Annotated in this window: 104 protein-coding genes, 1 other RNA gene, 1 pseudogene, 1 riboswitch and 1 other annotated feature (1 of these 108 only partly in view); of the genes and pseudogenes, 72 read left to right on the plus strand and 34 right to left on the minus strand. The window is 68.4% G+C overall.

What is annotated here, in order from left to right; all coding sequences use genetic code 11:
- From AC1ECW_RS12580 to AC1ECW_RS12590, 3 genes are all read right to left on the minus strand, one after another.
- Nucleotides 1-343 (minus strand): hypothetical protein (locus tag AC1ECW_RS12580; RefSeq protein WP_481201958.1); only part of this gene is annotated, 343 nt, incomplete at its 3' end.
- A complete protein-coding gene (locus AC1ECW_RS12585) occupies nucleotides 327-725 on the minus strand; it encodes a helix-turn-helix domain-containing protein (RefSeq protein WP_481201959.1) in 399 nt (132 codons plus the stop codon). The genes AC1ECW_RS12580 and AC1ECW_RS12585, both read right to left, overlap by 17 nt.
- A gap of 634 nt (nucleotides 726-1359) precedes the next feature.
- On the minus strand, nucleotides 1360-2652 hold the full coding sequence (locus tag AC1ECW_RS12590) for an IS5 family transposase (RefSeq protein WP_481201960.1): 1293 nt from the start codon (nucleotides 2650-2652) through the stop codon (nucleotides 1360-1362).
- Between the two features lie 152 nt (nucleotides 2653-2804).
- On the opposite strand from AC1ECW_RS12590, the pseudogene AC1ECW_RS12595 reads away from it, so the two are divergent.
- Both AC1ECW_RS12595 and putA read left to right on the plus strand, forming a co-directional pair.
- Nucleotides 2805-4071 (plus strand): annotated as a pseudogene (locus AC1ECW_RS12595) (IS3 family transposase).
- Nucleotides 3114-3231: a sequence feature (AL1L pseudoknot), on the plus strand. It overlaps the preceding pseudogene by 118 nt.
- Before the next feature lie 224 nt (nucleotides 4072-4295).
- Nucleotides 4296-8000, plus strand: a complete 3705-nt coding sequence (gene putA, locus AC1ECW_RS12600; protein ID WP_481201961.1) for a trifunctional transcriptional regulator/proline dehydrogenase/L-glutamate gamma-semialdehyde dehydrogenase — start codon at nucleotides 4296-4298, stop codon at nucleotides 7998-8000.
- 123 nt (nucleotides 8001-8123) lie between these two features.
- On the opposite strand, the gene AC1ECW_RS12605 is transcribed toward putA, so the two are convergent.
- From AC1ECW_RS12605 to metE, 5 genes are all read right to left on the minus strand, one after another.
- A complete protein-coding gene (locus tag AC1ECW_RS12605; protein ID WP_409704756.1) occupies nucleotides 8124-9008 on the minus strand; it encodes an aldo/keto reductase in 885 nt (294 codons plus the stop codon).
- A 70-nt stretch (nucleotides 9009-9078) separates the two neighbouring features.
- Nucleotides 9079-10173 (minus strand): redox-regulated ATPase YchF, encoded by a 1095-nt coding sequence (gene ychF / locus AC1ECW_RS12610; protein ID WP_409704758.1) that lies wholly within the window; start codon nucleotides 10171-10173, stop codon nucleotides 9079-9081.
- Between the two features lie 21 nt (nucleotides 10174-10194).
- Nucleotides 10195-10707, minus strand: a complete 513-nt coding sequence (locus AC1ECW_RS12615; protein WP_409704760.1) for a GNAT family N-acetyltransferase — start codon at nucleotides 10705-10707, stop codon at nucleotides 10195-10197.
- Nucleotides 10688-11452, minus strand: a complete 765-nt coding sequence (locus AC1ECW_RS12620; RefSeq protein ID WP_409704762.1) for an acyl-CoA thioesterase — start codon at nucleotides 11450-11452, stop codon at nucleotides 10688-10690. The genes AC1ECW_RS12615 and AC1ECW_RS12620 overlap by 20 nt, the downstream gene beginning before the upstream one ends.
- Before the next feature lie 138 nt (nucleotides 11453-11590).
- A riboswitch (cobalamin riboswitch) is annotated at nucleotides 11591-11797 on the minus strand.
- A 3-nt stretch (nucleotides 11798-11800) separates the two neighbouring features.
- Complete coding sequence (gene metE / locus AC1ECW_RS12625; protein WP_481202013.1) at nucleotides 11801-14089, minus strand: 5-methyltetrahydropteroyltriglutamate--homocysteine S-methyltransferase; 2289 nt, start codon at nucleotides 14087-14089, stop codon at nucleotides 11801-11803.
- A gap of 110 nt (nucleotides 14090-14199) precedes the next feature.
- Between metE and AC1ECW_RS12630 the strand changes: the two genes are divergently transcribed.
- Nucleotides 14200-15087 carry a LysR family transcriptional regulator gene (locus tag AC1ECW_RS12630; protein ID WP_481201962.1) on the plus strand — a complete coding sequence of 296 codons (888 nt, stop codon included), beginning with the start codon at nucleotides 14200-14202 and terminating at the stop codon, nucleotides 15085-15087.
- Between the two features lie 19 nt (nucleotides 15088-15106).
- On the opposite strand, the gene AC1ECW_RS12635 is transcribed toward AC1ECW_RS12630, so the two are convergent.
- Nucleotides 15107-15970, minus strand: coding sequence for an MOSC domain-containing protein (locus AC1ECW_RS12635; RefSeq protein ID WP_481201963.1), 864 nt, complete (start codon nucleotides 15968-15970; stop codon nucleotides 15107-15109).
- Complete coding sequence (locus AC1ECW_RS12640) at nucleotides 15967-18411, minus strand: AsmA family protein (RefSeq protein ID WP_481201964.1); 2445 nt, start codon at nucleotides 18409-18411, stop codon at nucleotides 15967-15969. Before AC1ECW_RS12640 ends, AC1ECW_RS12635 begins: the two co-directional genes overlap by 4 nt.
- A gap of 40 nt (nucleotides 18412-18451) precedes the next feature.
- On the opposite strand from AC1ECW_RS12640, the gene AC1ECW_RS12645 reads away from it, so the two are divergent.
- From AC1ECW_RS12645 to AC1ECW_RS12675, 7 genes are all read left to right on the plus strand, one after another.
- A complete protein-coding gene (locus AC1ECW_RS12645; protein WP_409707504.1) occupies nucleotides 18452-19558 on the plus strand; it encodes an FAD-dependent monooxygenase in 1107 nt (368 codons plus the stop codon).
- An 11-nt stretch (nucleotides 19559-19569) separates the two neighbouring features.
- On the plus strand, nucleotides 19570-20289 hold the full coding sequence (locus tag AC1ECW_RS12650; protein ID WP_409707507.1) for a DsbC family protein: 720 nt from the start codon (nucleotides 19570-19572) through the stop codon (nucleotides 20287-20289).
- A gap of 9 nt (nucleotides 20290-20298) precedes the next feature.
- The gene (locus AC1ECW_RS12655; RefSeq protein ID WP_409707510.1) at nucleotides 20299-22038 is read left to right on the plus strand and encodes a M61 family metallopeptidase; all 1740 of its coding nucleotides are present in this window, start codon (nucleotides 20299-20301) and stop codon (nucleotides 22036-22038) included.
- Nucleotides 22039-22406: 368 nt separating this feature from the next.
- Nucleotides 22407-22919: a toxin VasX gene (locus AC1ECW_RS12660; RefSeq protein WP_481201965.1), complete on the plus strand. Its 513-nt coding sequence runs from the start codon at nucleotides 22407-22409 to the stop codon at nucleotides 22917-22919.
- The gene (locus tag AC1ECW_RS12665; protein ID WP_481201966.1) at nucleotides 22913-24019 is read left to right on the plus strand and encodes a hypothetical protein; all 1107 of its coding nucleotides are present in this window, start codon (nucleotides 22913-22915) and stop codon (nucleotides 24017-24019) included. Before AC1ECW_RS12660 ends, AC1ECW_RS12665 begins: the two co-directional genes overlap by 7 nt.
- A complete protein-coding gene (locus AC1ECW_RS12670; RefSeq protein ID WP_481201967.1) occupies nucleotides 24016-25200 on the plus strand; it encodes a DUF6708 domain-containing protein in 1185 nt (394 codons plus the stop codon). Before AC1ECW_RS12665 ends, AC1ECW_RS12670 begins: the two co-directional genes overlap by 4 nt.
- Before the next feature lie 7 nt (nucleotides 25201-25207).
- Nucleotides 25208-25579 carry a hypothetical protein gene (locus AC1ECW_RS12675; RefSeq protein WP_481201968.1) on the plus strand — a complete coding sequence of 124 codons (372 nt, stop codon included), beginning with the start codon at nucleotides 25208-25210 and terminating at the stop codon, nucleotides 25577-25579.
- 89 nt (nucleotides 25580-25668) lie between these two features.
- Here the strand turns inward: AC1ECW_RS12675 and AC1ECW_RS12680 are convergent, their stop codons facing one another.
- On the minus strand, nucleotides 25669-26172 hold the full coding sequence (locus AC1ECW_RS12680; RefSeq protein ID WP_409705511.1) for a hypothetical protein: 504 nt from the start codon (nucleotides 26170-26172) through the stop codon (nucleotides 25669-25671).
- Nucleotides 26173-26332: 160 nt separating this feature from the next.
- Between AC1ECW_RS12680 and AC1ECW_RS12685 the strand changes: the two genes are divergently transcribed.
- Complete coding sequence (locus tag AC1ECW_RS12685; RefSeq protein ID WP_409705508.1) at nucleotides 26333-27121, plus strand: enoyl-CoA hydratase; 789 nt, start codon at nucleotides 26333-26335, stop codon at nucleotides 27119-27121.
- A gap of 7 nt (nucleotides 27122-27128) precedes the next feature.
- Here AC1ECW_RS12685 and mpl read toward each other — a convergent pair whose 3' ends face one another.
- From mpl to thiD, 3 genes are read right to left on the minus strand one after another with little or no spacing between them, the layout of a single operon-like run.
- Nucleotides 27129-28472, minus strand: a complete 1344-nt coding sequence (gene mpl / locus AC1ECW_RS12690) for a UDP-N-acetylmuramate:L-alanyl-gamma-D-glutamyl-meso-diaminopimelate ligase (RefSeq protein WP_481201969.1) — start codon at nucleotides 28470-28472, stop codon at nucleotides 27129-27131.
- A 34-nt stretch (nucleotides 28473-28506) separates the two neighbouring features.
- Complete coding sequence (gene hemL / locus AC1ECW_RS12695) at nucleotides 28507-29796, minus strand: glutamate-1-semialdehyde 2,1-aminomutase (RefSeq protein ID WP_409705502.1); 1290 nt, start codon at nucleotides 29794-29796, stop codon at nucleotides 28507-28509.
- 41 nt (nucleotides 29797-29837) lie between these two features.
- Nucleotides 29838-30761: a bifunctional hydroxymethylpyrimidine kinase/phosphomethylpyrimidine kinase gene (gene thiD, locus AC1ECW_RS12700; RefSeq protein WP_409705499.1), complete on the minus strand. Its 924-nt coding sequence runs from the start codon at nucleotides 30759-30761 to the stop codon at nucleotides 29838-29840.
- Nucleotides 30762-30925: 164 nt separating this feature from the next.
- Between thiD and AC1ECW_RS12705 the strand changes: the two genes are divergently transcribed.
- From AC1ECW_RS12705 to AC1ECW_RS12735, 7 genes are all read left to right on the plus strand, one after another.
- Nucleotides 30926-31078, plus strand: a complete 153-nt coding sequence (locus AC1ECW_RS12705) for a rubredoxin (RefSeq protein ID WP_019560853.1) — start codon at nucleotides 30926-30928, stop codon at nucleotides 31076-31078.
- A 50-nt stretch (nucleotides 31079-31128) separates the two neighbouring features.
- Nucleotides 31129-31542: a response regulator gene (locus tag AC1ECW_RS12710; RefSeq protein WP_409705496.1), complete on the plus strand. Its 414-nt coding sequence runs from the start codon at nucleotides 31129-31131 to the stop codon at nucleotides 31540-31542.
- A gap of 95 nt (nucleotides 31543-31637) precedes the next feature.
- A complete protein-coding gene (locus AC1ECW_RS12715; protein ID WP_409705494.1) occupies nucleotides 31638-32003 on the plus strand; it encodes a response regulator in 366 nt (121 codons plus the stop codon).
- 66 nt (nucleotides 32004-32069) lie between these two features.
- Entirely contained in the window at nucleotides 32070-32612 is a 543-nt protein-coding gene (locus AC1ECW_RS12720; protein ID WP_481201970.1) for a chemotaxis protein CheW, read from the plus strand.
- Between the two features lie 68 nt (nucleotides 32613-32680).
- A complete protein-coding gene (locus AC1ECW_RS12725) occupies nucleotides 32681-34990 on the plus strand; it encodes a methyl-accepting chemotaxis protein (RefSeq protein WP_481201971.1) in 2310 nt (769 codons plus the stop codon).
- Between the two features lie 17 nt (nucleotides 34991-35007).
- Nucleotides 35008-41133, plus strand: a complete 6126-nt coding sequence (locus tag AC1ECW_RS12730; RefSeq protein ID WP_481201972.1) for a hybrid sensor histidine kinase/response regulator — start codon at nucleotides 35008-35010, stop codon at nucleotides 41131-41133.
- A gap of 22 nt (nucleotides 41134-41155) precedes the next feature.
- Nucleotides 41156-42220, plus strand: a complete 1065-nt coding sequence (locus AC1ECW_RS12735) for a GGDEF domain-containing protein (RefSeq protein ID WP_481201973.1) — start codon at nucleotides 41156-41158, stop codon at nucleotides 42218-42220.
- A 9-nt stretch (nucleotides 42221-42229) separates the two neighbouring features.
- On the opposite strand, the gene AC1ECW_RS12740 is transcribed toward AC1ECW_RS12735, so the two are convergent.
- A complete protein-coding gene (locus AC1ECW_RS12740) occupies nucleotides 42230-43711 on the minus strand; it encodes a cryptochrome/photolyase family protein (RefSeq protein ID WP_481201974.1) in 1482 nt (493 codons plus the stop codon).
- Nucleotides 43712-43747: 36 nt separating this feature from the next.
- On the opposite strand from AC1ECW_RS12740, the gene AC1ECW_RS12745 reads away from it, so the two are divergent.
- Genes AC1ECW_RS12745 through AC1ECW_RS12770 form a run of 6 tightly spaced genes read left to right on the plus strand, consistent with a single transcriptional unit; the run spans nucleotide 43748 to nucleotide 48267 of the window.
- Complete coding sequence (locus AC1ECW_RS12745) at nucleotides 43748-44329, plus strand: YqgE/AlgH family protein (RefSeq protein WP_481201975.1); 582 nt, start codon at nucleotides 43748-43750, stop codon at nucleotides 44327-44329.
- Nucleotides 44322-44729 carry a Holliday junction resolvase RuvX gene (gene ruvX, locus AC1ECW_RS12750; protein ID WP_481201976.1) on the plus strand — a complete coding sequence of 136 codons (408 nt, stop codon included), beginning with the start codon at nucleotides 44322-44324 and terminating at the stop codon, nucleotides 44727-44729. The genes AC1ECW_RS12745 and ruvX overlap by 8 nt, the downstream gene beginning before the upstream one ends.
- On the plus strand, nucleotides 44726-45232 hold the full coding sequence (gene pyrR, locus AC1ECW_RS12755; protein ID WP_409709613.1) for a bifunctional pyr operon transcriptional regulator/uracil phosphoribosyltransferase PyrR: 507 nt from the start codon (nucleotides 44726-44728) through the stop codon (nucleotides 45230-45232). Before ruvX ends, pyrR begins: the two co-directional genes overlap by 4 nt.
- Nucleotides 45233-45251: 19 nt before the next feature.
- Nucleotides 45252-46214 (plus strand): aspartate carbamoyltransferase catalytic subunit, encoded by a 963-nt coding sequence (locus AC1ECW_RS12760; protein WP_409709610.1) that lies wholly within the window; start codon nucleotides 45252-45254, stop codon nucleotides 46212-46214.
- Complete coding sequence (locus AC1ECW_RS12765) at nucleotides 46211-47530, plus strand: dihydroorotase (protein ID WP_481201977.1); 1320 nt, start codon at nucleotides 46211-46213, stop codon at nucleotides 47528-47530. The genes AC1ECW_RS12760 and AC1ECW_RS12765 overlap by 4 nt, the downstream gene beginning before the upstream one ends.
- A 2-nt stretch (nucleotides 47531-47532) precedes the next feature.
- The gene (locus AC1ECW_RS12770; RefSeq protein ID WP_409709604.1) at nucleotides 47533-48267 is read left to right on the plus strand and encodes a lysophospholipid acyltransferase family protein; all 735 of its coding nucleotides are present in this window, start codon (nucleotides 47533-47535) and stop codon (nucleotides 48265-48267) included.
- Between the two features lie 14 nt (nucleotides 48268-48281).
- Here AC1ECW_RS12770 and gpmA read toward each other — a convergent pair whose 3' ends face one another.
- Complete coding sequence (gene gpmA, locus AC1ECW_RS12775) at nucleotides 48282-49025, minus strand: 2,3-diphosphoglycerate-dependent phosphoglycerate mutase (protein WP_409709601.1); 744 nt, start codon at nucleotides 49023-49025, stop codon at nucleotides 48282-48284.
- Between the two features lie 137 nt (nucleotides 49026-49162).
- Here gpmA and AC1ECW_RS12780 point away from each other — a divergent pair, with 137 nt between their 5' ends.
- The 5 genes from AC1ECW_RS12780 to AC1ECW_RS12800 all read left to right on the plus strand — a co-directional run bounded on the left by AC1ECW_RS12780 (nucleotide 49163) and on the right by AC1ECW_RS12800 (nucleotide 52446).
- Entirely contained in the window at nucleotides 49163-49573 is a 411-nt protein-coding gene (locus AC1ECW_RS12780) for a rhodanese-like domain-containing protein (protein ID WP_481201978.1), read from the plus strand.
- A gap of 11 nt (nucleotides 49574-49584) precedes the next feature.
- Entirely contained in the window at nucleotides 49585-49854 is a 270-nt protein-coding gene (gene grxC / locus AC1ECW_RS12785; protein ID WP_481201979.1) for a glutaredoxin 3, read from the plus strand.
- A 100-nt stretch (nucleotides 49855-49954) separates the two neighbouring features.
- Nucleotides 49955-50425, plus strand: coding sequence for a protein-export chaperone SecB (gene secB, locus AC1ECW_RS12790; RefSeq protein WP_481201980.1), 471 nt, complete (start codon nucleotides 49955-49957; stop codon nucleotides 50423-50425).
- Nucleotides 50426-50447: 22 nt separating this feature from the next.
- On the plus strand, nucleotides 50448-51440 hold the full coding sequence (locus AC1ECW_RS12795; protein WP_481202014.1) for an NAD(P)H-dependent glycerol-3-phosphate dehydrogenase: 993 nt from the start codon (nucleotides 50448-50450) through the stop codon (nucleotides 51438-51440).
- A 37-nt stretch (nucleotides 51441-51477) separates the two neighbouring features.
- Nucleotides 51478-52446, plus strand: a complete 969-nt coding sequence (locus tag AC1ECW_RS12800) for a Bug family tripartite tricarboxylate transporter substrate binding protein (RefSeq protein ID WP_409705423.1) — start codon at nucleotides 51478-51480, stop codon at nucleotides 52444-52446.
- Between the two features lie 15 nt (nucleotides 52447-52461).
- Here the strand turns inward: AC1ECW_RS12800 and AC1ECW_RS12805 are convergent, their stop codons facing one another.
- Nucleotides 52462-52932 carry a tRNA (cytidine(34)-2'-O)-methyltransferase gene (locus AC1ECW_RS12805; protein ID WP_409705426.1) on the minus strand — a complete coding sequence of 157 codons (471 nt, stop codon included), beginning with the start codon at nucleotides 52930-52932 and terminating at the stop codon, nucleotides 52462-52464.
- 37 nt (nucleotides 52933-52969) lie between these two features.
- Nucleotides 52970-53689: a ComF family protein gene (locus AC1ECW_RS12810; RefSeq protein WP_481201981.1), complete on the minus strand. Its 720-nt coding sequence runs from the start codon at nucleotides 53687-53689 to the stop codon at nucleotides 52970-52972.
- Nucleotides 53690-53713: 24 nt separating this feature from the next.
- Between AC1ECW_RS12810 and AC1ECW_RS12815 the strand changes: the two genes are divergently transcribed.
- The 8 genes from AC1ECW_RS12815 (at nucleotide 53714) to AC1ECW_RS12850 (ending at nucleotide 60159) form a co-directional block, all read left to right on the plus strand.
- Nucleotides 53714-54625 carry a methyltransferase domain-containing protein gene (locus AC1ECW_RS12815; RefSeq protein ID WP_409705432.1) on the plus strand — a complete coding sequence of 304 codons (912 nt, stop codon included), beginning with the start codon at nucleotides 53714-53716 and terminating at the stop codon, nucleotides 54623-54625.
- 224 nt (nucleotides 54626-54849) lie between these two features.
- Nucleotides 54850-55308 carry a DUF2244 domain-containing protein gene (locus AC1ECW_RS12820; RefSeq protein WP_409705435.1) on the plus strand — a complete coding sequence of 153 codons (459 nt, stop codon included), beginning with the start codon at nucleotides 54850-54852 and terminating at the stop codon, nucleotides 55306-55308.
- A 38-nt stretch (nucleotides 55309-55346) separates the two neighbouring features.
- Nucleotides 55347-56510 (plus strand): cytochrome c oxidase subunit II, encoded by a 1164-nt coding sequence (gene coxB / locus AC1ECW_RS12825; protein ID WP_409705482.1) that lies wholly within the window; start codon nucleotides 55347-55349, stop codon nucleotides 56508-56510.
- 26 nt (nucleotides 56511-56536) lie between these two features.
- A complete protein-coding gene (gene ctaD, locus AC1ECW_RS12830; RefSeq protein ID WP_409705438.1) occupies nucleotides 56537-58186 on the plus strand; it encodes a cytochrome c oxidase subunit I in 1650 nt (549 codons plus the stop codon).
- Nucleotides 58187-58211: 25 nt separating this feature from the next.
- Entirely contained in the window at nucleotides 58212-58322 is a 111-nt protein-coding gene (locus AC1ECW_RS12835; protein ID WP_409705441.1) for a cytochrome oxidase small assembly protein, read from the plus strand.
- A 4-nt stretch (nucleotides 58323-58326) separates the two neighbouring features.
- Nucleotides 58327-58959, plus strand: coding sequence for a cytochrome c oxidase assembly protein (locus AC1ECW_RS12840; RefSeq protein WP_481201982.1), 633 nt, complete (start codon nucleotides 58327-58329; stop codon nucleotides 58957-58959).
- Nucleotides 58956-59210 carry a DUF2970 domain-containing protein gene (locus AC1ECW_RS12845; protein ID WP_481201983.1) on the plus strand — a complete coding sequence of 85 codons (255 nt, stop codon included), beginning with the start codon at nucleotides 58956-58958 and terminating at the stop codon, nucleotides 59208-59210. The genes AC1ECW_RS12840 and AC1ECW_RS12845 overlap by 4 nt, the downstream gene beginning before the upstream one ends.
- 64 nt (nucleotides 59211-59274) lie before the next feature.
- On the plus strand, nucleotides 59275-60159 hold the full coding sequence (locus AC1ECW_RS12850; RefSeq protein ID WP_409705450.1) for a cytochrome c oxidase subunit 3: 885 nt from the start codon (nucleotides 59275-59277) through the stop codon (nucleotides 60157-60159).
- 97 nt (nucleotides 60160-60256) lie between these two features.
- On the opposite strand, the gene AC1ECW_RS12855 is transcribed toward AC1ECW_RS12850, so the two are convergent.
- Nucleotides 60257-60478, minus strand: a complete 222-nt coding sequence (locus AC1ECW_RS12855; RefSeq protein WP_409705453.1) for a twin transmembrane helix small protein — start codon at nucleotides 60476-60478, stop codon at nucleotides 60257-60259.
- Between the two features lie 29 nt (nucleotides 60479-60507).
- Between AC1ECW_RS12855 and AC1ECW_RS12860 the strand changes: the two genes are divergently transcribed.
- From AC1ECW_RS12860 to AC1ECW_RS12890, 7 genes are all read left to right on the plus strand, one after another.
- Nucleotides 60508-61257, plus strand: coding sequence for an SURF1 family protein (locus AC1ECW_RS12860; protein WP_409705456.1), 750 nt, complete (start codon nucleotides 60508-60510; stop codon nucleotides 61255-61257).
- Entirely contained in the window at nucleotides 61214-61927 is a 714-nt protein-coding gene (locus AC1ECW_RS12865; protein WP_409705459.1) for an SCO family protein, read from the plus strand. The genes AC1ECW_RS12860 and AC1ECW_RS12865 overlap by 44 nt, the downstream gene beginning before the upstream one ends.
- Nucleotides 61928-61934: 7 nt before the next feature.
- Nucleotides 61935-63095 (plus strand): COX15/CtaA family protein, encoded by a 1161-nt coding sequence (locus tag AC1ECW_RS12870; protein ID WP_409705462.1) that lies wholly within the window; start codon nucleotides 61935-61937, stop codon nucleotides 63093-63095.
- 18 nt (nucleotides 63096-63113) lie between these two features.
- Complete coding sequence (cyoE, locus tag AC1ECW_RS12875) at nucleotides 63114-64016, plus strand: heme o synthase (RefSeq protein ID WP_409705465.1); 903 nt, start codon at nucleotides 63114-63116, stop codon at nucleotides 64014-64016.
- Nucleotides 64016-64624 (plus strand): SCO family protein, encoded by a 609-nt coding sequence (locus AC1ECW_RS12880; protein WP_409705468.1) that lies wholly within the window; start codon nucleotides 64016-64018, stop codon nucleotides 64622-64624. The genes cyoE and AC1ECW_RS12880 overlap by 1 nt, the downstream gene beginning before the upstream one ends.
- Nucleotides 64625-64786: 162 nt before the next feature.
- A complete protein-coding gene (locus AC1ECW_RS12885) occupies nucleotides 64787-65536 on the plus strand; it encodes an SDR family oxidoreductase (RefSeq protein ID WP_481201984.1) in 750 nt (249 codons plus the stop codon).
- 4 nt (nucleotides 65537-65540) lie between these two features.
- A complete protein-coding gene (locus tag AC1ECW_RS12890) occupies nucleotides 65541-68243 on the plus strand; it encodes a cation-transporting P-type ATPase (protein ID WP_481201985.1) in 2703 nt (900 codons plus the stop codon).
- A 60-nt stretch (nucleotides 68244-68303) separates the two neighbouring features.
- Here AC1ECW_RS12890 and rpoH read toward each other — a convergent pair whose 3' ends face one another.
- The 4 genes from rpoH to AC1ECW_RS12910 form a co-directional block, all read right to left on the minus strand.
- The gene (gene rpoH, locus AC1ECW_RS12895; protein WP_409708989.1) at nucleotides 68304-69233 is read right to left on the minus strand and encodes an RNA polymerase sigma factor RpoH; all 930 of its coding nucleotides are present in this window, start codon (nucleotides 69231-69233) and stop codon (nucleotides 68304-68306) included.
- 105 nt (nucleotides 69234-69338) lie between these two features.
- Nucleotides 69339-70364, minus strand: a complete 1026-nt coding sequence (locus AC1ECW_RS12900) for an LLM class flavin-dependent oxidoreductase (RefSeq protein WP_409708984.1) — start codon at nucleotides 70362-70364, stop codon at nucleotides 69339-69341.
- Between the two features lie 44 nt (nucleotides 70365-70408).
- The gene (locus tag AC1ECW_RS12905; RefSeq protein WP_409708980.1) at nucleotides 70409-70828 is read right to left on the minus strand and encodes a type II toxin-antitoxin system VapC family toxin; all 420 of its coding nucleotides are present in this window, start codon (nucleotides 70826-70828) and stop codon (nucleotides 70409-70411) included.
- A gap of 8 nt (nucleotides 70829-70836) precedes the next feature.
- Nucleotides 70837-71067, minus strand: a complete 231-nt coding sequence (locus tag AC1ECW_RS12910; RefSeq protein WP_409708977.1) for a type II toxin-antitoxin system Phd/YefM family antitoxin — start codon at nucleotides 71065-71067, stop codon at nucleotides 70837-70839.
- Nucleotides 71068-71230: 163 nt separating this feature from the next.
- On the opposite strand from AC1ECW_RS12910, the gene imuA reads away from it, so the two are divergent.
- The 27 genes from imuA to AC1ECW_RS13045 all read left to right on the plus strand — a co-directional run bounded on the left by imuA (nucleotide 71231) and on the right by AC1ECW_RS13045 (nucleotide 101689).
- Nucleotides 71231-72010: a translesion DNA synthesis-associated protein ImuA gene (gene imuA / locus AC1ECW_RS12915; protein ID WP_409708974.1), complete on the plus strand. Its 780-nt coding sequence runs from the start codon at nucleotides 71231-71233 to the stop codon at nucleotides 72008-72010.
- On the plus strand, nucleotides 71946-73274 hold the full coding sequence (locus AC1ECW_RS12920) for a Y-family DNA polymerase (RefSeq protein WP_481201986.1): 1329 nt from the start codon (nucleotides 71946-71948) through the stop codon (nucleotides 73272-73274). Before imuA ends, AC1ECW_RS12920 begins: the two co-directional genes overlap by 65 nt.
- 8 nt (nucleotides 73275-73282) lie before the next feature.
- Nucleotides 73283-76444 (plus strand): error-prone DNA polymerase, encoded by a 3162-nt coding sequence (locus AC1ECW_RS12925; protein ID WP_409707016.1) that lies wholly within the window; start codon nucleotides 73283-73285, stop codon nucleotides 76442-76444.
- Between the two features lie 86 nt (nucleotides 76445-76530).
- Entirely contained in the window at nucleotides 76531-77601 is a 1071-nt protein-coding gene (locus AC1ECW_RS12930) for a 6-phosphofructokinase (RefSeq protein ID WP_409707037.1), read from the plus strand.
- Nucleotides 77602-77619: 18 nt separating this feature from the next.
- Nucleotides 77620-78522 carry an ion transporter gene (locus AC1ECW_RS12935; RefSeq protein WP_481201987.1) on the plus strand — a complete coding sequence of 301 codons (903 nt, stop codon included), beginning with the start codon at nucleotides 77620-77622 and terminating at the stop codon, nucleotides 78520-78522.
- A 32-nt stretch (nucleotides 78523-78554) separates the two neighbouring features.
- A complete protein-coding gene (gene pyrC, locus AC1ECW_RS12940) occupies nucleotides 78555-79598 on the plus strand; it encodes a dihydroorotase (protein ID WP_481201988.1) in 1044 nt (347 codons plus the stop codon).
- Nucleotides 79599-79600: 2 nt separating this feature from the next.
- Complete coding sequence (locus tag AC1ECW_RS12945) at nucleotides 79601-80350, plus strand: NYN domain-containing protein (RefSeq protein WP_481201989.1); 750 nt, start codon at nucleotides 79601-79603, stop codon at nucleotides 80348-80350.
- Between the two features lie 2 nt (nucleotides 80351-80352).
- Nucleotides 80353-81102, plus strand: coding sequence for a DUF3025 domain-containing protein (locus AC1ECW_RS12950; protein WP_481201990.1), 750 nt, complete (start codon nucleotides 80353-80355; stop codon nucleotides 81100-81102).
- Nucleotides 81101-81431: RNase P RNA component class A (gene rnpB / locus AC1ECW_RS12955), an RNA gene on the plus strand. The genes AC1ECW_RS12950 and rnpB overlap by 2 nt, the downstream gene beginning before the upstream one ends.
- 19 nt (nucleotides 81432-81450) lie before the next feature.
- Nucleotides 81451-82707, plus strand: a complete 1257-nt coding sequence (locus tag AC1ECW_RS12960; protein WP_481201991.1) for a multidrug effflux MFS transporter — start codon at nucleotides 81451-81453, stop codon at nucleotides 82705-82707.
- Between the two features lie 230 nt (nucleotides 82708-82937).
- A complete protein-coding gene (gene mraZ / locus AC1ECW_RS12965) occupies nucleotides 82938-83378 on the plus strand; it encodes a division/cell wall cluster transcriptional repressor MraZ (RefSeq protein WP_409707031.1) in 441 nt (146 codons plus the stop codon).
- 5 nt (nucleotides 83379-83383) lie between these two features.
- On the plus strand, nucleotides 83384-84346 hold the full coding sequence (gene rsmH / locus AC1ECW_RS12970; protein WP_481201992.1) for a 16S rRNA (cytosine(1402)-N(4))-methyltransferase RsmH: 963 nt from the start codon (nucleotides 83384-83386) through the stop codon (nucleotides 84344-84346).
- Nucleotides 84343-84639 carry a cell division protein FtsL gene (ftsL, locus tag AC1ECW_RS12975; protein WP_409710042.1) on the plus strand — a complete coding sequence of 99 codons (297 nt, stop codon included), beginning with the start codon at nucleotides 84343-84345 and terminating at the stop codon, nucleotides 84637-84639. Before rsmH ends, ftsL begins: the two co-directional genes overlap by 4 nt.
- A gap of 92 nt (nucleotides 84640-84731) precedes the next feature.
- The gene (locus AC1ECW_RS12980) at nucleotides 84732-86459 is read left to right on the plus strand and encodes a peptidoglycan D,D-transpeptidase FtsI family protein (RefSeq protein ID WP_481202015.1); all 1728 of its coding nucleotides are present in this window, start codon (nucleotides 84732-84734) and stop codon (nucleotides 86457-86459) included.
- Nucleotides 86459-87940: a UDP-N-acetylmuramoyl-L-alanyl-D-glutamate--2,6-diaminopimelate ligase gene (locus AC1ECW_RS12985; protein WP_481201993.1), complete on the plus strand. Its 1482-nt coding sequence runs from the start codon at nucleotides 86459-86461 to the stop codon at nucleotides 87938-87940. The genes AC1ECW_RS12980 and AC1ECW_RS12985 overlap by 1 nt, the downstream gene beginning before the upstream one ends.
- A complete protein-coding gene (locus AC1ECW_RS12990) occupies nucleotides 87937-89382 on the plus strand; it encodes a UDP-N-acetylmuramoyl-tripeptide--D-alanyl-D-alanine ligase (RefSeq protein ID WP_481201994.1) in 1446 nt (481 codons plus the stop codon). The genes AC1ECW_RS12985 and AC1ECW_RS12990 overlap by 4 nt, the downstream gene beginning before the upstream one ends.
- On the plus strand, nucleotides 89376-90554 hold the full coding sequence (gene mraY, locus AC1ECW_RS12995) for a phospho-N-acetylmuramoyl-pentapeptide-transferase (protein ID WP_409707103.1): 1179 nt from the start codon (nucleotides 89376-89378) through the stop codon (nucleotides 90552-90554). The genes AC1ECW_RS12990 and mraY overlap by 7 nt, the downstream gene beginning before the upstream one ends.
- A gap of 23 nt (nucleotides 90555-90577) precedes the next feature.
- Nucleotides 90578-92344 (plus strand): UDP-N-acetylmuramoyl-L-alanine--D-glutamate ligase, encoded by a 1767-nt coding sequence (murD, locus tag AC1ECW_RS13000; protein ID WP_481201995.1) that lies wholly within the window; start codon nucleotides 90578-90580, stop codon nucleotides 92342-92344.
- A complete protein-coding gene (ftsW, locus tag AC1ECW_RS13005; protein ID WP_409707109.1) occupies nucleotides 92341-93612 on the plus strand; it encodes a putative lipid II flippase FtsW in 1272 nt (423 codons plus the stop codon). The genes murD and ftsW overlap by 4 nt, the downstream gene beginning before the upstream one ends.
- Nucleotides 93613-93629: 17 nt before the next feature.
- Nucleotides 93630-94715, plus strand: a complete 1086-nt coding sequence (gene murG / locus AC1ECW_RS13010; RefSeq protein WP_481202016.1) for an undecaprenyldiphospho-muramoylpentapeptide beta-N-acetylglucosaminyltransferase — start codon at nucleotides 93630-93632, stop codon at nucleotides 94713-94715.
- A complete protein-coding gene (gene murC, locus AC1ECW_RS13015) occupies nucleotides 94712-96121 on the plus strand; it encodes a UDP-N-acetylmuramate--L-alanine ligase (protein WP_481201996.1) in 1410 nt (469 codons plus the stop codon). The genes murG and murC overlap by 4 nt, the downstream gene beginning before the upstream one ends.
- Complete coding sequence (locus AC1ECW_RS13020) at nucleotides 96118-97086, plus strand: D-alanine--D-alanine ligase (protein ID WP_409707115.1); 969 nt, start codon at nucleotides 96118-96120, stop codon at nucleotides 97084-97086. The genes murC and AC1ECW_RS13020 overlap by 4 nt, the downstream gene beginning before the upstream one ends.
- Nucleotides 97087-97089: 3 nt before the next feature.
- Complete coding sequence (locus AC1ECW_RS13025) at nucleotides 97090-97851, plus strand: cell division protein FtsQ/DivIB (protein ID WP_409707118.1); 762 nt, start codon at nucleotides 97090-97092, stop codon at nucleotides 97849-97851.
- 8 nt (nucleotides 97852-97859) lie between these two features.
- A complete protein-coding gene (gene ftsA, locus AC1ECW_RS13030; RefSeq protein WP_409707121.1) occupies nucleotides 97860-99089 on the plus strand; it encodes a cell division protein FtsA in 1230 nt (409 codons plus the stop codon).
- Nucleotides 99090-99161: 72 nt separating this feature from the next.
- Nucleotides 99162-100373 (plus strand): cell division protein FtsZ, encoded by a 1212-nt coding sequence (gene ftsZ / locus AC1ECW_RS13035; RefSeq protein WP_481201997.1) that lies wholly within the window; start codon nucleotides 99162-99164, stop codon nucleotides 100371-100373.
- Between the two features lie 180 nt (nucleotides 100374-100553).
- Nucleotides 100554-101489: a UDP-3-O-acyl-N-acetylglucosamine deacetylase gene (lpxC, locus tag AC1ECW_RS13040; RefSeq protein WP_409706025.1), complete on the plus strand. Its 936-nt coding sequence runs from the start codon at nucleotides 100554-100556 to the stop codon at nucleotides 101487-101489.
- 11 nt (nucleotides 101490-101500) lie between these two features.
- The gene (locus AC1ECW_RS13045) at nucleotides 101501-101689 is read left to right on the plus strand and encodes a hypothetical protein (protein ID WP_481201998.1); all 189 of its coding nucleotides are present in this window, start codon (nucleotides 101501-101503) and stop codon (nucleotides 101687-101689) included.
- Here the strand turns inward: AC1ECW_RS13045 and ruvC are convergent.
- The 6 genes from ruvC to dusB are packed head-to-tail and all read right to left on the minus strand — an operon-like array spanning nucleotide 101683 to nucleotide 106739.
- On the minus strand, nucleotides 101683-102234 hold the full coding sequence (gene ruvC / locus AC1ECW_RS13050; RefSeq protein WP_409706031.1) for a crossover junction endodeoxyribonuclease RuvC: 552 nt from the start codon (nucleotides 102232-102234) through the stop codon (nucleotides 101683-101685). The two genes, AC1ECW_RS13045 and ruvC, sit on opposite strands and share 7 nt — an antisense overlap.
- Nucleotides 102231-103220, minus strand: a complete 990-nt coding sequence (locus tag AC1ECW_RS13055; RefSeq protein WP_409706034.1) for a phosphatidate cytidylyltransferase — start codon at nucleotides 103218-103220, stop codon at nucleotides 102231-102233. The genes ruvC and AC1ECW_RS13055 overlap by 4 nt, the downstream gene beginning before the upstream one ends.
- A complete protein-coding gene (locus AC1ECW_RS13060; protein ID WP_409706037.1) occupies nucleotides 103217-103846 on the minus strand; it encodes a lysophospholipid acyltransferase family protein in 630 nt (209 codons plus the stop codon). Before AC1ECW_RS13060 ends, AC1ECW_RS13055 begins: the two co-directional genes overlap by 4 nt.
- A 17-nt stretch (nucleotides 103847-103863) precedes the next feature.
- The gene (gene purH / locus AC1ECW_RS13065; protein ID WP_409706040.1) at nucleotides 103864-105450 is read right to left on the minus strand and encodes a bifunctional phosphoribosylaminoimidazolecarboxamide formyltransferase/IMP cyclohydrolase; all 1587 of its coding nucleotides are present in this window, start codon (nucleotides 105448-105450) and stop codon (nucleotides 103864-103866) included.
- Between the two features lie 15 nt (nucleotides 105451-105465).
- A complete protein-coding gene (locus tag AC1ECW_RS13070) occupies nucleotides 105466-105702 on the minus strand; it encodes a Fis family transcriptional regulator (RefSeq protein ID WP_104300311.1) in 237 nt (78 codons plus the stop codon).
- The gene (gene dusB / locus AC1ECW_RS13075) at nucleotides 105699-106739 is read right to left on the minus strand and encodes a tRNA dihydrouridine synthase DusB (RefSeq protein WP_481201999.1); all 1041 of its coding nucleotides are present in this window, start codon (nucleotides 106737-106739) and stop codon (nucleotides 105699-105701) included. Before dusB ends, AC1ECW_RS13070 begins: the two co-directional genes overlap by 4 nt.
- A gap of 115 nt (nucleotides 106740-106854) precedes the next feature.
- Between dusB and AC1ECW_RS13080 the strand changes: the two genes are divergently transcribed.
- The gene (locus AC1ECW_RS13080; RefSeq protein ID WP_409706046.1) at nucleotides 106855-107349 is read left to right on the plus strand and encodes a YqaA family protein; all 495 of its coding nucleotides are present in this window, start codon (nucleotides 106855-106857) and stop codon (nucleotides 107347-107349) included.
- Between the two features lie 7 nt (nucleotides 107350-107356).
- Here AC1ECW_RS13080 and AC1ECW_RS13085 read toward each other — a convergent pair whose 3' ends face one another.
- The 5 genes from AC1ECW_RS13085 to ugpE form a co-directional block, all read right to left on the minus strand.
- The gene (locus AC1ECW_RS13085) at nucleotides 107357-108136 is read right to left on the minus strand and encodes a slipin family protein (protein WP_409706049.1); all 780 of its coding nucleotides are present in this window, start codon (nucleotides 108134-108136) and stop codon (nucleotides 107357-107359) included.
- Between the two features lie 2 nt (nucleotides 108137-108138).
- Complete coding sequence (locus AC1ECW_RS13090; RefSeq protein ID WP_409706052.1) at nucleotides 108139-109560, minus strand: NfeD family protein; 1422 nt, start codon at nucleotides 109558-109560, stop codon at nucleotides 108139-108141.
- A 113-nt stretch (nucleotides 109561-109673) separates the two neighbouring features.
- On the minus strand, nucleotides 109674-110432 hold the full coding sequence (ugpQ, locus tag AC1ECW_RS13095) for a glycerophosphodiester phosphodiesterase (RefSeq protein ID WP_409706055.1): 759 nt from the start codon (nucleotides 110430-110432) through the stop codon (nucleotides 109674-109676).
- Nucleotides 110429-111499: a sn-glycerol-3-phosphate import ATP-binding protein UgpC gene (locus tag AC1ECW_RS13100; RefSeq protein ID WP_481202000.1), complete on the minus strand. Its 1071-nt coding sequence runs from the start codon at nucleotides 111497-111499 to the stop codon at nucleotides 110429-110431. The genes ugpQ and AC1ECW_RS13100 overlap by 4 nt, the downstream gene beginning before the upstream one ends.
- A 12-nt stretch (nucleotides 111500-111511) precedes the next feature.
- Nucleotides 111512-111951 carry the 3' portion of a sn-glycerol-3-phosphate ABC transporter permease UgpE gene (gene ugpE, locus AC1ECW_RS13105; protein WP_409706061.1) on the minus strand. The gene runs 415 nt beyond the window's last position, so only the last 440 of its 855 coding nucleotides appear in the window; its start codon lies off the right edge, out of view; its stop codon occupies nucleotides 111512-111514.

Consider the following 111951-nt stretch of genomic DNA (forward strand, 5'->3'; position numbering starts at 1 on the left):
TTCGCCTCGCTGCATCGCCAGAAAGCTGACGACGCAGCCCGCGTGACCCAGAAGACCCAAGAGTAAAGTCCATCAACCCCGCGGAAATGTTCCAAGCCAGTGGTACGGGAAACGGGGGCAGGTCACTCCCATTGCAGAAGTCGGGAGAGGTCACAACGAGGGTGCCCGTGCTGTGGTCGGCGGTGATGGTCCAGGACGTGTCGGCCACGTCGAAGCTCATCCAGGGAGCGAACATCGAGCGGTCCAGGTCGGTCAGCGCGGGCTCGCAGGCGTTCAGCGCCTCGTCCTCTGCATCGCTACCACCCGGACCAGGATCAAGGAATAGCTCAGTCTCCCCCAGCATTTGTAGTTGTTCGTCCAGTCGCAACAAGACGACTGCCAGGGTCTCGTTTGTGACGTACATTTTCTCTCTGGACCTTTGCGATGGGGTTCTCACCCCCAAAGATTGCGTGGTAGGTGAACGGGTCCATGAACGACAAGATCGTCTTCGCGAACTCCGCTAGGTCGACCTTCAGGAGACGGGCCCACTCGGGGTAGTCCTCCGGAGGGATGCGGGCCTTGCCCGCCTCGACCTGGGAAATCATCGTGTAGTAGGTGTAGCCAAGGGCCTTGGCTACCTGCGCCTGGGTCAGGCCAGCGTCGATCCGCAGTCCCTTGATGTACGCCCCACATCGACGTCGCATGAGTTTGGCGACCTCGTTGTCCATTCGATACTGAGTCAGCATCTTCATCCTCCTAGCTGTCAAACAGCCTTCTCACCAGTACGACCAACAAAACGACCACATAGATCACGACCATCCATGTTCCGAAGGTCATAGGCTACTCCCAAGTTAAGTTTCGCCCGTATTATGACGCCGTGGCTGTCAATGCTTCACTGTACCTCATAGACCCATCCACGGGGTTATAGCTTCCCTGACAGTTATCAACTCGTCCTAGATAGTCTAGGATTAAGTACTTTTATTACTATCCGATACGTAGTCTTAAGACACATCCTTGAGTACAGGATGTTTATAGACAGTCCTGGACCTCTTACTACCTGCCCCTACCGAACTCCCCTGGGGGAGCCCAAGGGGCCCAGTCGAGGAGGTCCTAGACCCTCCTGGCCAGATCCCTCCGGTCATCAACCTTCAGGGCCCGCCCAGGAAGGCCCCTAATCGGGCCGTAGAGCGACTTTCTAGGTGAGGGTAAGGGTAGGTCTTACCTGCCACAGAAAGTTGCTCTATTTGTCCTTGATCTTACGAATTGTCACAGATGGGTGCAATACCCATCCGATCCCCCAAAAGGGGAGTCAGCTCTCTGCCGTGATGCAGTTGAACCGCCCCGGGTTTCGTGGAGGCTCCTTAGTCGGCCCTGCAAAATTCATCTCGCGGCGCCGACGAGAAGCGCCGGACGTGCAAGAGTGGAGAGTTGATTCGCGGACGCTGCGAGCGCTGACAGCAGCCAAAGCGAGCGCAAAAAGGCTGGAGCAATGCCCCGCCGGGCGATGGCGCGCAGCAGCCAACGGATGTTGAAGCCGGCTGCGCACAACACCGCATGCAGCGCGTCGCCGTCGGCGCCCTTGAGCCAGCAGCGCTTCATGCCGTGATCGTGCTTGGCATGCCCGATGGCCGGCTCGACCGCCTGACGCCGCTTCAGCCAACGCCACTGGCTGCGCGTGAGCGACCGGCTCTTGCCGCGATGGATCAATGTCACCCCGCCAATGTCGGCATCTGCCCCCCGGTTGACCTTCACGCCGAACTCATAGGGCTGGCGAGCCTTGCCCTTGCCGATGCACTCGACCTCCGGCGCATGCAGCGCGTACAGCTTGCGCTTGTCCTTGGGGTGCTGCCATCGGATGCGTTCGGCACGCTCCAGCCATGGCTGCAAGCGATCGCGCACATCCTGCGGCACTTGCCACAGGCGGCGCTGCACGTCGCGCAGCACCCGTCCGAGGACGGTGCGCTGGCGCTTGAGCACCTGGCGCAGCCGCTTGAACTGGCGGGCATGCGCATAGCCGCCAGCGCGCCGGCGCAGGCTCTTGCCTTCGCGCTCGAAGGTTTGTTTCAGCTTGAGCCCGGCGCGCTGCGCCAGTTGCACCACCTTGGCCCGCGCCACTTCCAGCAGCCGGCTGTCGGTGGGATAGGCCACGGCCTTTTCCTGCACCGTGGTGTCCACGATCACACGCTGCAGTTCGCTCTTGCGTACCGCCTGCATCTGCACGGCCGCCTCGATCGTCTTGGCCAGCAACTCCTCCACGCCGGCCTCGCCCAGCAAGCGCCGAAAGCGCCCGATCTGCGTGGCATCGCACGGCAGGCGCGGCTCGTAGTACTCCTGCCCGCTGAAGAACTGCCACACCACGTTCTCGGCCCAGCGCTGAACCACCGCCTCGTCGCTCAGGCCATAGGCGTGCTTGAGGTACAGCAGCGACACCATTAAGCGGATCGCCAGGCGCGGGCGCCCCGCAGCGCTCACGCTGGCGCCGGCCACTTGCACCGTGGGGCCAAACAGGTCGGCGCCCTCGATGGCGCGCCCGGCGCGGCTGGGACGCGCCAGCAGCGGCGCCAGGCTCGCCTCGATCTGCGCCCAAGGCATGCGTGTGGCCAGCACCGCAAGTGGATGGCGCAGGTCGATCATCTGGTCCAGTCGGGCGCGGAAGAAATCAGGCGTGCTCATCGATCAGCCAAGCTCCAGAACTCCCAGAAAGTCAATGGCATTGCAACGCAAACCGGGAGTTCTCACCATCGGCATTCACCCCGCAAGCACAGTGTTCATGCGCCTGGGTGGGGTTTTGCAGGGGCGACTCCTTACTCTGAGAAGATGGAGCCATGAACAGCAAGAAGTCCAACCGTTTTTCACCCGAGGTGCGCGAGCGTGCCGTGCGCATGGTGCAGGAACACCGAGGCGAGTACCCATCCTTATGGGTCTGCATTGAATCGATTGCCCCCAAGATCGGCTGCGTGCCGCAGACCCTGCATGAATGGGTCAAGCAGCACGAGATCGACACTGGCACCCGTGACGGCCTGAGCACCGAGGAGCGAGCCCACATCAAGGCGCTGGAGCGCGAGGTCAAAGAGCTGCGCCGTGCCAACGAGATCCTCAAGCTGGCCAGCGCGTTTTTGATGAAACTGCGCATCCGCTTGTTTTCGCCCAGGCGGAGCTCGACCGCCGACTCAAGTCCTGATCGATTTCATCGACCGCCACCGCGACACCTTCGGGGTCGAGCCGATCTGCAAGCTCTTGCAGATTGCCCCATCGTGTTACCGCCTGCATGCGGCACGCAGGCGCAACCCGCACATCGATTGCGAGCGGGCCAAACGGGACCCGTTGCTGATCCCCGAAGTCCAGCGGGTCTGGCATGCGAACTGGCAGGTCTACGGTGCAGACAAGGTCTGGAAACAACTCAACCGAGAGGGCATACGGGTGGCGCGCTGCACCGTCGAGCGCCTGATGAGGCACCTGAGCATCCAGGCGGTGCGTCGCGGCAAGAAGCTGCGCACCACCACGCCAGACACTTCAGCCCCCTGTCCGCTGGACCGGGTCAACCGCCACTTCAAAGCCCAGCGACCCAACGAGCTGTGGGTGTCGGACTTCACCTACGTCAGCACCTGGCAGGGCTGGCTGTTCGTGGCCTTCGTCATCGACGTCTATGCCCGACGTATCGTGGGCTGGCGGGTCAGCCAATCCATGCACACAGACTTCGTCCTGGATGCGCTGGAACAGGCACTCTACGAGCGTCAGCCGCAGTTGTCGGATCATTTGATTCATCACTCCGACAGAGGATCGCAGTACGTCTCCATTCGGTACACCGAACGGCTGGCCGAAGCGGGCATTGAGCCCTCGGTGGGCAGCCGTGGTGACAGCTACGACAACGCCCTGGCCGAGACCATCAACGGGCTGCACAAGGCCGAGTTGATTCACCGCCGCGGGCCCTGGAAAACCAGGGAAGCCGTGGAACTGGCCACCCTGCAATGGGTGCACTGGTTCAACCACATCCGACTGCTTGAGCCCATTGGATACATCCCACCGGCCGAAGCTGAGGCACACTACTGGCGGCAGGTCGATCAAAAGACCGTATCTGCCGTTTCAACTTAAACCAAACAGCCTCCTCAATTCCCGGGGCGGTTCATATCGAGGCGTCGGCGCTTTCCTACGGGCACTCGCCTCGCGGGGCCACATGGGGCGGCGCGGTGCGCTGGATTTTGTCCAGTTCAGGGGTGCCGGGCGTGGATTGCCATCCCGTTGGATCGATCGAAATCCACCAACAATCCAACCGGCGCAGGCGCACCATGGCGGCAATCGTCGCCCTGGCCTGCACCATGAACTCGTCACCCATCTCCCCGCTCTTCCATACCCCGAGCCCCTTTGCCGAGCAGCCGCTGAGGCGGGCCATCACCGCCGCCACGCGCTTGCCTGAGCCGCAGGTGATGGCAGCCCTGCTGGAACGCGCCCGGCTGCCGCAGACCCTGGCGGCGCCGGTCGAAGCCCTGGCTCGGCGCCTCACCCAGCGCCTGCGTGAGCGACAGACTGGAGCCGGGCGGGCCGGCCTGGTGCAGGGCCTGCTGCACGAGTATTCGCTGTCGTCCCAGGAAGGCGTGGCTTTGATGTGTCTGGCCGAGGCGCTGCTGCGCATTCCAGATGCCGCCACGCGCGATGCGCTGATCCGCGACAAGATCGCGCGCGGCCAGTGGCAGGCGCATCTGGGGCGCAGCCCCTCGCTCTTCGTGAACGCGGCCACCTGGGGCCTGCTGATCACCGGCAAGCTCGTGGCCACCCACAGCGAGACGGGCCTGTCGGCCTCGCTCACGCGATTGGTCGCAGCCGGTGGTGAGCCGCTGATCCGCAAGGGGGTGGACCTGGCGATGCGCCTGATGGGCGAGCAGTTCGTCACCGGCGAAACCATCGGCGAGGCACTGCAGCGCGCGAAGGCGCGCGAGGCCGAGGGCTTTCGCCATTCCTACGACATGCTGGGCGAGGCCGCGATGACGGCCGCCGATGCGCGGCGCTATGCGCAGGCTTACGAGGCGGCCATCGATGCGATCGGGCGGGCCTCGGGCGGGCGCGGTGTGATCGAGGGCCCCGGCATCTCGATCAAGCTCTCGGCCCTGCATCCGCGCTACCACCGCGCGCAGCGGGAGCGGGTGATGGACGAACTCTACCCCGTGCTGCTGGGCCTGGCGCAGCGGGCCAGGGCGCACGATCTGGGTCTGAACATCGACGCCGAGGAGGCCGAGCGGCTGGAGCTCTCGCTCGACCTGCTGGAGCGGCTGTGCGGCGAACCCTCGCTGGCCGGGTGGCAGGGCCTGGGCTTTGTGGTGCAGGCCTACCAGAAGCGCGCGCTGCCGGTGATCGAGCACCTGATCGAGCTGGCCCGGCGCCACGAGCGCCGGCTGATGGTGCGCCTGGTGAAAGGCGCCTACTGGGACAGCGAGATCAAGCGCGCCCAGGTGGACGGCCAGGACGACTACCCGGTGTTCACGCGCAAGGTGCACACCGACGTGTCCTACCTCGCCTGCGCACGCGTGCTGCTCGCGGCGCCCGAGGCGGTGTATCCGCAGTTCGCCACGCACAATGCGCAGACGCTGGCGGCCCTGTACCACCTGGCCGATCCGGCACGCTGGCAGCCGGGGCAGTATGAGTTCCAGTGCCTGCACGGCATGGGCGAGCCGCTGTACGAGCAGGTGGTGGCCCCGCCCGAGGCCGGTGGCCTGGGACGCCCCTGCCGCATCTATGCGCCGGTGGGCACGCACGAGACCCTGCTGGCCTACCTCGTGCGCCGCCTGCTGGAAAACGGCGCCAACACGTCCTTCGTGCACCGCATGGCCGACACCACCGTGCCGCTGGACGAGCTGGTGCGTGACCCCGTGTCGCAGGTGGAGCAGGCGGCCTCACAGGACGGCGGTGTGGGCCGCCCGCATCCGGCCATCGTGCGGCCGTGCGACCTCCGGGGCGCCGCCCGGCGCAACTCGCGCGGGCTGGACCTGGCCGACGAGCGCGTGCTGGCAGCGGTGTCCGAGGCCCTCGAGGCGACGCGGCGACAGGCCTGGCGCTGTGCACCTTTGGTGGCGGGTGAAGCGACGATCGAGGGCGAGGCCGTGCCGGTGGTCAACCCGGCCGACCCCACGGACCGGGTGGGCACGGTGATCGAGGCCTCTTTCGAGATGATCGACCGGGCCGTGCAGCAGGCCCGGCCCTGGGCCGTGACGCCCGCGCGCGAGCGTGCCGCTGTGCTGGACCGCGCCGCCGACGCGCTGGAAGCGCAGATGCCGGTGCTGATGGGCCTGCTGATGCGCGAGGCCGGCAAGACGGCCGCCAACGCCGTGGCCGAGGTGCGCGAGGCGGTGGACTTCCTGCGCTTCGATGCGGCCCAGTTGCGCGCCGAGTTCGACGGCGTGGACCATGCTGCGCTGGGCCCGGTGGTGTGCATCAGCCCGTGGAACTTCCCGCTGGCCATCTTCGTGGGCCAGGTGGCGGCCGCGCTGGCGGCGGGCAATGCGGTGCTGGCCAAGCCGGCCGAGCAGACGCCTCTGATTGCCGCGCAGGCGGTGCAGGCCTTGTGGCAGGCCGGGGTGCCTCGCCAGGCCTTGCAACTGCTGCCGGGCCCCGGCGAGACGGTGGGCGCGCGCCTGGTGGCCGATGCGCGCATCCGCGGCGTGCTCTTCACCGGGTCCACCGAGGTGGCACGCCTGCTGCAGCACGCCCTGGCGGGCCGCCTCGACGACCGCGGGCAGCCTGTGCCCCTGGTGGCCGAAACGGGAGGCCAGAACGCGATGATCGTCGACTCCTCGGCCCTGCCCGAGCAGGTGGTGGCCGATGTGCTCACCTCGGCGTTCGACAGCGCCGGCCAGCGGTGCTCGGCGCTGCGCGTGCTGTGCCTGCAGGAGGAGGTGGCCGACACCATCCTCACGATGCTCAAAGGGGCGATGGAGGAGCTGGCGCTGGGCCGCCCCGACCGCCTGGCCGTGGACGTGGGCCCGGTGATCGATGCCGACGCCCGCTTCCGCATCGAGGCCCACATCGAAGCGATGCGCGCGCGGGGCCGGCGCGTCCACACGCTGCGGGCGCGCCATGGCGGCCCCTTGCCCCCCGGCCACTTCGTGCCGCCCATGCTGATCGAGATCGATCATCTGTCCGAACTCCAGCGCGAGGTCTTCGGTCCGGTGTTGCACGTGCTGCGCTACCGGCGCGAGGCGCTGGACGCGCTCATCGCGCAGATCCACGCCACCGGCTACGGCCTCACACTGGGTCTGCACACCCGCATCGACGAAACCGTGGAGCATGTGCTGCGCAGCGCCCACGTCGGCAACGTCTATGTGAACCGCAACATGATCGGGGCGGTGGTGGGCGTGCAGCCCTTCGGGGGCGAAGGGCTGTCGGGCACCGGGCCCAAGGCGGGCGGGCCGCTGTATTTGTACCGGCTGCTGGCGCGGGGCCCGGGCGAGGTGCTCGCGCACGCGCTGGGCGGCCACCCCCCACCCATGGCGCCGGCCCTGCGGGCCTTGCGCGACTGGGCCGCGCAGGGGCAGCCCGTGCTGGCGCAGGTCTGCGAGCGCCTGGCGGCCGCCTCCCGGGTGGGCCTGGTGCAGACCCTGCCGGGCCCCACCGGCGAACGCAACACCTACCACCTGCTGGGCCGCGACGCGGTGCTCTGTCTGGCCGAAGCCGATACGGACCGTCTGGTGCAACTGGCGGCCGTGCTGGCCGTGGGGGCTCACGCCATCTGGCCCACCGAGGCTTCCGCGCTGGCCGAGCGCCTGCCGCCCGAGGTGGCCCGGCATCTCGAGCTGCGCGCCCATGCCTTGCAGGCCCCGGGCCGGCTGGATGCCGTGCTGCTGCACGGCCCTCCCGAATCGGCCCGGGCCGTTCTGCGGGCCCTGGCCGAGCGCCCCGGCCCGGTGGTCAGTCTGACCCGGTGCGCAGCGGGCGACACCCGGGTCCCCCTCGAGCGCCTGGTGATCGAGCGCTCGGTGAGCATCAACACGGCGGCCGCCGGCGGCAACGCCTCGTTGATGACGCTGGACTGAGACAGGCCGGCGCTGTCTCCCCGCAGGCCGCCCCGCGGCCTTGTGAAGCCGCTGGGTTAGTGGGGAGGGGGTTCATGAGATCACCCCCAGGATTCGAACATTGGGGATGCCCGTCCGGCGTCTTCACGGGACGGGGCGGCCCGCGGCGGCCGACCACAGGGCATGCCAGGTCGGCGCATCCAGACGCAGCGACAACGCCGCCACCGCCTCGCGCATCGCCTCGATGCGACGCGAACCCACGATGGGGTGAGGCCGGCAGGGCAGGCGCAGCAGCCAGGCATGCGCCATGGTGGCCGCGCTGCAGCCGTGCTCGTGCGCCACGGCCTGCAGGGCCGCGCGCACGCGCCGTTCGGGCTCGCCTTCCCCACTGAAAAGCCGGCCACCCGCCAGCGGCGACCAGATCATCGGCGACAGCCGCAACCGCTGCATCTGGTCGAAGCTGCCATCGTGCAAAGGCGCCAGGTGCAGCAGCGAGCACTCGACCTGGTTGGTGACCAAGGTCGTGCGGCTGGCCAGCAGCTCGAACTGTGCCGGCGAGTAATTCGACACGCCGAAGTGCTTCACCTTGCCCGCGGTGCGCAGGTGCTCGAAGGTCTCGGCCACCTCGTCGGCATCGAGCAACGGGTCGGGGCGGTGCAGCAGTAGGAGATCCAGGTGATCGGTGCGCAGAGCCTTGAGCGAATGCTCCACGCTGGCGATGATGTGATCGCGCGAGCTGTCGTAGGCCTTCACACGGTACTGGGGGCGCTGCGGTGACACGAGCTGGATGCCGCACTTGCTCACCAGTTGCAGGCGCGCTCGCAGGTGCGGCGCCAGCGCCAGGGCCTCGCCGAACAAGGCTTCGACGGTGTAGCCGCCGTAGATGTCGGCATGGTCGAAGCTCGTCACACCCAGCTCGACGCATTGCTCGATCCAGCGCAGCCGCTCCTGTGGTGTCCAGCCCCACTGGTCCAGGCGCCAGCAGCCGGCCACGATGGGCGAGAGCAGAGCGGGGGAGGCAGGTTTCATGGCGGTTACCTCGGCTGGAAACAAACGAGGCGCCCACAAAGGGCGCCTCGTCCAGGGGAGCGATGGGGGCTCAGACGTTGAACAGGAAGTGCATCACATCGCCGTCCTTGACGATGTACTCCTTGCCCTCGGCGCGCATCTTGCCGGCATCCTTGGCGCCTTGTTCTCCGCCATAGGCGATGTAGTCGTCGTAGGCGATGGTTTGCGCACGGATGAAGCCGCGCTCGAAGTCGGTGTGGATGACCCCGGCGGCCTGGGGGGCCGTGGCGCCGATGGGCACGGTCCAGGCGCGCACTTCCTTCTCGCCGGCGGTGAAGTAGGTCTGCAGGCCCAGCAGCTTGAAAGCAGCGCGGATCAGGCGGTTCAGGCCGGGCTCGTCCTGGCCCATGGCCTGCAGGAACATGAGCCGGTCTTCGTCGCTCATGTCGGCCAGCTCGGCCTCGGTCTTGGCGCAGATGGCCACCACCGGTGCGTTCTGCCGTGCGGCGTAGTCCTTCAGGCGGTCGAGCAAGGGGTTGTTCTCGAAGCCGTCCTCGGCCACGTTGCCCACGAACATCGCCGGCTTGGCGGTGATCAGGCACAGCGGCTTGAGCACGGCCAGCTCTTCCTTGCTGAAGTCGATCGTGCGCACCGGCTGGCCCTCGTTCAGCGCGGCCTGGCACTTGCTCAGCACATCCACCAGGCGCTGAGCCTCCTTGTCGCCGCCGGCACGCGCCACCTTGGTGTAGCGCAGCAGGCTCTTTTCCACCGTGGCCAGGTCGGCCAGGCACAGTTCGGTCTGGATCACCTCGATGTCGGAGATGGGATCGACCCGGCCGGCCACATGGATGATGTTCTCGTCCTCGAAGCAGCGCACCACGTTGACGATGGCGTCGGTCTCACGGATGTGGCTGAGGAACTGGTTGCCCAGGCCCTCGCCCTTGGACGCGCCCGCCACCAGGCCGGCGATGTCCACGAACTCCACGATGGCCGGCACCACCCGTTCGGGCTTGACGATCTCGGCAAGCTTGGCCAGGCGCGGGTCGGGCAGCTCCACGATGCCCACATTGGGCTCGATGGTGCAGAAGGGGTAGTTCTCGGCGGCGATGCCGGCCTTGGTGAGGGCGTTGAAGAGCGTGGACTTGCCCACGTTGGGCAGGCCCACGATGCCGCATTTCAGGCTCATGGTGTCTCGGGCTCGGCGGGGTCAAACCTCGGATTTTACCGGGGCGTGGCAGACGTCCGGCAGCGCGCAGGCGACCGGACGGCGCACCACCACACGCCAGCCGGCCTGCAGCCCCCAGGGGGTGACTGGCCAGCAGTGGCGCACGCTGAGGGCGCGGATGAAGGGGTGTCCATGCGCACACAGCAGGGTGTGTACATCCGGGGCCTGCGCGATGGCTGTGTGCAACAACAAGCTGCCCAGACCGCGGCGGCGCAGTCGGGGATGCACCACCACGGCCAGTTCGCACACATGGGCCTGGGCGGTGTCGAACAGATGCAAGGCCGCCACCAGCCCCAGGTCATCCCCGGCCCACAAGCCCCAGGCACGTTGTTCGTTCCAAGGCAGGCGCTGGATCCACCCGCACAAGGCGTCGTCGTCGATGGCGTGGCCGAAGCGCGTGCGACGATCACGCCCGGGCAGCGCCAGCATCAGCAACTGCAAGGCGTGAGCGTGCGCCGGCTGCAGGGCTTGCAGCTCAAGTGTCGAGGGCCACATAGGTCATCGTCGCGGTGGTGCAGCGCCGCTGTTGCCCGGTGTCGGCCGACTCGATCCACATTTGCGCCTGAACCTGGATCGAGCGGCGCCCGGTGCGGCTGACCCAGGCGTGCACTTCGACGATGTCGCCCACATGGGCCGGGGCGTCGAAATCCACCCGCTCGCAGCCGGCCATCACCACCGTGCGCCGGCTGTGGCGTGTGGCGGCGACGAAACCGGCTTTGGCCATCCAGGCCATGGCCGGACCGCCGTGCAGGATGCCGCGGTGGTTCACATGGCTGGGAAAGACGATCTCGGCCACGGTACAGGCCTGGGCCGGTGGCTCGATGCTCGTGGCAGCGGGCACCGAGGCGGTCGCAGCACGCGCAGCGTGCGATGGGGGAAGCACCATCACGAAGCGCCCGCTCACGCAGGTGGCCCGATCGCCGCTGAGCAGATCTTCACGGACCAGCTCGGCTTCGATCCAGGCCGAGCGCTGGCCGATGTCGGTGACGCGCGCGTGCGCTTCGACGAGCTGACCGGCCGGGGCCGCGCAGGCAAAAGCCAGCTCGGTGATGCTGGCGGTCACCACGGGGCCGGACAAGGCCCGCGCGCCGACGATATAGGCCATCCGGTCCAGCATGGCCACGGCTGCGCCGCCGAACAGGGTGCCATGGTGGTTGGACTGGTCCGGCCACACCATGTCCACGGTGCGCAGGCTGGGCAGGGGCGGGGGCGTATCGTGCTTCGAGGCGGGCGAGGGCATGAGATGACGACTCCTTCACGGCAAGGGCAAGGCGTCGTCAAGGCCGGATGCAGCGGCAGACCCGGCGAGGGCAGGCTGGCATGCCGCCACCGTCAGGGTCGACCACGCGCCCAGATCAGGGACACCCCGCCCTGTTCACAGACACAGTGCTTCACGGCAGGTCTCCTGGCTCTCGGGTCATGGTTCGGGTCGGTCTTCCCAGCACGAGGCCAGTGACGTGTTGGACCGCGAACTCGCCGATCACAGTTGCGGGGGCAGCCACAGCGCAGGTCGCTTGCACGACCCTTCTGTCGTTCCCTTTTCATTCTTGCCGCGGGGCAAGAAACCGCGAAGCATTTTCACTTTACCTCAAGCCAGACACGGTGTGTGCTCGCGCAGCTCGCGCGCGGCGGCCACCATGTTTCGCAACGCGGGCAGCACTTCGTGCCACTGCCGGGTCTTCAGGCCGCAGTCGGGGTTGACCCACAACTGGCGGGGCGACAGATGCTGCGCCGCGCGGCGCAGCAAGGCCGCCATCTGCGCCGTGGACGGGATGTTGGGGCTGTGGATGTCGTACACCCCGGGGCCGATGCCGTTGGGGTAGGCGTGGCGCTCGAAGGCATCGAGCAGGTCCATGGCCGAGCGTGCGGTCTCGATCGTGATGACATCGGCGTCCAGGGCGGCGATGTGCTCGATGATGTCGTTGAACTCGCTGTAGCACATGTGGGTGTGGATCTGGGTGTGATCGGCCACGCCGTTGGCAGCCATCCGAAAGCACTGGCTCGCCCAGCGCAGGTAATCGGACTGGTCCTCGCGCCGCAAGGGCAGGCCTTCACGCAAGGCGGGTTCGTCGATCTGGATGATCGCGATGCCGGCGGCTTCGAGGTCCAGCACTTCTTGCCGCAAGGCCAGCGCCAGTTGGCGACAAGTCCGCTCCCGCGCCTGGTCATCGCGCACGAAGGACCAGTTCAGCAGGGTCACCGGGCCGGTGAGCATGCCCTTGACGGGGCGCTTGGTTCTTGATTGGGCGTAACGAGTCCAGTGCAGCGTCATCGGCGCCGGGCGTTGCACGTCGCCGTACAGAACGGGCGGCTTCACGCAGCGCGAGCCGTAGGACTGCACCCAGCCGTGCTCGGTGACGGCAAAGCCCTCGAGTTGCTCGGCGAAGTATTCCACCATGTCGTTGCGCTCGGCCTCGCCGTGGACGAGTACGTCCAGCCCCAGGTCCTCTTGTGCCCGGATGCAATGGTCGATCTCCTCTTGCATCGCCTGCTCGTACATGGCGGCGTCGATCAGACCTTCACGCAGGCGTTTGCGTTGCTGACGAATGGCGGGCGTCTGCGGAAACGAACCGATCGTCGTGGTGGGCCAGGCCGGCAGCCCCAGGCGCTGCTGCTGGACGGCGCTGCGCTGCGCGTAAGGGCTGCGCCGCTGGCCGAGCGTATCGTCCCACGCGGCCAGTGCCGCTTGCACCTCGGGACGATGCACGCCGGGGCTTTCGCGTCGCGATCGAAGCGCTCGTCGCTGCTGCTCGAGCAGCGGGGCCACGCTGTCTCGTCCCTCCTTGAGCGCGCGGGCCAGGATGTGCAGTTCCTGAAGCTTTTGTATCCCAAACGACAGCCACGAGCGCAACGGCTGTGGCAGGCGCGTCTCGGCATCCAGATCCACCGGCACATGCATCAAGGAGCACGAGGGCGCCAGCCACAAACGGTCTTGCAAACGCTCGGCCAGCGGCTCCAGCCAGTCCAAGGTGGCGTCCAGGTCGGTTTTCCAGACGTTGCGGCCGTCGATCACGCCCAGCGAGAGCACCTTGGTGGGCGGCACCAGGTTCAGTGCGGCGTCGATCTCGCCGCGCGCGCGCACGGCATCGAGATGCAAGCCGGCCACCGGCAGGTGGGCGGCCAGGTACAGGTTGTCGCGCAGCGCGCCGAAGTAGGTGGTCACCAGCAGTTGAACCGGCACGGCCTTGAGGGTGTGGTAGGCCAGGTTGAAGGCGTGACGCCAGCGCTCGTCCAAGTCTTGTACCAGCGCCGGCTCATCCATCTGCACCCAGGTGGCGCCGGCGCGGTGCAGGCGTTCGAGCCACTGTGCATAAACCGGCAGCAGCCTGGGCAGCAGGTCCAAGGGGTCGGAGCCGTCGCGCGCCTTGCCCAAGCGCAGCAAGCTCACCGGCCCGAGCAAGACGGGCTTGCCTCGCACCCCCAGGGCGCGGGCCTGTTCCCATTGCGCCTGCAGCCACGCATCGTCGAGCTGGAATTCGGTGTGGGCGTCGAACTCCGGCACGAGATAGTGGTAGTTCGTGTCGAACCATTTGGTCATCTCCGCAGCGGCTACCGGGTCGGCGCTGCAGTGGGCATGGGCGCGGCCGCGCGCGGCACGAAAGTACACCGACCATCGGTCGAGCCCGGCGGCCTGCGCGCGTGCCGGCAGGCATCCCAGCGCCGCGCAGGTGTCCAGCACATGGTCATACAGCGAAAAGTCGCCCACCGGGACCCAGTCGAGCCCGTTCTGAGCCGCCCAGTGCCGTTCACGCAATTGGGCGGCGGTGTGCAAGACGTGATCGACGGGGACCTCGCCACGCCAGTGGGCTTCGAGGGCGAATTTCAGTTCACGGCGCGCGCCGATGCGCGCGAATCCGAGGTTGTGGGTGGTGACCATGGGCATGGGCGTCCTCCGTCGGGATGGGGGTGTTTGTCGAGGACGCGATGCTGTCGCAGGCAACGAATGAAGTAAAATGATGATTTGTCAGATTTCAATCAAAACGGTTCATGATTGAGAGGATCCACCTCGCAATCGTCCGGGAGGTGGCGCGCCAAGGATCCTTGACCGCTGCCGCGCAGCACCTGTGCCTGACACAGTCGGCGCTCAGCCACACGATGCGCAAGCTCGAGCAGCGCGTGGGAACGCCGGTGTGGCGTCGGGAAGGCAAGCGCCTGGTGCCCACACAAGCCGGTCAGGAGTTGCTGCGCACGGCGCTGCGGGTGTTGCCGCAACTGGAACTGGCCGAGGATCGCTTGCGACAATACGCACGCGGCGAGCGCGGCACCTTGCGCATCGGGATGGAGTGCCATCCCTGCTACCAGTGGCTGCACCGGCAGATCGGTCCGTTCCTGGCGCGTTGGCCGGATGTGGACCTCGATGTCCATCAGCGGTTTCAGTTCGGTGGCATGGGCGCCTTGCTGGCCCATGAGATCGATGTGCTCGTGACGCCGGACCCTGTGCAGCATTCGCAGGTGCATTTCGAGCCGGTGTTCGATTACGAGCAGGTGCTGGTGGTCGCGCAGGGGCACCGGCTGGCCGGGCAGGGGCATGCCGACCCTCAGGATCTGGCCTCGGAGACCTTGCTCACCTATCCGGTCCCGGCCGATCGGCTCGACGTGTACACGCGCTTCCTGACCCCGGCGGGTGTGTTGCCGCACCGGCACAAGACGGTGGAAAACACCGAGGTGCTGTTGCAGTTGGTGGCCGCAGGGCGGGCGGTGACAGCCATGCCGGCGTGGTTGGCGCAGGAGTACGCCGCGCGCTTGCCGATCACCTGCGTGCGCCTGGGTGCGGCCGGGCTGCCCAAGCAGATCCACCTGGGGGTGCGCCGCTCAGACCGCGCCGTGGCCTACGTGGCCGACTTCTTGCTTCGGTGCCGCGGTACGGCGGCTTGAGCGGCGCGGGGCGCTTCGGTCAAAAGGCCCAGCGTCCCACGCCGGTGTGGCCCACGCGCAGCAGCCGCTCCACGCCGTCCAGCACGATGGCGTTCATGCCGAAGGTCAGGCCGCCGTTCATGCGCGCATCGGCCCGGTAGCCCGCCAGCGCGTCGCCCACGGCCTGCCCGGTCTCGGCCGTGGCCGGGTCCACGTCGGGGATGGAGCAGCGCACGCAGGGCTTCACGAGCTTCAGGCGCACGGGGCCGTCGTCCGTCTCGATGTGCAGTTCTTCCAGGTGGTCTTCGGCATGGGCCGTCAAGGTCTCGTCCACGGCATCGAGCACGAGGTTGGGGCGGAAGCGCTCCATCGTCACCGCAGGCCGGCCCTGGGCCGCCAGGCGCGTGTTGAGCTCGTCCAGCGCCAAGCGGGTGACGACCAGCAGCGGGAAGCCGTCGGTAAACTGATTTTCAGCTTCGATACCGCCTGTCCACTTCAGGCTGGACAGGCGCTTGTGATCAGGATCGAAGCGCACCAGGCGCACGCGCCGGCCCAGGAAATCGCTGAACCACTGGGCGGCCAGGTCGCCCATGTCGTAGGCCGGCACGGTGTCGTCCCAGACCGTCACCCGCGTGGGGGCCTCCACGGTGTCGTAGGCGATGTGCAGGGCCAGCATGCCCGGCGCTCGCAGCACCATGTCAGCCGCGCGCAGCGTCGGACGGATCAGGGCCATGCGCGGCAGCTCGCGCTGGCTGAGGAAGTCGCCGCGCTCGTCGACCACCATCCAGGCCCGATCGAACTCCAGGCCGGTCTCGATCATCAGGGCCTGGTTCACCGGCACCGCCGCACACGACTTGATGGGATGCACATACAACGCTCCCACACGGAAATTCACGTCGCTCACTTGAAGAGTCCTCTCAGCTTGTCTTTCAGTTTGTCCTTTGCGACATCCTCCAGGCTGCGCGCAGCGGCAGGCTCGGAGGCGGCGCCTTCTGCGGGCGCTGCCTTGCCTCCCAGGCGGCCTTTGAGCTGTTCTTCCAGCTTGTCACGCAACTGCGTGGTGGCGGCCTGGGCGGCCACGGCCGACCAGCGCACATTCCACTCGATGGCCTCGAGCGGGCCGGTGAGGCGCACCGGCACCGTCAAGCCGCGCAGCGCGGCCAGTTCGGCCCCCCCCTGGCCCTGGGCCGTGGAGGTGACGGCCGCCCGCACGGTGTAGTCGATGCGGTTGCGGCCGATGTCGATCAGGCCCTCGCCACCCACGCGCAGGAAGGGGCTCTTCATGTCGAGATCCTTGCTGCGTGCCACCCCCTCGGCAATCTGGAAGCTCACGCTCATCTCCGAGAAATCGGTCTGCTCGGTGGCACGGGCTTGCTGAAGCGCATCGCGGTTGAGTGTGAGCGCGGCCTTGGCCTCGCGCAGCGCACGGGCCAGGTTGAAGCCCTTGATGGCGCCATCACGCACCTGCAGGGCGGCCTGGCCGGCGAGGGCCGAGCGCAGTGCCTCGACGGTGCCACCGCTGGTGCTCAGATCCAGGCGCAGGTCGCCGCGCCCGGCCAGCAGGTCCTTCTCTGCGACGTCGCGCACTGCGGCTCCCACGTCGATGCCCTGGGCCGTGCCGCGCAGGGCGAGACGCCGGCTGCCGGCCTCGGCGCGCGCGTTGCCATCGAAGCGCCCGCCCCAGATGCGGCCGGCCAAGGTGGGCACGACGAGGGTGCCGTCCTTCAGTTCGGCCTGGACGCGGGCGTCCGCCAGGCGGTAATGCCGATAGGCGAGTTCGCCGGCCTGCAGCTCCAGGCGGCCCTGCACGGCCTGCAGGGCCGACAGATCCACCGCCCTGGGGCCTGCGGGGGCGCGGGCCGGGGGCGCGGCGGTCGTGGCCGAGGGGGCCAGCACCTCGTTGAGATCGAGCCGGTCGAAGCGGGCCTGGGCCTGCAGCGTCGGCACCGCAGTGGACAGGTCCAGGCGGCCGGACGTAGTGAAGCCGTTGGTGCCCAGCCGGCCCTCGAGCTGCCACTGCGACACAGCGGCCGATCCTTGTGCCTGGCCCTGGAGCTGCAGGGTCTGCGGCTGTAGGCCCGGGGTCTCCACGCGTGTGCTGCCGCGCAGGTGGAGCAGGGCGACCTGCAAAGTTTGGGGCTGCACCGTGAGCAAGGCCTGGGCTTGGCCGTCGAGCGCATGGGCGCCGCTGCGGCCCTTCAGGCGCAGTCGCAGGTCGGGCAGCTCGACGCGGTCGAAGCCGCCGCGGGGCGTCGCGGAACGGAACTCAGCCTGCGCGGCGGTCGGGCCGGAGGCCGCGATCCGGCCTTGCAGCGGCCCGCCCTGGATCGCATCACCGGCCACTTCCAGTGAGGGCCAGTCGAGATCGAGCGCCAGGGTCTGGGCGTGCATGCGGGCCTGCAGACGCAGGGCCAGGGTGTCGACGACGAGCGACCGGCGTTCGGGCTCGAAGCCGAAGCGCTCGATGCTCAGGCTGCTGTCGTGCCACTGCATCGCGCCGCGGCTGGCGCCCCAGGTCAGGCGCAGGCCTTCGGCCTGCACCGCGTGCTGCGGGCCGTCATAGGCCAGCATGCCTTCGAGCTGCGCCGCGATGCCGGTCCATCCTGCGGCCTGACCCTGCACGGTCAGCGCCATCTCGCGCAGCGCCGCTGAGGCGGTGTCGAGGTCGAACTGGACGCGGGCACGGCCCTGGACATCCACCTGGGCGGCCGGTTCGTCCATGCGGGCTTGCAGATCGAGTTCGACGTCGGTGGGCACCTGGTGGGCCAGGCGGCCGGTGCGCAGGCGGCGCAAGTGCACCTCGCCGCGCACGGCCGCGGGCCGGTCGTCGAGCTGCAAGCGCAGGTCTTCGACCAAGACACCCTGCACGTCCAAGCGCAGCGGCGTGGAAGCGGCCGGCGGGGCCGCCGGTGCCGGGCCGTCCGCATTCCGGCGGGGCTTGAGCAGGTCGTCGATGTTGCGCCGGCCTTCGCTGTCACGCGTGAGCCGGACGCTGGCATGGCGCAGCTCGACCTGCTCGACTGCCAGCACGCCGCGCAGCAAGGGCCACAGGGCCACCGACAGCGAAGCCTGCTGGACGCTGGCAAACGTTTCGGGCTGGTCGCGCTCGCTCAGCGAAGCCTGCTCGATGCGCACGGCCAGCCGTGGCAGCAGGCTCAGTCTCACCGGCCCTTCGAGTTTCAGCTCACGCTGGTGGTGTTCCCGCACCCAGTGGACCGCCAGGCCCTTGTAGCGTTCGGCATCGAACTGCAGGACCAGCCAGGCGGCGGCGATCAGGGCCAGGGCCGCCAGGCCGGCGGCCAGCCATGCTGCGCGCCGAAGCCAAGAAGATGAGGTGCGGGGCATGGGCAGGATCATAGGGCCCCGGCCCCTACAATGGGCCTTCATGACCCGTTACGACGTTTCCATCCTGGGCCACGGCATCGTCGGCAAGACGCTGGCGCTGGCCCTGGCGCGCGAAGGCCTGCGCGTGGCGATCAGCGCACCCCCGTCGGCGCAACCCGTCGAAGACGTGCGCGCCTACGCGCTCAACGCGAGGTCGGTGGCCCTGCTCGAAGGACTGAAGGTCTGGCCCCATCTGCCCGCCGGGTCGACCACGCCCGTCTACGACATGCGTGTCGAGGGCGATGCCCCGGGCGCCACGTTGGAGTTCTCGGCCTGGCAACAGGGGGTGCGCGAGCTGGCGTGGATCGTCGATGCGGCCGCACTGGAGCAGGAACTCTCGCGGGTGTTGCAGTGCCAGCCGCATGTGACGGTGGTCGATCGACCGGTCCAGGCCGAGCTCGAAGCCATCTGTGAGGGCCGCTACTCGGCGCGCCGCGCGGCGCTGGGGGTGCGATGGACGCGGCATGACTATGGCCAGACGGCGCTGGCGGCCCGGCTGGTGGCCGATGCCCCGCACCGGGGCGTGGCTCGGCAATGGTTCCGCAGCCCCGATGTGCTGGCCCTTCTGCCCTTCGACCGCCCGCAGGCCGACTGCTCCTACGCCTTGGTGTGGTCCTTGCCCCGGGCCCAGGCACAGGCCTGGCTGGAAGCGCCGCCGGGCGCACTGGAGCAGGCCCTGAACGAGGCCACCGGCGGTGCGGCTGGCCGGCTCCAACTGCACGGCACCTGCGTCGGCTGGCCGCTGGCGCTCGCCCAGGCCGACCGGGTGTGCGGCCCGGGCTGGGTGCTGCTGGGCGATGCGGCCCACGTCGTGCATCCGCTGGCCGGGCAGGGGCTCAATCTGGGCCTGGCCGACGTGCAGGCCCTGGCCGAGGTGCTGGGCGCGCGCGAGGCCTGGCGTTCGCCAGGCGACGAGCGGCTGCTGCGCCGCTACGCGCGTGCGCGCAGCGCCCCCACCTGGGCCATGGGGCAGCTCACCGATGGCCTGCTGCACCTGTTTGCCGCCTCGTCGGCACCGGTGAAGGAACTCCGCAACCGCGGCCTGGGTCTGGTCAATGCCCTGCCGCCCTTGAAGCGCTGGCTCACGGCCCGCGCGCTCGATGCCTGAAGGAATCTGCGATGTCTTTGCGCTCCCCCCTGGCTGCGCTGCTGTTGGCGGCCCTGGCCCTGCCCGGCTGGTCCAACGAGGCAGTGATCCGCAAGAAGTTCGAGACCCGTGTGCCGCCGGATGCAAAGCTGGAGATCCTGCCCACACCGATCAACGGCTTGTTCGAGTTGCAGGTCGGCCATGAGGTCTACTACACCGATGCCCAGGGCAACTACCTGATCCGCGGCGAGCTGATCGATCTGGAGGCGCAGCGCAACCTCACCCAGGAGCGCGTGGCCAGGCTCACGGCCATCGACTTCGCGAGCCTGCCGCTCAAGGACGCCATCGTGATGAAGAACGGCAACGGCAAGCGCAGGATCGCCGTCTTCGCCGACCCGAACTGCGGCTATTGCAAACGTTTCGAGCGCGACGTCCAGCAGGTCAAGGACGTGACCGTCTACACCTTCCTCTACCCGGTGCCCATTGGCCCGGACTCGGAATCCAAGTCGCGCGACGTGTGGTGCGCCAAGGACCGCCTCAAAGCCTGGCAGGACCTGATGCTGCGCGGCATCGCTCCGCCGCCGGCGCCGGCCGGCTGCGACTGGAAGGCCGTGACCCGCTCCACCGAACTGGCGCGCAAGCATCGCATCAGCGGCACGCCGGCCCTGATCTTCGAGGACGGCACGCGCATCCCCGGCGCACTCAACACCGCCCAGATCGAGCAGCAGCTCGCCCAGGTCAAGGCCCGCTGAGCGCACCGGATGATCCACTACCGCATCGAACCGCACAGCCTGCAGGCCCACCTCTATCGCGTGGTGCTGCGTGTTGCACGTCCGCAGGCCGACACCACGGTGTCGCTGCCCGTGTGGATCCCCGGTAGCTACCTGGTGCGTGAGTTCGCCCGCCACCTCCAGCATCTCACGGCCCGGCAGGGTTCGCGCACGGTGCCGCTGGAGCAGCTCGACAAGTGCACCTGGCGGGCCCGCTGCACCGGTACGGCCGCGCTCGAAATCGAATACCAGGTCTACGCCTTCGACACCTCGGTGCGCGCCGCCTACCTCGATGCCCACCGCGGCTTCTTCAACGGCACGGGAGTCTTCCTGCGTGTGCACGGCCGTGAGGACGAGCCTCACCGTGTCGAGCTGCGCGGCCTGCCGCGCGGCTGGCAGGCGGCCACGGCCTTGCCGGTGATCCGGGCCGACGCGCGCGGGCAGGGTGTGTACGAGGCGGCCGACTATGATGAAGTGGTCGACCACCCGGTCGAACTGGGGCGCTTCTGGCGGGGGCGTTTCAAGGCCCAGGGCGTGGAACACGAATTCGTCGTGAACGGTGCCGCCCCGAGCTTCGACGGTGAACGCCTGCTGCGCGACACCCAGCGCATCTGCGAGACGGCCATCGCCTTCTGGCATGGCCGGCGCAAGCCCCCCTTTGCGCGCTACGTCTTTCTGCTCAATGTCGTCGACGACGGCTACGGCGGCCTGGAACACCGCGCCAGCACCGCGCTGATCTGCAGCCGGCGCGACCTGCCACGCCTGGGCGACGAGGGCCTGTCCGACGGCTACGTCACGCTGCTGGGCCTGATCAGCCACGAGTATTTCCACACTTGGAACGTCAAGCGCCTGCGGCCGGCGGAATTCACGCGCTACGACTACAGCCGCGAGAACTACACGCGGATGCTGTGGTTCTTCGAAGGCTTCACGTCTTACTACGATGATTTGTTGCTGCGCCGTGCCGGGTTGATCGACGAGGCCCGCTACCTCAAGCTGCTGGCGCGCACGATCACCAACACCATCACGCTGCCGGGCCGCCAGGTGCAAAGCGTGGCCCAGGCCAGCTTCGATGCCTGGGTGAAGTACTACCGTCCCGACGAGAACACCGTCAACGCCACGATCAGCTACTACACCAAGGGCGCGCTCATTGCGCTGGCCCTGGATCTGCGGCTGCGTCTTGAAGGCCAGGGTACGCTGGACGAGGTGATGGCTTGGCTGTGGCGCCACACCGACGGCGGCCCGATGGACGAGGCCCTGTTTGCACAGGCGCTGGAGGCCGTGGGCGCTCGCAGCTACCGCCGGGAGATCCAGGCCTGGGTGCACGGCACCCAGGATCTGCCCTTGGAAGAGCTGCTGCGCGCCCATGCGGTGCGCTGGCAGCGCGAGGCGCCGAGCTGGGCCCAGCGTCTGGGGGTGCGTGTGGCTGAGAACGGCGCGGTGACGGTGAAGATGGTCCTGCGCGGCAGTGCCGCCGAGCGCGCCGGACTGGCTGCCGGCGATGAGCTGCTGGCCGTGGACGGTTGGCGCCTGCGCAAGCTCGACGACCTCTCGGTCTACCTGGCGCGCTCCAGCGGGCCTGGCAAGGCGCGCCTGCTCATCGGCCGCGACCAGCGTGTGCTCGAGCTGTCGGTGCAGTTCCCCGCCGGGCTCGGTTCCGTGACACTGGTGCCAGCCGACCCGGCGCCGGCCGGCGAGCTGGAGCGCCGGCGTGCCTGGTTGAAGGCGCGTTGACGGCAAGCCTGCCGAGGCGGCCGAGCCCGCGGGCGGCTCTCAGGCCGCTCTCAGTCCGCTCGCTGCTGGGCATCGCCTTGGCCAGCCACCCGGCCGATGCCGAGCGCATTGCTGCCTTCCGCGACGCAGCGCGCTGAGCCTGGTCGCGTGACATCCCCGTGTTTTTTGTAAGCGGGAGTAATTCCGCCGCCTGCGGCATTGGAAGCGCGCAGCAGCCTGCGCATACTAGCGGGCTCATCGCACGTCGAACAACGCTTCTGAAGGGAGGAGCCTGGCGATGACATCCCCAACCGACGTGGCCCAGGTCGCGCACATGGCCATGCGCGGCACGGACTCCTCCCGCACTGCGCAGGAAGGAGCCCACGCTGGTGAGCACGGCTGCTGAACCCTGCAAGTACTGCCACAAAAGCGGCTTGTCGCTGCTGCTGCTGCGCCCCAGCCCGGTGGCGCTGCATGCGCAGTTGCAAGTGCCCGGCTCCCGTGAGGTGGCCGCCGACCCGGCGCTGGTCGAGCGCTGGGTGCCCGCAGGCCTGACACAAAGCCGCCCGGTGCTGCGCTTGCTGCGCGCCGGCTACGTGCACCTGTACATTCCCCAGACCGGCCAATGGCGCAGCTGGCGCGTCACGCCCCAAGCGCACCTGCTGGCGCAAGACCACCCCGCGTTTGGCATCGTGTGTGCCAACACCGTGTGCACCCGGCCCGAGCACAACGCCTCGGGCTATCAGTTGCTGCACCTGCCGCAGGCGCACGAACTCATTGGCCAGTCCATCTGGCTGGCCTTCAGCGCCAACCTGTGGAGCGACAAGCTCAAGGCGCGCAACCGGGCCAACCCCCAGGCCATGGTGGAGGTGCGCCTGGGGCAGGCGCCGGCGATGTGCTGAGCCACAGCCGGCTCAAGCGCCTGGCGGCCAGCAACGCCCAGGGGCGCGTGCGGCTGCAACTGGCCACCGACACGGTGCAGGCCCGCGAGGCGGGCGTGGCCGCAGCCGAGTTGGCCGCCGGCGGAGCGGGCCGCCTGGGCGGCGGGGCGCTCGCGCGCGCGCAGTCCGCCGCTTCGGGGGCGGCGCTGCGCGTGAGCGAAGACGAGTTCATGCGCCTGGTGCAAGCCCAAGCCGGCTGGCACCACAAAGCCGTGGCGCTGGTGGGCGAACTCGCACGCGCCCTGCCCGCCACGGCCCTCACGCTGGAAGGCCAGATCGGGCTGTTGGGGATGTGGCTCAATGGGATGGGGCTGAAGAGCACCTTAGACACGTTGATCAAGACCCGCGGTGAGGATGCGCTGGATTGGTTCAACGCCTTTGACTCCCTCTTCGGTGTGGTGGCCGGTGGTGCGCAAGTGCTGGAATCCGCCTGGGGCGCCAGCCTCACCCACCGGCTGGGCGAGCAAGCGGCCAAGCGCGCCGTCTCGGTGGGCGTGCTGCAAGCCGTGGGCAGCGTGGCGGGGGCGGCGTCGGGGTTTTCGTTGGCGGTGGGGCAGGCGATCAAGGCCAATCGAGCTCGTGTGAGCGGGGACGAAAGTGTCTTCTACTCCTATCTTTCGTCCTTTGGTGCGGCCCTTGGCTTCACCGCCTCCAGCGGCATCCTGGCCTGGGGCGCGGTGGCGCGGGTGATCGACCGGCGGCTGGGCACACACGGGGCGCTGTGGCGCGGGGCAGCCCGGGCCCGGCTGGCCAACATGGCGGTGCGCCGGGCCAGTGTGCACCTGGGGCTGAGGGCGGCCACGGGGCTGGGCTTGAGCTTGACGGGCTGGGGCCTGATCCTGGTGGGGCTGAGCCTGGTCGGTGAGGTGCTGGCGGTGGTGCTGACTCCCAGTGAGCAGCAGGCGTTTTTGAGGCGCACGTACTTCGGGATCGGGCCCAACAAGTTCAAGACGCTGGAGGAAGAGCTGCAAGCCCTGGAAGCGCTGGGCCGCGAAAGTGGCGCGCCCGAAGCGCCCGGGGCGCAGCCGGCATCGATCCCCGCGGGAGGACCTCGGCCATGAGCGCGGGCGAACGCCGGGTGGTGCTGGAGCCGCTGTACGAGCACGGCCAGCATGTGATGCCCATCTACGCGGCCGGCGAGCGGGTGGCGCTGAGCAACGCCAGCGTGGACGACATCAAAAAGCGCGGGGGCAAGAGGCTGCGCCCGGCCCTGGGGGTGTACGACAAGAAGCAAAAGGCGGCTGAGCGGCCCCAGGCCTACGGTTGGATCAAGGCGATCTATGCCGATGCGATCGAGTTCACCGCGATGCGCCAGGAGCTGGAGGGCATGCCCATGATCCAGGCGGCCATCGGGTTGATGGTTGGGGGGATTGGAGCGGCAGGGGGGGTAGGGGCGATGACGTGGCCGTTCATCTACCCGATTAAGGGCTTAGGCTATCAAGTGTTCTTTTTGATCGGCGGTTTGCTGATGGCCATCTTTTCCCTGCTCTTCCTGCTGTGGATGGTAGGCACGCCGGTGCGGCTGCTGTGGGGCGGCCCGCGGGATCTGCCGGTGGTCTTTGACCGGCGGCACCGCAAGGTGTACGTGATGCAGCAGGAAGTGGTCCCGGGCCTGTGGGGCTTGCTCAAGCCCTGGCCGGTCAGGGCCTGCGCCTACGAGTGGGACCTGGTGCAGGCCGAACACCACACCGAAGTGGCGCCCAACCCGGGCACGGGGGTGCGGCGCATCCACCGGCTGGCGTTCACGGTGCGCAAGAGCGCCGACGATCCCACGCTGATCGGGCATTTCCAGGTGGAGCTGGGTCTGGCCTTGACCGAGGCCATGGTGGCCCCGCTGTGGGAGCACATCCGCCGCTTCATGGAACAAGGCGGGCCGCACCTGCCGCACCCGGGCGAGCCGCTCGATGGGCGCAGCGACGATAAGCCCAGCTGGTGGCAAGCGGCCGGGCGCACCGGGCCCTTCGGGCCGCGCTATGGCTGGTGGTGGCGGGAGCATCCGGGGATCACGCTGCTGTACCACGTCATTGCGTTGCCGGGCATTGCGCTCATCGTGTGGGGGCTGTCCGTTGGCGCTTCACCGGCGATGTGGGGGGCATTGATGGCCCCCTACATTCCCTTGTCGATCAACTGGAGCCAGGCCACGGGGCTGTGGCTGGTGGCGCACACCTCGCGGCTGTATGAGTGGCCGCAGGCCGTGCGCCAGGCCATCGGGCAGCCGCTGCGCAAGGGGGTGGGGTGGTGAGTTCGTCATGAGTGCCCGTTACACGGTTCGGCTGGACACCTCACCCGAGCGCCACAGCGTTTCGGTGCGGCTGCAGAGCAAGGGCTGGGTGATGATCGGACGCATCCAGCGCGGTGCGCAGTTCGGAGCCCTGATGCAAACGCCCGAGGGGCGCCATGCGCTGGTCAATGGCGACCATGTCAGCGAACTCAACCAGAGCCAGGTGGCCTGTGCGCTCGAGCGAGCGCAGGCCAGGCCAAGCGGCTCAACGCAGCATCATGCGCGGCCGGCCGATGAGGCTCGTTCGCCACCCACAGGCTCGCCAAAGGTGATCATCAAGCGCAAGCGCGTCATCGCGCAGGCGCACGGGGCTTCGAACGTGGCGCCGCCGGCGCGATGAGGTGCGCACGTTGACAGAAGGTCAGGGGGCACTGCAGCCACAGACCCCGCCACAGCGCGAACAGCACAGCGGCTCTCGATAGCAGGCGCTCAGTACGGGTCGATGAAGCGGATACGGAAGGCCTCGGCCGTCGTCGGCCCGCGGTTGTCCTGCAGCACCCGCTGGGCCATGCTCAACACCGGCTTCAAGTCCGCCCAGGCCTTGGACTTCTCCAGACGCACGGCCAGGTCGTCGCCCATGGGCCCGAGCTGCTCGGAAACGAAGCGGGCGGCCTGCTGGCGCAGGGTGACGAATTCCGAGCCCGTGGGGCCCTGGCTGAACCCCGATTCGGCCGCCGAGGGTACGCTGTCGGGCGCCTTCGCCCCGTTCGGTGCAGACCGCTGGGCGGTGACAGCGATCACCTCGATGTACCCCTGGTCGCGCAACTGCTGGAGCAGGTCCTGGCCATCGCCGGGAATCATGCGCAGCAGCTCCTCGTCCGTGCGCTTGCCGTCCACCATGATCAGTGCCGAACGCAGCTTCATCGCTAGGTGGTTCTGGCGGGTGGCGATCTCGGCCTGTCCCTTTTCTGTTTTGCGGTACACCGTAGCCATCGGTCACCCTGGTTGCGCGCGATGATGGCAGCTTAACGCGCGAAGGCAGGCCACGCCATCAGGAAAGCACCGCCCCGGGGCGCGCGCGGGGGCTGCCGCGCGGTCGGATTTCACGCTACAGGCGGGGCCGTATAGTGAGGGGCTTCGAAAGGAGAACCCCGTGAGCGAACCCCTCATCCTGACCCAGGTGCGCGGCCAGGCCGCGCTGAAGGTGGGTGTCATCACCCTGAACCGGCCCAAGCAGCTCAACGCCCTCAACGATGCGCTGATGGATCAGCTCGGCGAGGCCTTGCTGGGCTTCGATGCCGACGAGACCATCGGCTGCATGGTCCTCACCGGTAGCGAGAAGGCCTTTGCGGCCGGTGCCGACATCTCGGCCATGGCGAAGTGGACTTACATGGAGGTCTACAAGTCCGACTTCATCACCCGCAACTGGGAAACCCTCAAGCGCGTGCGCAAGCCGGTGATCGCCGCGGTCTCGGGCTTTGCGCTGGGCGGAGGCTGCGAGCTGGCGATGATGTGCGACATCATCATCGCTGCAGACACCGCAAAGTTCGGCCAGCCCGAGATCAAGCTGGGCATCATCCCCGGCGCGGGAGGCACGCAGCGCCTGCCGCGCGCGGTGGGCAAGGCCAAGGCCATGGACCTCACGCTCACCGGGCGCATGATGGATGCCGCCGAGGCCGAGCGCGCCGGCCTGGTGTCGCGCGTGGTGCCGGCCGACAGGCTGCTGGACGAAGCCTTCGCCGCGGCCGATGCGATCTGCGGCTACTCGCTGCCCAGCCTGATCGCGGCCAAGGAATGCGTGAACCGAGCCTATGAGGCACCGCTCAACGAAGGCCTGCTCTTCGAGCGCCGCGCCTTCCACGCCCTGTTCGCCACCGAGGACCAGAAGGAGGGCATGGAGGCCTTCCTGGCCAAGCGCCCTGCGGCGTTCCGGCACCGCTGAGTCGCGTTCAGCGCGCCGCCAGCGCCTCCAGCAGGCGGCCATGGATGCCACCGAAGCTGCCGTTGCTCATGCACAGCACATGGTCGCCCGGGCGGGCCGCGGCCAGCACCTGGGCGATCACGCCATCGATGCTGTCGGCCACCTGGGCCTTCGCGCCCATCGGGGCCAGGGCCTGGGCGGCGTCCCAGCTCAGGCCGCCGCTGTGGCAGAAGGTGAGATCGGCCGCCTCCAGGGCCCAGGGCAACTGGGCCTTCATCGTGCCCAGCTTCATCGTGTTCGAGCGCGGCTCGAAGACGGCCAGGATGCGGGCCTTGCCCACACGGCGGCGCAGACCGTCCACCGTGGTGCGAATGGCGGTGGGATGGTGGGCGAAGTCGTCGTACACGGTCACGCCACCGGCCGTGCCGCGCACCTCCAGCCGGCGCCGCACGTTGCGGAAGGCGCCCAGGGCCTCGGCCGCCGCCTGCGGGGCCACGCCCAGGTGCTCGGCCGCGGCGATGGCGGCCAAGGCATTCAACTGGTTGTGCTCGCCTAGCAGTTCCCAGCGCACGTGGCCCACGGCCTGGCCGTTGCGGAGCACCTCGAAGTCGTGCGGTTCGCCCCGGGCCTCGAAGCCTTCGGCCCCGCCGAAGCGCACCACCTCGCTCCAGCAGCCCTTGTCCAGCACGCGCTGCAAGGGGGCCTCGCGGGCATTGACGACGAGGCGGCCGCTGGACGGCACGGTGCGCACGAGGTGGTGGAACTGGCGTTCGATCGCGGCCAGGTCGTCGAAGATGTCGGCGTGGTCGAACTCCAGATTGTTCAGCACGGCGGTGCGCGGCCGGTAGTGCACGAACTTGCTGCGCTTGTCGAAGAAGGCGGTGTCGTACTCATCGGCCTCGATCACGAAGGCAGGCCCCGAACCCAGGCGGGCTGACACCCCGAAGTTCTGCGGCACTCCGCCCACGAGGAAGCCGGGCTGCCGCCCGGTGGCCTCCAGGATCCAAGCCAGCATCGAGGTGGTGGTGGTCTTGCCGTGTGTGCCGGCCACGGCCAGCACATGGCGGCCGTGCAGGACATGCTCGGCCAGCCACTGCGGGCCGCTCATGTAGCGCAGTCCCGCATCGAGCACGGCCTCCATCAGCGGGTTGCCGCGGCTCACCACATTGCCCACCACCCAGACGTCGGGCTGCAGCGCAAGTTGGTCGGCGCCGTAGCCCTCGATCAGCTCGATGCCCAGCTCGCGCAACTGCTCGCTCATGGGCGGGTAGACGCCGGCATCGCAGCCGGTGACGCGGTGGCCCGCCTCGCGGGCCAGGGCGGCCAGCCCGCCCATGAAAGTGCCGCAGATGCCGAGGATGTGGAGGTGCATGCGTGAAGCCCGGCGCGGGCCGGGAACCAGGGGATCAGGAAGCAAAAGCGGCGCGGGCGGCGTCGATGGTGGCGGCGATGTCCTCGGCCGTGTGGGCGGCGCTGACAAAGCCGGCTTCATACAGGGCGGGCGCGAGATAAACGCCGCGCTCGAGCATGCCGTGGAAGAAGCGGTTGAAGGCGTCCTTGTCGGTGGCCATGACCTGCCCGTAGTGCTGTGGCAGCTCGCGCGCCAGGAAGAAGCCGAACATGCCGCCTTCGCAGTCGACGGCCAGGTCGATTCCGGCCTCCCGCGCCGCGCCTTGCAGCCCATCCACCAGCGAGCGGGTGCGCGCCGACAGGGCCTCGAAGAAGCCAGGCCGGCTGATCTCGCGCAGCGTGGCCAGGCCGCAGGCCGTGGCCACCGGATTGCCCGACAGGGTGCCGGCCTGATAGACCGGGCCCGTGGGAGAGAGCTGCTCCATGATGGCGCGCGGGCCGCCAAAGGCCGCCAGCGGCATGCCCCCGCCGATCACCTTGCCGAAGACGCTGAGGTCCGGCTGGAAGCCCGGGATGAGCCGGCCGTACAGCCCCTGCGCGCCGTGCAGGCCCACGCGAAAGCCGGTCATGACCTCGTCGAAGACCAGCAGTGCGCCGTGCCGCGTGCACAGCTCGCGCAGCCGGGTCATGAACGGCACGCTGGCACGCACGAAGTTCATGTTGCCGGCGATCGGCTCGATCATCACGCAGGCGAGCTGCGCGCCGTGCTCGGCGAAGGCCGCCTCGAGCTGCTCGAGGTGGTTGTATTCGAGCACCAGGGTGTGTTGCACGGCCTCGGGCGGCACCCCGGCACTGGTGGGGTGGCCAAAGGTGGCCAGGCCCGAGCCGGCCTTGACCAGCAGGGCGTCGGCATGGCCGTGGTAGCAGCCTTCGAACTTGATCAGCTTGGGCCGGCCGGTGGCGCCGCGCGCCAGGCGGATCGCGCTCATGGCAGCCTCAGTACCCGAGCTCACCAAGCGCACCTGTTCCATCGAGGGCACGAGGGCCAGGATGGCTTCGGCCAGCTCGATCTCGCGCTCGGTGGGAGCGCCGAAAGAAAAGCCCTCGCTCACGGCCCGCTGCACGGCTTCGACCACGGCGGGGTGGCCGTGACCCAGGATCATCGGGCCCCAGGAGCCGATGTAGTCGATGTAGCGGCGGCCCTCGGCGTCGTAGAGGTAAGCTCCTTGGGCTCGCGTGATGAAGCGCGGCGTGCCACCCACGGCGCGGAAGGCACGCACGGGCGAGTTGACGCCGCCAGGAATGACCTTGCGGGCGCGTTCGAAGAGTTGGTCGTTGGTGGCCATGCGATGCAGGGGTGGGGGCCGGCGGGCAGGCCCGCGGCGGTTCAGTGGATGTGGCGCGGATCCGGGGTTCCGCCACCGTCGGCCTCGCCGGGGGCCTCCTCGGACCCCTCGGCCGGCGGCAGGGCCCAGAAGAAACGATCGGGGATCACCCCGCCCATGCCGGGCCGGAAGCCGGCATCCAGGGTCTGGTCGAGAAAGGCCAGCGCCTCGGCGGCGGCATCGGTGACTTCGGCGCCATTGGCCAGCATCGCCGCCAGCGCCGCCGACAGCGTCTCGCCGGCGCCGACGAAGCCGGTGTCGAAGCGCTCGAAGCGTTCGCCGCTGACCGGCCCCTCGGCTGTGGCCAGCACGTTGTCGACGAAGTGATCGGGCAACTGGATGCCGGTGACGAGCACGAAGCGTGTGCCGTGCTCGGCGGCCGCGACGGCCAGCTCGCGTGGCGAGGCCGGCCGGTCGGCGTCCCACTCGGGCAGCAGGAAGTCGGTGAGGGTCTTGTGGTTGCCCACGAGCACCGAGGCCTGGGGCAACACCAGCTCGCGGAACGCCTCGTGATAGGCCTCGTGGGCGGATTCCTCCATCCAGGGCAGGCTGGGCAGGTAGGCCACGAGCGGCACGTCGGGATAGTCGGACAACACCTCGGCGACGGCGCCGATGGTTTCCGCGCTGCCGAGGAAGCCCACCTTCCAGGCGGCGATGGGGGTGTCTTCGAGGATGCTGCGGGCCTGCTCGACCACCGCCTCATCGTCGAGCACGTGATGATCGAACACTTCGGCGGTGTCGCGCAGCAAGATGGCCGTGACCACCGGCAACGGGTGCGCCCCCATGGCGCACAGGGTGGCCACGTCACCGCCCAGGCCGCCGGCTCCGCTGGGATCGTTGGCATTGAAGCTCATCACGCACGGCGGGGCGCCGGCGTCCTCGGGGGCGTCGATGGCCGGGGCCGGGTCTTGGGGGGGGTGGGACATGGGTGTGGGCCGGTGCGGTGGGCGAGGGCGGTCACTGCGGAACTTCACATGAACAATCGCGTGTAAGTTCGCACAAACCCTCGCGGTTTTGTGTGTTCACAAGGCTACAATGCCTCGCATCATTGTAGTGAAACTGATACAAAGTGAGCGAGTCTCGAACCTGGATGTGCCTGATTTGCGGATGGATCTACGACGAGGCCGCTGGCGACCCTGAACATGGCATCGCCCCGGGCACCGCCTGGGCCGATGTGCCGATGAACTGGGTCTGTCCCGAATGCGGCGCTCGCAAGGAAGACTTCGAAATGGTGCAGATCTAGCGCGACAGACGCGGGAACAGCCAATTCAAGTCGTTGAGGAGAGGGCTTCAGTGAGCGACACCGTTGCTTCGATCAGTCAAGCCACGTCTGCGGGGGGCACCAAGGTGCTCGTCATCGACGACAGCAACACCATCCGCCGCAGCGCCGAGATTTTCCTCAAGCAAGGCGGCTACGAGGTGGTGCTGGCCGAGGACGGTTTCGACGCGCTGGCCAAGGTCAATGACCACGAGCCGCACCTGATCTTCTGCGACATCCTGATGCCGCGGCTCGACGGCTACCAGACCTGCGCGATCATCAAGCGCAATCCCAAGTTCTCCGCGGTGCCGGTGATCATGCTGTCCTCCAAGGACGGTCTGTTCGACAAGGCGCGCGGACGCATGGTCGGCTCGCAGGACTACCTGACCAAGCCCTTCACCAAGGACCAGTTGCTTCAGGCCGTGGAACAGCACCGCCGTATCGCATGAATCCCCGGGCGCCCCACAGCAGGCGCCCTTTCTCATTGCATCCGTTTGCCCAGGGGCGCCTGCATGCAGGCGCCGAACGAGTGAGGTAGAAAGCCATGCCAGTCAAGAAGATCCTGTTGGTCGACGACTCGAAGACCGAGCTGCATCATCTGTCCGAACTGCTGTCCAAGCGCGGCTACAGCGTGCGCACCGCCGAGAATGGCGAGGAGGCCTTGCGCCGTCTGGCCGAGGACAAGCCCGACCTGATTCTGATGGACGTCGTCATGCCCGGCCAGAACGGTTTCCAGCTCACGCGCTCGATCACGCGCGACCCCAACTTCGCCGACGTGCCCGTGATCATGTGCACGAGCAAGAACCAGGAGACCGACAAGGTTTGGGGCATGCGCCAAGGTGCACGCGACTACGTGGTCAAGCCCGTGGACGCCGAAGAGCTGATCAGCAAGATCCGCGCCTTCGACTGATGAGCCGTCGCGCAGACCGCAGCAGGGACCTGCGGGGTCGCACCCGAGCAACCACAGACACACACCATGGCGAACAAAGAAGCGCTGCGTGAGCTGCAAAGCCGGCTGGCCGAGCGTTTGCAGGCCGCGCGCACCGAGGCGCGCACGGCGAGCTGGCTGGCGGTGGAGTCCGCAGGCCGGCGTTTCCTGCTGCCTTTGCAGGATGCCGGCGAGATCTTCCCGTTCTCGTCGTGCGTGAGCGTGCCGCACACCTCGCCCTGGTTCCTGGGCGTGGCCAACCTGCGCGGTGGTCTGCATGGCGTGGTCGACTTGGCCGCCTTCCTGGGTCTAAAAGCCGCGAGCGTGCCAGGCGCCGACGGCCTGCGCGAGCAGGCCCGGCTGATCGCGCTCAATCCGTCGCTGGACATCAATTGCGCCTTGCTGGTGGAACGGCTGGCCGGCCTGCGCAGCCGCGACCAGCTCCAGCCGGCCGACGATGGTGCGGACGAGCGTGCGGCGCGTCCCGGCTTCGTGGGCAAGCGCCTGCGCGACGCCCAGGGGCGTGTCTGGCAGGAGCTGCACTTGGCGGCGCTGGCGCGTGACGAGGCATTCCTGAGGATCGTGGGCTGACGGGGCGCTTCGCGCGACGACGACCGGCCTGGTATGAGTGACGTTCGAGCAGAAAGCTAGAGGGGAAAATGAGTTTCATCAGCAAGATCACCGGCAAGGGCAAGAAGGGGCCGGGCGAGGACTCGCTGGGCAAGCCGTACGACGACGCCTCGGACGACCTGCCCCTGCCAGGGCCGGACGCGACGATCAGCCTGGAAACCCGGCCCGCCGGGACATCCTCCGCGGACAAGGACTCGTCCATCATCTCTGAGGTGGCGCCATCGGAATTGCCCGGTGAGTTCGCGCAAACGCGCATGCAGGCCGGAGATGTCGGGGAATCCAGCTCGCGGCTGCCCCTGATTGGCCATCTGCCGGTGGCTCAGCAGCAGCGGATCCTGGGTGCGCTGACCGTGCTGGGCGTGGTGGGGCTGCTCGCGGTGGTGGGCATCTCGCAGAACAACGCCAACAACGTGGCCACCCAGGTGCGCACCACCGGTGAGGCGCTGATGCAGTCGCAGCGCCTGGCCAAGTCGGTGTCGCAGGCCCTGGTGGGCAGCCCTCAGGCCTTCCCGGAGGTGCGAGAAAGCTCGACCGTGCTGGCCTCGGGCACGCGCGGCCTGCGCAACGGCAGCTCCGACATTCCGCCGGTGTCGCCCGACGTGCAGCAGGCCCTCGAGCCCATCATGCCCCTGGTCGATCGTGCCGAGAAGAATGCCGGCATCGTGCTGGCACAGCAGGAAATCCTGACCCAGGTCGGGCAGGCCCTGCGCACCATCAACCGCCAGTCGGCCGACCTGCTGGAGATCGCCGAGACCATCTCCTCGCTGAAGCTGCAGCAGAACGCCTCGCCGGCCGAGATCTCGGCGGCGGGCCAGCTCGTGATGCTCACGCAGCGCATCGGCAAATCGGCCAACGAGTTCCTGACGATGGAAGGCGTGTCGCCCGAGGCCGTGTTCCTGCTGGGCAAGGACCTGAACTCCTTCCGCGAGATCTCTCAGGGCCTGCTGGAGGGCAGCGCCGAACTGCGTCTGCCGCCCACGCGCGACGAACAGACCAAGGAGCGCCTGCTGGCCCTGCAGGAGCTGTACGAGCAGACCCGCACGCAGGCCGGGGCCATCCTGGGCAACCTGCAAGGCCTGGTGTCGGCCCGTGAGGCCCAGGTGGCGATCATCGACGACTCCGAGGCCCTGCGCAAAGGTCTGCAGCAGGTGCAAGAGCGCCTGTCCGAGCAGGCCGGCTTCGGCACCCTCAACGTCATCGTGCTGCTGGTGTCCATCGCGATGGCACTGGTCGGCATCCTCGGCCTGCTCTACGTGTACTTCCAGGCCGAGCGCGCGCGTGCGCAACTGGCCGAGCAGCAGCGGCTGGAAGCCGAGCGGCAGGAGCAGGAGGCCAAGCGCGTCAACGATGCGAACCAGGCGGCCATTCTGAGGCTGATGAACGAACTGCAGACGGTGGCCGAAGGTGACCTGACGCAGCAAGCCACCGTGACGGAAGACATCACCGGCGCCATCGCCGACTCGGTGAACTACACGGTGGAGGAACTGCGCAATCTGGTGTCGCAGGTGCAGGGCACGGTGTCGCGGGTGACCGAGACCACGCAGCAGGTGGAGGCCACCTCCACCGAACTGCTGGCCGCCTCGACAGAGCAACTGCGCGAGATCCGCGACACCGGCGAGTCGGTGCTCCAGATGGCCAGCCGAATCAACGACGTCTCGGCACAGGCCCAGCACTCGGCCCAGGTGGCACGCCAGTCGCTGATGGCGGCCGAACAGGGCCTGCAGGCCGTGCAGAATGCCATCGGCGGCATGAACGCGATCCGCGAGCAGATCCAGGAGACCTCCAAGCGGATCAAGCGGCTGGGCGAGTCGTCGCAAGAGATCGGCGAGATCACCGAACTGATCTCCGACATCACGGAACAGACCAACGTGCTGGCACTGAATGCCGCCATCCAGGCCGCCTCCGCGGGCGAAGCCGGTCGCGGCTTCTCGGTGGTGGCCGAGGAAGTGCAGCGGCTGGCCGAGCGCTCCGCCGACGCCACGAAGCAGATCGCAGCCCTGGTGAAGACCATTCAGACCGACACGGCCGATGCCGTGGCGGCCATGGAGCGCTCCACCCAGGGTGTGGTGGAAGGGGCCAAGCTGTCGGACAACGCCGGTACCGCGCTGGGCGAGATCGACCGCGTGTCGCGCCAGCTCGCCGAGCTGATCGAGCAGATCTCGGCCCAGGCCTCCCGCGAAGCCGAGTCGGCCAACATCGTGGCCGGCAACATCCAGCACATCTTCGCGGTGACCGAGCAGACGGGTGAAGGCACGCGATCGACGGCCCAACTGGTGCGCGAACTGTCCAAGACTGCCGAGGAACTGAAACAGTCGGTGTCGCGGTTCAAGATCAGCTGAGCAGGGTGGGGCACTGGATGGACAGCAGCAACCGTGACAGTCTGACCGGCGACGACCTCAGCGCCCTGGCCTGGGTCCAGGATGAACTGCGCAAGTCGCTCGACAACGCCCACAAGGCCTTGCGCCGCTTCCTCAAGGAGGCCGACAGCGCTGCCGGCTCGGACGTCGATGCCGTCGATCCGTCCGTTCTGCGCACCGCACGCCAGCAGCTCCACCAGGGGGTGGGCGCTCTCGAACTCGTGGGCATGCCAGCGGCTGCCAGCGTGCTGCGCGCCAGCGAGGCCGCCGTCCAGCGCTACATCCAGAAGCCCCAGAAGCTCGACGCTGCGGCGGTCGAGACCCTGGAGAAAGCCTCGTTTGGCCTGCTGGATTACCTCTCGCGCGTGCTGGCCGGCCGCAAGGTCTCCTGTGTGTCTCTCTTTCCCCAGTACCGCGCGGTGCAGGAACTGGCCGGGGCCGACCGCATCCACCCCGCCGACCTGTGGAGCGTCGACTGGCATTGGACGGAGGTGGCCGACGTCGCCACCGGCGTCGGCCCGCGCAGCGCCGACGCGGCCACACGCGGTGAACTCGAGACCCTGCTGCTGGCGTTGATGCGGGGCCGCTCCACGGCCCGCACCGCCCAGCGCATGAGCGACCTGTGCGCCGGCCTGGGCGTGAGTGCCCCGGGGATGCATGCCGCCACGTTCTGGCGGCTTGCGGCAGCCTTCTTCGAGGCGCTGGCCCGAGACCTGCTGCCGCTGGATGTCTACAGCAAACGCGTGGCTTCACGCATCCTGGCGCAGTTCGGCATGATCGAGCGCGGCGAGTCGGCCGTCTCCGAGCGTCTGGCGCAGGACCTCCTTTTCTTCTGTGCCCAATGCCGCCCCGGCGATACGCTGGCACCTCGTGTGCAGGCCGTGCGCCGGGCCTACGGCCTGGAAGACCACGAGCCGGTGAACTACGAGGTGTCCCACCTCGGCCGCTTCGACCCGGCCCTGCTGGTGCAGGCGCGCAAGCGCGTGGCCGCCGCCAAGGATGCCTGGTCGGCCGTGGCCGGCGGCGAGATGCACCGCCTGACCGGCTTGAACGAGCAATTCAGCCTCGTGGGGGATTCCCTGCGCAGGATTTACCCGGCCGGCGAGGCCCTGGCCGAGGCGCTGATGCGCTCGGTGGCCCAGACGGTGGAGTCGGCCAGCGCCCCCCAGGCCCCGCTGGCCATGGAAGTGGCCACCAGCGTGCTCTACCTCGAGGCCTCGCTGGAAGACGCGGATTTCGACGACCCGCAGCTCGCCGAGCGCAGCAACCGCTTGGCCGAACGCATCGAGTCGGTGCGCCGGGGTGAGCCGGCCCAGCCGCTCGAGTCCTGGATGGAGGACCTGTACCGCCGGGTCTCGGACCGCCAGACCATGGGCAGCGTGGTGCAGGAACTGCGCGCCTCGCTGAGCGAGGCCGAGAAGCTGATCGACCAGTACTTCCGCAACCCGGCCGACCGTTCCGTGCTGGCGCCGGTGCCCGGTCAACTGGCCGCCATGCGCGGCGTGCTCTCGGTGCTGGGCATGGATCAGGCTTCGCAGGCCGTGCTGCGCATGCGCGACGTGGTCGACGAACTGCTGGCCACCGAGGTCGATCCGCAATCGCCGTCGGCAGCCGCCACGTTCGAGCGGCTGGCCGGCAATCTGGGCGCGCTGGGCTTCCTGATCGACATGCTCAGCTACCAGCCGCAGATGGCGAAGTCGCTGTTCACTTTCGATGCCCATCGGGGCGAACTGCGCCCGGTGATGGGCCGCGCCAGCGAGCCGGCCCCGCCAGTGACGCTGGTCGAACCCCGGCTGATCGAGCAGGCCCAGGCGCTGGCCGCCCAGGTCGAGCGCGAGGATCTCTCCCTCGAAACCCTGTCTGCCGAACTGCAGCGCCTGTCCGACCAGGCCTTGGTGGCCGACCAGCCGGCGCTGGCCGAGCCGCTGAACCAGGCCCATGCCGCGGTCGAGCAGGCTGCACGCGGTGAGGCCGACCTCCAGGCGGTGCGCGAGCAGGTCGCGCAGGCCGTGGCCGATTTCGTCTCCACGGCCTCGGATGCCGCCACGCTGGCTCCCGAAGTGGTCGCCGCACCGGCGACCGCACCGGCCGCGCCAGGGCCCTCCGGCCTGGAAGACGACGACGAGATGCGCGCCATCTTCCTCGAAGAAGCCCAGGAGGTGATGGGTGCGGCCGGTGCCGCGCTGGACCTGTTGACCCGCACGCCCGACGACATCGAGCAACTCACCACCGTGCGCCGCTCGTTCCACACGCTCAAAGGCAGCTCGCGCATGGTCGGACTCAACGACTTCGGCGAGGCGGCCTGGGCCTGCGAGCAGCTCTACAACACCTGGCTGGCCGACCAGAAGCCGGCCAGCGACGACCTGCTGGCTTTCACCGGCGAGGTGCTCGACTACCTGGCGGCCTGGATCGGCGAGATCGCCGCGCGCGTGGACCCCACGCACCACAGCATCCCGGTGCGCACCGCGGCCGATGCGATGCGGTTGGAAGGCCGGCGCCTGGCCGTGCATGCCCCCGGCGGCCCTACGGCGGTGTCGATGCCGGCCGAGCTGCCGGTGGCCGAACCGCCGACCCCGGCCGCACCGGTGGTGGAGCTGCCGGCCTTCACGCTGGACCTGTCGGCCTTCGAGGATGCCGCCGCGCCCGTGGCGACCGCCGAACCGGCCGTCGCCGAGGCCCCGCCGGCTGCTTCGGAAGACCCTCTGCCCGAGGCCGGCGCTGCCGCCCAGGCCGAGGTGATCGTCGATTTCGGGGACCTCGACCTGGACCTCGGGTCCACCGAGACGATCGAAGCCGCCCCGGCGCTGCCCGACAATGTCGTGCCTTTGCCTCTGCGCGCCATCGCGCCGGCCGAAGGGCATGACACACCGTCCGCCCCGGCGCAGCCGCCGGCCGAACCGGTGAACGACCAGGTCAAGGTGGTCGGTCCTCTGCGCATCGGTATTCCGCTGTTCAACATCTACCTGACCGAGGCCGACGAGCTGTCACGGCGGCTGAGCACCGAGCTGGCCGAATGGGCCCTGGAACTCGACCGCCCGGTGGGCGAGGCAGCGATCGCCCATGCACATTCGCTGGCTGGCTCGTCGTCGACCGTGGGCTTTGCCGACCTCTCGCAACTGGCGCGCCGTCTGGAGCACGCGCTGACGCGCTCGCAGGCCATCGGGCGCGGCGATGCCGAGCAGGCGAGACTCTTCGTCGATGTCGCTGACGAGATCCGCCGCTTGCTGCACCAGTTCGCCGCGGGCTTCCTGAAAGAACCCTCGCCGGAGCTGCTGGCGCGTCTGGACGAGCACGAACTGCACTCGGCGCGTGCGCTGGAATCGCTGCATGCCCGCGGCGACCTCGATGAGTCCGGGCCGGGCGAGCTGGTGCCGCCGCAGGCCGTCGCTGACGACGCTCACGACGCTGACGACGCTGACGACGCCGGGTCTGTCGCTGAGGCCGTGTCGCCCGCCGAAGGTGGGCCGACCGAGCCGGCCCCGCTGGCCGGGCCGCCTTCCCTGCTGGGCTCGCTGCCCGACCTGGGCCGCACTGAGCTGCGTGAGCTGCCGGCCCTGCAGGCCGTGACCGCCTCAGCGGCCAGGCATGTGACGGGCCTGCCCGGCGAGGGGCTGGACATCGATGACGACATCGATGCGGTCGATGCGGTCGATGCCGATCTGTTCCCCATCTTCGAGGAAGAGGCCCAGGAACTGCTGCCCCAGCTCGCCAGTGAGCTGCGCGAGTGGCTGCGCCAGCCCGGCGACACGCATGCAGGCCAAGCCTGCATGCGCACCTTGCACACTTTCAAGGGCGGCGCACGTCTGGCCGGCGCGATGCGCCTGGGCGAACTCGCCCACCGCCTCGAGACCTCGATCGAACGCCTGCTGGCCCGTGGCGACGTCAGTGCCGAAGACGTCGAACCGCTGGAAGGGCGTGTGGACGTGATCACGGCGGTGTTCGAAGCCCTGCGCCGCCAGGACGCCCAGGCCTATGCCGATGCCACGGCGGCGGTTCAGGCCCGACCGGAGGCGGCGGCGGTGCTCGAGGCCCCGTCCTCGCCCCTGCCGCTGATGGAGCATGTGGACCTGCCGGTGGCCGATGCACCGGCCCTGCAGGACGTCGAGCCGGCGGCCGCACCGCAGGCGCCACCCACGGACACCGCCGCGGCGGGTACCGAGCCGGAGATCGACTGGTCGCGCTTCGTGCAGACTGCCTCCGGCGCAGCGGCGGGGCAGGGGGCTGTGGCACGCACGGCCGTGCAGACGGGGCAGGCCGCTGTGCGGGTGCGTGCCCAGTTGCTCGACCGCCTGGTCAACCAGGCCGGCGAGGTGAGCATCACCCGGGCCCGGCTGGAGTCCGGGGTCAGTCAGATCAAGGGCTCGCTGACCGACCTGACCGACAACCTGGAGCGGCTGCGCCAGCAGTTGCGTGACATCGAGCTGCAGGCCGAGACGCAGATGGCCTCGCGCATGGAGCAGGCCAAGGCCGAGGGTCTGGCCTTCGACCCGCTGGAGTTCGACCGCTTCACCCGCTTCCAGGAGATCACCCGCATGATGGCCGAGTCGGTGAACGACGTGGCCACGGTGCAGCGGGCCCTGCAGCGCACGCTGGAGACCACCGAGGATGAACTGGCCGCCCAGGCCCGCCTGACGCGCGAACTGCAGGATGACCTGCTGCGCACCCGCATGGTCGAGTTCGAGGGGCTGTCCGAGCGCCTGTACCGGGTCGTGCGGCTGGCCGCCAAGGAAACCGGCAAGCAGGTGCGCCTGGACATCGTCGGCGGTGCGATCGAAGTCGACCGTGGCGTGCTCGACCGCATGACCGCCTCGTTCGAGCACCTGCTGCGCAACTGTGTCACGCACGGCATCGAGCCGCCGCAGGAGCGTGCGGCGGCGGGCAAGGACCCGGTGGGCACCATCGTCGTGGCCCTGCACCAGGAAGGCAACGAAGTTGCCATCGAGTTCCGTGACGACGGGGCCGGCCTGAACCTCGCGCGCATCCGCGAACGCGGCCGGGCCATGGGCCTGATCGCGCCCGACGACGACCCCAGCGATGCCGAACTCGCCAACCTGATCTTCACACCGGGCTTTTCCACCGCCGAGACGGTCACCGAACTGGCCGGCCGCGGGGTGGGCATGGACGTGGTGCGCTCGGACGTGAACGCCATGGGCGGCCGCATCGAGACCGCCACGGCGCCAGGCCAGGGCACGAGCTTCAAGCTGGTGCTGCCGCTGACCACGGCGGTCACGCAGATCGTGATGCTGCGCTGCGGCAACGTCACCGTGGGCGTGCCGGCCAACCTGATCGAGATCGTGCGACGCGCCTCGCCCGAGGAAGTCCGGCGCGCCTACGAGACCTCGGTCTACCTGCTGGGCGATCAGATGCTGCCCTTCTTCTGGCTGGGTGCGTTGCTGCAATCCAGCGGGCACGGCCAGGAAGCCGGGCGCACCCTGCCCGTGGTGGTGGTGCGCAGCGCCCAGCAGCGTGTGGCCCTGCATGTGGACGAGGTGCTGGGCACCCAGGAAGTGGTGGTGAAGAACCTCGGGCCCCAGTTGTCGCGGCTGCCGGGCCTGGCCGGCATGACGTTGCTGGCCTCGGGCGCGGTGGCGCTGATCTACAACCCGGTGGCGCTGGCCACGGTGTACGGCGACGCGGCCCGGGCCCTCACCGCGGCGGCGATGCACCCGGCGGCCGAGGCCCAACGCCAAGCCGAGGCGGCCGAACGCCTGCGGGTTGCCGCCGAGGAGCCGGCCACGCCGCTGGTGCTGGTCGTTGACGACTCCCTCACGGTGCGTCGTGTGACGCAGCGCCTGCTGGCGCGCGAGGGCTACCGTGTGGCCCTGGCCAAGGATGGGCTGGAGGCCCTGGAGCGGCTGGCCGAGGAGCGTCCGGCGGTGGTGCTCAGCGACATCGAGATGCCCCGCATGGACGGCTTCGACCTCGTGCGCAACCTGCGGGCCGATGCGCGCCTGGCCGATCTGCCGGTCATCATGATCACCTCGCGCATTGCCCAGAAGCACCGCGACTATGCCGTCGAGCTGGGGGTCAACCACTACCTGGGCAAGCCCTACAGCGAAGAGGAGCTGCTGGCGCTGATCGGCCGCTACGTCGCCCAGGCCGCCGGTGCCCAGCCGGTGCATTGAATCCGGACGGAGGTCGCGCACGATGCCCCCCTCCGTTCCGTCGGCCATCGACCACCTGGCGGCCCTCACGGGCTACCGGGACCGCGACCTGCTCGACGTGACCCTGGCCCACGCCCTGATGGACCTGCTCGCGCCGCTGGGCGTGGCGGTGTACAAGCTGGCGGGGGAGGAGGAGGGCGGCCAGCGCTGGTTGCTGCGTGCCCGCATCGATGCGGGGCAGCCCACGGCCGTGTCCGACCCGCCCTGGATCGACTTCGAGACCCTGCCGGCACGCGAGAGCCTGCCCCATCACGACGCCAGCCTGTGCCGGCAGGCCGTCGTCGAGCTCGGCCCCTCCCCGCAGGAGGATGCGCCGCGGATGACGACGATCTTCCCGCTGGTGGCCGAAGGCGAGGGCCTGGGCGTGATCGAAGTGCGTACCACCCAGCGGCTGACCGCCGGGATGAAGCGCACCGTCTGCAGCATCCTGCGCATTTACCGCAACTTCCATGGCCTGCTCGACTACAGCGAGCGCGACACCCTGACCGGCTTGCTCAACCGCAAGACCTTCGACGAGGCCTTCCTCAAGACGGCGTACCAAGGTGGCGGACCCGCCGGGATGGGCGATGGCGACCGCCGTCATGGCGACGCGGGCCTGAGCAAGCACTGGCTGGGGGTCGTGGACATCGACCACTTCAAGCATGTGAACGACCGCTTCGGTCACCTCATCGGTGACGAGGTGCTCTTGCTGGTGGCGCGCATCTTGCGCAGCACCTTCCGTTTCCACGACCGGCTCTACCGTTTCGGCGGTGAGGAGTTCGTCGTGCTGCTGCGCTGCCCCCAGGAGGCCGACGCGGCTCTGGCCTTCGAGCGTCTGCGCACCAACATGGAGGCCTACACCTTCCCCCAGGTGGGACGGGTGACGGTCAGCATCGGCTTCACCGAAGTGCAGCCCGGCGATGCCCCCACGGCAGCCTTCGAGCGGGCCGACCGGGCCGTCTACCATGCCAAGCAGAACGGCCGCAACCAGGTCTGCAACCACGAGGCCCTGGTGCGAAGCGGCGCGTTCACCCTGGCTGGCAAGGTGGGCGACGTCGAACTGTTCTGACGCCCGGCCTCAGGGCCCCTTGCGCTTCACCACCGCATAGCGCGCCAGGGTGCGCTCGCGTGCGACCTCATGCTGCACCAGCGGCTCGGGATAGGTGGCACCCAGCGTCACCCCGGCGGCCGCCAGGTCCACCGGCCGGGCTTTCCAGGGGGCGTGGATCAGCGCATCGGGCAGCCGGGCCAGTTGCGGCAGGTAGCGGCGGATGAAGCGGCCGGCGGGGTCGAACTTCTCGCTTTGCGTGACCGGGTTGAAGATGCGGAACCAGGGCTGCGCGTCGCAGCCGGTGGAAGCCGCCCATTGCCAGCCGCCGTTGTTGGAGGCCAGGTCGAAATCGTTGAGCTTCTCGGCGAAGTAGCGCTCGCCCCAGCGCCAGTCGATGCCCAGATCTTTGACCAGGAAGCTGGCCGTCACCATGCGCAGGCGGTTGTGCATGTAGCCGGTTTGGTTGAGCTGGGCCATCGCGGCGTCCACCAGCGGGTAGCCCGTCCGCCCCTCGCACCAGGCCTGGAACAGGGTCTGGGCGGTCTTGCCCTGCTCCCAGCGGATGCGGTCGTATTCCGGGCGGAAGGCACGTTCCACCACGTGCGGGTGGTGGTGCAGGATCTGCTGGTAGAAGTCGCGCCAGATCAGCTCGCTCAGCCAGACCTCGGCGCCCCGGGAGCCGGCCTGCATGCGCTCCCAGGCCAGGCGGGCCAGTTCGCGGATCGACACCGTGCCAAAGCGCAGGTGCACCGAGAGGTAGCTGGGACCTTTGACGGCCGGGAAATCACGGGTGTCGTGGTAGTGGTCGATGCGTCCCAGGAAGTCCTCCAGCAGCGCGCGTGCACCACTGCTGCCGGTGGGGATGGGCAGCTCGTGCAGCCCGCTGCCTGCAAAGCCGAGTTCCGCCAGCGAAGGCACTTCGGCGTGCAGTCCCTCGGGCCGCGGAGCCAGGGCGTCGGCATGGCGGGCCACCGGATGGGCCTGCAGGTCCAAGGGCGTCAGCCTCTTCAGCCAGGCGGTCTTGTAAGGGGTGAACACCCCGTAGGGGGTGCCCGCAGCCGTCAGCAGCTCGTCGGCCTCGAACACCACCTGGTCCTTGCTGCTGTGCCAGGCGATCCCGGCTTCGGCCAGGGCCCCGCGCACGCGGGCATCGCGTTCGCGCGCCGCAGGCTCGTGGTCGTGGTTGGCATAGACCGCCTGCACCCCGAGACGCCGGGCCAGCGCGACGATCTCGTCGCGGGCACGGCCGTGCCGCACGATCAGCCCTGCCTGTGCGTGCCCGTGGGCCTGGGCCAGGGCGCGAAGCTGGGCGTCCAGCTCGACCAGGCTGTCGCGGATGAACTCCACCCGGCGGTCGGCCCGGGGCAGGGGATCGAGGATCTCCGTGTCGAAGACAAACGCGCACCACACCCGCCGCGCCGCGCGCAGCGCGTGGTACAGGGCGGCATGGTCTTGCGAGCGCAGGTCCCGCCGGAACCACACGAGTGCGGTGTCAAGGGGCTTTTCCATGGGGCGGGATGTTGGCAGAGGAATAGAATTCCTGCCATGGCCGCAGACCATTGCATCGACCTCACCAACCAGTTTCTGATCGCCATGCCCGGCATGGCCGACGACACCTTTGCCGGCGCGGTGGTCTACCTGTGCGAGCACACCGACAAGGGGGCGCTCGGCCTGGTGATCAACAAGCCCATCGACATCAAGCTCAAGAACCTGTTCGAGAAGGTCGACCTGACGCTGGATCGGGAGGACTTGGCCGAGGAGCCCGTCTATTTCGGCGGACCGGTGCAGACCGAGCGCGGCTTCGTGCTGCACGAACCCTTGGGCGACGGCGGCGGCCACTACAACTCCTCACTGCGCATCCCGGGCGGGCTGGAGATGACCACCAGCAAAGACGTGCTCGAGGCCCTGTCCCACGGAGCCGGCCCGAAGAAGGTGCTCGTGACGCTGGGTTACAGCGGCTGGAGCGCCGGCCAGCTCGAGGACGAGATCGCCCGCAACGGCTGGCTCACCGTGCGGGCCGAGCCGTCCATCATCTTCGACACCCCCGTCCATCACCGCTACGAGCGTGCGCTGTCCCTGCTGGGCATCGACCCCGGCATGCTCACCGGCGAGGCCGGTCATGCCTGAGCAGGCGAGGCAGTTCCTGGCCTTTGATTACGGCATGAAGCGGGTGGGGGTGGCCAGCGGCAACACCCTGCTAGGCACGGCCCAACCGCTGGGCACGGTGAGCGCCCAGGGTGAAGCCCGCTTCGAGGCGCTGGGCCGGCTGATCCGGCAATGGCAGCCCGAGGCGCTGGTGGTGGGGGTGCCCTTCCACCCCGATGGCGCCGAGCACGAGAACACGCGTCGCGCCCGGCGCTTTGCGCGCCAGCTCCATGGCCGTTTCGGCCTGCCGGTGCACGAGGTCGATGAGCGCTACACCACCACCGAGGCGCTGGCCGCCGGCGCGCGCGATGCCGATGCGGCGGCCGCTTGCCTCATCCTCGAGCAGTATCTGCGCGAGGCCACCCGGGAGACCCCTGCATGACCATGCTCCACCTCGATGCCGAGGCGCTCTATGTCGAACTGCGCCAGGGTGTGCGCCCGCTGCTGCGCCCCGATGCCGTGCTGGTGGGCGTGTGGTCGGGCGGGGCTTGGCTGGCCGAACGCCTGCAGCGCGACTTGGGCCTCAGTGGCGAGCACGGCGTGATCTCCAGCGCCTTGCACCGCGATGACTTCGGCTCGCGCGGCCTGTCCGGCGCGGCCGATCACACCAAGTTGCCCTTCGAGGTCAAGGACCGCCACATCGTGCTGATCGACGATGTGCTCTACACCGGGCGTACCACGCGGGCCGTGCTCAACGAGCTCTTCGACTTCGGCCGCCCGGCCAGTGTGACGCTGGCCGTGCTGGTCGACCGGGGTGGGCGCGAGCTGCCCATCCAGCCGGCTTTTTCCGCCGTGCGGGTGACGCTGCCGGCCACCCAGCGCCTACGCCTGGCCCGCAACGAGGCCGGCCACTTCAGCTTCGACATCCAGACCGCCCAGCTTTGAGCACAGGAACGACGCCCCCATGCTCTACAAACGCAATCCGCAGCTCAACAAGAACGGCGAACTCATCCACCTGCTGTCCATCGAGGGGCTGCCGCGCGACGTCATCCATCACATCCTGGATACCGCGGGCACCTTCCTCAGCGTGAACGAGCGCGAGGTCAAGAAGGTCCCACTGCTGCGCGGCAAGAGCGTGTTCAACCTCTTCTTCGAGAACAGCACGCGCACGCGCACCACCTTCGAGATCGCGGCCAAGCGCCTGTCGGCCGACGTGCTCAACCTCGACATCGCGCGTTCGTCCACCGCCAAGGGCGAAAGCCTGCTCGACACCATCGCCAACCTCAGTGCGATGCACGCCGACATGTTCGTCGTGCGCCACAGCGAATCGGGGGCACCCTATCTCATCGCCCAGCACTGCGCGCCGCATGTGCACGTGGTCAATGCCGGCGACGGCCGCCATGCCCACCCCACGCAGGGCCTGCTGGACATGTACACCATCCGGCACTACAAGCGCGACTTCACGAAGCTCACGGTGGCCATCGTCGGCGACATCGTGCATTCACGGGTGGCGCGCTCGGACATCCATGCGCTGTCCATCCTGGGCGTGCCCGAGATCCGTGCCGTGGGCCCCAAGACCCTGGTGCCAGGTGACCTGCGCGAGATGGGCGTGCGCGTGTGCCACGACCTCAAAGAGGGCCTCAAGGGCGCCGACGTGATCATCATGCTGCGTCTGCAGAACGAGCGCATGAGCGGCGCGATGCTGCCCAGTGCCGGCGAGTTCTTCAAGAGCTTCGGCCTCACACCCGACAAGCTGGCCTGGGCGGCTCCCGATGCCATCGTGATGCACCCCGGGCCCATCAACCGCGGCGTCGAGATCGACTCGGCGGTGGCCGACGGCGCCCAGAGCGTGATCCTGCCGCAGGTGACCTTCGGCATCGCCGTGCGCATGGCCGTGATGTCCATCATTGCCGGAAACGAAGCATGAAGATCCTGATCAAGAACGGCCGCCTGCTCGATCCGGGCAGTAACACCGACCGCCTGGGCGACGTGGCCATCGCCGCGGGCCGCATCGTCGCGCTGGGCGCTGTGAGTCCCGACTTTCATCCCAACCGCACGATCGACGCGCGTGGCCTGGTGGTGGCACCCGGTCTGGTCGATCTGGCCGCGCGGTTGCGCGAGCCCGGACACGAACACGAAGGCATGCTCGAAAGCGAGATGGCCGCGGCCGTGGCCGGCGGCATCACCAGCCTGGTTTGTCCGCCCGACACCGACCCGCCGCTGGACGAACCCGGCCTGGTCGAGATGCTCAAGTTCCGCGCCCGCAACCTCAACCAGGCGCGGGTCTATCCACTGGGGGCGCTCACGCGCCAACTGGCTGGCACCACGCTGACCGAGATGGCCGAACTCACCGAGGCCGGCTGCGTGGGTTTCTCGCAGGCCGAGGTGGCGCTGGCCGACACGCAGGTGCTGATGCGCGCGCTGCAATATGCCGCCACCTTCGGCTACAGCGTGTGGCTGCGTCCCCAGGATGCCCACCTGGGCCGAGGCGTGGCCGCCAGCGGGCCGGTGGCCACGCGCCTGGGCCTGTCCGGCGTGCCGGTGATCGCCGAAACCATCGCCTTGCACACCATCTTCGAGCTCGTGCGGGCCACCGGTGCCCGCGTGCACCTGTGCCGCCTGAGCAGTGCGGCGGGCCTGGCCCTCGTGCGCGCCGCCAAGGACGACGGACTGCCGGTCACCTGTGACGTCAGCATCAATCAGTTACACCTCACCGACGTGGACATCGGCTATTTCAATTCCGACATGCGCCTGACTCCCCCCTTGCGCCAGCAGCGCGACCGCGACGCTATCCGTGAGGCCCTGGCCGATGGCACCATCGATGCCCTGGTGAGCGACCACACCCCCGTCGACGACGACCAGAAGACCCTGCCCTTCGGCGAGGCCGAGCCCGGAGCCACCGGGCTGGAGCTGCTGCTGAGCCTGGCGCTCAAGTGGGGCCAGGAAAGCGGTGTGGGCCTCATGCGGCCGCTGGCGGTGCTCACCAGCGAGCCGGTGCGGGTGCTGGGCGAGGCCCTGGGCTCGCTGGCCTCCAGCACCGGCCGCCTGGTCGAAGGCGGCGTGGCCGACCTGTGCATCTTCGATCCGCAGGCCCGCTGGCAGGTGCGGCCCGAGGCCCTGCGCAGCCAGGGCCGGCACACGCCGTTCAGCGGCTACGAACTGCCCGGACGGGTGCGCTACACCGTGGTGGCCGGACAGGTGGCCTTCGAGGCGGCCGAGCAACTCGATCCGGTGGCTGCCTGAGGATGCTGCGTTCGCTGCGCGCCGCCTGGCGCCTGCTCCGAGTGGCCGTGCATGTGCTGCATGGTCTGGCCATCGTCCGCTGGCGTTTCGGCGTGCTCGACGCCGCCGCTCGGCGCGAGCGGGTGCGGTGGTGGTCGCGTGCACTGCTGCGCCATCTGGGCATCACGCTGGTGGTGCAGGGCACGCCGCGCCCGGGTGCCAAGCTGTTCGTGGCCAACCACATCTCCTGGCTGGACATCGTGGCCATCAATGCCACGGCACCGGCGCGTTTCGTCTCGAAAGCCGAGGTGCGCCACTGGCCGGTGCTCCACCGGCTCGTGACGGCCGCCGGCACCCTCTATCTGGAGCGCGAGAAGCGCCGCGATGCGCTGCGTGTGGTGCACCAGCTCGCGCAGGCCCTGCACGACGGTGACACCGTGGCCGTCTTCCCGGAGGGCACCACGGGCACGGGCCATCAACTGCTGCCCTTCCATGCCAACCTGCTGCAGGCGGCGATTGCCACCGGCACGCCGGTGCAACCCATTGCGCTGCGCTACAGCGACCACCGGGAGGCGATCAGCTCGGCGGTGGCCTATGTGGGCGACACCACGATCGTGCAGTCGCTGTGGTGGGTGGCTCGTGCCGACGGATTGCGGGTGACAGTGCAGTTGCTCGATCCGCTGGGCTCGCGCCATGCGGATCGGCGTGCGCTGGCCCAGCACGCACGCCAGACCATCGAAGCCGCACTGGCCGCCTGAGTGGACCGGCGCAATCAGCCTTTGCCTTGGTTGGCCACGGCTGCCGCGGCCTTGGCGGCAGCCTCGGGATCGCCCAGGTAATAACTCCTAATCGGCTTCAGATCGGCGTCGAGCTCGTAGACCAGCGGGATGCCGTTGGGGATGTTCACGCCGACGATGTCGCTGTCGGAGATGTCGTCCAGGTACTTCACCAGGGCACGGATGCTGTTGCCGTGCGCCGCGATCACCAGACGCTGGCCCGCACGGATCGCCGGGGCGAGGGTCTCGTTCCAGTAAGGCAGCACGCGCGCCACCGTGTCTTTCAGACACTCGGTCAGCGGGATCTCCTGCGGGCGCAGACGCGCATAGCGGATGTCGTTGCGCTGGCCGCGCGGATCGTTGGGATCCAGCGCCGGCGGCGGCGTGTCGTAGCTGCGGCGCCAGATCAGCACTTGCTCGTCACCGTACTGCCGGGCCATGTCGGCCTTGTTCAGGCCCTGCAGCGCACCGTAATGGCGCTCGTTGAGGCGCCAGGAGTTCATCACCGGCAGCCAGGTGCGGTCCATCTGGTCCAGCACATGCCACAGCGTCCAGATGGCGCGCTTGAGCACCGAGGTGTGGGCCACGTCGAAATCGAAGCCCGCTTCCTTGAGCAGCCGCCCGGCCTGCTTGGCCTGCTCCACGCCGGTGGGCGTGAGCTCCACGTCGGTCCAGCCTGTGAAGCGGTTCTCGAGGTTCCAGGTGGACTCGCCATGGCGGATGAGCACGAGCTTGTACATGCGGGCAATCTCCTCGCGGGGCAAACGATGAAACGGGCCGGCCGGCCCGGCGGGAAAACCGCAAATTCTATAATCCGCCCCCGTTGCAACCCGGCGCGGCTTGCCGCGCCCCCCAGTCACCAAGGGCGGACGTTTCCGTGGACTTCTTCATCAACAACTGGATCCTCATCCTGGCCGCTTTCGTCTCCGGCGGCATGCTCGTGTGGCCGCTGGTCACGCGCGGCGTGGCCGGCAGCGCGGTCAGTCCCAGCGAGGCGGTGCGCCTGATCAACCGCGAGAAGGGCGTGGTCATCGACGTCTCCGAGCCGGCCGAATTCGCCCAAGGGCACATCAAGGATGCGAAGAACATTCCCTTTGGTCAGGTGGAATCGAGCACGCAACTGCCATCGAACAAGGCCCTGCCCCTGATCGTGGTATGTCCCACCGGCGCACGGGCCTCGCGCGCTGCCGCTACGCTTCGCAAGTCCGGCTATCAGAACACCCATGTTCTGGCCGGCGGCATGGCCGGCTGGCGGGACGCCAACCTGCCGGTCGAGAAGTCGAGTTGAGGGAGAGCCCCGTGCCCACCGTGACGATGTACACCACCCAGGTGTGCCCCTACTGCATTCGCGCCAAGCAACTGCTGCAGCAGCGAGGCGTGCGCGACCTGCACGAGATCCGTGTGGATCTGCAACCCGAAGAGCGTCTGCGCATGATGGAGCGCACCGGACGGCGCACCGTGCCGCAGATCTTCATCGGTGAGGTGCACGTCGGCGGCTGCGACGATCTGTATGCGCTGGACCAGCGTGGCGCGCTCGAGCCGCTGCTGCGAGGGCAAGCCACGGCCTGACATTTCCGCGGCGTCGCCGGCCTCAGCCATAATCGACATTCTGCAGCCCGCATACCATCGTCGGTTGCGGGCTTTTCACTTTCCGAGGACGATTTCCACCATGGCCGAGCAAGACCAGACCCCCGTGTTCCAGATCCAGCGCGTCTACCTGAAGGACCTCTCGCTCGAGCAGCCCAACTCGCCGCAAATCCTGCTGGAGCAGGAACAGCCCCAGGTCGAGATCAACCTGGGCATCGAGGCCCAGCCCGTGGCCGACGGCATCTTCGAAGTGGCTGTGACCGCCACCGTGCACACCAAGATCAAAGACAAGACGCTGTTCCTGGTCGAGGCCAAGGAAGCCGGCATCTTCGAGATCCGCAACATCCCCGAGGAGCAGGTCAACCCGATCATTGGTATCGCCTGTCCGCAGATCGTCTATCCCTACCTGCGCGCCGTCGTGGCCGACGCGATCACCCGGGCCGGCTTCCCGCCCGTGCACCTGGCCGAGGTGAACTTCCAGGCCATGTACGAAGCCCAGCAGGCCCAGGCCCAGGGCAACGGCAGCGGCTCGCCCATCATCACCAGCGCCTGATCGCCGGGGTGGGCCCATGCCCCTGAGTCTGAGCATCCTCGGCGCCGGCGCCTGGGGCACGGCGCTGGCCATCCGTGCGGCCGCACATCACCCCACGATGCTGTGGGCGCGTGACGCGGCCCAGGTCGCGGCGATGTCGGCCGAGCGCCGCAACCGGCGCTACCTGCCCGAGGCGTTCTTTCCCGAGGGCCTGCAACTCACGGCGGATTTCGATGCGGCCCTGGCCCATGCCGAGCGCGGCCTGCTGGTCATCGCCACGCCGATGGCGGGCTTGCGCGAGACGCTGGGACGCCTGCCGCGCACGGCCCGGGCCTGGTGGCTGTGCAAGGGCTTCGAGGCCGGCACCGGCCTGCTGGGCCACGAGGTGGCGCGCGAGGTGTGCCCCGAGGTGAGCGTGGGCGTGTTGTCCGGCCCGAGCTTTGCGCAGGAGGTGGCGCGCGCCCAGCCCACCGCCCTGGTGGCCGCCAGCACCGACGAGGCCCTGCGCGACGCCGCCGTCGAGGCCTTCCATGGCGAGGCCCTGCGCATCTACCCTTCGGCCGATCCGGTGGGCGTCGAGGTGGGCGCAGCGGTCAAGAACGTGCTGGCGATCGCCACCGGCGTGTGCGACGGCCTGGGCCTGGGGCACAACGCCCGCGCGGCGCTCATCACCCGCGGCCTGGCCGAGATGACGCGCCTGGGCCTGGCGCTGGGGGCGCGTGCCGAGACCTTCATGGGGCTGTCGGGCCTGGGCGATCTGGTCCTCACTGCCACCGGTGACCTGTCCCGCAACCGTCAGGTGGGCCTGCGCCTGGCCCGCGGGCAGGCCCTGCCGGACATCCTGCGCGAACTCGGGCATGTGGCCGAGGGGGTCTACAGCGCCCGCACGGTGGTCGAGCGCGCCCGTCGGACCGGCGTGGACATGCCCATCTCGGCTGCCGTGGTGGAGCTGCTGGACGCCCGCCTGACGCCTGCGCAGGCCGTGCGCCTGCTGATGTCGCGTGCCGTCACCGAAGAATTCAAACCCCCGGCCTGAGCCTGCGCAGCGGGCCGGCCACGAGCAGGAGACCCTGATGCAACGACGACACCTCTTGGCGGCGGCGGCCGCCACGCTCGCCGGCGCGCTGCCCGCGCGCGCCCAAGCCTGGCCGGCGCGCCCCATCCGCATGATCGTGCCCTTTCCGGCCGGCACGTCGCCGGACCTGATCGCCCGCATGGTCAGCGAGCCCCTGGGGGCGGCTCTCGGCCAGAGCATCGTGATCGAGAACCGCCCGGGTGCTGGCGGCAACATTGGCACCGGGCTGGCCGCCAAGGCCGCCCCGGACGGCTACACCTTCCTTTTCACCATCCAGGGTCCGCTGGTCACGGCCCCGATGCTGAACAAGAACCTGCCCTACGATCCCGTCCGCGACCTCGCGCCGGTGACCCTGGTGGCCACCAGCCCGAACGTGCTCGTCGTCGACCCGCGCCTGGGCGCGGACACCCTGGACGATTTCGTACGCATAGCCCGCGCCCGGCCCGGCCAGCTCAACTACGGCTCGGTGGGCAACGGCAGCGCCTCGCACCTGGCGATGGAGCTGTTCAAGACGCGCGCCGGCATCGACCTCGTGCATGTGCCCTACCAGGGCTTTCCAGCCGTGATCAACGCCATCCTGGCCGGCCAGGTGCAGGCCGGCTTCATGGTGCCCGGCCTGGCGATGGGCCAGGTGCGCGCCGGCAAGCTCAAGGCCCTGGGCGTGACCACGCTGGGCCGCAGCAGCGCCCTGCCGGAGATACCCACCTTGGCCGAGCTGGGCTATCCCGGCTTCGAGGCCATCTCCTGGCAGGCCGTGCTGGCGCCGGCCGGCACCCCCAAGCCCATCATCGACCGCGTGGCCACGGAGCTGGTGCGTATCATCAAGAGCGACGAGGTGCGCACGAAGATGATCGGCCAGTACTTCAGCGCGGCCGGCACGGCCCCGCAAGCCTTGGCCCACCTCATGCGCAGCGAGCGTGAGAACTGGAGCCGGGTGATCCGGGCGGCGGGCGTCCAGCCCGAATGAAGCCCCGGGGCGGTTTCAGACGCCTCCCTCGTAGCCCAGTTGCCTCCAGGCATCGAAGACGGCCACCGCCACCGCATTGCTGAGGTTCAGGCTGCGCTGGCCCGGCCGCATCGGCAGGCGCACGCGCTGCGACGGCGCAAAGCGCTCGAGCAGGGCGGCGTCGAGCCCGCGGGTCTCGCAGCCGAAGACCAGCCAGTCGCCTGCGCGCCAACGCATCGTCGCCAGCGGCTGGCTGGCTCGGGTGGTGAAGGCGAACAGGCGATCCGGCGGCGGTGCGGCGGCGTGTAACAAGGCCTCCCAGGAGGCGTGCCGTTGCACGTTGGCGTACTCATGGTAGTCCAGCCCGGCGCGGCGCATCAGGCGGTCCTCCATCGAAAAGCCCAGCGGCTCCACCAAGTGCAGCATGCACCCGGTGTTGGCCGCCAGGCGGATGACATTGCCCGTGTTCGGCGGGATCTCAGGCTCGACCAAGACGATGTGGAACATGGCGTGCATTGTCGTGCACGCCGCGGCTTGCGGCGCCTCAGGTGCTCGGCGTGCGCGTCAGCACCCAGGCCTGCACCGAGCGCACACCGGCGGCGCGCAGGGCATGCGCCACCGCGGAGATCGTCGCGCCGGTGGTCATCACATCATCCACCACGGCCACGCGCAAGCCATGCAGCTCGGCGCGCCGCGCCTGGGGCACGGCGAAGGCTCCGCGCAGGTTGCGCAGCCGCTGTGTCAGATCCAGCCCCACCTGCGTGGGTGTTTCGCGCCGGCGCAGCACCAGGTCGCTGCGTGCCGTGCAGCCCAGGCGGATGCCCAGGCGACGTGCCAGTTCCCAGGCCTGGTTGTAGCCCCGTTCGGCCAGGCGGCGCGCCGACAGCGGCACCGGCACGATGCAGTCCACCGCCACCGGCGCGTCCTGCCGTTCGATGGCCGCGTGCAGGTGTTGCGCCAGGGTGTCGGCCAAATCCAGTGCGTCGTGGAACTTGAAACGCTCGACCAGCAAGTGCCAGGGATAGTCATGGTCCCACACGGCCACCGCGCGCTCGAAGGCCGGTGGATGCGTCACGCAGCGCCCGCAGCGGGGCTGGCCCTGCGGTGCCGGCGCCGCGCAGCCAATGCAGCGCCAGCGCGGGGGTGCATGCCGCTGCAGGCAGTCGCGGCACACACGAGCATCCTGCCAGCTGCGGCAGATCGCGCACTGGCTCGGCAGGTGACGCCCCAAGCGTTCGGCGGCATGGACCCAGCGTGTGAACATGGGCACTCAATATACTGCCGGCCCATGCCCGACCCCATTGCACCGACGGCCGCAGCACCGATTCCGCCCAGCCGGCGCGACCTCGACCCTGTGGCGCTGGACGCACTGTGCCGCCGCTTCGGCGGCCCTGTGCCGTGGCTCCACGAGGAAGTGGCGCGACGCATGGCCGCGCGGCTGGAGATCGTGAAGACACGGCCCACGCGCATCCTGAACTGGTGGGCGCGGCAGGGCGGCGGCCACGAACTGCTGCGGCAGTATGGTCCGCGAGCACGCATCCAGGCCGTCGAGACGCCGGCCGTGCTGCAACGGCTGGCCGAGCAGTCGCCCTGGTGGCGGCGCTGGGGGCCGCTGCAGGCCGCCCCGCTGGCCGACGATGCGGTGCCGCCGCGCTCGGCCCAACTGCTGTGGTCGAACATGATGCTGCACTGGGCCGCCGATCCGGTCGAGGTGATGCGGCGCTGGCACGCGGCCCTGGAGGTCGACGGCTTTGTGATGTTTTCCTGCTTCGGGCCGGACACACTGCGCGAAGTGCGCACCGTTTTTCAACGCCTGGCCTGCGGGCCCGCCGGCGTGGACTTCGTCGACATGCATGACCTGGGCGACATGCTCGTCCATGCCGGCTTTGCCGACCCGGTCATGGACATGGAGACGCTCACCCTGACCTGGGACAGCAGCGAGCGCATGCTCGCCGAGCTGCGCAGCCTCGGGCGCAACCTCCATCCGCAGCGTTTCGCCGGACTGCGCACGCCGCGCTGGTGTGAGCGTTGGCTGGCCGGGCTCCCGCGGGGCGGGGACGGTCGCTGGGCCCTCACGTTCGAGATCGTCTATGGACACGCCTTCAAGCCGGCACCGCGCGTGAAGGTGGCGGCCCAGGCCCAGGTGTCCTTGGACGACATGCGTGCGATGGTGCGCAGGCCGCGCCCGCCGGGTCGCTGAGCGAGGAGGGCCGTCGATGCGCACAGGCTTTGATCGGCCTCAAGCGGCATTGTGGGGGGTGTTTGCGGTAAGTTAAACTCTCGAAGTTTGGTTGGGTAGGTGCCACTGAGCTTCATGCGCAGGCGCTCCCGAACCAGGTGAGTGGAGCAGTAGCACCCATGGTGGCGGCCACTTCGGCATGGACTCCTCGCGACGGCGCGCCCGCACAGGGTGGTGCCCCGAACATGCTCGGAGACCCGCCGCGGTGGCTCCTCAAGCGCAACTGCTGCCTCACGCCGCGCCAACTGCTGAAGGTCTATGCGGTGCTGTGCGCGGTGTCATTCGGCATTGCACTGGCATTCTGGGCCCTGGGGGCCCGGCTGGTGCTACCGTTTGCCTGGATCGAGATGGCCGGCCTGGGGCTCGCCCTGTGGGTCTATGCACGCCATGCACTCGATCGCGAAAGCATCGTCATCGAGCGCGGTCAGGTGCATGTCGAGCAGGAGGTGGCCGGACGCGTGACCCATGTCACCTTCGAGGCCTCCCGGGTGCGTGTCGGCCAGAGCGGCGGCGCGCAGGCGCTGGTCGAACTGACCGGCCCGGGCCAGGAGGTGGCGGTGGGGCGGTACCTGCGCCCGGCATGGCGGGCCCGACTGGCCGACGAATTGCGCGCAGCCCTGCGCGGCCCGCACGGGCAGGGGTGAGCTGGGGTTTGGAAACTGAGATGACCACGATGAAGATCATGAAAGCTCTTTGGCAGCAGGCGCGACGTCTGGGCCTCGGTCTCGGGGGCTGGGCGGCCTCCACCGCCGCGCTGGCGTCCGTCAACAGCCTGCCCGGCGGCCCGGCCGTCAACCAGCTCAACCTGCATCCGCCCGTCACGCGCATTGCCGAGGAGCAGCACTTCCTGCACTGGATGATGCTGATCATCTGTCTGGTGATCTTCGTCGGCGTCTTCTCGGTGATGTTCTATTCCATCCTGAAGCACCGCAAGTCGCTGGGCGCCAAGTCCGCCAGCTTCCACGAGAGCACCACGGTCGAGGTGATCTGGACCATCGTGCCTTTTCTCATCGTGATCGGCATGGCTTTGCCGGCCACCAAGGTGGTGGTCGCGATGAAGGACACCACCAACGCCGACATCACCGTCAAGGCCACCGGTTATCAGTGGAAGTGGGGCTACGACTATCTCAACGGTGACGGTGCGGGCATCTCCTTCCTGTCCACGCTGGATGCCACCCATCGTCAGATGTCCGACGCTGGCCAGCCTGCCGGCGACGACTACCTGCTCAAGGTCGACAACCCGCTGGTGGTGCCGGTCAACAAGAAGATCCGCATCATCACCACCGCCAACGACGTCATCCACGCGTGGATGGTGCCGGCCTTCGGCGTCAAGCAAGACGCCATCCCCGGCTTCGTGCGCGACACCTGGTTCCGGGCCGAGAAGACCGGCGACTACTACGGCCAGTGCGCCGAGCTGTGCGGCAAGGAGCACGCCTACATGCCCATTCACGTCAAGGTCGTGACCGACGAGGAATACGGCAAGTGGGTTGAAGAGCAGCGCAAGCTCATGCAGGCCAAGGCCGATGACCCCACCAAGGTGTGGGAACTGGCCGATCTGGTGGCCCGCGGCGAGAAGGTCTACGCGGCCAACTGCGCCGCCTGCCACAAGGCTGACGGCTCGGGCGCCGGCCCGATCAAGGCCCTGGCAGGTTCGCCTTTGGTACTCGATGCCGACAAGAGCAAGCAAATCCAAATCCTGCTCAACGGCGCGGGCAACGGCGCGATGCCCGCCTGGAAGCAGTTGAGCGACACTGAAATCGCTGCGGTGATCACCTACACCAAGAATGCCTGGACCAACCAAACCGGGCAAATCGTGCAACCGGCTGAGATCACTGCCGCCCGCTGAGCAGTTACAAGAAAGGATCGACGAGCATGAGCGCTGTTCTCGACAACCACGGTCACGCAGTGGGTGGTCACGCCCATGACGATCATGCCCACGACCACCCGCATGGCTGGCGCCGCTGGGTGTTCGCCACCAACCACAAGGACATTGGCACCCTGTACCTGCTGTTCAGCTTCACGATGCTGATGGTCGGCGGCTTGTTGGCCTTGCTCATCCGCGCCGAGCTCTTCCAGCCCGGTCTGCAGGTGGTGAATCCCGAGCTCTTCAACCAGCTCACCACGATGCACGGTCTGATCATGGTGTTCGGTGCGATCATGCCGGCCTTCGTGGGCTTCGCGAACTGGATGATCCCGCTGCAGATCGGGGCCTCCGACATGGCGTTTGCGCGGATGAACAACTTCAGCTTCTGGCTGATGATCCCTGCGGCCATCATGCTCGTGGCGTCCTTCTTCATGCCCGGCGGTGCGCCTGCCGCGGGCTGGACCTTGTATGCCCCGCTGACGCTGCAGATGGGCCCGTCGATGGATGCCGCGATCTTCGCGATGCACATCATGGGTGCCTCGTCGATCATGGGCTCGATCAACATCATCGTGACCATCCTCAACATGCGCGCCCCGGGCATGACGCTGATGAAGATGCCGATGTTCTGCTGGACGTGGCTGATCACCGCCTACCTGCTGATCGCGGTGATGCCTGTGCTGGCCGGCGCCATCACGATGACCCTGACCGACCGCCACTTCGGCACGGCCTTCTTCAACCCGGCCGGCGGCGGCGACCCCGTGATGTACCAGCACATCTTCTGGTTCTTCGGGCACCCCGAGGTCTACATCATGATCTTGCCGGCCTTCGGGATCATCAGCCACATCGTGCCGGCCTTCGCGCGCAAGCGCCTGTTCGGCTACACCTCGATGGTGTACGCCACGGCCTCGATCGCCATCCTGTCGTTCATCGTGTGGGCCCACCACATGTTCACGACGGGCATGCCGGTGACCGGCCAGCTCTTCTTCATGTACGCGACCATGCTGATCGCCGTGCCCACGGGCGTGAAGATCTTCAACTGGATCGCGACGATGTGGAAAGGCTCGATGACCTTCGAGACCCCGATGCTGTTCGCCGTGGGCTTCATCTTCGTGTTCACGATGGGCGGCTTCACCGGCCTGATCCTGTCGATGGCCCCCATCGACATCCAACTCCAGGACACTTACTACGTGGTGGCCCACTTCCACTATGTGCTGGTGGCCGGGTCGCTGTATGCCCTGTTCGCCGGTTACTACTACTGGGCGCCGAAGTGGACCGGCGTGATGTATTCCGAGACGCGCGGCAAGATCCACTTCTGGGGCTCGCTGATCTTCTTCAACATCACCTTCTTCCCGATGCACTTCCTGGGCCTGGCCGGCATGCCGCGCCGCTATGCCGACTACCCGATGCAGTTCGCCGACTTCAATGCGATCGCCACGGTCGGTGCCTTCGGCTTCGGCCTGATGCAGGTCTACTTCTTCCTGTTCATCGTGCTGCCGGCCATGCAGGGCAAGGGTGAGAAGGCGCCTCAGCGCCCCTGGAACGATCCGGACGGCCAAGGCGCCGAGGGCCTGGAGTGGGAGGTGCCGTCGCCCGCGCCCTTCCACACCTACGAAAACCCGCCCAAGCTGAATGCGGCCGCCAACAAGGTGGTGGGCTGAACCTGACGCCGCAAGGACCTGCACGATGACTCCCGAGCAACGCAAGCGCAACGTTCGCCTGGGCTTGATCCTGGCGAGCATCGTGGTGGCCTTCTTCGTCGGCTTCATCGTGCGCATGACCTACTTCGGTGGTTGAGGACATGACCACGGCACACGAGTCGAACCGCTTGGCCATCCGCCGGGACAACCGGCGCATGGTGGGCAAGCTGCTGGTCGTCACGGCGGTGATGTTCGGCTTCGGCTATGCGCTGGTGCCGATGTACCAGGCCATCTGCAATGCCCTGGGGATCAATGTGCTGTCGCTGAGCGAGCGGCTGGTGCCGGGGAGCGCCTCGCACCGGGCCACGGCCGTCAACACGCAGATCGACACCTCGCGCACGATCACGGTCGAGTTCGATGCGAACGCCCGCGGGCCCTGGGACTTCAAGCCGGCGATGCGTTCCGTCACGGTGCACCCCGGCGAGATGGCCACGGTCATGTACGAGTTCCGCAATGTGCAGAACCGCGCCATGGCGGCCCAAGCCATCCCGAGCTATGCCCCCAAGCAGGCCACGGCCCATTTCAACAAGCTCGAGTGCTTCTGCTTCAACGAGTACACGCTGCAGCCGGGCGAGTCCAAGCAATGGCCGGTGGTCTTCGTGATCGACCCCAAGCTGCCGCGTGACGTGACGACGATCACGCTGTCCTACACCTTCTTCGAGGTGAAGGGCAAGGGGGTCACGGCACCGGCCGGCCTGCAGTCGGCGGCCCCGGCGCAGGAGGCGCGTCTGTGAACGTGCCGCACCGCCCGGGAGGCGACCTGCGCGAGGCCGTCAGGCGTCGCGGTGCGCTGTGGCAGACGGTCAAGGCCGTGGCCTGGTCGTTTTTCGGCGTGCGCCGCTCGGCTGACCATGCGCAGGACGTGAGCAAGCTCAACCCGGTGCACGTGGTGGTGGTCGGCCTGGTGCTGGCCGCCCTGTTCGTGCTCGGACTCGTGGGGCTGGTGAACTGGGTGATCGGCAGTGGAGTGGCTGCCGGGGTTTGAGGGCGATTGAACACGTCCCGTCGACGACGGGGCCAAGGATCGAGAAGAGTTCTTAGGAGAAAACATGTCGGCAGCGACACATCAGGGCCAGACGCCTTACTACTTCGTTCCCGGGCCTTCGCGGCACCCGGTCATGGCCGCTATCGGCCTGTTCTTCGTGATCCTGGGGGCCGGGCAGTGGGTCAATGGCCACACCTGGGGCGCCTATTCGCTGCTCTTTGGTCTGCTGTGGTGGGCGGTGGTGCTGTTCCAGTGGTTCGGTGACGCCATCCGCGAGAGCGAAAGCGGCTTGTACAGCGATCGCATCGACGTCTCCTACCGTTGGAGCATGAGCTGGTTCATCTTCTCGGAGGTCATGTTCTTTGCGGCCTTTTTCGGCGCCCTGTACTGGGCCCGGGTGCATGCCGTGCCGATGCTGGCCGATCTGAACCACCAGATCCTGTGGCCCGACTTCAAGGCCCTGTGGCCCAGCCAGCAGCCCGGGGTGACCGCCTCGCCCGCCGGCACGGTCGAGCCCTTCCAGACCATGGGGCCCTGGCCGCTGCCGACGATCAACACGGCACTGCTGCTGGCCTCGGGCGTGACGCTGACCATCGCGCACCATGCGCTGCGTGAGAACCAGCGCGGCAAGACCATCGCCTTCATGTGGCTTACCGTCCTGCTGGGTGCCGTCTTCCTGTTCGTGCAGGCCTACGAGTACATGCACGCCTACCGCGACCTGAACCTGAAGCTGTCCTCGGGCATCTACGGCTCCACCTTCTTCATGCTCACCGGCTTCCACGGCTTCCACGTGTTCGTGGGCATGTTGATGCTGCTGTTCATCACGCTGCGCCTGCACAAGGGACATTTCACGCCGGAGCGGCATTTCGGCTTCGAAGGGGCGGCCTGGTACTGGCACTTCGTCGACGTGGTGTGGCTGGGCCTGTACATCGTGGTCTACTGGATGTGATCCATGTCCGCCTCTGTCGTCAGGGGCGGTCCGCAGACGACAACGCCGCTGCGATGCAGCGGCGTTTGTCCTTCGAGGCAGACGGTCGGGCCCGGTGCTACTGGACCAGCGGCACGCCGGTGGGCTGGATCCAGCCCAGTTGGTAGGCCAGCAAGATGCACAGGAACAGCGCGATGGACAGTCCCACACGCAGGCTGAGCGAGCGCACCATGTTGTTCGTCTTGGGCTTGCCGTCCCGTCCGTCGCGCATCATGAACACCAGGGCGCTGGCCAGGCTGGCCAGGATGAGCAGGAAGGCGACGACGATGAAGATCTTCATGCTCGGCATTATGCGCCGAGCCGCCGGCGATGGCTGAAACTTTGACACAGGCGCGCTGGCGGGCCTGGGTGGTGCTGGGTGCGACGCTGGTGGGCATGGCCGTGACCGCCTCGCTCGGGCGCTGGCAGCTCCACCGAGCGGCCCAGAAGGAGGCCCTGCAGTCCACGCTGAGTGCGCGCGCCGGCCTGCCGCCGGTGCGGCCCGACGAGCTTGCACCGGGTGCGCCGGTGCCTGAGGACTGGCTGTACCGTCGTGCCCGCGTGCGCGGGCGGTGGCTGGGCGAGCACACGGTCTTCCTCGACAACCGCCAGATGGTCGGCCCGCAGCCGGGCTTTTTCGTCCTGACGCCCCTGGAACTCGAGGGGCGGGGGGATGTGCTGATCGTGCAGCGCGGATGGGTCCCCCGCGACGTGACCGATCGGACACGGATCCCGGCCGTCCCCACCCCCGAACACGAGACGGTCGAGCTGACAGGCCGGATTGCCCCCCCGCCGGCCAAGCTCTATCAGTTCTCCGAGGAGTCCCCCGGTGCGATCCGGCAAAATCTCGATCTTCAGCGCTACGCTGAGGAAATCGGCCGGCCGGTGTGGCCGGTGTCCCTCGTCCAGACCGAATCGGCGCCGAGCGTCGCGGACGGCCTGCTGCGTCAGTGGCCCGAGCCCTCGGTGGACGTTCACAAGCACTACGGCTATGCGTTCCAGTGGTTCGCGCTGTGTGCACTGATGGCAGGTTTGTATGTCTGGTTCCAAGTCCTCCGCCCCCGGCGCCGACGCGGCTGAGGCCGTCGTCGCGGCGCGCGAGGCCGAGCCGCTGAGCTTCACGGTGCACAGCATGCCGCGTCCGAGCCTGGACGAACGCTCTCGCACGCGCATGGGCCGGCTCAAGATGATGCTGGTGCTGCTGGTGTGTGCCGCCCCGGTGATCGCGTCCTACTTCACCTACTACGTAATCCGCCCGGAGGGTCGAGCCAACTATGGCCAGTTGATCGATCCCCAGCGGCCGCTGCCGGCCCTGAGCCTGCACGACCTGCAGGGCCGGCCGGTGGCAGCCGAGAGCCTGCGTCACCAGTGGCTCATCGTCGTGGTGGGCGACGGGGCCTGCGACGCGGTGTGCGAGCGCAACCTGTACCTGCAGCGTCAGTTGCGCGAAATGACTGGCAAGGACCGCGACCGCATCGACAAGGTGTGGCTGGTCACCGACGATGCACCGATCGCGCCGGCGCTGCTGCGAGGCATTGCGGGTGCGCAGGTGCTGCGCGCTTCGCGCGAGGAGGTGGCCGCCTGGCTCGAACCCGAGGCGGGCCAGGCGCTGGAGGCCCACCTGTACCTCGTGGACCCGCTGGGTCACTGGATGATGCGCTTTCCCGCACAGGCCGATCCCGCCAGGGTCAAGCGCGACCTGAGCCGTCTGCTCAATGCCTCCCGGCATTGGGACCAGGCGGGCCGCTGAGCTGGCCATGGAAACGCAAGCGCTCTACGACCTGACACCGATCGCGCGCCTGGCCCTGCTGGGCATCGTGATCGCCCTGGGCCCTCTGACCTGGGTGTGGCTGCGAAACCGCCAGGCCGCGCCCAGCGTGCGCCTGGCTGCGCTGACGGCGCTGACACTCTTTCTCACCTTCGACCTCGTCGTCTTCGGGGCCTTCACCCGGCTCACCGATTCGGGCCTGGGCTGTCCGGACTGGCCAGGCTGCTACGGGGCGGCCAGCCCGGTGGGCGCGCGCGCGGAGATCACCGCCGCCGAGACGGCCATGCCCACCGGTCCGGTCACTCACAAGAAGGCCTGGATCGAGATGATCCACCGCTATCTGGCCACAGGGGTGGGGGTGCTCATTCTGGTGATGGCCATCACGAGCTGGGTGGAGCGCAAGCGCCTGGCGCTGTCACCCTGGTGGGCCACCGCCACCTTGGTGTGGGTGTGTATCCAGGGGGCCTTCGGGGCCCTCACGGTGACGATGAAGCTCTACCCGGCCATCGTGACGGCCCACCTGCTGGGCGGTCTGCTGCTGCTGGCGCTGCTGACGGCACAGCACCAGGTGTATCGGGCCCGACAGCTCATGCTCAGACCCGGTTTGCGCCGGCTGGCCTGGGGGCTGTTTGCGCTGGTGTGGGTGCAGATCGCCCTGGGCGGCTGGGTCAGCACCAACTACGCCGTGCTCGCCTGTCCCGATTTCCCCACCTGCCACGGCCAGTGGTGGCCGGCGATGGACTTCCAGCAGGGCTTCCAGATCGCGCGGCCGCTGGGCGAGCGTCGTGACGGCGGCTACCTGAGCTTCGATGCGTTGACCGCGATCCACTACACGCACCGGCTGGCGGCCTATGTCGTGCTGGCGGCGCTGATGGCCTATGCGGCGCTGCTGTGGCGCGAAGGCCGGGCGCATCGTCGCCAGGCCGGCTGGCTGCTGGCCGGTGCACTGTGGCAGTTCGTCAGCGGCCTGAGCAACGTGGTGCTGGGCTGGCCGCTGGTGGCGGCACTGGCCCATACCGCGGGTGCGGCGGGCCTGGTGATCGGGCTCACCGCCTTGCTGACTCGGGCGCACCTGGCCCGGCATGGCCAGCCTGCCTCGCGTACGACCGCCGCCGGCCTGGCGCCGGCCGGCGGCCGGGTCGCCTCCTAGAATCCCAAGGCTTCGTTCATGTCCGGAACCCTCGCCACTTCCGCTGCACCGCCCTCGCGGTTTTCGCAGTTCTATGCGCTGACCAAGCCGCGCGTGGTGCAGCTCATCGTCTTTTGTGCCGTGATCGGCATGCTGCTGGCCGTTCCCGGCCTGCCCGACTGGCGCGTGGCTTTGGCGGCCACCGTGGGCATCTGGCTCGTGGCGGGGGCTGCGGCCGCCTTCAACTGCCTGGTCGAGCAGCACATCGATGCGCGCATGCAGCGCACCGCCTGGCGCCCCACGGCCAAGGGTGAGCTCACCAACACCCAGACCCTGTTGTTCTCGGCGCTGCTATGCAGTGCGGGCATGGCCCTGCTGTATGTGGCCGTGAACCCGTTGACGATGTGGCTGACCTTCGGCACCTTCGTGGGCTACGCGGTGATCTACACCGTGGTGCTCAAGCCCCTGACGCCGCAGAACATCGTGATCGGCGGCGCCTCGGGCGCGATGCCGCCGGTGCTGGGCTGGGCCGCGATGCGCGGCGAGGTGGGACCCGAGGCGCTGATGCTGTGCCTCATCATCTTCCTGTGGACGCCGCCGCATTTCTGGGCATTGGCGCTGTACCGTGCCGAGGACTACCGCAAAGCCGGGCTGCCCATGCTGCCGGTCACGCATGGGGCGGAGCTCACGCGCTTGCATGTCTTCCTGTACACGCTGATGCTGTTTTCGGCCACCTTGCTGCCCTTCGTCTACGGCATGAGCGGCTGGCTGTATCTCCTGGCGGCCCTGGTGCTCGGAGGCTGGTTCATCGCCTATGGCTGGCGCCTGTGGCGGGCCTACTCTGACCGCCTGGCGCGGCGTACCTTTCGTTTCTCCATCGTGCACCTGTCGCTGCTGTTTGCCGCCTTGCTGCTCGATCACTACCTGAGGCCCTGGCTGTGATGCAACGTCGTTCCCTCATGCTGCTGGGTGCAGCGTCCCTGGTGCTGGCCGGCTGCGACCAGGTCAAGGGTCTGTTCGGCGCGGATGCCCCCCGATTCCACGCCATCGACATCACCGGCGCGCAGTACGCGCGCAACTTCGTGTTGAGCGATGTCCAGGGGCGCGAGCGCACGATGGCCGACTTCAAGGGCAAGGTCGTCGCGATCTTCTTCGGCTTCACCCATTGTCCTGATGTGTGCCCCACGGCCCTGCTTGAGCTGGCCCAGGTGAAGCAGGCCCTCGGGGCCGATGGCGACAAGCTGCAAGGCATCTTCATCACGGTGGATCCCGAACGCGACACGCCCGAAGTGATGGGCGCCTATGTGCAGGCCTTCGACCCCAGCTTTGTGGCGCTGCGGGGCTCGGCGGAGCAAACGGCAGCGGTGGCGCGCGAGTTCAAGGTCTACTACAACAAGGTGCCGGGCAAGACGCCTGACAGCTACACCATGGACCACTCCGCCGGCCTGTATGTGTTCGACCCCCAGGGGCGGGTGAGGCTGTACGCACGCCACGGCATCGGCGCGGAGCCGCTCACCCAAGACATCCGCCGTCTGCTGGCCTCGGGTTGAGCCGTCGGCGGGCTTGACCGATGGCAAGCTGGATGGGAGCCACCTCCAGCAAGGTTCCGTCCCGCACTTTGACGTGAGACAAGGAATCGTCCGGCCTCTCATGGTGTCATTGCCTTGATCCCACTCGGCGCGCCACGGGCCTTGTCATCAAGGAGGACACCCATGCTGCAAGGAAAAGTCACCCTCGTCACCGGCGCTTCGTCCGGTATTGGTCGTGCCATCGCCCTGGCCTATGCGCGGGAGGGTGCCAAGGTGGTTGTCTCCGACGTGAATGTTGCTGGCGGAGAGGAAACCGTGTCGCTGGTGCGCCAGCAGGGTGGCGATGCCCTCTTCGTGCCGGCTGACGTGAGCCGTGCCGAGGATTGCCAGCGCCTCGTGGAGCGCACCGTGGCCCACTACGGCCGGTTGGACGCGGCCTGCAACAACGCGGGCATCGGCGGCGAACTCGGCCCCACGGCCGACTACACCGATGAGGCCTGGCAGCAGGTCATCGGCGTGAATCTCTCCGGTGTCTTCTACTGCATGAAGCATCAGATCCATGCGATGTTGCGCCACGGGGGCGGGACCATCGTGAACATGGCGTCCATCCTGGGGCAGGTGGGCTTTGCCGGGGCACCGGCCTATGTGGCCGCCAAGCATGGGGTCGTGGGGCTGACCAAGACGGCCGCGCTGGAATACAGTGCCCACGGCCTGCGCATCAATGCCGTGGGCCCGGCCTTCATCCACACGCCGATGATCGCGGGCCTGGAGTCCGACCCGGCCACCCAGCAGCAGCTCGTCAGCCTGCATGCTGTGGGGCGCCTGGGTCAGCCGGAGGAAGTGGCCGAATTGGTGGTGTGGCTCAGCTCGGACCGCGCCTCCTTCGTGACGGGCGCCTACTACGCGGTGGATGGCGGCTACCTCGCGCGCTGAATCGATGGGGCCGGTACCCGACTGGCATGCCCAGTCCGCCGAGCAGGTCCTGCAGCGGCTGCGCACGGGCCTCGAGGGTCTGACACTGGAGGAAGCGCGGCGGCGCCTGGCCGAGCATGGCCCGAACCGGCTGGCCGAGGTGCCGCCGGTGCATCCGCTGTGGCGACTGGCGCGCCAGTTCCACAACCTGCTGATCTATGTGCTGCTGACGGCGGCCGCGGTCACGGGCGCCATGGGGCATTGGGTGGACACGGCGGTGATCCTGGCGGTTGTGTTCATCAATGCCGCGATCGGCTTCATCCAGGAAGGCAAGGCCGAGCGGGCGCTGCAAGCCATCCGCCACCTGCTGGCGCCGCACGCCATGGTGGTTCGCGATGGCCATGCCCACGATGTCGATGCGGCCGAACTGGTGCCCGGTGACGTGGTGCTGCTGGCCAGCGGCGATCGGCTGCCGGCGGATGTGCGGCTGCTGCAGGCGCGCAACCTGCGTATCGATGAGGCGATGCTCACCGGCGAGTCGGTGCCGGTGGACAAGCATGCCGACCCGGTGGAGCGTTCAGCGGCCCTTGGTGACCGCTTCAACATGGGCTATGCGGGCACGCTCGTGACGCAGGGCCAGGCGCGTGCCGTGGTGGTGGCCACCGGGGCACACACCGAGATCGGCCGTATCGGCCGCATGCTCGAGACGGTGGAAGAGAGCACCACGCCCCTGTTGCGCAAGATGGCCACCTTCGGACGATGGCTGACGCTGGCCGTCCTCGCGGCCGCTGGTGTGCTTTTCGTGTTCGGCCTCGCCGTGCGAGGTGGTTCGGTGGAGGCGATGTTCATGGCCGCGGTGGGTCTGGCCGTGGCAGCCATTCCCGAAGGCCTGCCGGCGGTGATGACCATCACGCTGGCCCTGGGGGTGCAGCGCATGGCGGCACGCCACGCCGTGATCCGGCGCCTCCCGGCCGTGGAGACGCTGGGGTCGGTGACAGTGATCTGCTCGGACAAGACCGGCACGCTCACGCGCAACGAGATGACGGTGCAGCAGGTGGTGCTGCGCGAGGCGGTGCTGGCGGTGGAAGGCGCCGGCTATGCGCCTGAGGGCGCCTGGCGGGTGCAGGGGCAGCCCATCGACACGGCCCGTCTGGCCTCGCAGTGGCCGGTGGCTCATCGACTGGCGCTGGCCGGTGCCTTGTGCAACGACGCCAGCCTGCGCAGGGAGTCAGGCGAATGGCGGCTGGCCGGCGATCCGACCGAAGGGGCCTTGCTCACGTTGGCGATGAAGGCCGGTCTGGACCCGGGCGGGCTGCGACAGCAGCACCCACGGCTCGATGCCATTCCCTTCGAGTCCGAACACCGCTACATGGCCACGCTGCACCCGGACGATGCCGGTGGCCGCTTCGTGGTAGTCAAAGGCGCGCCGGAGCGAGTGCTCGCGATGTGCTCCCACGAGGCGGGTGCGCAGGCCGCGCCACAAACCCTGGACGCCGCCTGGTGGCAGGCTCGCATCGACGAGCAGGCCCGCGAAGGCCGCCGCGTGCTGGCCCTGGCCTGGCGGGCGCTGCCTGCGGCGCATGGCCGGCTCGAAGTGGCCGATGTCGAGCAGGGTCTGACGCTGCTGGGCCTGGTGGCCATCATCGATCCGCCGCGCGAGGAGGCCATTGCTGCGGTGGCCCAATGCCGGCAGGCGGGCATCCGCGTGAAGATGATCACCGGGGACCACGGCGTCACGGCCAGCGCCATCGCGGGGCAGCTCGGCCTCGGCGATGGCCTGGAGGCGATGACCGGCCCAGAGATCGAGGCGCTCGATGACGACGCCTTGCGCGAGGCGGTGCGCCGCACCGACGTCTTTGCCCGTGCCAGCCCCGAGCACAAGTTGCGTTTGGTGCGCGCGCTGCAGGCCAATGGCGAGATCGTCGCGATGACGGGCGACGGCGTGAACGATGCGCCGGCGCTGAAGCAGGCGGACGTGGGCGTGGCCATGGGCCGCAAGGGCACCGAGGCGGCCAAGCAGGCCGGCGCGATGGTGCTGGCCGACGACAACTTTGCCTCCATCGTGCACGCGGTGGAGGAGGGGCGCACCGTCTACGACAACCTGCGCAAGACGGTGACCTTCCTGCTGCCCATCAATGGCGGCGAGTCGCTCACGCTGCTGGTGGCGGTGCTGCTGGGCGTGTCGCTGCCCATCCTGCCGGCGCAGATCCTGTGGGTGAACATGGTGAGCTCCATCGCGCTGGCGATGGTGCTGGCCTTCGAGCCGCGCGAGGCCGACGTGATGCGACGCCCGCCGCGCGCGCCCGACGAGCCCTTGCTGTCACGCTTCGTGGTCTGGCGCATCGCGCTGGTGTCCACGCTCTTCCTCACGGGCATCTTTGGCATGTATGAGTGGTCGCTGTCCCGGGGACACAGCGTGGAGACCGCCCGCACCGTCGCGGTGAACACCCTGGTGGTGATGGAGGTCTTCTACCTCTTCAGCGTGCGTTACCTGAAGGCCCCGTCCTTCACCTGGCAGGGCGTGCAGGGCACGCCCCGTGTGCTGATGGCGGTGGGCGGCGTGGTGCTGCTGCAGATGGCCTTCACCTATGCACCGTGGATGCAGGCGCTGTTCCAGACCGAGGGCCTGAGTGTGATCCAGGGCCTGCAGGTGATCGGCGCGGGGGTGGCTGTGCTTGTGCTGCTGGAACTGGAGAAATTCGTGGTGCGGCGCTTGAAGCTCGCCTGAGCGCTGCCAACAGACAAACGGCCCCCGAAGGGGCCGTTGTGTGCAAAGGGTGGGGCCAGGTCAGGCGTATTCGGCCAGGGCCTTGCGCATCTTCTTCATGGCGGCCACCTCGATCTGGCGGATGCGTTCGGCGCTCACACCGTACTCGGCCGCCAGTTCGTGCAGCGTCATGCCGCCGCTGCCGTTGTCGTTCACCTTGAGCCAGCGTTCCTCGACGATGCGGCGGCTGCGTTCGTCCAGCGTGTCCAGCGCCCGGGCGATGCCATCGGTGGCCAGCACGTCGCGGTGCTGGGCCTCGATCACACGGGTGGGTTCGCGGCTTTCGTCGGCCAGGTAGGCGATGGGCGCGTAGCTTTCCTCGCCATCGTCGATGGTGGGCTCCAGGGCCACGTCGCCGCCGGACAGGCGGGTCTCCATCTCGATGACGTCCTCACGCTTGACCTTGAGCTCGCGGGCCACGGTGTCGATCTCGCGGTCGGTGAGCGTGCTGCGATGGAGTTCGCCCGCATCGGCGTCATCCTTGAGGCTTTGCTTCATCGAGCGCAGGTTGAAGAACAGCTTGCGCTGGGCCTTGGTGGTGGCCACCTTGACCATGCGCCAGTTCCTCAGGATGAACTCATGGATCTCGGCCTTGATCCAGTGCAGGGCATAGCTGACCAGGCGCACGCCCTGGTCGGGGTCGAAGCGCTTGACGGCCTTCATCAGGCCCACATTGCCTTCCTGGATCAGGTCGCCATGGGGCAGGCCGTAGCCCAGATACTGGCGCGAGACGGACACCACCAGACGCAGGTGCGAGAGCACCAGCTTCCCGGCGGCTTCCAGGTCGTGATGGTCGCGCCAGCGACGGGCCAGCGTGGTCTCTTCCTCCTGCGTCAGCAGCGGCAGACGGTTGACGGCCGTGATGTAAGCGTCCAGATTGCCCAGCGAAGGCACCAGGGCCCAGGGATCCCGGACGGTCAGGGCAGCGGTCGAGGTGTTCATGGTCGTCATAGACATCCCGAACCTCCTTTTAGTTCCTCCAATATTAGCACTCGAACGAAGAGAGTGCTAAATCCCCCACGGGGAAACCCTAAGTCGTAGAAATAGGCAATCGCTTCAGTCTGGGTTTTTGGGGAGATCGAAGGCCTGGGCGAGCAGGGCGTAGGAATGCCGGCGCACGGCCGGGTCGTGAGCCCAGGTGTTGATGACCAGCTCGTCGAGCTCCAGTTCGTCGGCCAGGCGTCGCAGCTGCTCGGCCACCGTGGCGGCGCTGCCGACGAAAGCCTTGCGGCGCAGGGCGTCCACCGTGGGCCATTCCTCGGGTGTGAAACCGCGTTCGGCGATCTGGGCGGGCGCCTGCAGTGGGCCCAGGCGGCCCCGCATCCGGTCTACCCGCCAGCGCTCGCGGCTCAGGGCGTGGTGGCGGGCTTCTTCGTCGGTGTCGGCGGCCAGGGCCCAGACGCAGATGGTGGCCTGGGGCTTGGGATGGCGCTCGCTGGGGCGGTAAAGGCTGCGGTAGAGGTCCAGCGCCTGCTCCACGCCCTGGCCGTCCATGAAGAAGTAGGCAAAGGCATAGGGCAGGCCCAGGTGGGCCGCCAGCCGGGCGCCATAGTCCGAGCTGCCCAGCACCCACACCGTGGGGATGCGCGCCCAGGGGGCGTCGGGGGAGGGGGCCGGGCCGCGGGGGTGGGCAACGATGCCTTGGTGCGCCTGCCCGCTCAGCCAGGCCTGCAGGTCCTGGATCTGCTCGGGGAAGCGTTCGGCCGCCGCATAGGCATTGGGGTTGAGAGCCATGGCGGTGCGCATGTCGGCACCGGGTGCGCGGCCCACACCCAGGTCGATGCGGCCCGGGGCCAGGGCCTCGAGCACGCGGAACTGCTCGGCTACCTTCAGCGCTGCGTAGTGGGGCAGCATGACCCCGGCGCTGCCCAGGCGGATGCGCCGGGTGCGTGCGGCGATGGCCGCCAGCAGGATCTCGGGGGCGGTGCCCACGATGGTGGGCAGGCTGTGGTGCTCGCTCACCCAGAAGCGGTGATAGCCCAGGGCTTCGCAGTGGACGGCCAGGTCGAGCGTGTCGCGGATGGCAGCGTCCTCGCTGGAGCCCGCCAGCGAGATCGATTGGTCGAGGACGGACAGCTTCATGGGGGCATTGTCGGCAGGATGGACCGAACCTGCCGGCGGCAGGGTCAGACGGCGGACAAGACCTTCACATGGCCAACGGTGCCGTAGGCCAGCAGTTTGTCGTCGGCCGTGACCAGGGTGGCGCCAAGATGGCGAGCGGTGGCGACGATGATCCGGTCGGCCGGGTCGCCATGGGGGTCGCCGGGCAGGCGCGAACTGGCCACGGCGATCGCCGGCTCCAGCGGGGCGAGCCGCAGGCCGGGCAGGGCCAGCACCAGCCCCATCCATTCCTGCGCGTCCTGGGTCAGCGCCAGACGGTTCTTGCCCACCAGCATGCCGATCTCCCAAGGAGTGATGGCGCTGACCCAGACCTCGTTGCGCTGTGCGGCCTCTTCGATGCGCTGGCGGGCGGGCAGGGACAGACGGGTGTCGCCCGCCACCAGCCACACCAGCACATGGGTGTCGAGCAGGACGGCGCCGGCCATGCTGCCGATCACCGAGCGGCCTCCCAGGCTTCGTCCACCGGGGCGATCAGGTCCTGCTGGGCGAGCACACTGCCTTGCAGCGCGCCGAAGAGCGGGCGTTCGGCCGGGACCGGGACGAGCTGCGCCACCGGGCGGCCGCGCTTGGTGATGGTCAGCGGTGCGTGGGAGGCCGCCACTTCGTCCAGCAGTTGCAGGCAATGCGCCTTGAATTCACCAGCAGGGATGGTGGAGGCAGGCATTTGAAAATATCCATGGTCATGAACTATGGTCATATTTTCCATGAGCCGATCTGAAGGTGCAAGGAACGCGGAAAAAGCCATGGCCGACCGCCAGGATGGGTGAACGCATGGGTCATGGATCTGTGATCATATACTGTGTTTTTATCCAGTTATTGACCACACCATGCATCCGCTGTCCTTGCCCTCCGGGGTGGCTGCCGCCGTCTGGCAGGGCGATGCTTTGCCGGGTGCCGGCGAGGCCCCGGCGTGCCCCACCGGCTTTGCCGCGCTGGATGCCTTGCTGCCCGGTGGGGGCTGGCCTTGCCAGGGCCTGAGCGAGATCTTGCTGCCGGCCTGGGGGCTGGCGGAATGCCGGCTGACGGCACCGGCCTTGTCGCGAGTCTTGGCGCGAGGCGGGGAAGGACAAGCCGTGCTCTTCATCGGCCCGCCCGAGCCGCCCCATCTGCCCGGCTGGCGCGCGGCGGGGCTCACGGCCGCCTCGATGGTCTGGGTGGACACGGCCCGGCCCGAACAACGCCTGTGGGCGGCCGAACAGGCGCTGCACTGCGCCCAGGTGGCGGCCGTGCTGCTGTGGTTGCCCCCCGGGCGGGGGCAGGCGGCGGGGCTGCGGCGGCTGCAGGTGCACAGCCTGCAGGGGCGGCGGCCGGTGTTCGTGTTCCGGCCGCTGGCGGCGCAGGCCGAGTCTTCGCCGGCCCCCCTGCGCCTGGCCCTGGAAGCCAGCCGGCCCTTGACCCTGGTGCTGCGCCTGCTCAAGCGCCGAGGGCCGGCGCATGAGTCGCTGATCGAATTGCCCGCCGGGCCTGAGGGCCTGGGCGAGGTGCTGGCCCACAAGCTGGCGGCTCGTGCCGCGTCACCTGCCATGGCTTCGGAGGTGTCCGATGTCTCCCCATCCCTGCTGGCTCGCCCTGTGCCCCGGCCTGGCTTGCACGTCGTCGCCGTCTGAGGGTTGGGCTGAGCCGCTGGCTGCGGCCTCGGCCGAGGCCCTGGGCTGGTGGGCGCTGCAGTTCACCCCCCGGGTGTGCCGCCACGACGAGGCGGTGCTGATGGAAGTGAGCGGCAGCCTGCGCCTGTTCGGCGGTGAGCGGGCCTTGCACGAACGCATTGTGGCCGGGGCGGCGGATCTGGGCTGGACGCGATGCGCTGCAGCGCCCACGGCGCTGGGCGCGCTGGCCTTGGCGCGCTGTGGGCGACCGGGAGCTTGGGGGAGTGATATGGACGGCTTGCTGGACGGCCTGCCGCTGGATTGCCTGCACGAGGTGGCGGCCGAGTCTGCCTGGCTGAGCCGCCTGGGCTGCCGCCACCTGGGCGACGTGCGCCGGCTGCCCCGCGCCGGACTGGCACGGCGCAGTGACAGGGCCCTGCTGCAGACGCTGGGCCAGGCCTATGGCGAAGCGCCCTGGTCGGCGCCGTGGCTCACGCTGCCTGAGGTCTTCGAAGCCCGGCTGGAGCTGCCGGGGCGTGTGGAATCGGCCCCGGCCCTGATGTTCGGCGCCCGTCGCCTGCTGCTGCAGTTGTGCGGCTGGCTGGCCGCCCGCCAGGCGGGGCTGCGCAGCTTCGTGCTGCGCTGGCGGCACGATGTCCATCGCCGCGACGACCCGCCACTGGGCGAGCTGCTGGTGCGCACCGCCGAGCCCACCCGCCAGCCTGGGCATCTGCTGCGCCTGCTGGGCGAATGGCTGGCGCAGGTACGGCTGGCGGCGCCGGTGGGCGAGCTTTCATTGTTCTGCGACGAGATCGAGCCGCTGGTCGAGGTCACGCCCTGCCTGTTGCCCGGGGAGGCCGGGGCCGCCGAGGGCGAAAGCCTGGCGCAACTGATCGAGCGTCTGTCGGCCCGGCTGGGCCCGGCCCGGGTGTGTCGGCCGGTGCCGCGTTCGGACCACCGCCCCGAGGCGCAGCAGGCTTGGCAGCCGGCCGCCCGGGGCGATGTGCCGGCGATGGTGTCCTGGCCACCCCCCTCGCAACCCGCCTGGCTGCTGCGTGAGCCGCTGCCGCTGGCCACCCGGCGGGAGCGGCCGCAGTGCCAGGGGAACCTCACGATCCTGGCCGGTCCGCACCGGGTCGAGGCGGGTTGGTGGGACGCCGAGCATGCGGCCGCAGCGCGCGACTACTACGTGGCCAGCAACGAGCGCGTCGGGCTGGTGTGGATCTACCGCGAGCGTCGCCTGGAAGAGGGCGGCGGCTGGTTCCTGCACGGGCGCTTCGCATGAGGCCGGTCATGGTCCTGCCCGACTACGCCGAGCTGCACTGCCTGAGCCACTTCAGCTTCCAGCGCGGGGCCTCGTCGCCGAAGGAACTGGTGGAGCGCGCCCTGGCGCTGGGCTATCGTGCCTTGGCGATCACCGATGAATGCTCGCTGGCCGGCGTGGTGCGGGCCCATCAGGCCTTGCTCGATGCACGGGAGGTGGCCAAAGAGCAAGGCCGGCCCGAGCCAGCGCTGAAGCTGCTGATCGGCAGCGAGTTCCAGGTGGACGGCCCCACGCCCTTTCGGCTCGTGGCCCTGGCCCGCGACCGCAAGGGCTATGCCCGCCTGAGCCAGTTCATCACCGACCTGCGCCGCGCCAGCCCCAAGGGCACCTACCGCGTGGACCCGGAAGATCTGTGCGCCGATCGTCTGGCCGGCAACGAGCTGCTGTGGGTGCCGCCGCGCGGCGCAGCCTTCGAGACCCTGTGCATGCAGGCCACAAGCTTCCGGCAAGCCTTTGGCGACGCTGCCTGGGGCGTGGTGGAGCTCTTCCATGAGATCGACGACCCGCTGTGGCTGTACACCCTGCGCGAGGTCTCGCGGCTCAGCGGCCTGCCCCTGGTGGCCGCAGGCGATGTCCACATGCACCTGCGATCGCGCAAGCCGCTGCAGGACGTGCTCACCGCCATCCGGCTGGGCCGCCCGCTGGCCGAGTGCGGCACGGCCCTGCAGCCGCATGGCGAGCGCCACCTGCGAGCGCGCGCCACGCTGGCCCGGCTGTACGGCGCCGAGCTGATGGCTGCTTCGGTGGAAGTGGCCTCACGCTGCCATTTCCGTCTGGACGAACTGAAATACGAGTACCCCGAGGAGGTGGTGCCTGCGGGCCAAACCCCGGCCGGCTGGCTGCGCCACCTCACCGAGCAGGGCGCGCGCGAGCGCTACCCCGAGGGAGTGCCGGATGCCGTCCAACGCCAGATCGAGAAGGAACTGGCGCTGATTGCCTTCAAGCGCTACGAGAAGTACTTCCTGACGGTGCACGACATCGTTCAATTCGCGCGCTCCAAGGGCATCCTCTGCCAGGGCCGTGGCTCGGCGGCCAACTCGGCGGTGTGCTACTGCCTGCACATCACCGAGATCGACCCGGCGCGTGCGAACCTGCTCTTCGAGCGTTTCATCAGCATGGAGCGCGATGAGCCGCCGGACATCGATGTCGATTTCGAGCACCAGCGCCGCGAGGAGGTCATCCAGTACCTCTACGGCAAATACGGCCGCGGCCGCACGGCGCTGGCCGCCACCGTCATCTGCTACCGCACGCGCAGTGCCATCCGCGACGTGGGCAAGGCCCTGGGTTTTGACGATGCCCAGGTCGATGCCCTGGCCAAGAGCCATTTCTGGTGGGACAGTCTGGAGGCATTGCCCGAGCGCCTGGCCGAGGTGGGGTTGGACGCCGCTGACCGCCGCGTGGCGCAGTGGATCGAGCTGGTGGGGCAGCTGCGCGGCTTTCCGCGCCACCTGAGCCAGCATGTGGGCGGCTTCGTGATCGCCAAGGGGGAGTTGTCGCACGTCGTGCCCATCGAGAACGCCGCGATGCCCGAGCGCACCGTGATCCAGTGGGACAAGGACGACCTCGAATCCCTGCGCCTGATGAAGGTGGACGTGCTCTCGCTGGGCATGCTCACCGCGCTGCGCCGCGCGCTCGATTTCGTGAGCCGACGCCGCGGCATGCCCTTCCGGATGCAAGACATCCCGGACCAGGACGAGGCCACCTATGCCATGATCCGCCGCGCCGACACCGTGGGCGTGTTCCAGATCGAAAGCCGCGCGCAGATGAGCATGCTGCCGCGCCTGCAGCCGCGCACCTACTACGACCTGGTGGTCGAGGTGGCCATCGTGCGCCCGGGGCCCATCCAGGGCGGCATGGTGCACCCTTACCTCAAGCAGCGCGAGAAGCAGCGCGCTGGCCATGACGTGGTGGCCGAACTGCCCACAGACGCTCTGCGCGAAGCCTTGGGCCGCACCCTGGGTGTGCCCATCTTCCAGGAGCAGGTGATGCAGTTGTGCATGCTGTGTGCCGGCTTCACCCCCGGCGAGGCCGACCGCCTGCGCCGCGCGATGGCGGCCTGGAAACGCCATGGCAATGTGCACCCCTTCCGCCAGCGCATCGTCGAGGGCATGATGGCCAACGGCTATCCGCAGGAATTCGCCGAGCGCCTGTTCAAGCAGATCGAGGGCTTTGGCGAATATGGCTTTCCGGAAAGCCATGCCGCGTCGTTTGCGCTGCTGGCCTATGACAGCGCCTGGCTCAAATGCCACGAGCCCGCGGCCTTCCTCGCGGCGCTGCTGAATGCCCAGCCGATGGGCTTCTACTCCCCCAGCCAGCTCGTGCAGGATGCGCGCCGCCACGGGGTGGAGGTGCGCCCGGTGGACGTGAGCCACAGCGAGGTCGAGGCGACGCTGGAGGACATCACGCGCCGGCCGCAGCCGCCGGTGCGCCTGGGCCTGAAGCTGGTGGCCGGCTTGAGCGCTGCCGCCGCCGAGCGCATCGTGCGGGCGCGTGCCGAAGCGCCCTTCATCGACGTGCAGGATCTCGCCCGCCGCGCGCGGCTCGACGCCCAGGACCTGCGCCAGCTCGCCGCGGCCGATGCCCTGCAAAGCCTGGCCGGCCACCGCCGCCAGCAGGTCTGGGAGGCCGCCGCCTGGACGCCCCCGCCGGCCTTGCTGGCGGACGCGCCCATTGACGAGGCGCCTGTGCAACTGCCGCTGGCCCCCGAGGGCGAGGAGATCGTCTTCGACTATGCCGCGCTGGGCCTCACGCTGCGCCGCCATCCGCTGGCCCTGCTGCGCGAGCAACTCCGGCGGCGGCGCCTGCAGACGGCCAGCGAGATGCACGACCTGCCGCATGGCCGGCGGGTGCGCGCCTGCGGCATCGTCACCGGTCGCCAGCAGCCGCAGACGGCCAACGGCACCATCTTCGTTTCCCTGGAAGATGAAACCGGTGTGGTCAACGTCATCGTCTGGCGCCGTGTGCAAGAGCGCTTCCGCCGCGAGCTGCTGCATTCGCGCCTGCTGGCCGTGCATGGCGAGTGGCAGCGCGAGGGCGAGGTGCGCCACCTGGTGGCGCAGCGGCTGGAAGACCTCACGCCGCTGCTGGGCCGCCTGGCCGATGCAGGGCTGCACAGCCGGGACTTCCATTGAACCTGGGGCGCGAACCAAGCCAGCCGGGTTACGCTTGAGGCTTTGGGATGGCGATACGACAGGCGGCCATGACGACGACCTCCTCCTTGCACGTGGGCGTGCTCACCGGCGGCGGCGACTGCCCCGGGCTCAATGCCGTGATCCGCGCGGTCACCAAGTCCCTCATCAACGACTGCGGCGCGCGCGTCACCGGCATCGAACGGGGTTTCCTCGGTTTGATCGAGCGTCGTGTGGTGCCGCTGGACCGGCGCGCCGTCAGCGGCATCCTGCACCAGGGCGGCACCATCCTCGGGGCACACAACAAGGCCGACCCGTTCGCCTGGTTCGGTGCCGGCGGGGCCGATGTGTCGGGCGCGGTGATGGACTACGTGCGCGAGCTGGGGCTGGACGCGCTGGTGGCCATCGGCGGCGACGGCACGATGAGCATCGCACACCGCTTCCAGCAACTCGGCCTGCCGGTGGTGGGCGTGCCCAAGACCATCGACAACGACCTGATGCACACCGAGCGCACTTTCGGCTTCGACAGCGCCGTGGCGGTGGTGGCCGAGGCCCTGGCGCGGCTGGAAACCACCGCCCGCAGCCATGGCCGCGTGATGATCGTCGAGACCATGGGTCGCTACGCCGGCTGGATCGCCCTGGAAGGTGGCCTGGCGGGCGGGGCCGACGTGATCCTGCTGCCCGAGATCCCGTATGACCTGGACGCCGTGGTGAAGCTGTGCCGCCAGCGCGAGGCCGCCCAGGGCTTCACGCTGATCTGCGTGGCCGAAGGCGCCCGGCCGGTGGGCGGCACGATGACCGTGGCCGCTCACAGGGCCGACAGCCCCGACCCGATTCGCCTCGGCGGGGTGGGCCACGTGCTGCGCGAGCAGTTGCAGCCCCACTTGCAGGGCGAGGTGCGCAGCACCTTGTTGGGCCACGTCCAGCGCGGCGGCACGCCCACGCCTTACGATCGTGTGCTGGCCACACGTTTCGGCTGCCATGCGGCCGCGATGGTGGCGAGGGGCGAGTTCGGCCGCATGGTGGTGCTGCGCGGCGACGGCTGCGACAGCGTGCCGCTGGACCAAGTGGCCGGGCGCAACCGCACGGTGCCGCTGGACCACCCCTTGCTGCAGGCGGCGCGTTCGCTGGGCATTTCCCTGGGCGAGGCCGGGGCTTGAACGAAGGGCGATCCCACCATGCATGAGGAAGGTTCACGCAGCCCCCTGCAAGCCGCCGCCCGGGTCGATGCCCAACGCTTCGGCAAGCCCGAAGCCGGCTGGCGCCACAAGACCTACATCGTCATCTTCGAGGCCGACACCCGGGCCGGCAAGCGCTTCGACCAGTGGCTGATCGTGCTGATCCTGCTCAGCGTGTTCACCGTGGTGCTCGACAGTGTCGCCAGCATCCGCGCGGAGCATGGTGTCGCGCTGCGGGTGCTGGAATGGATCTTCACGGCCCTCTTCACGGTCGAATACTTCACCCGCCTGGCCTGCGTGCGCCACCCCCTGCGCTACGCCACGAGCTTCTTCGGCATCATCGACCTGATCGCCATCTTGCCGTCCTACATCGCCTTCTTCATCCCCGAAGCCCACCTGCTCATCGACGTGCGCATCCTGCGCCTGCTGCGGGTGTTCCGCGTCTTCAAGCTCACCGGCTACGTGGCCGAATACAGCGCTCTGGGCGAGGCCCTGCGGGCCAGTCGCCGCAAGATCGCCGTGTTCCTGTCGTTCGTGTTCATGGTGGTGCTGGTGATGGGTACGCTGATGTACGTGGTGGAAGGCCCCGCGAACGGCTACACCAGCATCCCGATGGCCATGTACTGGGCCATCACCACGATGAGCACGGTGGGGTTCGGCGACATCACGCCGCAGACCGAGGTGGGGCGCTTCATCGCCTCGGCCATGATGCTGCTGGGCTGGGGCGTGCTGGCCGTGCCCACCGGCATCGTCACCACCGAGATGGCGGCGCAGCGGCTGAGCCGGCCCACCACGACGCGCACCTGCCCGGAATGCCTGAGCGAAGGCCACCTGCCGGATGCGAAGTTCTGCCGGCACTGCGGCAAGCGCATGCCGCGCTACGAGCGGGATCCGGGCGCCTGAGTGCTGCTCCAGACGGTGGGACAATGGCGGGCATGAGCCCGACGACCCTGACCCTGACCCGTCCTGACGACTGGCACCTGCATGTGAGAGATGGCGCCGCGATGGCTGCCGTCGTGCCCGACACGGCGCGCCAGTTCGCCCGCGCCATCATCATGCCCAACCTCAAGCCGCCGCTGACCACGGCGGAGCAGGCACTGGCCTACCGCGAGCGCATCCGCGCCGCCGTCCCGGCGGGCCTGAGCTTCGAGCCGCTGATGACGCTCTACCTGACCGACAAGCTGCCCGCTGACGAGATCGCGCGGGCCAAGGAGGCCGGGGTGGTGGCGCTCAAGCTCTACCCGGCCGGAGCCACCACCAACAGCGATGCCGGCGTCACCGACATCCGCAAGACCTACAAGACGCTGGAGGCCATGCAGAAGCACGGCCTGTTGCTGCTGGTGCATGGTGAGGTGACCGACCCCGAGATCGACCTCTTCGACCGCGAGAAAGCCTTCATCGACGACAAGCTCATCCCGCTGCGCCGCGACTTCCCCGAGCTGAAGATCGTCTTCGAGCACATCACCACGAAGGAAGCCGCGCAGTACGTGGCCGGGGCCGACCGGTTCGTGGGCGCCACCATCACGGCCCACCACCTGCTCTACAACCGCAACGCCATCTTCCTCGGCGGCATCCGACCGCACTACTACTGCCTGCCCGTGCTCAAGCGCGAGGAGCACCGCCGTGCCCTCGTGGCTGCAGCCACCTCGGGTTCGCCAAAGTTCTTCCTCGGCACCGACAGCGCCCCGCATCCGGCTCACCTGAAGGAGCACGCCACAGGATGTGCAGGCTGCTATACCGCGCTGTCGGCGCTGGAACTCTACGCCGAAGCCTTCGAAGCTGCTGGTGCGCTCGACAAACTGGAGGGGTTCGCCAGCTTCTTCGGCGCCGATTTCTACGGACTGCCGCGCAACACCGGCACGGTGACGCTGAAGAAGGCACCCTGGCAACTGCCCGAGACCCTGCCCTTTGGCGAGGCCACGCTCAAGCCGCTGCGCGGCGGCCAGACGCTGGCCTGGCGGATGGTGGACGAGGCCTGACGATGGAGCGCAAGCCCAGGGTGGCCCTGCTCATCGATGCCGACAACTCGCCGGCATCCAAGATCGATCTGATCCTGAACGAACTTTCCACGTTTGGCGAAACGAACATCCGCCGTGCCTACGGCAACTGGAAGAAGCAGGAGTTGAAGGGCTGGGAGAATGTGCTGCACGAGCACGCCATCCGGCCGATGCAGCAGTTCGACTACACCAAGGGCAAGAACGCCAGCGACATGGCGATGGTGATCGATGCGCTGGAACTGCTCTACACCGACCAGCCGGACGCGTTCGGCATCGTGTCGTCGGATGCGGATTTCACGCCGCTGGTGATGCATCTGCGCGCCAAGGGGGCTGCGGTCTATGGTTTTGGCGCGCAGAAGACACCCGAACCTTTCGTCAACGCCTGCTCGCGCTTTCTCTTTCTCGACAAGCTGCGCGCCGATGGGCCCGAAGAAGAGGAGACCGAGGCCGCGCGGGCCCCGCTGCGCGTCTCGACTGCCCAGTTGAAGCAGGACACGCGCCTGGTGAGCCTGCTGCGCAATGCGGTCCAGGCGGCTGCCGGCGACGACGGCTGGGCCCGCGTCGGGGTGGTGGGGCAGCAGATCGGCAACCAGGCGTCGTTCGACCCGCGCAACTACGGCTATGCCTCGCTCACCAAGCTGCTGGCAGCCACCCAGCTGTTCGAACTGGCCAACGAAGGGACGTCCTCGGTGGCTGTGCGCGACAAGCGGCGAGCGCGCAACCCCAAAGCCTGACCATGTTCGCGCCGGACTTTGGCGACATTGACTGGAAGCGCCCCTGGTTCGCAGGCGTTGTCGAGCCCGGCCGAGAGCTGGAGGGTCTCATCGTGGGTGGGGTGAGCGTGGCCGACGCACTCAACACCTGTGGCGGCCCGGTGCGCTTCGTGCCCCAGGACGCGCTGCCCGAGGGCGAGGCCTACGAAGCCTTCATCTTCCGCACCGGCTGTGTGCCCACGCGCAACAACCTGCATGATTTTTTCAATGGCCTCATGTGGCTGACCCGGCTACAGCTCAAGCGGCGGTTGAATGAGCTGCAGGCGGCGCAGATCGCCCGGGCCGGCATTGGCGCCACGCGCGGGCCCGTGCGGGACGCCCTGACGCTCTTTGACGAAAACGCGGCCTTGCTGCAGGCACCGGCCGAACTCGTGCAGGCGCTGCGCGAGCGGCGGTGGCGCGAACTCTTTGTCGATCGCCGCGCGCTGTGGGCTCAGGCCCGCCTGGAGCTCTTCGGCCATGCGCTGCTGGAAAAGCTGGTGGCTCCCTACAAGAGCATCACGGCCCACGTCTGGGTGATGGAAGAGGGTGCCGCCCCCGACCTCGGCCTCACCCCCGAACGCCTGGTACCCAAACCCTTCCTGCCGCTGCCGGTGCTGGGCGTGCCGGGCTGGTGGGCGGCCAACGAGGATGCCTCTTTCTATGAAGATGCCGAGGTCTTCCGCCCCCACCGCGAGCGGCCTCGCCGCCGGCCTGAGATAATTGCGATGTGAAGCAAGCCAGACCGCCGCTGGTGCAAGCGCCGAAAGGCCGCACTGGAGGAAGGTCCGGACTGCGCAGGGCAGCGTAGCAGGTAACACCTGTCCGCCGTGAGGCGAGGATCAGAGCAACAGAGACGAGTCGGGCCGCGGTGCAAGCCACGGCTCGGGTGAAACGGGCAATCTCTACGCGCAGCAACACCAAATAGGCACACGTCGATCCGGCCCGGGGAGTGTGCGGGTAGGTGGCATCGAGCCGCTTCCGTGAGGGGCGGCCCAGAGGAATGGCGGTCACGGCGGGGCGACCCGCCGCACAGAATCCGGCCTATCGGCTTGCTTCACGCACTTCGAACACACCAGCCGATGAATCCCGACGCCCACAAGATCTGGTCCGCCCCGCGCTGGGCTTTGGCCCTGTTGCTCGCCGTGCTGGCCATGCTCGGGCCGTTTTCCATCGACACCTACATCCCGGCGTTCTCGGGCATCGCCAAATCGCTGGGGGCCACGCCGGTGCAGATGCAGCAGACGCTGTCGGCCTATCTGTTCGGCTTTGCCTTCATGAACCTCTTCCATGGGGCGCTGTCCGACAGCTTCGGGCGCCGGCCGGTGATCTTGTGGGGGCTGGCGGTGTTCACCATCGCCTCGGTGGGCTGCGCGCTGTCGCAGACCATCGGCCAGCTCGTCTTCTTCCGTGCTTTGCAGGGCCTGTCCACCGGGGCGGGCATCGTGGTCTCGCGCGCCATCATCCGCGACATGTTCCCGCCGGCCGAGGCCCAGCGCGTCATGGCCCAGGTGACGATCTACTTCGGCGTGGCGCCGGCCATCGCCCCCATCATCGGCGGCTGGATCTTCGTGCTGTCCGACTGGCACCTGATCTTCTGGTTCCTGGCCCTGGTGGGGGTGGCGCTGTGGGTGGCCAACTACCGGCTGCTGCCCGAGACGTTGCATCTGGAGCATCGCCAGTCCTTCGAGGTGCGCCATCTGCTGCGCGGCTACTGGCAGCTGTGCAGCGATCCGCGCTTCGTGCTGCTGGTGCTGGCCAGCGGCGTGCCCTTTAATGGGCTGTTCCTGTACGTGCTGTCGGCTCCGGCCTTCCTGGGCGTGCACCTGGCCTTGTCGCCCACCGAGTTCTTCTGGTTCTTCGTGCTGAGCATTGGCGGCATCATGGGTGGCTCTTGGTGCAGCGGTCGGCTGGCTGGCAAGATCGCGCCCAGGCGGCAGATCCGCCACGGCTTCGTCATCATGGCAGGGGTGGGCGTGCTCAATCTTGCGGCCAACCTGCTGTGGCAAGCCCATGTGTCCTGGGCCTTGTGGCCGATCGCGGTCTTCGCCTTTGGCTGGGCCTTGATGGTGCCGGTGGTGACCTTGCTCGTGCTCGATTTGTTTCCTGCGCGTCGGGGCATGGCCTCGTCGCTACAGGCGGCCGTGGGTTCGCTGGCCAATGCCCTCGTGGCCGGCGTGCTGGCCCCGTTGGTGATGGGCAGCACGGTCGCTTTGGCGGCAGCGTCGCTGGGGCTCATGGGGGTGGGGCTGGCCGCCTGGGTCTATCTCCGTCGCCGCTGGCCCGAGATCGGCCGCGAACCCCACGCGTCCGAGGCCACGCCGCTGACGGCGTCTTGACCGCCCGCTGCGGGCGCGCCGAGCCCTGCCCCCTCATTCAAGCGGGCAGCGCTCCTCAAACTCCACTTTCACACCTGTTCGCAAGTCCTTATTTTTGCTGGACTTTTTGTGCGAACATTTCTTGGAAATCAATTGTAAGTAGTTGATTTCATTGGAGATTTTTCAGATTTTGCTTGACCGCCGAAGGGGGGCTCGCTAAAGTGGGAGAAAGTGCAACTTAGTGGGGTTTTGTGTCTTCAGTGGTCTTCCAAGGGGCTTCCGCCCTGTCGCTCGATGCCAAGGGGCGCCTGACCGTCCCGGCGCGGCATCGCGACGTGCTGGCCGCTGTGTGTGCAGGACAACTGACCCTGACCAAGCATCCCGAGGGGTGCCTGATGGTCTTCCCTCGTCCGGCCTGGGAGCAGTTCCGCGACAAGATCGCGGCACTGCCGATGTCGGCGGCCGGCTGGAAGCGCATCTTCCTGGGCAATGCGCTGGACGTGGAGATCGACGGTGCCTCGCGCGTGCTGATCTCGCCCGAGTTGCGCGCGGCCGCCGGCCTGAACAAAGACGTGATGCTGCTGGGCATGGGCAGCCACTTCGAGCTGTGGGATGCCGAACGCTACGCCGCCCATGAGGCCGCGGTGATGCAGCAGGGCATGCCCGAGGTGCTCAAGGACTTCAGCTTCTGACGGCCATGAGCGCCTCCATGCCTCCCGTCCACGAGCACCGCACCGTCTTGCTGCACGAGGCGGTGCAGGCCGTGCTGACCACCCCCGATGGCACCTACATCGACGGCACCTACGGCCGGGGTGGGCACTCGCGGCTGCTGCTGTCGCGTCTGTCGCCGCAGGGCAGGCTGCTGGTCTTCGACAAGGACCCCGAAGCCGTGGCCGACGCTGCGCGGGTCCAGGACCCGCGTTTTGCTATCGAGCACGCCGGTTTTGCGACGATGGCGCAGGCCTGTGCACGCCGGGGCATCGACCGCGTGCACGGCGTGCTGCTGGATCTGGGCGTCTCCTCGCCCCAGATCGACAACCCCGAGCGTGGATTCTCCTTCCGCCACGACGGGCCCCTGGACATGCGCATGGATCCCTCGCGCGGTGAATCCGCTGCCGAGTTCCTCGCACGCGCCGACGAAAAACTCATCGCGGAGGTCATACGCCATCATGGGGAAGAACGGTTTGCTCTACAGATTGCAAAGGCGCTTGTTGCTCGCCGCTCGAGCGGGCGCCCTGTTCGAACCACGGCCGAGCTTGCCGACGTCGTGGCTCGTGCGGTCAAGACACGCGAGCCGGGCCAGGATCCCGCCACGCGGACCTTTCAGGCTCTTCGGATTTTCGTCAACGCCGAGCTTGAGGAGCTCGAACAGGGGCTGAACGCCGCCTTGTCGCTGCTGGCTCCGGGTGGGCGTCTGGCGGTGATCAGCTTTCACTCGCTGGAGGATCGCCGCGTCAAGCAGTTCATCGCCGGCCATTCGCGGGCCGAGGTGAAGCGGGGCAGCCCGCAGGCCCTGGGCCTGGCTCCGTTGCCCGAGCCGTTGCTCAAGGCCGTGGCCCGCATCCGCCCCTCACCGGCCGAAGTGGCGGCCAACCCGCGCTCGCGCTCGGCCATCTTGCGCGTGGCCGAGCGCACCGCCGTGGCGTTGGGGGGGGCATGAGTCGTCTCAATGTCCTCCTCTTCGCCGGGCTGATCGTCAGCGGCCTGTACCTGGTGCACGTGTCCTACCAGGCCCGACGCCTGTTCACGCAGGTGGAGCGTGCCCAGGCTGAGGAGCGCGCGCTGGAGACCGCGCACGAGCAGCTCCAGCTCGAAAAGCGCACCCAGGCCACCCCGCTGCGGGTGGAGAAGATCGCGCGCGAAAAGCTGCAGATGCGCACGCCCACCGCGGCCGTGACGCAGTACGTGCTTGACGAGGCAGCGGCTTCAGCCGCGCAGGGAGGGGTCCGGTGAGCTGGCTCGCCCGACTGCTGCCCCGTCGCAACGGCGCAGCCGCGCAGCCGCGGCGCCGGCCGCGCAAGCCGGCGCTACATGCGCTGCACGAGGTGCGCTATGCCACCAGCCCGCTGCTGGCATCCAAGACGCCGCCGTGGCGCTCGAAATTCCTGGTCGCCTGCATCGGTCTGTCGTTTGCGGTGCTGCTGTGCCGGGCGGCGTATGTGCAGATCATCGGCACCGATTTCTACCAGCGCCAGGGCGAGAGCCGCTATGCCCGCACCCTCGAGCTGCCGGCCAACCGCGGACGCATCCTCGACCGCAATGGCCTGATCCTGGCCTCCAGCGTGCCGGCGCCGTCGATCTGGGTCATTCCCAAGGATTTCGAGGCCGACCGGGCGCAGCGTCGCGAACTCGCCCGCCTGCTGGGCATGACCGTGGCCGAGCTGGACAAGCGTTTGGGCGACAATCCGAATTTCGTCTGGCTGCGTCGCCAGATCGACGAGGACGTGGCCGAGCGCGTGAAGGCGCTGGGCCTGAAGGGTGTGCACCAGGTCAAGGAGTACAAGCGCCGCTATCCCGAAGGCGAGGCCGTTGCCCATGTGGTGGGCTTCACCGACATCGAGGACCGTGGCCAAGAAGGCGTGGAGCTGGCTTTCCAGCACGAGCTGGCCGGCCGCCATGGGCAGCGTCGTGTCATCCGCGACCGGCTGGGCCGCATCGTCGAGGACATCGGCGAGAGCGTCGCGCCGGTCGATGGCCGGGACATCCAGTTGTCCATCGATTCGAAGATCCAGTTCTTCGCCTACCAGCGCCTGCGCGATGCCGTGGCCGAGCACAAGGCCCAGGCCGGTTCGGTGGTGGTGCTGGACGTGCACAGCGGCGAGGTGCTGGCCCTGGCCAACTATCCGAGCTACAACCCCGCCCGGCGCGAGAACCTCAGCGGCGCCCAATTGCGCAACCGGGCACTGACCGACACCTTCGAGCCGGGCTCGACGATGAAGCCTTTCGTGGCCGCGCTGTCGATGGAGACTGGGCGCGTCTCACCCAACACCCCGATCGACACCGGGCCTGGATGGATGACCGTCACCGGCTCGACCATCCGCGACACTCATGCCTACGGCCGCCTCACGGTGGCCGAGGTGATTCAAAAGTCCAGCAACGTCGGCACCGTCAAGCTGGCCCAGCAGATCCCCTCGCGCGAGATGTGGGAGATGTTCACCGAGATCGGGCTGGGGCAAAAGCCCCAACTGCCCTTCCCGGGGGTGGTCAGCGGCCGGCTGCGGCCCTACAAGACCTGGCGGCCCATCGAGCATGCGACGATGAGCTACGGCTACGGCCTGTCCGTCTCGCTCTTCCAGTTGGCGCGCGCCTATACCGTGTTCGCCCGCGATGGCGAGCTCATTCCCGTGACCTTGCTGAAAGATCCCGAGCCGGCGCCCGGCCTGCGGGTGTTTTCCCCGCGTGTGGCCCAGACCACCCGTCGCATGCTACAGATGGCCGCCGGCCCGGGCGGTACGGCGCCGCTGGCGCAGACCGTGGGCTACTCGGTGGGCGGCAAGACCGGCACGGCGCGCAAGCAAGAAGGCAGGGGCTACGCCGACAAGAAGTACCGTTCCTGGTTCGTCGGTCTGGCGCCGGTGGAGCAGCCGCGCATCGTCGTGGCGGTGATGATCGACGAGCCCTCGGCCGGCAAGTTCTATGGTGGTGCCGTGGCCGCGCCCGTGTTTGCCGAGGTGGTGCAGCAAAGCCTGCGCATGATGGGTGTGCAACCCGACATCGCCGTGCAGCCCCAGATCGTTGCGCGCCACGTCGAGGGTGTGGAGGAGAGCTTCTGATGCCCTTGCGCGTCTTCGACACCGTGGTCGCTGCGCAGGACTGGCTGCGCGAGCGAGGCTGCACCGACCTGGCCATCGACAGCCGCCGCATCCGTGGCGGCGAGGCCTTCATTGCCTGGCCGGGGCATGCCACCGATGCGCGCCGGCACGTGGCCGCCGCCCTGGCCGCCGGCGCCCGGGCCTGTCTGGTGGAACGCATGGGGGTCGAGGCCTTCGGCTTCGACGACGAGCGCATCGCCGCCATGCCGGGTCTGAAGGCCGCCACCGGCGTGCTGGCCGACCGCTGGTTCGGACAGCCTTCGTCGTACCTGGACCTCGTGGCCGTGACCGGCACCAACGGCAAGACCTCGACCGCCTGGTGGGTGGCGCAGGCCCTGACGGCGCTGGATCGGCCCTGCGGTCTGATTGGCACGCTGGGCGTGGGGCGGCCGGGCTCGCTCACCTCCACCGGTCTGACCACCCCGGATCCGGTCACGCTGCACCGCAGCTTGCGCGCCTTCGTCGACCAGGGCCTGAAGGCCTGCGCCATCGAGGCCTCGTCGATCGGCCTGGACGAACGCCGCCTGGACGGCACCCGCATCGCGGTGGCGGCCTTCACGAATTTCACGCGCGACCATCTGGACTACCACGGAGGCATGGCCGCCTACTGGGAGGCCAAGGCCCAGCTCTTCGCCTGGCCGGGCCTGCGCGCGGCCGTCGTGAACCTTGACGATCCGAAGGGCGAGGACCTCGTGGCCCGGCTGAGCGGCCGCAGCGTCGAGCTGTGGGGCTATGGCCTGCAGGCCGCCGCCGGGCTGCAGGCGCGCGCGGTGGGCTACCGAGGTGGCGGCCTGGGCTTCGAGTTGTGCGAAGGCCCGCAGGCCGAGCCGGTGCGCACCAGGCTGATCGGCGATTACAACGTCCACAACCTGTTGGCCGTGGCCGGCTGCCTGCGCGCTCTGGGCGTGCCGCTGGCACAAGCCGCTCGCGCCCTGCAGGCGCTGGGGCCCGTGCCCGGGCGCATGCAGCGCCTGGACGAGGAGGGTGTGGCGTCGGTGGTGGTGGACTACGCCCACACGCCCGATGCCCTGGACAAGGTGCTGACCGCCCTGAGGCCCTTCGCCCGCGAGCGCGGGGGGGCACTGTGGTGCGTGTTTGGCTGCGGTGGCGACCGCGACAGCAGCAAGCGGCCGCAGATGGGGGCGATCGCCCAGGCGCGCGCCGACCGCGTCATCGTCACCAGCGACAACCCGCGCAGCGAGCCGCCGATGCGCATCATCGAGCAGATCGTCGCGGGCATGCGCCCGGCCCCCACGCTGCAGGCCATCGAGGACCGCCGCCTGGCCATTGCCACCGCGGTGGCGGCGGCCGACCCGCGCGATGTCATCTTGCTGGCCGGCAAGGGCCACGAAGACTATCAAGAGATCGCCGGCCAGCGCCTGCCCTTCTCGGACGTGGACGAGGCCCGCGCGGCCCAGCAGGCCCGGAGGGCACGCTCATGATGACCCTGGCCCAGGCCCAAGCCCTGCTGCCCGGCTCGACCCTCGTGGGCGATGGCCAGACCGTGCTGCTGCGCGTGCACACCGACACTCGCAGCCTGCGCGCAGGCGACTTGTTCGTGGCGCTGCGCGGTGAGCGTTTCGATGCCCACGAGTTCCTGGCCCAGGCGCGTGACGCCGGTGCCGCCGCCGCTGTGGCCGAGCACGGCCTGGGCGAAGCAGGCCTGCCCGGCCTGCTGGTGGGCGATACGCGTGCGGCCCTGGGGCAGCTCGCCGCGGGCTGGCGCGCGCGCATGCACCTGCCGCTGATCGCCGTGACCGGCAGCAACGGCAAGACCACTGTCACCCAGATGATCGCCTCCATCCTGCGCGCCTGGGTGGGCGAGGAGGAGGCGCTGGCCACGCAGGGCAATTTCAACAACGACATCGGCGTGCCGCTGACCCTGCTGCGCCTGCGCCAGGACGGCGAGGTGTGGCACCGCGCTGCCGTGGTGGAGCTCGGCATGAACCACCCGGGCGAGATCGGGCGGCTGGCGCGCTGGGCGGCTCCCACGGTGGCCCTGGTCAACAATGCACAGCGCGAGCACCAGGAGTTCATGCACGGCGTGGAGGCCGTGGCCCGTGAGAACGGAGCGGCGATCGAAGCCCTGGGGCCCACCGGTGTGGCCGTGTTCCCGGCCGGCGATGCCTACACCGGGCTGTGGCGCGCCTTGGCTGACACGCGGCCCGTGCTGGTCTTCGGCGAGGCCGCGCAGGCCGACGTGCGCGGCCGTGGGCACTGGGGCGACCAGGGCTGGGCCCTGCAGGTCGACACGCCGGTGGGCAGGTTCGACACGGTGCTGCACATCGCCGGACGCCATAACGTCCACAACGCGCTGGCCGCAGCCGCCGGCGCCCTGGCCGCCGGTGCGCCGCTGCAGGCGATCGCGCAGGGGCTCGAGCGGTTCGTGCCGGTGAGCGGCCGCTCGCAACTGCAGGCGCTCGTGCTCGACGGGGCCCCGTTGCTGCTGGTCAACGACAGCTACAACGCCAACCCCGATTCCGTGCGCGCTGCCATCGACGTGCTGGCCGAGCTGCCCGCGCCGCGCTGGCTGGTGCTGGGAGACATGGGCGAGGTGGGCGACCAGGGCCCGGGCTTCCATGCGGAGGTGGGGGCCTACGCGCGCGAACGCGGCATCGAGACGCTGTGGGCGGTGGGAGCGCTGAGCCTGCATGCCGCCCGCGCTTATGGCGGGGCAGCCGTGCATTTCGCGTCCACCGCCGATGCCGTGGCGGCGTTGGGTCAGCGGCCCGGCGGCGCGCGCAGCGTGCTCGTCAAGGGGTCGCGGTTCATGAAGATGGAACAGGTGGTGCAGGCGCTGCAGGCCCTGGCTGCTGTGGTGCACGACGATACGGCACGCCCGCAGGACCGCGGCGGCGCGCAGGGAAAGGATCTGCCATGCTGATCACGCTGGCGCAATGGCTGCAGGGGCTGTCGCCCGACTTCGGTTTCCTGCGTGTGGTGCAGTACCTCACGTTCCGCGCGGTAATGGCGGCCATGACGGCGCTGCTCATCGGCCTGGTCTTTGGCCCCTGGGTGATCCGCAAGCTCACCGAGTTGAAGATCGGCCAGCCCATCCGCGAATACGGTGTGCAGGCCCACCTGTCCAAGCGGGGCACGCCCACCATGGGTGGCGTGCTGATCCTGCTGGGCGTGACGGTGTCCACGCTGCTTTGGTTCGACTGGTCCAATCGCTTCGTCTGGATCGTGCTGCTCGTCACACTGGGCATGGGCGCCATCGGCTGGGTCGACGACTGGCGCAAGGTCGTGCAGAAGAACCCCGAGGGCATGCGCTCGCGCGAGAAGTATTTCTGGCAGTCGCTCATCGGTCTGGTGGCGGCCACCTATCTGGCCTTCGCGGTGTCCGAGTCGTCCAACCTGCGCGTGCTCGAACTCTTCGTGCGCTGGGTGCAGTCGGGCTTTGCCAACCCTCTGCCCCCCAATGCCGATCTTTTCGTGCCCTTCTTCAAGACGGTGAGCTATCCGCTGGGTGTGTGGGGCTTCATCATCCTGAGCTACCTGGTCATCGTGGGATCGAGCAATGCCGTCAACCTCACCGACGGCCTGGACGGCCTGGCCATCATGCCGGTGGTGATGGTGGGGTCGGCCCTGGGTGTGTTCGCCTATGTGGTGGGCAATGCGGTCTATTCGCGCTACCTGCTCTTTCCCTACATCCCCGGCGTGGGCGAGTTGCTGATCTTCTGCGCGGCGATGGCCGGCGCGGGGCTGGCCTTCCTGTGGTTCAACACGCACCCGGCCCAGGTCTTCATGGGCGACGTCGGGGCCCTGGCCCTGGGCGGTGCCCTGGGCACGATCGCAGTCATCACGCGCCAGGAGATCCTGCTGGCCGTCATGGGTGGCATCTTCGTCGTCGAGGCCCTGTCCGTGATGCTGCAGGTCGTCTATTTCAAGTACACCAAACGCAAGTACGGCGAGGGCCGGCGCATCCTCAAGATGGCGCCGCTGCACCATCACTTCGAGAAGTCCGGCTGGACCGAGACGCAGGTCGTGGTGCGCTTCTGGATCATCACCATGCTGCTGTGCCTGGTGGGACTGGCCTCGCTCAAGCTGCGCTGAACCAAGAACATCGAACACTCGTCATGAAGGATCTGCAAGGCATCACCGTTCTCGTGCTAGGGCTGGGCGCTTCGGGCCTGGCCATGGTGCGCTGGTGCGTGCGCTGCGGCGCCCGGGTGAAGGTCTGGGATTCGCGCGAGCAGCCGCCCCAGGCGCAGGCGCTGCGCCAGGAACTGCCCCAGGTCGAATTGCTCTCGGGCGAGGCCGTTCCTGCGCTGGTCGAGGGGGTGCAGCGCATCCTCAAGAGCCCCGGCCTGTCCCCGCACGACGAGCGACTGCAGGGGCTGCTGGCCGAGGCGGCCCGCCGGGCCGTGCCGGTGCACGGTGAGCTTGACCTCTTCGCCCGCGCGCTGGCCGACCTGAGGGCCGAGCGCCGCTATGCGCCCAAGATCGTGGCCGTCACCGGCACCAACGGCAAGACCACCACCACCGCGATGGCCGCACTGCTGATCGAGCGCGCCGGCCGCCGCGTGGCCACGGCCGGCAACATCGGGCCCACGATGCTCGACACCCTGGGCCGTGCCCTCGACCTCGAGCCCGAGGTGCCGGCCGACGTCGTGCAGGACACGGTCCCGGAGCCGCCGCTTCAGGTCTCGGCGCCGACCGAGGACGCCGGCGCGGTGGACGACGACACCCAGGCCGTCGAGGCCATCCACGAGGCCGAACGCCATATCGAAGAGACGCTCGAGGCCGTCGCGGCGCTCACGGGCGAGGACGAGCCGGCGCTGCGGATCGTGCCGCCCCCGCCCCCGCCGCCGGTGTTCGAACACCTGCCCGAGGTGTGGGTGCTGGAGCTGTCGAGCTTCCAGCTCGACGGGGTGCAAGGCTTCGAGCCCAGCGCCGCGGCCGTGCTCAACCTCAGCCAGGACCACCTGGACTGGCACGGCAGCATGGACGCCTACGCGGCGGCCAAGGCGCGCATCTTTGGCCGTGAGGCGGTGATGGTCATCAACCGCGACGATCCCCGGGTCGAGGCGATGGTGCCGGCGCCCCAGACCGTCGGCAAAGGGCGCTCGGCCAAGCTCATCGAACGGCAGGTGGTGCGCTTCGGTCTGGACGCCCCCACCCATCCCGGTGACTACGGTCTGGTCGTGGAGGGCGGCATGGCTTGGCTGGTGCGGGCGATGGCCTCCGACGAGCCCCAGAAGGCGGCCCGTCGTCGCAAGGACGACGCTGGCGAGGAACTGCACATCCAGCGCCTGATGCCGGCCGATGCGTTGCGCGTGCGCGGCCGTCACAACGCGGCCAATGCTTTGGCCGCCCTGGCGCTGGCCACCAGCGTCGGCTGCCCGCTAGCCCCGATGCTCCATGGCCTGCGCGAGTATGCCGGCGAGCCCCACCGCGTCCAGCACGTGGCCACGGTGGCTGGTGTGGACTACGTCGACGACAGCAAGGGCACCAACGTCGGCGCCACGGTGGCCGCGCTCACGGGGCTGGGGGCCGACCGGGAAGGTCGTCGGCTGCTCGTGATCCTGGGCGGCGACGGCAAGGGACAGGATTTCACACCGCTGGCCGACCCCGTCTCGCGTCACGCACGCTTCGTGGCGCTGATCGGGCGCGATGCCCCGGCCCTGGAGTGCGCGCTGGCCGCCACTGGTGTCACACTGGCGCGCTTCGACTCCCTGGAAGCCGCGGTGCGCGGCTGTGCCGAACGCGCCGAGCCCGGCGACGTCGTGCTGATGAGCCCGGCCTGCGCGAGCCTGGACATGTTCCGCAACTACGGTCATCGCGCTGAAGTCTTCATGGCCGCCGTGCGGGCGCTGGCCGATGAGCGGGGAGAGATGGTGTGACTGCCACCTCGCGCACCACCGGCGGCTGGGACGCTTTCAAGGCGCGCCTGGCATCACTGTGGCCGGCCGCCGGCGGCAGGAAGGGTCGCGACGTGCCGGTGCGCGACTGGGTGGCCACCGGCCGGCCCGTCCGTCTGCGAGGATTCGACCAGACCCTGGTGTGGGTGGTCGTGGCCCTGCTCGCGCTGGGCCTGGTGATGGTCTACTCGGCCTCGGTAGCCCTGCCCGACAATCCGCGCTTTGCGCGCTATGCCTCCACGCACTTCCTCGTGCGCCATGCACTGTCGATCGGGCTGGCCTTCGTCGCCAGCCTCGTGGTGTTGCAGATCCCGATGCAGGCCTGGGAAAAGCATGCGCCCTGGCTGTTCGTGGGAGCCCTGGTGCTGCTGGCGGTGGTGCTGCTGCCCTTCATCGGCAAGGGCGTGAACGGTGCGCGCCGCTGGATCCCGCTGGGCTTTCTGAACTTCCAGCCTTCGGAACTGGCCAAGCTCGCGATCGCGATGTACGCCGCAGGCTATATGGTGCGCAAGATGGACGTCAAACAGCGCTTCTTCCAGGCCGTGGCGCCGATGGCCGCCGCGCTGGTGGTGGTGGGCGTGCTGCTGCTGGCCCAGCCCGACATGGGGGCCTTCATGGTGATCGCCGCCATCGCAATGGGCATCCTCTTCCTGGGGGGCGTGAACGGGCGCATGTTCTTCCTGATGGCCGCGCTCATCGTGGCGGCCTTCGTTGTGATGATCAGCGTCAGCGAATGGCGGCGCGAACGCATCTTCGCCTATCTCGACCCGTGGAACGAAGCCTACACCCTGGGCAAGGCCTACCAGCTCTCGCATTCGCTGATCGCCTTCGGTCGCGGCGAGATCTTCGGCCAGGGGCTGGGCTCCAGTGTGGAAAAGCTGCACTACCTGCCCGAGGCCCATACCGACTTCCTGCTGGCCGTGATCGGCGAGGAGCTGGGCTTCATCGGCGTGGCCGCCGTGATCTTCGCCTTCTTCTGGCTCACGCGGCGCATCTTCCACATCGGCCGCCAGGCCATTGCGCTCGACCGTGTCTTCTCGGGTCTGCTGGCGCAGGGCATCGGCATCTGGATGGGCGGGCAGGCCTTCATCAACATGGGCGTGAACCTGGGAGTGCTGCCCACCAAGGGCCTGACCTTGCCGCTGCTGAGCTATGGCGGCTCGGCCATCCTGATGAACTGCATCGCCATCGCCGTCGTGCTGCGCATCGACATCGAAAACAGGCAGCTCATGAGGGGAGGTCGGACGTGACCCATCACCTCGTCATCATGGCCGCAGGCACCGGTGGTCACATCATTCCGGGCCTGGCCGTGGCGCAGGAAATGCAGCGCCGCGGCTGGAGCGTGAGTTGGCTGGGCACGACCACCGGCATGGAAAACCGCCTGGTGCCGGCGGCCGGCATCGCGCTGGACACCATCGGGTTCACGGGCCTGCGCGGCAAGGGGTGGTGGCACACCCTCACCGGTGGCCTGCGCCTGTTGGCCGCCTTCGTGTCGTGCTGGCGCATCCTGGGCCAGCGCAGAGCCGACGCCGTGCTGGGCATGGGGGGGTATGTGTGCTTCCCCGGCGGCGTGATGGCTGCGGCACGCCTGAAGCCGCTGGTGCTGGTGAATGCCGATGCCTCGTTGCTGCTGAGCAACCGTGCGCTGCTGCCGGTGGCCGATGTCGTGGCTTTTGGCTTCGATGGGGCGGCCGCCACGAAGACGAAGCGGGCGGTGGTCACCGGCAACCCGGTGCGTGAAGAGATCGAAGCCCTGCCGGGCCCCGAGGAGCGCTTGGCCGGCCGCGAAGGCCCGCTACGTGTGCTGGTGGTGGGCGGCAGCCTGGGCGCGCGCGTGCTCAACGAGATCATGCCCAAGGCTGTGGCGCGGATTGCGGCCGAGGAACGCCCGAGCGTGGTCCATCAGACCGGCGCGCTCAACCGCGATGCGGTCAAAGCGCTGTACCAGGCCGAGGGTCTGGACCCCGACCGCGATGTTGAGGTCTTGCCCTTCATCGACGACATGGCCCGACGGCTGGCCGAGTGCGACGTGGTCGTTTGCCGCGCCGGCGCGGTCACCGTGAGCGAGCTGTGCGCCGCCGGCGTGGCCAGCGTGCTGGTGCCGCTGCTGGCGAGCACCACCTCGCACCAGCGCGACAACGCCCAGTACATGGCCCAGCACGGTGCGGCGCTGCACCTGCCGCAGGCCGAACTTACGCCCGAGCGCCTGGCCGAGGTCCTGCGCGGCCTGGACCGCGAGACCCTCAGAACCATGGCACGCAAGGCCCGCAGCCTGGCCCGTCCGCGCGCCGCGGCCCGCGTGGCCGACGAAATCGAAAAGCTGGTGCATGCCCACCGCGGAGGTGCACGATGAAACACGCCGTCAAACACATCCACTTCGTCGGCGTGGGGGGCGCCGGCATGAGCGGCATCGCCGAGGTGCTCTTCAACCTGGGCTACACCGTCTCGGGTTCGGACCAGAGCGACAGTGCCACGGTGCGTCGCCTGGCGGCCCTGGGTCTGAAGGTGATGATCGGCCACGATGCCGAGAACATCGCCGGGGCCGACGCCATCGTCACCTCCACGGCGGTGCGCGGCGACAACCCCGAAGTGATCGCTGCCCGCGCGCGCCGTGTTCCGGTGGTGCCACGCGCGGTGATGCTGGCCGAGCTGATGCGCCTGAAGCAGGGCATCGCGATCGCCGGCACGCACGGCAAGACCACCACCACCAGCTTAGTGGCCAGCGCGCTGGGCGAGGCCGGCGTCGATCCCACCTTCGTGATCGGCGGGCGCCTGAACAGCGCCGGCGCCAATTCCCGCCTGGGGTCGGGGCAGTACATCGTCGTCGAGGCCGACGAATCCGATGCCTCCTTCCTGAACCTGATGCCCATCGTCTCGGTCGTCACCAACATCGATGCCGACCACATGGAGACCTACGGCCACGACTATGCGAGGCTGAAGGCGGCTTTCGTCGACTTTCTGCACCGCATGCCTTTCTACGGTGCGGCCATCCTGTGTGCCGACGACCCTGGCGTGCGCTCCATCATCCCGATGATCTCGCGCCCGGTGGTCACCTACGGCTTCGGTCCGGACGTGCAGGTGCGCGCCGTCGACGTGCGTGCCGAGGGTGCTCGCATGCACTTCACCTGCCAACGCCGCAACGGTGTGGCCATGCCCGATCTCGAGGTCACGCTCAACCTGCCGGGTGAACACAACGTGCTCAATGCCCTGGCCGTGATCGGCGTGTGCACTGAACTCGAATTGCCCGATGCCCCGGTGCTGAAGGCCCTAGCGGAGTTCAAGGGGGTGGGCCGGCGCTTCCAGCGCTACGGTGACCTGCCGGCCACGGGGGGCGGCCACTTCACGCTGATCGACGACTATGGCCATCACCCCGTCGAGATGGCCGCCACGCTGGCGGCCGCGCGCGGTGCCTTCCCGGGCCGCCGCTTGGTGCTGGCCTTCCAGCCGCACCGCTACACCCGCACGCGCGACTGCTTCGAAGACTTCGTCAAAGTCATCGGCCAGGGTGCCGATGTGGTGCTGCTCACCGAGGTCTATGCCGCCGGCGAGTCGCCCATCGTGGCCGCCGACGGCCGCTCGCTGGCACGCGCCCTGCGTGTGGCCGGCAAGCTCGATCCGGTCTTCGTCGATGAGATCGGCGACATGGCCCAGGCCATCGTCGACCATGCGCGTGACGGCGACGTGGTCATCACGATGGGGGCGGGCAGCATCGGCGGGGTGCCGGCCCAGGTGCTGGAGTTGTTGAAGGAATCCGCATGAAGTTCGACCTGTCTTCCATTGATGTGAAGGCGCTGGGCAAAGTGGCCGTGCTGATGGGCGGCCTGTCGGCCGAGCGCGAGGTCTCGCTGATGTCCGGCACCGGCGTGCTGCAGGCGCTGCAGTCCCAGGGGGTCGATGCTCACCCCTTCGATCCGGCCGAGCGCGACCTGTGCGAGCTCAAGCGCGAAGGCTTCGCGCGCTGCTTCATCGCCCTGCACGGCCGCTTCGGCGAGGACGGCACGGTGCAAGGCGCGCTGGAACTGCTGCGTATCCCCTACACCGGCTCGGGCGTGATGGCCTCCAGCATGGCGATGGACAAGATCATGACCAAGCGCGTCTGGCGTTTCGAGGGCCTGCCCACGCCCGACTGGCGCCTGGTGGGCAGCGCCGAGGAAACCCGTGCCGCCCTGCAGGCCCTGGGCGCACCGATGATCGTCAAGCCTGCGCGCGAAGGCTCCACCATCGGTCTGACCAAGGTGGAGCGCGTCGAGCAGTGTGACGCCGCCTATGCCCTGGCTGCGACCTACGACCCCGAGGTGCTGTGCGAGGAATTCATCGCCGGCGACGAGACCACCTGCCCGGTGCTGGGCGAGGGGGTCTCGGCCCAGGCCCTGCCAGTGATCCGCATCGTGGCGCCCGAGGGCAACTATGACTACCAGAACAAGTACTTCACCGACACCACGCAGTACCACTGCCCGAGCGGCCTGCCGCAGGCGGAAGAACGCGAGATCCAGCGCATCGTCGTGCAGGCCTACCGCACCCTGGGCTGCCGCGGCTGGGGCCGCGCCGACGTGATGATCCGTGCCAGCGACCGCCGGCCCTTCCTGCTGGAGATCAACACGTCGCCGGGGATGACCGGCCATTCCCTGGTGCCCATGTCGGCGCGTGCCGCCGGGCTGTCCTACGAGCAGCTCTGCCTGTGGCTGGTGTCGCAGGCGGGGTTGGAACACCGTGTGGGTAACTGAACCATGCCGCTGGACGTCCGCCTCATGAACGCCACCGCCGCCGTGCTGTGCGCACTGGCTGCGCTGGTCTTCCTGTGGGCGGCGGCAAGCTGGGTGGTGCGCTGGCCCATGTTCTCGATCCGGGCCATCCGCATCGACGGCGACGTGGCCCGCAACTCGGCGGCCACGATCCGTGCCAATGCCTTGCCGCGGTTGAGTGGCAACCTCTTCACGATGGATCTTGCGCGCAGCCAGCAGGCTTTCCAGGCCGTGCCCTGGGTGCGCCAGGCCGTAGTGCGCCGGGTGTGGCCCAACCGGCTGGCCGTCACACTCGAAGAGCATGTGCCAGTGGCCTACTGGCGTGGCGCCAAGGGCGAGGACCGCATCGTCAACAGCTTCGGCGAGGTCTTCGAGGCCAACCTGGGCGATGTCGAGGACGAGAACCTGCCCACGCTGATCGGGCCCGAAGGCAGCGCGGCGCGGGTGCTGGCGCTGTACCGCGAGGTGGCCCCCGTGCTGGCCCGCCTGGGCTCGCCGGTGGTACAGCTCGGCCTGTCCGAACGTGGTCACTGGCACGCGGAGCTCGACAATGGCGCGCGCATCGAACTGGGCCGTGGCAGCTCCGAGGAGGTGATGGCCCGCATCGATCGGCTGGTGGCCACGATCGGCCAGGTCACCGCACGCTACCCCGGACCGCTCGAGTACGCCGACCTGCGCCACCGTGACGGCTACGCCGTGCGCATCCGCGGGGTGACCACACAGACGACCCCGGCTGCAAGGAATTGAGGATTTTCATGGCCAAGGAATACAAGGATCTCGTCGTCGGCCTGGACATCGGCACCGCCAAGGTGATGGCGGTCGTCGCTGAAGTGTTGCCCAGCGGGGAGCTGCGCTTGGCGGGGCTGGGCGTGGCTCCCTCCCACGGGCTCAAGCGCGGCGTGGTGGTCAACATCGACGCCACCGTGCAGTCCATCCAGCAGGCCCTGAAAGAGGCCGAGATGATGGCCGACTGCAAGATCACGCGCGTGTACACCGGCATCACCGGCAGCCACATCCGCGGGCAGAACAGCACCGGCATGGTGATCGTGCGCGACAAGGAGGTCACGCCCATCGACGTGGCGCGCGTGGTCGAGACCGCCAAGGCCATCAACATCCCCAACGACCAGAAGCTGCTGCTGGTCGAACCGCAGGAGTTCGTGATCGATGGGCACGAAGTGAAGGAGCCCATCGGCATGAGCGGCGGGCGCCTGGAGGTCAAGGTGCACATCGTCACTGGTGCGCAGAGTGCGGCCGAGAACATCATCAAGTGTGTGCGCCGCTGCGGCCTGGAGGTCGAGCAGCTCGTGCTCAATCCCAGCGCCTCGGCGGCGGCGGTGCTCACCGAGGATGAAAAGGACCTGGGCGTGTGCCTGGTCGACATCGGCGCCGGCACGACCGACGTGTCCATCTTCACCGACGGCTCCATCCGCCACACCGCGGTCATTCCCATCGCCGGGGATCTGATCACCAGCGACATCGCGATGGCACTGCGCACGCCCACGAAGGATGCCGAGGAGATCAAGGTGGAGTCGGGCGTGGCAAAGCAGATGCTGGCCGACCCGGACGAGCAGGTCGAAGTGCCGGGTCTGGGCGACCGCGCCCCGCGCATGCTCAGCCGCCAGGCCCTGGCCGGCGTGATCGAGCCGCGCGTGGAGGAGATCTTCTCGCTGGTGCACCAGGTCATCCGAGAAAGCGGCTATGAGGAGCTGCTGTCCTCGGGCATCGTGCTGGCCGGGGGCTCGGCCGTGATGCCCGGGATGGTCGAACTGGGCGAGGACATCTTCCTCAAGCCCGTGCGCAAGGGCATTCCGACCTACTCGGGGGCCCTGCATGACATGGTGGCCAATCCGCGCTCGGCCACCGTGATGGGTTTGCTGGAGGAGGCGCGTCTGTCGCGCGTGCGCGGTCACCGGGCGGCCCAGCAGGCCGGTTCGGTGCAGTCGTTCTTTGGACGGGTGAAGGACTGGTTCATCGGGAATTTTTGAGCGTGGGGCCGGAAGAAGACCCCACATGTGTTTCTTGTGTGATGGCAACTGCAACGACGAAGGAGGTTCATCATGGCTATCGAGATGATTGAAGAGTTCAACCTGGGCACGCAGATCAAGGTGATCGGCGTGGGTGGCGGCGGCGGCAACGCGGTCGAGCACATGATGGCCCAGGGCGTGCAGGGCGTGGAGTTCATCTGCGCCAACACCGACGCCCAGGCGCTCAACCGCTCCTCGGCGCACAAGCTCATCCAGCTCGGCACCACCGGCCTGGGGGCCGGCTCCAAGCCCGAGGCCGGCAAGGCCGCGGCCGAGGAGGCGGTGGACCGCATCCGCGAGGCGGTGGACGGCGCCCACATGCTCTTCATCACCGCCGGCATGGGCGGCGGCACCGGCACGGGGGCAGCTCCGGTGATCGCCCGGGTGGCCAAGGAGATGGGCATCCTGACCGTGGGCGTGGTCACCAAGCCCTTCGAGTTCGAGGGCAACCGCCGCATGAAGCAGGCCGACGCCGGGCTGGCCGAACTGGAGGCCAATGTCGATTCGCTGATCGTGGTGCTCAACGAGAAGCTGCTGGAAGTGCTGGGTGACGACATCACCCAGGAGGAGGCCTTCAGCCAGGCCAATGACGTGCTGAAGAACGCGGTGGGCGGCATCAGCGACATCATCCACATCCCCGGCCTGGTCAACGTCGACTTCGAGGACGTGAAGACCGTGATGAGCGAGCCCGGCAAGGCCATGATGGGCACGGCGGTGGCCAGTGGTCCCGACCGCGCCAGCAAGGCCGCCGAGGCGGCCGTGGCCTGCCCGCTGCTCGAAGGCATCGACCTGTCCGGCGCTCGTGGTGTGCTGGTGCTGATCGCCGCCAGCAAGAGCACCTTCAAGCTGAGCGAGTCGCGCAACGCGATGAACACCATCCGCCGCTACGCCGCCGAGGATGCCCATGTCATCTACGGCACCGCCTACGACGAAAGCCTGGGCGACCAATTGCGCGTCACCGTGATCGCCACCGGCCTGTCGCCCCAGGCGCGCCGCCAGCAGGCCCCCATCAGCGTGGTGCACTCGCAGCCGGCGCTGCGCACCGGCACCGACAACATCCCGGTGCTGAACACGGCCGTGCATGCGCCGGCGCACGTGCCCCAGGCGCATGACTACGCCAGCCTGAACACCCCCAGCGTGTGGCGCACGGGCCGCACCCAGGCGGCGGCCAAGGTCGATGCGCTGGCCAGCAACGGCATGGACGAGATCGAGATTCCGGCGTTCCTGCGCAAACAGGCCGACTGATGGGCCCCCGACGCGCTGGGCGCGAGCCCTCAAAGGGCGACACCAGCGGACCGGCGCCGCCGGATCCGCGGTGTCCGCTCGGCGTGTTCGGGGCTGCTATCGTCGTGATAGCGCAGAAATCGGCGCCACGCATCCATTGGAAGCGAAAGGTCTATAGGCATTGCCTAAAATGAGGGCGTCATGCTTCAACAACGCACCCTGAAGTCGCTGACCCGCGCGGTCGGGGTTGGGCTGCACAGTGGCCAGCGCGTGGAACTCACGCTGCGCCCTGCGGCACCCGACACCGGCATCGTGTTTCGGCGCATCGACCTGCCTGTGCCGGTCGAGATCCCCGTGTCGGCCACTGCCATCACCGACACGCGGCTGAACTCGACCCTGTCGGCCGGCGGCGACCCCGGTGCGCCGGGGGTGCACACGGTGGAGCACCTGATGTCCGCGTGTTGCGGCCTGGGTATCGACAACCTCTACATCGATATCACGGCCGAGGAAGTTCCGATCCTGGACGGCTCTGCCGCCTCCTTCGTCTACCTCCTGCACAGTGCCGGGATCGAACTCCAGCGCGCGCCCAAGCGCTTCCTGCGCATCCTCAAGCCCGTCGAGGTGCGCGAGGGGGAGGGCCGCAGCCTCAAGTGGGCGCGGCTCGACCCCTACCACGGCTTCAAACTCGCCTTCGAGATCGACTTCGACCACCCGGCCGTCAACCAGACCGGCCAGCGCGTCGAGTTTGACTTTGCCAGCGGCCGCTACAGCCGCGACATCGCCCGCGCGCGCACCTTCGGCTTCACCAAGGACGTCGAAATGATGCGCTCGCGTGGCCTGAGCCTGGGCGGCAGCATGGACAACGCCATCGTCGTCGATGACTACCGCGTGCTCAACGCCGAGGGCCTGCGCTATGACGACGAATTCGTCAAACACAAGATCCTCGACGCCATCGGCGACCTCTACGTCGTTGGCAAACCCATGCTCGCGGCTTACAGTGCCTACAAGTCCGGGCATGCGTTGAACAACAAGCTGCTGCGCGCCGTGCTGGCCGATGCCAGCCAGTACGAGATCGTCACCTTCGAGGATGAACGCCAGGCGCCGCAAGGCTTCGCGCAACTCGCGCCGGCCTGGTGAGTGCGCAGCCGATGCTCGTCTTGCGTATCGCGATCCTGCTGCTGCTCCTGGCCGCCATCGTCTGTTTTGGCCTGTACCTGCTGCGCAACGACCGGCGCTGGCTCCGTCTGGGAGTGGCCATCACGAAGTGGACCCTCGTGGCGGCACTGGGCTTCTTTGCGGTGCTGATCGCCGACAGGATGCTCTGGCCCCGTCAGTAACTGCGCCCACCCTTGATCTGTGCGTGCGTGCGCCGACGCAGCGCACCGCCGGACTTGGCCACGGCCGCGAAGGCCGCGCCGGCATGGGCATGGCAGATTGCCAGCCCCAGGGCATCGGCGGCATCCTTGCCGGGCTCGCCGGGCAGGTGCAGCAGCCGTGCCACCATCGCCTGGATCTGCTCCTTGCGCGCCAGGCCGTGACCGGTGATGGCCTTCTTCATCTGCAAGGCGGTGTACTCGTGCACCGGCAGGTGGCAGCTCACCAGGGCGGCCAATGCGGCACCGCGGGCCTGACCCAGCAGCAAGGTGGACTGCGGGTTGACGTTGACGAAGACGATTTCCACCGAGGCCACGGTGGGCTGGTAGCGTGCGACCACCTCGCGGATCCCCTCGAAGAGGATCTTCAGGCGTGCGGGCAGGTCGCCCTGGTCGGCGCTCTTGGTCTTGATGGTGCCGCTGGCCACGTAGCGCAGGCGTGGGCCTTCCACGTCCACCACACCGAAGCCCGTGGTCTGCAGGCCGGGGTCGATGCCGAGCACCCTCATGGCCGCAGCTCGAAGTACCAGCGCACCGAATGCAGGAACACCGGCGCGGCGAAGCTCAGCGCAGCGATGCGATCGAGCAGCCCCACGGCGCCGGTGACGGGGTGGCCCTCGGCATGCCAGGCCGAGCGCACGCCGGCATCACGCTTGAGCGCCTTCATCACGAAGTGGCCGAACATGCCGGCGGTGCAGGCGATGAAGCTCATCGCAAAGGCCTGGCCGGCCTTGAACGGGGTGATCCAGTAGAGCAGGGCACCGCAGAAGCTGCCGACCAGCACGCCGGCTCCTGCGGCGCCCCAGGAAAAGGACGTGCTGATGGCCGGGGCCACCGGTGTCAGAGGCCGATGGCGGGCCACGTAGGACTGCACAAGCAAGCCCGTCTGCACCACGAAGACCAGCAGGAAGAGCAGGAAGGCGCCGCGCTGCGCATAGCCCGGAAACTCGAGCAGCAGCAGTGCCGGAGCGTGGCTCAGGCCATAGACGCAAACCATGATGCCCCACTGGATCTTGGCATTGCGCTCCAGGAAGCGCTCGGGGTCGTTGGCCAGTGCGCTGATCACCGGGATCGCGAAGAAGACGTAGACCGGGATGAAGACCGAGAACAGGTCGAACTGGCGTGTGCCGACGAGGGAGTACTGCAGCGGCAAAACGACGAAGAAAGCCAGGATGAGGCTGCGGTGGTCACCGCGGCGCGTGTGGCTGAGCGTGATGAACTCGCGCAGCGCATAAAACGACAGCAGCCCGAACAGCAGCATCGAGACGAAGGCGCCGGCGATCCAGGCGATCCAGAACACCGACACCCACACCCAGGAGTCGCGCAGCACGCGCTTGAAGCGCTCGACACGGCCGACCTGCGGCTCTGTCTGCGCCTTCAGGCTCATCACCGTGGCGAGCATCGATGCCAGGGCCAGCAGGCCGAAGACGATGAGAAAGAGCAGGCCGATCTGCTCGCCGGCCGTCCAGCCGCGCAAGGTCTTGAACACGTTCATGCCCCGGCCCTCCCGGGCCTGCGCAGCGCGATCACGGCGGCGCGGGCGCGCTCCAGAAAGGCGCGCTTGTCCTCGTCGGGCTCCAGTTGCATCGGCGAGCCGAAGGTCACCGAGCACAGCATCGGCACGGGCACGACCTCTCCCTTGGGCATCACGCGCTGGACGTTGTCGATCCAGCAGGGGATCAACGGGATGTCGGGGAACTGCTGGGCCAGGTGGTACAGCCCCGACTTGAAGGGCTGCGGCTCGCCCAGGTTGCTGCGCGTGCCTTCCGGGAAGATCACCAGCGAGTCGCCATGTTGGAGGGCATCGATCAGCGGCTCCAGCGGGTCCTGGTCATCGGTGCGCTGCCGGTTCACGTAGACCGCGTTGAACACCTCGCGGGTGAGCCAGTGCTTGAGCTTGCTGGACGTCCAGTAATCCTTGGCCGCGATCGGCCGCGTCTGGGCGCGCAGCTCATGGGGCAGTGCACACCAGATCAGCACCCAGTCGAGGTGGCTCTGATGGTTGGCAAAGTAGATGCGCTGCTCGGCCTTGGGCACGCAGCCCAGCCAGTGGCCCTGTGCGCCGGTGATCAGGCGGGCCAGGGCCGACAGGAGCGCTGCGGTGGCGTCGGCAAGGGTCATGAGCCGCGCGCCAGCGCTCAGTGTCGGAAATGACGCACGCCGGTGAGCACCATCGCGATGCCCCGCTCGTCCGCGGCGGCAATGACCTCGTCATCGCGCACGCTGCCGCCGGGCTGGATCACGCAGGTGGCGCCGGCGTCACAGACCACGTCCAGGCCGTCGCGGAAGGGAAAGAAGGCGTCGCTGGCCACGGCCGAGCCTTGCAGGGAGAGCCCTGCATTGCCGGCTTTGATCGAGGCGATGCGGGCCGAGTCGATGCGGCTCATCTGGCCGGCCCCCACCCCCAGGGTCATGCCGCCACCGCAGAACACGATGGCATTGGACTTGACGTACTTGGCCACGCGCCAGGCGAACAGCAGATCGGCCAGTTGCTCGGGCGTGGGTTGCTTTTTCGTGACGACCTTCAGTTCGTCGAGGCGCACCTCGCGGTTGTCGGCCGTCTGCAGCAGCAGGCCCGAGCCCACGCGCTTGGCGTCCATCAGGTTGCGGCCCTGGTCCCAAGCCGTGGTACCGCCCGGGGGCAGGGCGATCTCGAGCAGACGGGTGTTGGCCTTGGCGGCGAAGATGGCACGGGCTTCCTCCGAGAAGCCCGGGGCGATCAGCACTTCGACGAATTGCTTGGCCACGAGCTGGGCTGCAGCCCCGTCCACCGCGCGGTTGAAGGCGATGATGCCGCCGAAGGCCGAGGTCGGGTCGGTCTTGAACGCCTTCGCATAGGCTTCGGCCGGGTCGGCTCCCAGAGCCACGCCGCAGGGGTTGGCGTGCTTGACGATCACGCAGGCTGGGGTCTCGAAGGACTTGACGCACTCCCAGGCCGCGTCGGCATCGGCGATGTTGTTGTACGAGAGTTCCTTGCCCTGGAGCTGCCGGGCCGTGACCAGCGAGCCGGGGGCTGGGTGGAGGTCGCGGTAGAAGGCGGCCTGCTGGTGCGGGTTCTCGCCGTAGCGCAGGTCTTGCACCTTCACAAAGCGGCCGTTGCTCTGCCCGGGGAACAGGCTGCGCGTGCCGTCGGGTTGCAGCGACGAGAGGTAGTCGCTGATCGCGCCATCGTAATCGGCGATGCGGTTGAAGGCGGCCACGGCGAGCCGGAAGCGCGTTTCGGGCAGGGTGGTGCCGTGGCGCTGCAGTTCCTCGATGACACCGGCGTACTGGCTGGCGTCGGTCAGCACGGTGACGTCTTTCCAGTTCTTCGCGGCCGAGCGCACCATCGCCGGTCCGCCGATGTCGATGTTCTCGATCGCGTCGTCCAGCGTGCAGCCGGGCTGGGCCACGGTGGCTTCGAAGGGGTAGAGATTGACCACCAGCAGGTCGATGGTGCCGATGCCGTGTTCTTTCAGCGCGGCCATGTGCTCGGGCAGGTCACGACGCGCCAGCAGGCCACCGTGCACGCGCGGATGCAGGGTCTTCACGCGGCCGTCGAGCATCTCTGGAAAGCCGGTGAGTTCGGCCACCTCGGTGACGCTCAGGCCCGCCTCGGTCAGCAGCCGGGCTGTGCCGCCGGTGGAGACGAGCCGGATGTTGAGTGCCGCAAGCGCGCGCGCGAATTCGACGATGCCGGTCTTGTCCGAGACCGAAAGCAGGGCGGTGAGGGGCGGGTTCGACATGGGTGGGCCTTAGTCTTACTTGATCAGTTTGTGTTCGACGAGTTTGCGCCGCAGCGTGTTGCGGTTGATGCCCAGCCATTCGGCCGCGCGCGACTGGTTGCCTTCGGCGTGCTGCATCACCACCTCCAGCAGCGGTTTTTCCACGACGGAGATGATCATCTCGTGCATGGAGTGGGGTTCCTCGCCCCGCAAGTCCTTGAAATAGGACTCCAGGCTCGCGCGGATGCATTCTTCGATCTGCTTCTTGCTCATGCGACCTCGGTTTCGAAGGGCTCGTCCTGCCTGGCCGGTGCATCAGGCAGATGCACGTGGCGCTGCGACAGCGCTTCAAAGTACTGATTCAAGGCGGAGATCTGCGCATCGCAGCTCTCCAGGGTGTTGATGTGCCGGCGCAGGGTCTCGCCGCCCGGCAGGCCGCGCACGTACCAGCCGATGTGCTTGCGGGCGGTGCGCACGCCGCTCCACTCGCCATAGAGGCTGTAGTGGTCATGCAGGTGTTCGACGAGCCAGCCGTGCACCTCGGCCACCCGCGGCGGCGCGCGGCGGGTGCCGGTGGCCAGGAAGTGCTCGATCTCGCGGAAGATCCAGGGACGGCCCTGGGCGGCGCGGCCGATCATCAGCGCATCGGCCCTGGTGTGACGCAGCACGGCCAGGGCCTTCTGCGGCGAATCGATGTCGCCGTTGGCCACCACTGGCACCTTCACGGCCGCCTTCACTGCGGCAATGGTGTCGTACTCGGCCCGACCCGTGTAGCCCTGCTCGCGGGTGCGGCCGTGCACGGTGATCAGCGCCACGCCGGCCTGCTCGGCCGCGCGCGCCAGGCTCACGGCATTGCGATGCTGCGCGCACCAACCGGTGCGCATCTTCAGCGTCACCGGCACGCCGCGTGGTGCGCAGGCCGCCACCACCGCCTCGATGATGGACAAGGCCAGCGCCTCGTCCTGCATCAGCGCGGAGCCGGCCCATTTGTTGCACACCTTCTTGGCCGGGCAGCCCATGTTGATGTCGATGATCTGCGCGCCGCAGTCGATGTTGTAGGCCGCCGCCTCGGCCATCATCGCGGGTTCGGTGCCGGCGATCTGCACTGCGATGGGCGCGACCTCGCCCTCGTGGTTGGCTCGGCGCGAGGTCTTCAGGCTGTTCCACAGCTCCTTGCGCGAGGTGACCATCTCGCTGACGGCGTAGCCGGCACCCAGCCGTTTGCACAACTGGCGAAAAGGGCGGTCGGTGACCCCGGCCATGGGCGCGACGAAGAGCGCGTTGGGCAGCTCGTGGGGGCCGATGCGCATGGGAGTGGCAGGGGGATGTGCTGAAAAAGGAGGCAGAGTATAGCCTCGCAAGCTTTCAGGAAATGAAACGCTCGGCCCGCGGCCTTGCTGCAGTGCACACCGATAATCGCAGGCGATGGAAGCTTGGCTTTACTCCCTGCTCAATGCCTTGGCCTTGCCGCAGTTCGGCCTGAGCACCGTGTTCGTGGTGGCCTTCGTGTCGGCCACGCTGCTGCCCATGGGCTCCGAGCCGGCCGTCTTCGGCCTGATCAAGCTCAACCCCGAGCTGTTCTGGCCGGCCATCGGCGTGGCCACGCTGGGCAATACCCTGGGCGGGGCGCTGAACTGGTGGCTGGGCTACGGTGCCCACCAGGCCTATGACCGCCTCACCCACAAGGAGCACCCGGTCAAGGCGCGCGCGCTGCTGTGGCTGCGCGATTTCGGGCCCCGGGCCTGCCTGCTGTCGTGGCTGCCCGTGGTGGGCGACCCCTTGTGTGGTGTGGCCGGCTGGCTCAAGCTGCCGTTCTGGCCTTGCGTGCTCTACATGGCGCTGGGCAAATTCCTGCGCTACCTGCTCATGACCTCGGCGCTGCTGTGGCTGTTTCCCGGCATGGTGGAGTTGCCGCGCTAGCCTCGGCTCACTTCGCGGCGGCGTCGCCGCCCATCTGCTTGATCAGGGTCAACAGGTCGATGGGCATCGGAAAGACGATGGTCGAGGTCTTGTCGCTGGCGATGGTGCTCAAGGTCTGCATGTAGCGCAACTGCATCGCCCCGGGCTCGCGGGCGAGCATGCGGGCGGCTTGCATCAGCTTTTCCGAGGCTTCCAGCTCACCGTCGGCGTGGATGATCTTGGCGCGCCGCTCGCGCTCGGCCTCGGCCTGCTTGGCAATGGCCCGTACCATCGAGTCGTTGAGGTCCACATGCTTGATCTCGACATTGGCCACCTTGATGCCCCAGGCATCGGTCTGCGCGTCCAGCACCTGCTGGATGTCCAGGTTCAGCCGTTCACGCTCGGCCAGCATCTCGTCGAGCTCATGTTTGCCCAGCACGGCACGCAGCGTGGTCTGGGCGAGTTGGCTGGTGGCCACCATGAAGTTCTCGACCTGGATGATGGCTTTTTGCGGGTCCACCACGCGGAAATAGACCACCGCGTTGACTTGCACCGAGACGTTGTCGCGCGAGATCACATCCTGGGTGGGCACATCCAGCACGATGGTGCGCAGGTCCACCTTGACCATCTGCTGCACACCCGGGATCACGATCACCAGGCCCGGCCCCTTGACCTTCCAGAAGCGGCCGAGCTGGAAGACAACGCCGCGCTCGTATTCACGCAGGATGCGCAGCGAGGCGGCGATCAGCGCAAGCACCGCGATGGGCAGCAGGCCGCCAAAGCCAAGCGAGCCAAGGTCGAAGATCATGATCACTCTCCTTGAGGTTTCTCGATGGGCACTACATCCAGGACCAGGCCGTCGCGCCCGCGGACCTGCACGGTTTGTCCGGCCTGCAGGCTGGCGGGGCTGCGCACCCGCCAGCGTTCGCCGGCCACCTCGACCCAGGCCTCGCCAGCGCCGACGCTGACGACCCGGGCCTGTTGGCCGACGACCGTGGCGTCCCCGCTGACCACGGCGCGCCGGCGTGCGCGCACCGCCATTCCGGCCAGGCCGATCACCACGGCGGCGCTGAGCGCGGCCATGGCGGCGATCAGGCCCAGCGGAATGCCAAAGCCGGGCACCTCGGTGTCAATGAGGATCACCGCACCCAGCACGAAGGCCACGATGCCGCCCAGGCCCAGCACCCCGAAGCTGGGCATCAGCACCTCGGCCACCATGAAAGCCAGTCCCAGGGCGATCAGTGCCAGCCCGGCGTAGTTCACCGGCAGCAATTGCAAGGCATACAGGCCCACCAGCAGGCAGATACCGCCCAGCACGCCCGGCACCAGCGCTCCGGGGTTGGAGAACTCGAAGAACAGGCCATAGATGCCCAGCATCATCAAGATGAGCGCCACGCTGGGGTCGGTGATCACGGCCAGCAAGCGAATGCGCCAGTCCGGCTCCTCGCGCACGATGGCAGCGCCCGTGGTCTGCAGCGTCAGCGCGCGGCCGTCGATCTGGAGGCGGCGGCCGTCGATCTGGGTCAGCAGCTCGGGCAGGTCGCGGGCGACGTGTTCGATCACGCCCTGTGCCAGGGCCTCGTCCGCACTCAGGCTGGCCGCCTCGCGCACGGCCTTCTCGGCCCATTCGACATTGCGCCCGCGCATCTGCGCCAGCGAGCGGATGTAGGCGACCGCGTCGCTGAGCTGCTTCTGTCCCGACACGGTGGGGGACGGGCCCGTCTGCGGTGCCGGCTCCGAGGCCCTGGAGGCCGCAGGCTCCGCGGGCCGCCCAGGGCGGGCGGGCGGCTGGGCCGGTTCGGGAGCACCACCGATGGCCACCGGCGTGGCAGCGCCCAGGTTGGTGCCCGGGGCCATGGCTGCGATGTGGCTGGCATAGAGGATGTACGTGCCTGCGCTGGCCGCTCGCGCGCCACTGGGCCCCACATAGCTCGCCACCGGCACCGGGGAGGCCAGGATGTCGCGGATGATGCGGCGCATCGAGGTGTCCAGGCCCCCGGGGGTGTCCATCTGCAGCACCACCAGCTGAGCCCCGTCGCGCTGGGCGTGGGCCAGTCCGCGCCGGACGTGTTCGGCCGTGGCCGGGCCGATGGCGCCCTCGATCGTGATGACCGTGACGGGCGCGGGGGGTGCGCCGGCGGCGGGCCGGGGCGTGGCCTGGACTCCCGCCCCAAAAGCAGCCCACAGGGTGGCGCACCACCACAGGATCAGAGGCAGCCGTGCCAAGCTCATGGTCTGTGGATCCGGGCAGTCCGTGTGCCGCGCCCGCGACGCGCGGCGGATGCTCGATCCATTATGAGAGGCCCGCAATCCCGCGTCCACCCGGGGGTGAACTCCGGCAGGATTCAGTCATGCACGCCGGGGCCGGGGGAGAAGTGGTCCACCGCGTCGGTGATCAGGCCGTCGATGCCCAGCGCGATCAGGCGGCGGGCTTCAGCCGGATCGTTGACCGTGTAGGCCAGGGCCTTCATGCCGGCGGCATGGAGGGCCTCGATGCGGGCGCGGTCCAACAGGGCGTACTGGGCCACGACCGCCGAGCACTGCAGGGCTTGCGCGTGGGCCAGGCAGTCCTCGGGCCAGTGCTCCAGCAGCAGCCCGCGCGGCAGTTCGGGCTGGGCGGCCAGGGCCGCCTGCAGGGCCGCGCTCTGGAAGGAGGTCAGCAGCGGCGGTGCGACCGGCGGTGTGCGGCTGGTGGCCCAAAGCTGCGCGCAGCGGCGCGACACGACGGCCCCCGTGAGGCCTTCGGTGCCGGGTGTGGGCTTGATCTCGACATTGAGCACGAAGCCGTTGCGCAGCACATAGCTGGCGATGGCCTCGAGCGTGGGCAGCGGCTCGCCGGCATAGGACCGGCTGTGCCAACCCCCGGCGTCCAGCCGGCTCAGGGCGGCCCACTCCTGCTCGCCGGCCACCCCCTGACCATCGGTGGTGCGTTCCAGGGTGGCATCGTGCAGCAGGAAAGGCTGTCCATCGCGGCTGAGCTTCACGTCACACTCGAAGGCCCGGTAGCCGAAGCCAGCGCCATGACGGAAGGCCGCCAGCGTGTTCTCGGGCGCCAGTCGGCCCGCGCCGCGGTGAGCGATCCACAAAGGGTAGGGCCAGTTCATGTGATGCGCTTGTGCGTGTTGGCGTCGAACCAGTGCAGCTTGCCGGGCTGGGGCGTCATGTACAGGGTTTCACCGACCCGCGGGTGCTGGTGGCTGTCGTCGGCGCGCACCACCACCAGGGCCGTGCCCAGCTTGCCGTAGATCAGCCGCTCGGCCCCCAGCACCTCGACCATTTCCACGACCAGCGGCCACCCGGCATCGCCCAGCACCAGATGTTCGGGGCGCACGCCGAGGATGACCGCTCCGGACACGGGCGCACCGGCGCCGGCCGGCAGGTCGATCTCGAGACCGCCCACGGCATAGCGCCCCGGAGCGGTGGCCTGGCCCTCCAGCAGGTTCATCGGCGGTGAGCCGATGAAGCCGGCGACGAAGGTGGTGGCCGGGTGGGCATAGACCTCGTCGGGCGTGCCGATCTGCTCCATGTGTCCGGCATTCATCACGATCATGCGCTGGGCCAGGGTCATCGCCTCGACCTGGTCGTGCGTGACGAACAGCGAGGTGATGCCCAGCTCGCGGTGCAGTTTCTGGATCTCCAGCCGCGTTTGCACGCGCAGCTTGGCGTCCAGGTTGGACAGCGGCTCGTCGAACAGAAACACCTGAGGCTCGCGCACGATGGCCCGGCCCATGGCCACGCGCTGGCGCTGACCGCCCGAGAGCTGACGCGGCTTGCGGTCCAGCAGGTGCGACAGTTCCAGGATGCCGGCGGCCTTGTCCACACGGCGGCGGATTTCGTCCTTGGGCAGCTTCTGGATCTTCAGGCCATAGGCCATGTTGTCGAACACGCTCATGTGCGGGTAGAGCGCGTAGTTCTGGAAGACCATGGCGATGTCGCGATCGGCCGGCTCCAGTTCGTTCACCACGCGAGAGCCGATCAGGATTTCGCCGCCGGAGATCTCCTCCAGGCCGGCGACCATGCGCAGCAGCGTGGACTTGCCACAGCCCGAGGGGCCGACGATGACGATGAATTCGCCGTCGGCGATCTCGGCGTTGACCCCATGGATGACCTGCAGGGACTGCTTGCCCTGGTGGTAGCGCTTGATGACGTTCTTGAAAGAGAGGGATGCCATGTGCTCGTTCGTTTATTTCTCGGTGTCGACCAGGCCCTTGACGAACCACTTCTGCATCAGGATCACCACCAGGGCCGGCGGCAGCATGGCCAGGAAGGCGGTGGCCATCAGCACGTTCCACTCGGTGTAGGCTTCGCCCGAGACCAGGCGTTTGATGCCCAGCACGATCGGGTACATGTCCTCGTTGGTGGTGATCAGCAGCGGCCAGAGGTACTGGTTCCAGCCGTAGATGAACTGGATCACGAACAGCGCCGCAATGCTGGTGCGCGACATGGGCAGCAGCACGTCCCAGAAGAAGCGCATCGGTCCGGCACCGTCCACCCGCGCGGCCTCCACCAGCTCGTCGGGCACCGTCAGGAAGAACTGGCGGAACAGGAAGGTGGCGGTGGCCGAGGCGATCAGCGGGATGGTCAGGCCCGCATAGCTGTTGAGCATGCCGAGGTTGGACACCA

This window comes from Caldimonas hydrothermalis (genome assembly GCF_056746695.1).

Excerpts from the sequence above, each read along its gene's own strand:
- AC1ECW_RS12675 (WP_481201968.1), top strand. The coding sequence starts at position 25,208 with ATGAGTGCCCGTTACACGGTTCGGCTGGACACCTCACCCGAGCGCCAC.
- AC1ECW_RS13060 (WP_409706037.1), bottom strand. The coding sequence starts at position 103,846 with ATGACCCTTGCCGACGCCACCGCAGCGCTCCTGTCGGCCCTGGCCCGC.
- murC (WP_481201996.1), top strand. The coding sequence starts at position 94,712 with ATGAAACACGCCGTCAAACACATCCACTTCGTCGGCGTGGGGGGCGCC.
- murD (WP_481201995.1), top strand. The coding sequence starts at position 90,578 with ATGAAGGATCTGCAAGGCATCACCGTTCTCGTGCTAGGGCTGGGCGCT.
- AC1ECW_RS12680 (WP_409705511.1), bottom strand. The coding sequence starts at position 26,172 with ATGGCTACGGTGTACCGCAAAACAGAAAAGGGACAGGCCGAGATCGCC.
- AC1ECW_RS12835 (WP_409705441.1), top strand. The coding sequence starts at position 58,212 with ATGACTCCCGAGCAACGCAAGCGCAACGTTCGCCTGGGCTTGATCCTG.
- AC1ECW_RS12870 (WP_409705462.1), top strand. The coding sequence starts at position 61,935 with ATGGAAACGCAAGCGCTCTACGACCTGACACCGATCGCGCGCCTGGCC.
- purH (WP_409706040.1), bottom strand. The coding sequence starts at position 105,450 with ATGTCGAACCCGCCCCTCACCGCCCTGCTTTCGGTCTCGGACAAGACC.
- gpmA (WP_409709601.1), bottom strand. The coding sequence starts at position 49,025 with ATGTACAAGCTCGTGCTCATCCGCCATGGCGAGTCCACCTGGAACCTC.
- AC1ECW_RS12760 (WP_409709610.1), top strand. The coding sequence starts at position 45,252 with ATGCTCTACAAACGCAATCCGCAGCTCAACAAGAACGGCGAACTCATC.
- mpl (WP_481201969.1), bottom strand. The coding sequence starts at position 28,472 with ATGCACCTCCACATCCTCGGCATCTGCGGCACTTTCATGGGCGGGCTG.
- AC1ECW_RS12885 (WP_481201984.1), top strand. The coding sequence starts at position 64,787 with ATGCTGCAAGGAAAAGTCACCCTCGTCACCGGCGCTTCGTCCGGTATT.
- AC1ECW_RS12815 (WP_409705432.1), top strand. The coding sequence starts at position 53,714 with ATGCCCGACCCCATTGCACCGACGGCCGCAGCACCGATTCCGCCCAGC.
- AC1ECW_RS12615 (WP_409704760.1), bottom strand. The coding sequence starts at position 10,707 with ATGTGGCCCTCGACACTTGAGCTGCAAGCCCTGCAGCCGGCGCACGCT.
- ruvC (WP_409706031.1), bottom strand. The coding sequence starts at position 102,234 with ATGAGGGTGCTCGGCATCGACCCCGGCCTGCAGACCACGGGCTTCGGT.
- AC1ECW_RS12655 (WP_409707510.1), top strand. The coding sequence starts at position 20,299 with ATGATCCACTACCGCATCGAACCGCACAGCCTGCAGGCCCACCTCTAT.
- AC1ECW_RS13085 (WP_409706049.1), bottom strand. The coding sequence starts at position 108,136 with ATGATCTTCGACCTTGGCTCGCTTGGCTTTGGCGGCCTGCTGCCCATC.
- murG (WP_481202016.1), top strand. The coding sequence starts at position 93,630 with ATGGCCGCAGGCACCGGTGGTCACATCATTCCGGGCCTGGCCGTGGCG.
- hemL (WP_409705502.1), bottom strand. The coding sequence starts at position 29,796 with ATGGCCACCAACGACCAACTCTTCGAACGCGCCCGCAAGGTCATTCCT.
- AC1ECW_RS12990 (WP_481201994.1), top strand. The coding sequence starts at position 87,937 with ATGATGACCCTGGCCCAGGCCCAAGCCCTGCTGCCCGGCTCGACCCTC.
- metE (WP_481202013.1), bottom strand. The coding sequence starts at position 14,089 with ATGGTCACCACCCACAACCTCGGATTCGCGCGCATCGGCGCGCGCCGT.
- AC1ECW_RS12590 (WP_481201960.1), bottom strand. The coding sequence starts at position 2,652 with ATGAGCACGCCTGATTTCTTCCGCGCCCGACTGGACCAGATGATCGAC.
- AC1ECW_RS12735 (WP_481201973.1), top strand. The coding sequence starts at position 41,156 with ATGCCCCCCTCCGTTCCGTCGGCCATCGACCACCTGGCGGCCCTCACG.
- AC1ECW_RS12705 (WP_019560853.1), top strand. The coding sequence starts at position 30,926 with ATGTGCCTGATTTGCGGATGGATCTACGACGAGGCCGCTGGCGACCCT.
- AC1ECW_RS12920 (WP_481201986.1), top strand. The coding sequence starts at position 71,946 with ATGTCTCCCCATCCCTGCTGGCTCGCCCTGTGCCCCGGCCTGGCTTGC.
- ychF (WP_409704758.1), bottom strand. The coding sequence starts at position 10,173 with ATGAGCCTGAAATGCGGCATCGTGGGCCTGCCCAACGTGGGCAAGTCC.
- AC1ECW_RS12905 (WP_409708980.1), bottom strand. The coding sequence starts at position 70,828 with ATGGCCGGCGCCGTCCTGCTCGACACCCATGTGCTGGTGTGGCTGGTG.
- AC1ECW_RS12740 (WP_481201974.1), bottom strand. The coding sequence starts at position 43,711 with ATGGAAAAGCCCCTTGACACCGCACTCGTGTGGTTCCGGCGGGACCTG.
- AC1ECW_RS13070 (WP_104300311.1), bottom strand. The coding sequence starts at position 105,702 with ATGAGCAAGAAGCAGATCGAAGAATGCATCCGCGCGAGCCTGGAGTCC.
- AC1ECW_RS12670 (WP_481201967.1), top strand. The coding sequence starts at position 24,016 with ATGAGCGCGGGCGAACGCCGGGTGGTGCTGGAGCCGCTGTACGAGCAC.
- ftsL (WP_409710042.1), top strand. The coding sequence starts at position 84,343 with ATGAGTCGTCTCAATGTCCTCCTCTTCGCCGGGCTGATCGTCAGCGGC.
- imuA (WP_409708974.1), top strand. The coding sequence starts at position 71,231 with ATGCATCCGCTGTCCTTGCCCTCCGGGGTGGCTGCCGCCGTCTGGCAG.
- thiD (WP_409705499.1), bottom strand. The coding sequence starts at position 30,761 with ATGTCCCACCCCCCCCAAGACCCGGCCCCGGCCATCGACGCCCCCGAG.
- AC1ECW_RS12910 (WP_409708977.1), bottom strand. The coding sequence starts at position 71,067 with ATGCCTGCCTCCACCATCCCTGCTGGTGAATTCAAGGCGCATTGCCTG.
- AC1ECW_RS13080 (WP_409706046.1), top strand. The coding sequence starts at position 106,855 with ATGGAAGCTTGGCTTTACTCCCTGCTCAATGCCTTGGCCTTGCCGCAG.
- AC1ECW_RS12715 (WP_409705494.1), top strand. The coding sequence starts at position 31,638 with ATGCCAGTCAAGAAGATCCTGTTGGTCGACGACTCGAAGACCGAGCTG.
- cyoE (WP_409705465.1), top strand. The coding sequence starts at position 63,114 with ATGTCCGGAACCCTCGCCACTTCCGCTGCACCGCCCTCGCGGTTTTCG.
- rpoH (WP_409708989.1), bottom strand. The coding sequence starts at position 69,233 with ATGACGACCATGAACACCTCGACCGCTGCCCTGACCGTCCGGGATCCC.
- AC1ECW_RS12960 (WP_481201991.1), top strand. The coding sequence starts at position 81,451 with ATGAATCCCGACGCCCACAAGATCTGGTCCGCCCCGCGCTGGGCTTTG.
- AC1ECW_RS12840 (WP_481201982.1), top strand. The coding sequence starts at position 58,327 with ATGACCACGGCACACGAGTCGAACCGCTTGGCCATCCGCCGGGACAAC.
- AC1ECW_RS12820 (WP_409705435.1), top strand. The coding sequence starts at position 54,850 with ATGCTCGGAGACCCGCCGCGGTGGCTCCTCAAGCGCAACTGCTGCCTC.
- AC1ECW_RS13055 (WP_409706034.1), bottom strand. The coding sequence starts at position 103,220 with ATGAACGTGTTCAAGACCTTGCGCGGCTGGACGGCCGGCGAGCAGATC.
- ruvX (WP_481201976.1), top strand. The coding sequence starts at position 44,322 with ATGCCTGAGCAGGCGAGGCAGTTCCTGGCCTTTGATTACGGCATGAAG.
- AC1ECW_RS12585 (WP_481201959.1), bottom strand. The coding sequence starts at position 725 with ATGCTGACTCAGTATCGAATGGACAACGAGGTCGCCAAACTCATGCGA.
- AC1ECW_RS13025 (WP_409707118.1), top strand. The coding sequence starts at position 97,090 with ATGCCGCTGGACGTCCGCCTCATGAACGCCACCGCCGCCGTGCTGTGC.
- coxB (WP_409705482.1), top strand. The coding sequence starts at position 55,347 with ATGAAAGCTCTTTGGCAGCAGGCGCGACGTCTGGGCCTCGGTCTCGGG.
- AC1ECW_RS12640 (WP_481201964.1), bottom strand. The coding sequence starts at position 18,411 with ATGCCCCGCACCTCATCTTCTTGGCTTCGGCGCGCAGCATGGCTGGCC.
- AC1ECW_RS12985 (WP_481201993.1), top strand. The coding sequence starts at position 86,459 with ATGCCCTTGCGCGTCTTCGACACCGTGGTCGCTGCGCAGGACTGGCTG.
- secB (WP_481201980.1), top strand. The coding sequence starts at position 49,955 with ATGGCCGAGCAAGACCAGACCCCCGTGTTCCAGATCCAGCGCGTCTAC.
- AC1ECW_RS12810 (WP_481201981.1), bottom strand. The coding sequence starts at position 53,689 with ATGTTCACACGCTGGGTCCATGCCGCCGAACGCTTGGGGCGTCACCTG.
- pyrR (WP_409709613.1), top strand. The coding sequence starts at position 44,726 with ATGACCATGCTCCACCTCGATGCCGAGGCGCTCTATGTCGAACTGCGC.
- AC1ECW_RS12935 (WP_481201987.1), top strand. The coding sequence starts at position 77,620 with ATGCATGAGGAAGGTTCACGCAGCCCCCTGCAAGCCGCCGCCCGGGTC.
- AC1ECW_RS12765 (WP_481201977.1), top strand. The coding sequence starts at position 46,211 with ATGAAGATCCTGATCAAGAACGGCCGCCTGCTCGATCCGGGCAGTAAC.
- ftsA (WP_409707121.1), top strand. The coding sequence starts at position 97,860 with ATGGCCAAGGAATACAAGGATCTCGTCGTCGGCCTGGACATCGGCACC.
- lpxC (WP_409706025.1), top strand. The coding sequence starts at position 100,554 with ATGCTTCAACAACGCACCCTGAAGTCGCTGACCCGCGCGGTCGGGGTT.
- AC1ECW_RS12880 (WP_409705468.1), top strand. The coding sequence starts at position 64,016 with ATGCAACGTCGTTCCCTCATGCTGCTGGGTGCAGCGTCCCTGGTGCTG.
- putA (WP_481201961.1), top strand. The coding sequence starts at position 4,296 with ATGAACTCGTCACCCATCTCCCCGCTCTTCCATACCCCGAGCCCCTTT.
- AC1ECW_RS12725 (WP_481201971.1), top strand. The coding sequence starts at position 32,681 with ATGAGTTTCATCAGCAAGATCACCGGCAAGGGCAAGAAGGGGCCGGGC.
- AC1ECW_RS12730 (WP_481201972.1), top strand. The coding sequence starts at position 35,008 with ATGGACAGCAGCAACCGTGACAGTCTGACCGGCGACGACCTCAGCGCC.
- AC1ECW_RS12945 (WP_481201989.1), top strand. The coding sequence starts at position 79,601 with ATGGAGCGCAAGCCCAGGGTGGCCCTGCTCATCGATGCCGACAACTCG.
- pyrC (WP_481201988.1), top strand. The coding sequence starts at position 78,555 with ATGAGCCCGACGACCCTGACCCTGACCCGTCCTGACGACTGGCACCTG.
- AC1ECW_RS12805 (WP_409705426.1), bottom strand. The coding sequence starts at position 52,932 with ATGTTCCACATCGTCTTGGTCGAGCCTGAGATCCCGCCGAACACGGGC.
- AC1ECW_RS12865 (WP_409705459.1), top strand. The coding sequence starts at position 61,214 with ATGTCTGGTTCCAAGTCCTCCGCCCCCGGCGCCGACGCGGCTGAGGCC.
- AC1ECW_RS13090 (WP_409706052.1), bottom strand. The coding sequence starts at position 109,560 with ATGAGCTTGGCACGGCTGCCTCTGATCCTGTGGTGGTGCGCCACCCTG.
- AC1ECW_RS12745 (WP_481201975.1), top strand. The coding sequence starts at position 43,748 with ATGGCCGCAGACCATTGCATCGACCTCACCAACCAGTTTCTGATCGCC.
- AC1ECW_RS12950 (WP_481201990.1), top strand. The coding sequence starts at position 80,353 with ATGTTCGCGCCGGACTTTGGCGACATTGACTGGAAGCGCCCCTGGTTC.
- AC1ECW_RS12855 (WP_409705453.1), bottom strand. The coding sequence starts at position 60,478 with ATGAAGATCTTCATCGTCGTCGCCTTCCTGCTCATCCTGGCCAGCCTG.
- AC1ECW_RS13020 (WP_409707115.1), top strand. The coding sequence starts at position 96,118 with ATGAAGTTCGACCTGTCTTCCATTGATGTGAAGGCGCTGGGCAAAGTG.
- AC1ECW_RS13045 (WP_481201998.1), top strand. The coding sequence starts at position 101,501 with ATGCTCGTCTTGCGTATCGCGATCCTGCTGCTGCTCCTGGCCGCCATC.
- ugpQ (WP_409706055.1), bottom strand. The coding sequence starts at position 110,432 with ATGAACTGGCCCTACCCTTTGTGGATCGCTCACCGCGGCGCGGGCCGA.
- AC1ECW_RS12925 (WP_409707016.1), top strand. The coding sequence starts at position 73,283 with ATGGTCCTGCCCGACTACGCCGAGCTGCACTGCCTGAGCCACTTCAGC.
- dusB (WP_481201999.1), bottom strand. The coding sequence starts at position 106,739 with ATGCGCATCGGCCCCCACGAGCTGCCCAACGCGCTCTTCGTCGCGCCC.
- mraY (WP_409707103.1), top strand. The coding sequence starts at position 89,376 with ATGCTGATCACGCTGGCGCAATGGCTGCAGGGGCTGTCGCCCGACTTC.
- AC1ECW_RS12630 (WP_481201962.1), top strand. The coding sequence starts at position 14,200 with ATGATTGAGAGGATCCACCTCGCAATCGTCCGGGAGGTGGCGCGCCAA.
- AC1ECW_RS12650 (WP_409707507.1), top strand. The coding sequence starts at position 19,570 with ATGTCTTTGCGCTCCCCCCTGGCTGCGCTGCTGTTGGCGGCCCTGGCC.
- AC1ECW_RS13100 (WP_481202000.1), bottom strand. The coding sequence starts at position 111,499 with ATGGCATCCCTCTCTTTCAAGAACGTCATCAAGCGCTACCACCAGGGC.
- AC1ECW_RS12850 (WP_409705450.1), top strand. The coding sequence starts at position 59,275 with ATGTCGGCAGCGACACATCAGGGCCAGACGCCTTACTACTTCGTTCCC.
- ftsZ (WP_481201997.1), top strand. The coding sequence starts at position 99,162 with ATGGCTATCGAGATGATTGAAGAGTTCAACCTGGGCACGCAGATCAAG.
- AC1ECW_RS12645 (WP_409707504.1), top strand. The coding sequence starts at position 18,452 with ATGACCCGTTACGACGTTTCCATCCTGGGCCACGGCATCGTCGGCAAG.
- AC1ECW_RS12860 (WP_409705456.1), top strand. The coding sequence starts at position 60,508 with ATGGCTGAAACTTTGACACAGGCGCGCTGGCGGGCCTGGGTGGTGCTG.
- AC1ECW_RS12890 (WP_481201985.1), top strand. The coding sequence starts at position 65,541 with ATGGGGCCGGTACCCGACTGGCATGCCCAGTCCGCCGAGCAGGTCCTG.
- AC1ECW_RS12900 (WP_409708984.1), bottom strand. The coding sequence starts at position 70,364 with ATGAAGCTGTCCGTCCTCGACCAATCGATCTCGCTGGCGGGCTCCAGC.
- ctaD (WP_409705438.1), top strand. The coding sequence starts at position 56,537 with ATGAGCGCTGTTCTCGACAACCACGGTCACGCAGTGGGTGGTCACGCC.
- AC1ECW_RS12620 (WP_409704762.1), bottom strand. The coding sequence starts at position 11,452 with ATGCCCTCGCCCGCCTCGAAGCACGATACGCCCCCGCCCCTGCCCAGC.
- rsmH (WP_481201992.1), top strand. The coding sequence starts at position 83,384 with ATGAGCGCCTCCATGCCTCCCGTCCACGAGCACCGCACCGTCTTGCTG.
- AC1ECW_RS12605 (WP_409704756.1), bottom strand. The coding sequence starts at position 9,008 with ATGAAACCTGCCTCCCCCGCTCTGCTCTCGCCCATCGTGGCCGGCTGC.
- AC1ECW_RS12720 (WP_481201970.1), top strand. The coding sequence starts at position 32,070 with ATGGCGAACAAAGAAGCGCTGCGTGAGCTGCAAAGCCGGCTGGCCGAG.
- AC1ECW_RS12800 (WP_409705423.1), top strand. The coding sequence starts at position 51,478 with ATGCAACGACGACACCTCTTGGCGGCGGCGGCCGCCACGCTCGCCGGC.
- AC1ECW_RS12770 (WP_409709604.1), top strand. The coding sequence starts at position 47,533 with ATGCTGCGTTCGCTGCGCGCCGCCTGGCGCCTGCTCCGAGTGGCCGTG.